The following is a 94,520-nucleotide window of genomic DNA, read 5'->3' on the forward strand; positions in this document are numbered from 1 at the left end:
TGTATCACCTTCGCCAAGAGCAATAACTTCTGGGATTGTTTTATCTAATGTGTAGGTCCACTGACCAGAATTATTAATAGAAAGCTCACCATACATACCTGACGTATCGGTTATATCCCAAGTATGGCTATCACTAGAATCTACATCTCCGTCATTCAAATTACCCGAAATTTTACCATCATCATCGGTATTTAACATTGAGCCAGTAAGTGTACCTGAAATGTCTGGTGCATCATTGGTGCCTGTAACATCAACTTTAAAGATCATCATTACAGGTTCACCATGCTCATCAACTACCGTTTTACCAAACTTATCGACAACGGTAACACTGAAAGTATCTGTAACTAGATCATCTTTATTTAATTGTTGAACGGCTGATGAATTATTATCAAGTACATATTCCCAGTTACCGTTATTATCTAAAGTTAGCGTTCCGTAGGTTCCAGAGCCTGAAACAAGGTTCCACGTTAAATCAGGCGTTAGCCCATCAACATCATCCAATGTGCCAGTTTGACTAAGTGGACTACCGTCTTCTGCAAAATCAATTTCTTCGACAATAAGAACCGTTTCAACATCATCTGCGACACCAGTTATCTTAATAGTAATTGAAGCATCTGTGCTTTTTGCACCTTTATCATCTTGAACAACAACATTAAAAAAATCTCGTTCAATTTGATCTGGCGTTAGTGCTTGAACTAAAGGATTATTATTGTCTAATTGGTAAGTCCACGCGCCTGTTAATTCGTTTAAAATTAGCAGTCCATAGGTACCTTGAACGGTGATAGTTCCATTTGTGGCATCACCATCTTCATCGGCGACTTTATTACCGTTTCCATCGGTTAAATACCAAGTATGAGTATCACATGAATCAGGATCACTGAGATCTAACTGCCCAGAAACTTCAATGCTTTCATCCTCAATAACTTCACCTAACTCTCCTAATAGCGGAGTATCAGTAATAATTTTGGGTGCATCATTGGTACCAACGATGGTTACATTAATCAGTACTTTCGATGTTTTCCCACAATCATCCGTTACTGTTACTGTCCATTTTTCATTAACCGTCTCACCTTCACATAGTGAATCAACATAAGGCTGTGAGTCATCAACATCGTAAGTCCATGTGCCATCGGGGTTAACAACAAGATCCCCAAATAATCCTCCATCAATAGGAGAAATACCCGATACACTAGTGATAGCACAACCAGGATCAAGTACTATTGTCCCGCTCCCGTCACCACCAATTGAGTGTCCATCGTCATCAACACCTTCTTCTTCGGCTATAATGTCTATCTCTTCATCATATGAATCGCCACCGCCACCGCCACCGCTACCAGAGTCGTTATTACCTTGAACGGTAATCACGACTTCAAATGGTTCAGAAACACCACCATCCTTATCTGTTGCTGTCACTAAAAACTTATCAAATTCAATATCATCAAAATTTAATGCATTTGTATCTTCGTCGCCATTATCTAACAGATAAGTCCATTGCCCATTAGCATCAATAGTTAATACACCATAAATGCCTCCGCCATCAATAACCTGCCAGCTAACCACTTCATCGCCAAGATCAACATCATCAGCAATTACATTACCTGTAACTTTAGTAAATTGGTTAGCAAATGTTCCAGCGACAAACTCTTGTGCATCTTCGATAACTGTTGCTGAATTATCTCCGGATACCACAGGTAAATCATTCGTACCTACAATAGTGAAATCAATTTGTTCTGTAACAAAGCCGCCATTCGTATCATGGGCAACGGCTGTGAAGGTCTCTGATATTGTATCCCCTTCATTTAAAGATTGAATCGCAGCAGACGTTTTATCTATTTCATAACGCCATGAACCATCGCTTTCAAGATAAAAAGTACCATAGTTACCAACATAGGTTCTCACTTCAAAAGAGGTACTATCTCCGTTATCCACATCGGTTGCTACAAGCTGACCTGTAACTGTATCAGGCGATGTATCTTCTATATACTCACCTGTTGCTCCATCTATAATTTCAGGTAGATCATTTGTTCCTTGAATCGTAATGACGACATCATCCGTTGATGCGACACCTTGTGAATCAGTCACTGTTACTGTAAATGTTTCGGTAAGAGTATCGTTAGGACCAAGCGCCTGAACTGCCAGTAATGAATTAGTTAAAGAGTAAGTCCATTTACCACTTGAATTCATGGTTAGCGAACCATACTGACCGACACCATTATCAAGGTTCCAACCGTGGACATCACCTATATCTGGATCGGATGTCTGTAATTGCCCTTCTATTACTGTTGTTTGATCTTCAATTACTGTACCAGTTAATGCGCCACTTAATACTGGCGCATCATTTGTACCCTCGATGGTAATTTTCACTTCAACTTCTGATACTTCACCAAATGAATCCGTAACTTTTACCATGATTGAATCGACAAGTTCTGCGCCTTCTTTTAGGCCATTAACAGAACCATTGCTGTTATTTAGCACATAAGTCCAATTACCGTCTTGATCAATACTAAATTGGCCATACTGGCCTGCTGCTCCGATAATTTCCCACTCGAGAACATCCGTTAAATCTAGATCCCCAGACTTCAATTCTCCTGTGATTTCATTATTTGCAGCGTCTTCTTTAATTTCACCAGTAGTATCACCAATAATGCCAGGTGAACTGTTTGTACCTGCAATATCAATAATCACTTCTATTTGGTTTGTACCGCCGTGCCCATCATCAACTTCAACAACAAATTTATCTTGTACTATTTGACCAGATGCAATCCCAATAGTGGCCGGTTTTGAATTATCAAGCTGATAAGTCCATTCACCTGTATTTGAATCAATACTTAAGGCACCGTATACACCTTCAGGAGTCATAATTGACCATGAATGAGTGTCAAGATGATCGATATCAACGGCTGTCAACTCACCGGTTGCAACATCTTTTCCTGCTGTACCTTCAATCGTACTTCCCGTTGTTGCACCCACTATAGAAGGCTGGTCATTATCACCAACAATGGTAATAATAATGTCTTTTTCAGTGCTTGCTCCACTGCCATCTTTTACGGTAACGGTAAAGGTATCTGTCGCTTCTTCACCTTCAGACAATTGTTGCACAGAGTCTTTATCATTACTTAAGATATAAACCCATTTACCGGAACCATCAATTGAAAGAGTACCAAAAGAACCGGTTTCTGAACTCAATGACCAAGTATGTGAATCTCCAATATCGGCATCATCGGGAGCTAACTGTCCTTCAATTTCAGTAATTACTGAGTCTTCTTCAATTTTTCCTGTCAACTCACCTGATAATTCTGGAATATCATTGGTACCCTTAACAGTGACTGTAACTGTAACTGTATCAATGGCACCATATTGGTCTTCAACTTGAATAATGTATTGCTCTGTCTCTTTTTGGTTAGCAAGTAACCCTTGAGTTGATGCTAATGTGTTGTCAATCGTATAGGTCCATTTCCCATCCGCACTTAATGATAATGAGCCATATTCACCTTGAGCATCAGTTAATAATGTCCAAGTATGAATATCAATTGTATCTACATCGCCATCTGTTAGTTGTCCTGATACGGACGGTTTATCATCCTCGGTAATTATTCTCTCAGTTTTACCTCCTATGATAGGAGCATCATTAGTACCCAATACTTCAACTTGAATTTGAATCGCATTTGTTCCACCATTACCGTCATCTACATTGATAGTAAAAGTCTCAAATTTTTGCTGATTTTCTGCGATCGCTTGTGTATTAGGATTTGTAGGGTCTAAGCTATATAACCAATTACCATCAGTATCAACAGTCATGTTACCATATTGACCTGTACCACCACCTTGTACTACCCAAGTATGAGTATCAGTAAAATCAACATCAACTGCCGTTAATGAGCCCGTTGCGGTTGGTATGATATCTTCTACTGCTGTTCCTGTAGTTCGGCCTGTTATATCTGGAGTGTCGTTAGTACCAACAATAGATACTTCAACCGTATGCTGTGCATATCCATTATTTCCATCACCAACAACAACGACAAAACTTTCAACTACCTTTTCATCTTTTGCTAATAGCTGAGCTTCATCATTTTTAAGAACATAAGTCCACTTACCCGTCGTAGCATCAATAGAAAAACTGCCTAATTTCGATTCTGACGCTCCAATAACAAACCAGTTATGTGTATCTAAATCATCGACATCTTCCACTATTAAGGTATCTGAAATCGTTTGAACGCCATCTTCAACGACGGCACCTGTATCATTACTATCTACAACGGTAGGTAAATCGTTAGTCCCTTCTAGTGAAATAACAATTTCTTTTTGTACGGTTCCACCTTGACCATCATTAACGGTAACGATGAATTTATCTTCTCCAGATTCTCCCTCGGCAAGATGTTGAGTTGCGTCTAACCCGTTATTGATGGTGTAAACCCATTTGCCGTTTGCATCGACAGTAATAGACCCATAGGTACCACTGACTGGTTGAACATCCCATGTATGAGTGTCACTTAAATCAACATCATCAACAATTAATTGGCCTTCTGTGGTTTCAATTGAATCTTCTTTTACTGAACCTGTAGCTTGACCTGATAATTCAGGTAAATCATTGGTTCCATTAATAGTAATTTCAACCGTTTCAGTAATCACACCACCTGCGCCATCACTTAATTCGACGGTGTAGTATTCTTTTATTGGATCATCTCCAGCACCAAGAGATTGTGCCGCATCATTATCTAGGGTGTATAACCAAACACCAGTAGCTGTATCAAGCGTAAACTTACCGTATGTACCCGTATCTGAACCGACGATATTCCAATTAAATGAACTTGTTGCATCTTCATCTGTTGCCGTTAATGTTCCTGTTGTCGTGAGTGTAATATCTTCAGTTACATCACCAACAGTATCGCCACCGATTACAGGAACACCATTTGTACCAACCACAGTGATCACTATTTCAATGGTATCGGTTCCTCCTTGGTTATCATCAACCGTTACCGTAAACTTATCTTCTACACTTTGACCTTCGGTTAATCCTTGGGTGGTCGATAATGTATTATCTATGGTGTACACCCATTTACCGGTTACAGGATCAATCGTAATCGAGCCATAAGTACCGCTATTACTGTCTACACTCCAAGCGTGAACATCGATTAAATCAACATCATCAACGGTCAATTGACCTTCTGCTTCTGCCTGGGTAACCGCATCTTCTTTTACTAAGCCTGTAGCTTGACCAGACACTACAGGGTCATCATTAGTACCTGTTATTTCAATAGATACAGTCTCTGTAGTTAACCCACCTTGACCATCATCGACTTGAATTTGATATTCAACAGTATGCGTTTCACCATTCGCTAATGCTTGAACTTGTGCCGCAGTGTTATTAAGAGTGTATTCCCATTTCCCTGAACCATCGGGATTCGTTGTTACCGCAATTGAACCGTATGGATCTGTATTAGAGGTCAGTAATGTCCATGTATGTGAGTCTAAAGTATCAACATCATCAGCAAATAGATCACCACTTGCACTTAACGCGGTCTCTTCGGTTACGCCTCCAGAGATCACTGATGATCCTGCAACACTCGGCAGATCATTAGTGCCGGTTACTTCTACCGTGATCGTATGAGTTTCAGTTCCACCTTTCCCATCATTGACAACAACTTCAAATGTTTCGGTTTTCAATTCACCTTGTGAGATCGCTTGAGTGTCTGCTTTTGTATTATCAAGGGTGTATGTCCATTTACCAGTGCCGTCTACAGTCAGTACACCAAAACTACCTGCACTATCAGTAACAGACCATGTATGGGTATCTGTGGCATCAGTATCGGTTACTTCAAGTTGGCCTTCTGCAATGGCTACTGAATCTTCAACAACTGAGCCGGTGTCTGTACCACTGATGGTTGGGCCATCATTTGAACCTGTGACCGTAATGGTGACTTCTTGAGTATCAATGCCACCGTGATTATCTTCAACTTGAACCGCATAGACGATATCAAGAGTTTCACCCACTCCCAGAGCAATTACACTTGCTGATGCACTGTTTAAATCAAACGTCCATTTACCATCACTATCAACAGAGAAGGTGCCTAAATCAGCATTAGAATTAGGTTGAACTGTCCACGTATGAGTATCTAGCCCATCGACATCATCGACCACTAAATCACCTGTAGCGCTTTCTGTTACGCGATGCTCAACCACACCAGCTATAACGGATGTGTTGGTAATTTCCGGCAGATCATTGGTGCCCGTAACTTCTACCGTTACTGTATGAGTAATTAAGCCACCTTTCCCATCATCGGCAACAATTTCAAATGTCTCCGTTTTAATTTCATCTTTAGAAATAGCTTGGGTAACATTTAAACTATCATCAAGTACATACGTCCACTTACCATCGCTATCTACACTTAGAGAACCAAACGCTCCTGCACCATCAGTAACAGACCATGAAACTGAATCATTTTGATCAGCATCTGTTGCAATAAGCTCCCCTGATACACTTGCCAAGACGTCTTCAACAACAGAACCCGTGTCTGACCCACTAATTACAGGCCCGTCATTTGAGCCGGTAATCGTAATCGTAACGTCTTGAAAATCTGTAGCGCCGTTATTATCAGTAACTTCAACTCGATATACGATATCAAGCGTTTCCCCTATGCCGAGTTCAATAACCGCGGTTGACATTGAATTAAGATCAAATGTCCATTTACCAGAAGTATCAACCGAAAAGCTACCTAATTCACTGTTTGAATTTGGTTGAATCGCCCATGTATGAGTATCCAGAGTATCTACGTCTTCAAAAACCAGATCGCCCGTTGAGCTTTCTGTCCCACGATGCTCTACAGCTCCTGAAATAACAGAGGTGTCAGTAATTTTAGGATGATCATTGGTACCTGTTACATCAATAGTAATAATGTGTGTGACTTGTCCTCCATTACCATCATCAGCGACAACTTCAAATGTTTCAGTTTGAGTTTCACCAAGTGATAATGATTGCGTAGACGATAAATTATTATCAATGCTATAAGTCCATTTACCAGTGCCATCAATAGCAAGCGTACCGTACGTACCTAGATTTGGAGCTGCCACCGACCACGATACCGAGTCGCCTTCATCAGCATCAATAGCTATTAATTGCCCATCAGCAGAATCAAGTAAATCTTCAACAACACGACCTGTGCTTGTGCCACTAATTACAGGTTCATCATTAGTACCATTAATCGTGATAACCACTTCTTGTTTAGCGATGCCACCATTACCGTCATCAACTTGAATGGTAAATGTTTCAGTAACCTTGTCGCCGACACCAAGCGCTTGAGTCTCATCACGAGAATTATCTAGCGCATATTCCCACACACCATTATTAATGGTTAGTACACCATACGTTGCATTACCACCTTCTAAAATAGTCCAAGTATGAGCATCAAGTGTATCTACATCTGCAACCGTTAATGTTTCACTAACAGTTGGATCTGCATCATCTACATCCCCTTCCGTTAACTCACCTACAGAAATTCCAGAGATAATAGGCTCATCATTAGTACCCACAATGGTTACGGTTACTTGCTGAGTTGATGTTAGATTTCCACCAGCAGATACCAATATTTCAAATACATCGGTAATTATCTGACCATTAGCTAAAGACTGAACAGACGATGCGCTATTATTTAGTGTATATTCCCATTGGCCTGTTGCTGGATTTAGAGAAAGCGTACCGAATTCACTTGTTGGGCTACCTGTGATTGACCAAGTATAAGAAAGGTTACTTTGAGGGTTTGTTACTGCTAATTGACCAGAAGATTCTAAAACTTCGTCTTCTTTTGTTATCCCTTCATTATTAGGGGTAATAATAGGTATTGCAGGAGGGGGGCTTCCATCTCCACCACTTAAGTTATCAATATACTCTTGATTATCATACGAAAATGTATTTGATGTTATAAAGTCAGTGGTCGCAATACTAGCATGATAATCATAATCAATAACCACAAAACCGTTATTCGCTGAATTACTACCTTCACCTGCCGCTGTTGCTTCCAAAATTTCAGTCGGATCTTCCCCTGCTAAGATTGCAGCCTGAATTGCGGTAATATCTATACCATTTGTGGATTGTGTAGGGTCAAGTTCAACCTTTCCATCAATAGGTTGTATTTGAAGAGGATCTTCTGGTTTCGTTTCATCAAGGCAGCTCAAGCAGTTTTTGTCAATCGTGACTAGTTTACCGTGAATTTGCACAGTAACTTTAGCTTCATAATCAGTAAACAAGACTGAGTCTTGTGCAAGGTTTTGTCCAACATTCACTTTTGTTGGAACCCCTGATTTATTTAACGAATAAGCATCGCCTTCAATTGTTTTTATTTCTACCAGGGAAGGAATGAGTGTCTCTTTCATATGACCACCTAAAATTCATTTAACCACATCAACAAATTAATTTTCACTTTAGTACCTTAATCATAGGATACTAATTATTAAAAGCGCAAATCCACAATGGTTAATTTATTGTTATAAACTTATTACTTGTTAGTTTTATAACATAATTTTTACTAAATTTAAGTATCAAAAATCTCATAATCCTTTATTATTTGTGATGTTTATTTTAATCGAGACATCATCATGAGCAAATTAACGTCAGATACCCAAGCAAACCTAGACCTTTTCATCGCTGAAACGAAAGAAACGCAGCTAGTTTGGAGTCTTTATAATGAAGAAGGTTGGATCTCTGTTGAGTCTACTGAATTCGAAAACTCTGAAGTAATGCCGTTTTGGTCTAATAAAGAAGATGCAGCATTTCACAATGTCGAAGAGTGGGCTGATTTCGAAGTAACAGAAATTCCACTAGATATCTTCGCTGAAGATTGGTTAGTTACTTTATCTGAAGATGGTGTTTTAGTTGGTACAAACTGGAACCAGCAACTTGAAGGTAAAGAAGTTGAAGCTACTGAGCTTGTAAAACTTTATCTATAAGATGTCATCTTAAATACGAAATAGTAAGGGCTGTAATTATTACAGCCCTTTTTTTGTCTTTGCTAATTACATTGCTGCTTGTTCTTTCGCTTTATGGTGTGCTTTTTCACCGATGAAAGCATAAAGTAAACATATAATAGACAGAATACAAGAAGCGACTAGGATCATGAAGCCACCATCCCAACCAAAATGGTCAACGGTATATCCTAAGATAATGTTTGCCGTTACCGCCCCACCAAGGTAACCAAATAACCCGGTTAAGCCAGCTGCTGTACCTGCCGCTTTTTTAGGAACAAGCTCAAGGGCATAAAGACCAATAAGCATAACAGGACCATAAATCAAGAAACCAATAGCCACCAAAGCAATCATATCAATTGTTGGATTACCTGCTGGGTTAAACCAATAAACCAACACCGCAATAGTCACAAGAGCCATGAATAGAATACCAGCAGGAGCACGACGCCCTTTAAATACTTTATCTGAGATCCAGCCACACAATAACGTTCCAGGAATACCTGCCCACTCATATAAGAAATACGCCCACGATGATTTATCTACCGTGAAGTCTTTTGCTTCTTTTAAATACACTGGAGCCCAATCAAGAACACCATAACGAATTAGGTACACAAAGGCATTAGCAATTGCAATCGACCAAAGTAACTTATTATTAAATACGTACTTAAAGAAGATTTCTTTTGCCGTCATCTCTGTTTCATGAGACTTATCATAATCATCTGGGTAATCATTTTTGTACTCTTCAATCGCAGGAAGACCACAAGATTGAGGAGTATCGCGCAGAGTCATCCACACAAATACAGCAACTAACGTGGCAAAAATTGCAGGAACATAAAATGCTGAGCGCCAATCATCGTTAAAAGCCCAAAGACCTAATAAGAAAAGAGGACCAATCAAACCGCCCCCCACATTATGTGCAACGTTCCATACCGATACCAGCTCACCACGCTCTTTACGCGACCACCAATGCACCATCGTTCGACCACAAGCTGGCCACCCCATACCTTGGAACCAGCCATTTAAGAACAATAGAATAAACATGGCTGTAATGCTATTTGTTGCCCATGGCATAAAACCAAAACAAAACATAACGGCCGCAGACATTAACAAACCAGCACTTAAAAAATAGCGCGGATTCGAACGGTCAGACACACTGCCCATTAAGAACTTTGAAAGACCATAAGCAATAGATACCGCAGCTAATGCAACACCTAAATCACCACGACTAAAGCCTTGTTCGATTAAATATGGCATGGCTAAGCTAAAGTTCTTACGAACTAAATAGTAACCAGCATAACCAACAAAAATACTGATAAACAATTGCCAACGTAAACGCGTATAAGTGCCATCTATCTGATTAGATGCGAGGCGTGCTATATGCGCTTGGGGTTTAAATATACCAAACATAGTTAACTCCATTATTATTTTGCGATGGTATCAATAGAAAAGCTCGAACGAGAAATAAAAAAGCTTCGTTCGAAAGCGGGAGCATTGTGCTTTTCTAAGAGCGATAATTCTGTGATCAGTTTGGCAAGTTCATAAATTGCAGGTATTTATATAAAAAATTAAATATTAACAATGCTATAAAAGTAAATTTCCATTATATATATGCCGTTTTAAAAAGTAGTTGCGATGTTCGTTCACACTTTATAAATATTAAGAAGTATACAAAAGAAACACGATATTATTCATAACACCTTCATTTTATAGGGCATAGAATAAGTTTTTTTGTATTACAGTTGGGATCATCATGAAGCGCACTTTCTATATAATAAATAAACAAAAGGTGACCAATCAACATGGTCACCTTTTTAGTTTATAAAGAAATTAATTCAACGCTTTTGTAATTACCATATCACGATGGATTCGTGCATTCATTGTATTAAGCCGTTTTCTATTTAAGCTACTTTTCTAACTCTCAATCAACCACACTTCTTCTGCAAAGCGTGATAATCCTTTTTTAATTTTAGGATGGTTCGCATCAGCTTCATCACGCTGCAAGCGAGTGATAGTCATACCAGAAAATAGTGAACGAACTTCGTCTTCAGGAACAGAGAATGGAGGTCCTGCCATTTCTGTTTGATCATAATCTAATGTTACTAATAAGATACGCCCGCCTTCTTTTAAGCGAGAGCGTAATACTTGTACATATTCTTCACGCATCTCTTTCGGTAGAGCAACTAATGCTGCACGATCATAAATCAGATCAGTCGCTTCAATTGGTGCCGTAAAATAATCACCAGAATAAATAGTTAACTCATCAAATTCATATAGCTCAAGAGTGCTAGTTAATGCAGTAACCGTTGGTGTATATAAGCGCTCAGCAAAGAAAGCACGCACGGCTATTTTACTTAGCTCAACACCCGTTACTGAGTTATGTTTTTCAGCAAGCCAATCGAGATCCATCGACTTACCACATAAAGGAACAAATACCGTATCACTACGTTGCGGCTTTAAGGTTGACCAATATTGGGTCAAAATTGGGTTTATATCTGGTAGGTGAAAACCAATTACATTACTTGCCCACTTACTTTCCCAGAATTCATGTTCCATTTACTTTTCCTTCCACTCACTTTTTATTATTTAGAAATGGTACCTCATCCCCCTATTCTGTTCTACAAATACTCAATTTATCCCCTTACTGCTTTAACCATAACCAAAAAATCAATGTATATTCCATTTGGTTATATATGATAACTTTTATCACTTACCTTACCGTCAGGCTTACCGTTATTATGCTTATAAATACAAAGGGCTTGTTTCAAATCGACACATAACGAGCGCACTAAATAAGCAGGAAAAGCAGTATGTCATTAGCCGTTATCATCAATTTGATCGTCTTTATCGGTCTTATCTTCTTTCTTAATACCCAACAACGTAAAGAATATACGCTGTCTCGCCTTGTTCTTATTGGCTTAATTTCTGGTAGCCTCTATGGTTTAGGCCTTCATGTAATTCATGGAGAAGGCAGTACTGTAATTAAGACGACGCTTGATTGGATCAATATTGTTGGTAGCGGTTATGTTGGGTTACTAAAAATGGTTATCATGCCATTAGTATTAGTCTCTATGTTTTCAGCTGTAGTAAAACTCGATAAGTCAGGCTCTTTAGGAAAGATTAGTGGCGTTACTATTAGTGTACTGTTAGTCACTACAATGATCTCTGCCTTAATTGGTATTGCAGTAACTCACACTTTTGGTTTAACTGCTGATGGTTTGACTGAAGGTGCTCGTGAAACGGCTCGAGTTGCGGTATTAGAGTCTCGCATTGGTCGTGTTAGTGACCTAACAATTCCTCAAATGCTAATCAGCTTTATTCCAACCAATCCATTTGCTGATTTAACGGGTACCCGTTCAACCTCTATTATTGCTGTCGTTATCTTCGCTATTCTTTCTGGTATCGCAGCTCGTAAAGTAAGCCAAGAAAAAGAAGAGTTAGCCGCTCCAATTAATACTTTTGTAGACGTAGCTCAATCAATTGTTATGCGTTTAGTTAAAATGATAATGGCACTAACCCCTTATGGTATCTTAGCGCTATTAACTAAAGTTGTTGCTACATCCAATGCTGCCGATATCTTAAATCTACTTGGTTTCATTGTTGCTTCTTATGTCGCAATTCTTCTGATGTTTGTTGTTCACGGTTTATTGGTTTCATTTGTTGGTGTAAACCCTGTTGATTACTTCAAGAAAATTTGGCCTGTATTGACGTTTGCATTCAGCTCTCGTAGCTCAGCAGCAACAATCCCACTAAACGTTGAAGCTCAAATTACTAAGCTACGTGTTCCACCGGCGATTGCGAATTTATCTGCCACATTTGGGGCCACTATTGGTCAAAATGGGTGTGCGGGTATCTACCCTGCAATGCTAGCGGTAATGGTTGCTCCAACAATGGGGATCCCAATTGATGCGCACTTTATTCTGTCTTTAGTTGCCATTATCACAGTAAGTTCATTTGGTATTGCAGGTGTCGGCGGCGGCGCAACATTCGCAGCATTAATCGTTCTTCCTGCAATGGGATTGCCTGTAACAATTGCAGCTCTACTTATTTCTATCGAACCTCTTATTGATATGGCTCGTACTGCTCTTAACGTCAGTGGTGCAATGACAGCGGGTACAATTACAAGCCGAGTTCTTGGTGAAAAAAGTACTGATGAACAAGTAGAAAGTGCACAAGCGTAATCTTCTATCAGTAATTAACTACTTATAAAACAAAAAGGAAGTCATTTGGCTTCCTTTTTTGATTCATAAAACTGACATCTTTTTGTAACCCTAACGTCATTCATCCTATTTACTATCTAATGCATAATTTCTTGTTCTATTTGTTTAGGTTATAGATGAAACCCTTTCAGAAATCCCCCATTTCATTGCTTCACGTCTTCACCCTATTATTAACCAGTATTGTTATCTGTTTTATCCTTCTCTCTTTAATTAGTAGCCGAGGCATTGATCGTGTTGGCCAGCAGTTCTCTCAACTCAGCCAAACGATGTTGCCCTCTGCTTTATCTAATGCTGAACTAACAAAAAATGTACTTCAACAAGTAAAATTCATGAATGACGGTTTGCATGTTAAAAACTCAAATGAGTTAACTAAAATACAAAGTATGATTACCGAGCTTCATCAACAATCAATAACAGAAATCCGTCAATTACAACAACGTTCATTACATCAAAATGGAGAGTTAACGATAAATCAAATTCATCAATTAAAAGCGCATATACAAACATTAAACATGCAATCATCACGCATCTTATCCATTCAAAAAAACACGCTTTTACTCTCTTCAAAAATCAAAGAAAAGATCCCGTCCTTGCGTTATGGATTAAGTTCGATTGGACCTGAAATGAATCGTATCAGTGCATTCCTAATTAATGATAATGCTAACGCTGATGATGCATCAACCCGCTTTGTATCTAGTGCTATGGCTTTAGAAACTACATTTTTAACCTTAATGGCTGAAGATGATATCGTAACGGCAGATAAATGGTATCGTGAAATTTATAATCGAATAGCGGCATTAGAGTTGGCTTATGATGATTTATCAATCGAGTACCCAGAGATTATTACTTACATGAGCTTAAGCGCCCCCTTAGAGATAGTGATGGATGAAATACGTCAAGATGAGTCCATCCCCAATCAACGACTTACCTTTTTGTCATTAGTAAAAGAACAAAAAGAGTTAATCTCTGCGGCTTCAGAGGCTTCCTTTCTTGCAACGACTCAACTCAGTAAGATTGCTCTTTCAATGGAGAAATCGTTAGCCCAACGAACTGAACTCGTCGACAATTCCATTGATGTTTTTAAGAAAATAATTTTAATCAGCAGTTGCTTTTTAATCACCGCTCTTTGGATAGCAGCTACCGGGATCCGCTCATGGATATCGGTTGGATTAAAAAATATCACCCACCATTTAAAGCAGCTTTCAGACCATAATTATAAACACAAGATTCCCGAGGTGGGTCCTGCAGAAATGCAAATAATAGCTAAAAATTTGAACAAAGTGATTGCCTCTACCACACACTCTATCGTTAATATCTCAAACAATTGTGATGTACTGTACCAAACCTCTGAAATCACAAGTAGTGTTTCTAATGATATTGAAGCAGGACTAACACAACAAAATGAAGCATTAATATCAATGGCTTCTATTGTGAGTCAGTTAGATTTATCTATTAGTGAAATTGCCCAGTTAACCCAAGAATCTCATCAAGAAACTCATAATGCGACGCAAGCGGCGGCGAATGGCGTAACCGTCATTGGCAGTAATAACAGCCGATTAACTCAATTAAATGAGGCGTTAAGTAAAAACGTAATCGCGATGGAAACCCTAGATCGTGAAGTGGATAAAATACAATCGATGGTTGGTGTAATTGCAGGTTTGGCAGATAATACTAACCTACTGGCATTAAATGCCGCGATAGAAGCAGCTCGTGCAGGAGAGCAAGGCCGAGGATTTGCAGTCGTTGCTGACGAAGTAAGACAGTTAGCTGGCAGTACGTCAGCCCAAACCCGTAATATTAGAGACACAATGTCTGCGTTATTGGATGCTGCAAATGAAGCAAAGTCGTCCATTGCTATTAGCCAGACTGAAATGTCACTTGCTTTAGCATCAAGTATGGACGTAAGTAAAACCTTTGAACATATATCAGACGCTGTCACCCTAGTCAGTGACCGGATCTCCCAAGTCTCAATCGCGACTGAAGAACAAGCTCAGGCCGCTACAGAGGTAAGCTGCAATATTGGTCACATAAATCGCCAAGGTGAAGAGATGGAATTACAGCTTAGTGCCTTTGTCGAGTCAACTGAAGAAGTTGCTGGCATCGCGTCACAACAGAAAGAATTAATACAAAATTATCGTTTTTAACACTAAATATCACATTAGAAAAACTAATCTTATAAAACAATTTTACTTGCTAGAAATAATATAATTTAGCTCTATAATGCGCGCCATACAGAGACGAAATACCTCGTCCTATTATTAAATTAAAAGGTGACGCTGCTATGGCTAAGAAAATCATAACTACAATCGCAATTGCTTATCAGCGTTCATTTGTTGAACTATACAAGCGTGATAATAAATAATCTCTTGTACAGAGATATAAAAAAGGAGCTAATTAGCTCCTTTTTTATTATCTAGAATAAAAATTTCTACAATATTTTCAATGCTAACTGTGCAAGATTGTAAGCATCAACATAGCCTGAATGCTGTCTGCCTTCCCACTCTATTCCCAGCTCTTCCATCGCTTTTCGTTGCCCCATACGTTCATTTTTCTTACGTGATTTAATGCGATAAATGGTCGCTAAATTCAAAAACTCACTAAATGGAATATCAATACCTTTTGCTTTACATTCTGCGTCAAGTATCTGCTCATCATGTCCCCATGCTGCATATATTTTATTGGTTCCACCGAAGTTCTTAATCATGGACTTCAATACATCAGCTAATGGGCGACCTTGCTTTTCTATTTTTCGAGGAGAGATCCCTGTCAGCTCAACACAAAACTTTGAAATCTCATCGTGTTCAGGTCTAACATAATATTGTGCACGCTTAACGACCTCACCTTTAGTCAAGTCGATCTCAGCTAACCCCACTTCAATAATCTCCCCTGTTGTTCCTTTGCCATCAACATTCCAACAGCACATTTCTAAATCAAAACAGACGATACGATTAAAGTTCATGGAGATCCTTGGTACTCAAAAAAAATAGGAGCGCTATTCTACCTAAACAAAAGACTAAGCGCGATACTATGCTAACTAACTGTTGAAAATTCAATCGTGGATTGTAACTTGATTTCGACCTTTCATCTTACTTTGATATAGCGCTTGGTCGGTCACTTTAATTAAACCTTCTGTTGTTTCGCCTTTCCATAAAGCAGCACCAAGACTGATAGTTTGTTTAATATCAAATCCATCAAACTGAGTTGGCGATTTAGCAACTACATGATGAATATCATTAGATATTTTAGTTAACGCTTCTATTGTCTCGATCTTAACCACTACCGAAAACTCATCTCCACCAAGTCGAGAAAATGAAGCCGATTCATCTAAATATTCAGACACTAATTGGCTAATATGGCACAGCACCTTATGCCCTTCAGGGTGACCATAAGTATCATTAATCTGTTTAAAGTTATCAATATCAAAACACAATAATGCAAATGAGGTTTTCTCTTCTATATTATCTCTAATTATGTCTCTGATCGCTCTTCGATTTAATAATCCAGAAAGGTCATCATGCATGGCTAAATAGTGTAACTCTTTAGTTCTTATTGCCAGTTGCTTTTCTATCCTATATTTATCACGAGTAACCATAAAAATAAGTGCTGCAATTAAAACAGAGATCGCCAAAGAACCAATAAACATCAAAAACAGAGTTAACCGTTGATAATCAGTCAGTTTCTCATTAGTTTTATATTCAATTTGCCATATACGATTTTCAATGTTTATACTATTTGTATAAATAAACCCACTAAAGTCATCCCAGAGTTTACTTTGAAACATGACTGGATCATCTTCAGCGTCAAAACCCGTATCAATAATACGAACAACTAAAGACTTACCTAATGATGTTGATGAAATCAAACGCTCAAAATAATTAGAAATACGAAGTACACCAATCATTACACCTTTTATATTTTGCTTATCAGTAGTAAACACAGGGTGGTAAACAAGCATTCCTGTTTTTGGTGCATTCTGTTTTAGGCTATCTTGCAATAATCGAACTTTATCTGACACGCTTGGACGCCCTGTTTTTATAAATTCATCAAGAACCAATTGAAAACGCTCACGAGACGAATAGAAGCCTAATAGTGGTATATTTACTTCATCTCTTGGATAAATATCGGTTGCAACATAAATTGGTTGATGATCTTTCATTACATAACCAAATGTTTTGGGCTGATCTTTAGGAACCGTATAAAGCTTAAATGAGGGGAACACTTTCTGAACACTTTTAGTATGTTGCTCAATTTCATCTTCTTGAACTTTTTGCATCCATTGCAATGACATCAGCCCTTCTGAACTAGAGAGTAATGAGCTAGCAAATAGTGGGAATTGCAACCAATCTTGTTTAGAACCGGATTGATAAAAGTTAGCCCCAGCACCAATAAAATCAATATCTTTTTCAATAAGAAGAGAGAGCAATATCGATTGGCGATCAGCCTCTTTAACGAAACTTTCTCTGTTATTGTCTAAGTCTGATTTATAGACAACCCTCATTGAAAGTAGGCTAAAAAAAAGAGCTAAGACAAAGCTGGCTATGACATAGAAATAACTATTTTTAAGCACATTCTTCCCTCAAATAATTGATCTGTTTTTTAATTCTAATCCTTATTAAGAGCGAACGAAACTAAATACCCAACAAAACTAAAATTTTATTATATTCACTGCATTCTGTTTAAAATAGCACCAAACGGCATCTGTTATCCATTTTTAAAACGCTTCTTTTATCTCTTATCCCTTGAATATGCTACACTTGGCCACAATTTAGTTAAAAATGTTTGGTGCATTGCACCCAAAAATATAGAGAATGAATTATGAATTTTGACGTAAATGCTATTCCTTCTACCTTCGATTTAGGTCACATCGTCCTATTCGGAACTTCTGCCTTATTCGTATTACTTTATGCTATGAAAAAAGGCAAAACTGTAGAAGTTGAAAAGATTGTTGAAATTGAAAAAGAAAAGATCGTTGAAAAACCAGTTGAGAAGATTGTCGAAATCGAAAAAGTAGTTGAAGTAGAAAAGATCATTGAAAAAATCATTGAAGTTGAGCCAAAAGTAAAAGCAACGACTCCAGAATCAGCTCTGCAATTATTGTCTCTTTTACAAAAAGAAGCGCGTTTTATCGACTTTATGCAAGAAGATCTTAAAGGCTTTGCAGATGCAGAAGTTGGCGCTGCAGCACGAGTGATTCATGAAGGCGGCCAAAAAGTATTATCAGAATACTTCACACTTACACCTGTTCGCACTGAAGAAGAAGAGTCTCGTTTATCAATCCCTGCTGGTTTTAACCCATCAGAAGTTCGCCTAACAGGTAATGTGGTTGGTGAAGCTCCGTTTAACGGCACACTTATCCACCGTGGTTGGAAAGTAGCAGAAGTGAAGCTACCAAAATTGGCTGACGGTTATGATGCAACAATTGTTGCTCCAGCAGAGGTTGAACTGTAATGGAACAAGCTAAATTCAGTATCGGTATCGATTTAGGCACAACTCACTGCGTGCTTTCTTATGTTGATTTACATAATGAAGAGGCAAGTGTTCAAGTGATGCCAATTCCTCAACTAACTGCACCTGGTCAAGTTGAAGAAAAATCACAACTGCCATCATTCATGTATCAAGCACATGACGCTGAGCTATTAGAGGGTGATACAAGCCTTCCTTGGACAACTAAACCAAATGCTATTGTAGGTAATATTGCTCGTAATCTTGGTAGCAAAACTCCAATTCGCTTAATTGCGAGTGCAAAAAGCTGGTTATGTCATGGTGGCGTAAACCGTCGTGATGCTTTTTTACCATTAAATAGTCCTGAAGAAGTGAGCAAAGCATCACCACTTGAAGTGACTAAACGTTATTTAGAGCACCTTCAAAATGCGTGGGATTTTCAAAACCCTGAGCACCCTCTAAATGAACAAGACATTACGATTACCGTTCCTGCATCATTTGACCCTGCTGCTCGTGATTTAACGGCTGAAGCGGCAAATAATCTTGGCTTCCGTAATCTTACGTTATTAGAAGAGCCACAGGCTGCAGTTTATAGCTGGATTAAAAACAACGGTGACGCTTGGCGTGATCAAGTTTCTGTTGGTGATGTGATTTTAGTGATTGATATCGGTGGCGGTACTACCGATTTATCATTAGTTGCTGTAACTGAAGAAGAAGGGAACTTGAGCCTAAACCGTGTTGCGGTGGGTGATCATATTCTTCTTGGTGGCGACAATATGGATTTAGCTCTGGCTTATCGTCTAAAGATGAAACTGGCACAAGAAGGTAAGCAACTGCAACCTTGGCAAATCCAAGTAATGACTCACGCTTGCCGAGATGCAAAAGAAGCGCTTCTTAACGATTCAGAGTTACGTGCAGTTCCAATTGTGGTTCCTAGCCGCGGGTCTAAATTGTTAGGTGGCACACTGCAGACTGAACTAACTCAAGAAGAAGTACAACAAACATTGGTAGAAGGTTTCTTCCCAGCTGTTCCTGTTACTGAACACCCAGTTCAATCTGCTCGTGGCGCATTGACTCAAATCGGCCTACCTTATGCACAGGATGCGGCGGTAACTCGTCATCTAGCTAGCTTCTTAACTCGTCAACAAGCAGCAACTGATGACGTTTTTGGTCAACAAAATGACGCTGATTTTATTAAGCCAACTGCGATCCTTTTAAACGGTGGTGTTCTAAAATCAAATCTTCTCGCTGAGCGTTTACTTGGCATTATTAATGATTGGTTAATTGACGCAGAAGCAGAAGATGCAAAGCTGCTTGAAGGTTTAGACCTTGATTTAGCTGTTGCGGCTGGTGCTTCTTACTACGGCTCTGTTCGTACCGGTAAAGGCGTTCGTATCCGCGGTGGTATCGCATCAAGCTACTATGTTGGTATCGAAAGCTCTATGCCTGCGATCCCTGGAATGGAACCACCAATGGAAGCTTTATGTGTTGCGCCATTTGGTATGGAAGAAGGCTCGCATGCTGATGTACCTAGTCAACAATTTGGTTTAGTGATTGGCCAACCTGTACAATTTAAATTCTACGGTTCAACAACTCGTCGTGACGATCAAGCAGGTACTCATCTTGATTTCTGGATGCCAGAAGAGCTAGAAGAACTTCCAACGATTCAAGTAACGCTTCCTGTTACTGAAGGTCGCTCTGCAGGTGAAGTGGTTCCTGTTCGTTTAGCGTCTAAAGTGACGGAACTTGGGACTCTTTATCTTGAAGCCATTGCTGCTGACAGCGGTGAGAAATGGCATGTTGAGTTTGATGTTCGTGAAGCATAATTTGGGTATTATTCTTCGCTAGTTACGCATCTTAAGAGTTCAGTCACCGTTATAGGGGCTGAACTCTTTTATTATATGCCCCTATATTTTATTGCTGCCGCCTTCTCGTTTATTGCAGCTTCATTGGAGTTTTTATGAGTTCTTCTAATCGTTATTTAATTGGTATCGATCTTGGTACTACTCACACCGTTGTAGCTTATACAGATATTTCACTTGGTATCGAAACCAGTCCTATTGAAATTTTCAATATCGACCAATTAATTGGACCAGGTGAAGTGGCTCGTAAACCCCTACTCCCTTCGTTTCGCTACCATGCATCAAAAAGCCAAGTCACCGAAAATGATCTAACGCTTCCTTGGAATGTAAAAGCGATTGAGGGTGAGATAAAAAACGCCATCATTGGTGAATGGGCCCGTGAATTAGGCTCAAAAGTAGAAGGCCGCCAAGTCGTCAGTGCTAAGAGTTGGTTATCTCACACTAAAGTGGATCGCACCTCTGATATTCTGCCTTGGGCAGGTGCAGAAGATGTTGAAAAAGTCTCCCCTATTGTTGCGAGTGCCAGTTATTTAAACCACGTTCGTCAGTCTTGGAATTACCATCACCCTGATGCCCCTATGGAGCTTCAAGAGGTCGTTGTTACTGTCCCCGCTTCGTTTGATGAAAGTGCTCGCTCATTTACTATCCAAGCGGCAAAACTGGCAGGCCTTGATAAAATCATTCTATTAGAAGAACCACAAGCTGTGTGTTATGACTGGTATCACCATCATCAAGATACGGCAAAAGACATTCTAAAGCACATTCCCTTAATGGTGGTGTGCGATGTCGGCGGTGGTACTACCGATTTAAGTTTAATCCAAGCGCGTTTTAATAAAGACGAATTGGCACTTGATCGTATCGGTGTGGGTGATCACCTAATGTTAGGCGGTGACAACATTGATTTAACCTTAGCGCATTTAGCTGAGCAACGCTTAAACAACAATAAGAAAATGACGGCAGCCGCACTGACTAAACTTATCCAACAGACGCGTAAAACCAAAGAACGTTTGTTATCTGCTAACGCCCCTGAATCGGGTCATATTACTCTTCTTGGTTCAGGATCTAAATTATTAGGTGGCAGCCGTAAAATAGAGTTAACTAGAGAAGAAGTTCATCAAATTGCCCTTGATGGATTCTTACCAATCACTGACTTTAATGACCGTCCAAATCAACGTCAAGCCGCTGTTGTTGAGTTTGGCTTGCCTTATGCCTCAGATCCTGCGATCAGTAAGCATCTTGCGCAATTTTTAGATAATCATAAAGAAGTCTCGGCAAAAGCATTAGGTTGGGATGATACTGAATTAGCCAATCATCAAGATCGTGCTATTCCTGTTGGCCTATTATTAAACGGGGGCGTATTTAATAGCCCGCTATTAGCTGAACGATCTCTTGAATTACTGAACAGCTGGAAAGGTGACGCTGTCACTCAACTATCTAACCCTCACCCTGACTTGGCCGTTGCTTATGGTGCCGTTGCTTATGGTAAAGCACGCCATGGTGCACAATTAAAAATTGGCGGAGGCTCTGCTCGTTCATTTTATTTACAGTTAGAAGAGAAAAATAAACAACCACAAGGTTTATGTTTATTGGCAAAAGGCAGCGACGAAGGTGAAGAAATTCGTATGACGAGCCGCCGTTTTTCGTTAACTTTAGGTGAGCCTGTTCGATTCAACCTACTCTCAACGACAAAAGACCAACTTGCTACCTCTGGCATGATCACTGAGTTAGCCGATCCCAGTTTTGTTAGCTTACCTCCTTATGTCGTAACTCTTGAATCAAGTAAATCAAAAGAAGAATTACACGCCAATCAAAAAGATCGTGTTGAAGTAACCTTGGCTTGCCAATTTACTGAAGTCGGCACCATTAAGATTGAATGTGTTTCTGTAGCGGATGATTCACAGCGTTGGTTAGTAGAATTTGAAATACGTAACCAAGCCTCTAATAAAAGTGCTAACCTTGCAGACCAAATTAGTCTTCCTCCTCGCCTTCCAAATGCAATTGCAAACATAAAAGAAGCCTATGGCGGTAGCAAACAAAATCCTAATGCGATTAAAGCTTTTTCTAAAAATATAGAGAAGCTGATAGGCAAACGTGAATCATGGGATTTAATTACCTCTCGTGAATTAGCTACTGCACTATTAGACAGTAAGAAACGTCGTCGTCGCTCTGATAAACATGAACAAAACTGGTTAAAAATGACCGGTTTTGCACTGCGCCCAGGTTTTGGATATCCGGCAGATGAATGGAAGATCAGTCAAGCGTGGGAAACCTATCAGCAAGGCATTCAATTTGAATCAAAGCAATCTTGGAATGACTGGTGGACATTTTGGCGTCGTATCTCAGGTGGCTTAAACCAAGAACAACAAGAAACCATTCTGGCTAACATTGCTAAGTACTTACACCCAGGTTCTTTGCGTAACCCTAAGACATTAGAAGATGCTACAAATAAAAGCTATGAAGCGATGGTTCGCTTAGCTGCTGCTCTAGAACATCTAGATGTTGAAGATAAAACATTAATCTCAACGTGGGTGTTAGGCCATGCAAAAAATGGCAATCAACCTCAAGTTCATTGGTGGGCATTAGGTCGTATTTGTTCTCGCTCTCCATTCTATGGTAGCCAACACAACTTAATTCCGGCTAACCAAATTGCTCACTGGTTACCTACACTACTAGAACAAGATTGGAAAATACAACCAATGGCAGGTTTTTCCGCTGTTATGATGGCGCGATTAACCGGTGATAGAACTTTAGATGTTTCAGATGAACTACGTCAAAGTATCATTGAAAAGTTGAGAAAGAGTCGATCTCCACAAAGCTGGATTGATTTAGTCTCTAGCCAACAAGCGTTAACAGAAGCTGATTCTAAGCGTTTATTCGGTGATGCATTACCCGCCGGATTACGTTTAATTAATTAGCTTTAGCCAATGACAAAAATAAGACAAATAGTCTTTTTTGTCAAAGCTACGCAAAAAAAGGCTCATAGTCCATGACTGTGAGCCTTTCTTCATTTTAGCGTTTATATCAACCTCAAGTTAACTTCTTGAGCCTAATTTCACTTTACCTTTTGAATTAAACCATAACGCTTGTGACTTCTTTTTACCGATAAGAATTGGTAAATCATCATAAAATAAGAAGTTTTTCCACGTCTGTTTAAACGTTCCCCAAGAAGTTTCAATCAAGTTATATTTTTCATAACAAAAATAAATCGTCACATCATCAGCCCAATCAATGAACTCTAATACCTCTTCAGGTAATGCTTCGTTATCACTATCCCAACGGTGCTGCCAATCAATTTCATTACTCCATGAACTTTTTTTCATTGGCCATTCTTTTGAACCAAAATGATCTGCGGTTGGGCTATTCGCACTGATAAAATCATTCCAAACCTGAGCAGATTTTGCTTGAGTGAATGGCTTAATTAATGGCAGTAATGCATCATCGACTGGCATTGACTGATGAGTGAAAATCCATTTGCGGTTGTATTCATCTAAAGGTAAATAGCTCATAGTTCATTCTGTATTTAAGACATGTACACCTATTCTATCGTCTTTTTTTATTAAGCCCAAATAAGAATATTTAACAATAGGTTGATTTTTATCATTAAGCCCCTCATTACAATAGTATTGAATAACAAAGCTATACTGATTCTATAAATTAGTATTTATTAAAACTATAATTATTCGGTTACACATGCCTTCTGTTTCACTTATGTGTAATCATCATTACAAGGATTATTACATGATCACGCATGTTGGCATATTGGATCAAGACCCCGTCCGTCTTGTAACCCCCCTTCTCGATCTTTCCGTAAAAGGCGAGCATATGATTTTCATTGGCGATGAAACACAAAAAGACATATTTCACCGCTTAGAAAGCATACTTCAGTACAAAGGTATCACCTCTGATTTCTATGAAATCCCAAATATCGTAGATACTCATTTAATCAAAGAATCTTTACAAGCACTCGCTGCTGAAATGAAACATCATTTTAGTGATATAAAGCTAAATGCAAGTTGTGGTCTTCGACACCGTCTTCTTTCTGCCTATGAAGTATTCCGCTCTTATCATTGGCCAATTTTTGTTGTCGAACCATTCAGCGATAAATTATGTTGGCTTTACCCTGATGGCCGCAAACAAAAACACGTAGCTGATAATATCCGTTTAAGTGATTATCTTGCTATCTTTGGCGCGCGCTGTGAGTTTTCAGAATCTGAACTTCCAGAGAGCATTGATAAACGTCTGCGTGAGCTTTGCCAGCGCTGGGCAAGTAATGCACTAGAATTAGGTCCAGGCCTTGCCACATTAAACTACTTAGCGACAACCTGTCGTAAAGAACAACGTTTAGATGTTGAAGTAACTGAAAAACAGCAAAGCTACAAAGAACTAAATATGCTGTTAACTGATTTAGTGGAAACTGGCTTAGCGACCTACGAAAACGGCACCTTGACGTTTGATTGCGAAGAAGCTCGCCGTTTAGCTAACGGTGAATGGCTAGAGATCTTAGTTCATAATACCGTAGTCGATATTCAACAATATTTACCAACACTTCAAGACCACTCTTTGAATGTTCAAGTTCACCGTGAAATTGGTGATAAAGACGTTCGTAATGAGCTTGATGTTGTCAGTATTGTAAACAATAAACTGCATATTATTGAATGTAAGACTAAAGGTATGCGTGATGATGGCGATGATACACTTTATAAATTAGAGTCGTTACGTGACCTTCTAGGTGGCTTACAAGCACGAGCTATGTTGGTGAGCTTCCGCCCTCTACGTAATAACGATATTATGCGAGCACAAGATTTAGGTTTAGCAATTATTGGCCCTGATGAGTTAGGCGATCTTAAAAAGCATCTTCTAAATTGGTTCTTAGCCGCTGGTGGTCATTGATTATTGAGCTAAACTAATTTAACAATAAAAAGGCCAATGATTTGGTCTTTTTTATTTTCTATAGCTTGCTCTCGATACAAAAATGCCGCTGATTCATTTGAACCAACGGCATCTTGATCTCTTTTATATTCTTCTACTATAGAAGATTACGAGCAGCTTCAATAACGACTTTAATTGAACGTGCTTCAGTTTCTTTTAGCGTTGCGTGATCTGGGATCTCTTTTTGTGTACGGTTAATGATTACACCCGCAACACAACCAGCACGTAAACCAGAACTTGCACACATCGTTAATAATGTCGCAGATTCCATTTCAAAGTTTAAGACACCCATGTCTTGCCATTCTTGCATAGAGCCTTGGAAACGCTTAACAACACGGCCTGAGAACGTATCGTAACGCTCTTGACCTGGGTAGAAAGTATCACTTGATGCTGTAACACCTGTGTGTACCGTCGCACCTTGTTCAACAACCGCTTTACGCATTGCAGTGGCAACATCAAAATCAGCAACGGCAGGGAACTCCATTGGAGCAAAGTGAAGACTTGCGCCATCTAAACGAACAGAACCTGTTGTTACGATCATATCACCAACATTTACATGCGGTTGGATTGCACCTGTAGTACCTACACGTAGGAAAGTACGAACACCAAGTTGTGCTAGCTCTTCAACTGCAATAGAAGTAGATGGACCACCAATACCCGTTGAACACACTACAATTTTCTTACCATCAAGTTCAGCTAGGTATACTGTGTATTCACGGTGACTTGCTAGAAATTTAGGGTTTTCCATTTGCTCTGCGATTTTTTGAACACGCGCTGGATCACCAGGAATGATCGCCATTTCTGCACCTTGAAGATCTGCCTGTGTTACGCCTAAATGGAATACTGCTGCTGTCATGGTTAGCTCCTTGCGATTGTAGGGTCGCGTTAATTTAATTAATTATATTTGATTCGATGAAGTTACTTTACCCAAATGATCCTCACATTAGTGTGATTTAGGTCCCGAAAGTAATGTTCATAGAATACACGATTACAAAGAAAACCGATTGGTATCACATTTTTCTGTGAAGTTAGAATGTTTACATACTATTTATTCTAGTGACATCGTAAATAATATTGGTGTTACTATAGTTTAAAATATATAATATAATGTTTTTTAGTTGTTTGAATACTATCTTTTAAAAAGACAGGGTATTTAAAGGTGAACTCTATGCGTAGTCTTTCGTTAAAAAACTACTTAATCATTGTATTTGGTGGCTTATTTATTATTGGGTGCACCCATTTATATTTTGTCATTAAAACGTCTTCATCAGAGCTCTCTCAACGTCACGTGAAAGATGTCATCGAGTTACATTACAAGCTTATTAAAATAAATATTGAATCAACAATCAATCAGATTAATGATATTTCAGAAGAAATAAAAGATAATCCAACTTTTAATTTCAACAATCCCTCACCACAACTAAGAAAAAATCTAATCAATGATTTTCACCAAGTACCTTCATTAGTTAGTATCTCTTTATATAATTCAAATGAACAAGGCGTCCGTATAACCTACGTTGATAAACTATTAAATATCATACCTGTTAATCAATCCTTTTTACAATCTCACTGGAGATACGCTGAAAATAATCATTATTTACATCTAAATAATCATATCTACTTAAGTTACTTAGGAAATCATCAACAAAAAATTATTATCGAGATATCAACGACTAATGTGTTTAATACTATTGATAGAGAGTTATTAAATAATACGGATGTTAGTTTTCATATTTATGACCGTATGAACAACAGCTTTTTATACCATTCAAATAGAAACACTCCATTCAATAATAATGAACTTATCTCTTTTATATTGAAAAAAAAGAGTGTGGTATCTAAAAACAAAATTGATTACAACATTAAAACAAATTCATTTAGAAACTCAAATCTCGAATTTATTACTTTAATTCCTACTCATGTAATTTTAAAAAATTTAACGCCAATTCTGGATTCACTCATCAAACAAATCATTCTTTATTCGATTTTTTGTTTTATTATTTTAATCTACATTTCATTTAACCTATCATCAAAGATTAATAATCTCATTGAGAATGCTAATAGCATAATGCGATTTGAATTTAAAAACCAAAAGTATAAGAAAAGCAATATAGAAGAAATACAAAAACTGAGTGACTCAATGAAGTTAATAAGTTTAACTACTGATAATATTCTTTCCCAAATAGTAATTATTTCTAGAACCGACAATACATTTCAACTGGGACTTTCTGTCGTCAAACAAATTGATAAAATAACTAATGGTGCAAGTAAGTTATTTATTATAAATAAAGAAGATGATTTTGTGTGCTATGAAGGTCTTAGTAAAATAGATATAAAAAACAAAAGTAAAAACTATCACAAGATAATATTAGAGAATAAAAACATTGAATACAATTTCAATTTATTTAATGAGAAAAATAAAGTTATCGGTTGCTTACAAGTATATGTTACGCCAGAGAATAACCTGAGCAATAACACTCTTGCATTTATAGAGCGCTTAGTTCATATAATTTCTATTTCCATTCGAAAACATAACCTTCTTGAGCAACAAAAAGCATTATTTACCGCCTTTACTCAATCCATTGCTTCCGCCATTGATACAAAGTCAGCGCATACCGCAAATCATTGCCAGCGAGTACCAGAGCTCACCCTTATGTTAGCTAAAGCGGCTCAAAAGAACCAAGCCGAATGGAAAGATTTTTCTTTGAGTGAGCAAGAATGGGAAGAACTCTATCTCGCCTCTTGGCTTCATGATTGTGGAAAATTAACAACCGCTGATCACGTTATTGATAAAGCAACAAAATTAGATATGTTTACTAACCGTATTCATGAAATACGAACTCGCTATGAAGTACTCAAAAGAGACGCTGAAATCACGTATTTAAAAAAACTTATTGATGACAAGTCAAATGCGGCTTTATTACAAGAAAACTATCTCAATACAATAAAAGAACTAGAAGAAGAATTTGCTTTTATCGCTCAATCTAACCTAGGTGATGAGTTTTATCACGATGACAATATTGATCGTTTGCATAAGCTTGCTACCAGAATCTTTACTCGAACTTTGGATAAACGACTAGGGTTATCATGGGAAGAAGCACAGTTGCTCTCAGATAATGATAAGCAAACACCCTCAATTGAAACGGTTTTACAAAATAACAGTAGCCATCTTATTCCTTGGGATCTAAATAGAAAAAAAAATGAACAGTTTAATCTAAAACCGTACCCATTCAAATTTAATCATGGTGAAATATATAATCTCGCAGTTCAACGCGGCACTCTAACCAGTGAAGAGCGTTTTTTAATTAATGACCATATTATTCAAACTATTAATATGCTCAAAACGCTGCCCTATCCTGACCATCTAAAAAATATACCTCTAATTGCAGGTGGGCATCATGAACAAATGTCAGGAAAAGGGTACCCTTATGGTATTCCAGCATCAGAACTGCCTATCACTGCAAGAATGATGGCTATCGCAGACATATTTGAAGCATTAACGGCGAGTGATCGTCCTTATAAAACACCTAAAACATTATCTGAATCCTTAAAAATATTAGCTTTTATGGCAAAAAATAAACATATTGACGCTTCCTTGTTTAGCTTATTTTTAACTGATGGAGTTTACCTAAACTATGCGGATAAGTTTTTAAGCTCTGAACAAATTGATGATGTAAACATTCAAGAATTAATTGAAATCGCATATTAATAAAGAAAGCCAACAGAAAACTGTTGGCTTTAACTATTTCATTATTAATCTCGAAATAATATTATTACACTTTCTCTTTAAATCGTAATAAACGAAGTGCATTTAAGGTAACTAAGGCTGTTGCACCACTGTCGGCTAATACCGCAACCCATAAACCCGTTATACCAAATAAACTTGTCACTAAGAATACCGCCTTTAAACCAAGCGCTAAAGTGATGTTCTGACGAATATTACTCAGTGTTGCTTTTGATAGCGCTACCATTGGTGCTAGCTCTTCTAAACGATTATGAGTTAATGCCGCATCCGCTGTTTCAAGAGCAACGTCTGTTCCTCCTCCCATCGCAATACCAATAGAAGCGGTCTTCATTGCTGGCGCATCATTAATACCATCACCGACCATTGCCGTTTTTGCCTGTGCAGTTAATTGCTCAACGTATTTCACTTTGTCTGATGGCAATAAGCCCGCTTTATAGTCAATATTCAGCTCTTTAGCAATCGCTTTTGCTGCACGTTCATTATCGCCAGTAAGCATGATTGGTTTTATACCTAATTTAACTAACTTCTCAACGGCTATTTTGGCATCGGGACGCAGTTCATCACGCCATGCTAATAATCCAGAGATCTGCTTATTAATCAGTACAAGTACAACCGTTTTACCCTGTTGCTCTAAGAACGATATTTGACTTTCGATTTCAGGAATAACCTCACCATCAAACTGTTGTGGTGCATACAATTCAATACGTTGATTATTGACGATACCCTTAATACCTTTACCGACAACGGTTTCACGCTCATCGGCTTCAATAACAGTTAATCCTTGTTCTTGCGCTTTTATTACTACGGCTCTTGCTAAAGGATGCGATGAACCCATTTCAACTGCGGCAGATTGAAATAAAATACTTTCTTCAGTTTCAGCTTCAACTAAAACACGAATATCAGTCAGTATTGGCTTACCTTGGGTTAGTGTTCCCGTCTTATCAAATGCGATGTTTTGAATATGACCAAGCTCTTCTAATGCAGCGCCCCCTTTAATCAAAGCTCCGCGTTTTGCCGCAGTTGCTAGACCTGAAGTAATCGCTGCTGGTGTTGATATCACTAACGCACAAGGACAAGCGATCAGCAGCATAGCTAAACCACGGTAAATCCACGTGTCCCATGATTGACCAAACATCAATGGTGGAATAATAATCACCAGTAATGACATCAGCATCATTGCTGGCGTGTACCAACGACTGAACTTATCAAGAAAACGCTCTAAAGGTGCTTTGCGAGATTCTGCTTCCTCAATCAGATGTAAAATACGATCTATCGCATTCTCACCTTGTGCCGAAGTGATCTGAATTTCAATCACACGATCATTAACAATAGAACCAGCCATTAATGGATCGTTAGCCTTTTTATCTACAGGAACTGACTCACCGGTTAATGCACTTTCATCAAAAGAAGCGAATTCAGAAAGTAAAATTGCATCTGCGGCTAAACGATCGCCTGGAGAAACTTGAACTTTATCTCCTACGTTTAATGCTGATGCTGGTACTTCTTCTTTAGTGCCATCCGATTTAATACGAATTGCAGTATCAGGCACTAAATCCATTAATGCTTTTACACCACTTCTCGCTTTTGCCGACGCATAGCCTTCTAATTGTTCACCTAACATAAACAATAAGATAACCATGGCCGCTTCTACCGTTTCACCTAAATAAACAGCACCGATTGCAGCTACCGTCATTAACGTTTCGATTGAGAATGGCGATCCATTTATCGCTAAACGAATCGCTTTACGTCCAATAGGAATTAATCCAAATAGACCTGCGACAGTAAAAGCGATTGTGCCTAGTTCTTTATTTACTAAGTTAATACCTGTTGCGATAACTAAGAAAGCAACCAAGGTTAACAATAATATATTCTTTTTCCAGAACGGCTGAGATTCACTCTCTGATGTGTTTTTTGCACCTATATCAGATAACGGGAAACCTGTGGTCTTAGCCACACTAATAATTTGTTCAAATACCGCTTCGTTCTTCGCTCTTACTGTCAGTTTTTCGGTTGCAAAAATAACGTTAGCATCAATGACATCTGGAATCGCTAGTATCGCTTTTTTCAATTTTGCAGCGCAGCTTGGGCAGTCCATATCCGCAATAAGCCAACTGCGTGATAACGAACCGTTATTCGATGTTTTAGAGGTGACAGCTAAGGGGTCTGATTCTCCAGGATCACTTCCGCAACATGAGTCCGCATCTGTTGATTTATCAACGCTGCTACAGCAATCAGCAACCGCGCTTTCTGCCTTTATTGCCGTGATCTTTGGTGCAGCACAACACGAACTTGATGGGTTATGTTTATGATCATGGCTATGTGTGGTTTTATGAGTAGTACACATGAGAAAATCCTTTCTGTTAGGTTTTTAGTTTATCTACTCTAACTATAGACCTTAGAGTTAACTCCAAGGTCAAGGATAAGTTTACTCAAATATAAAAAAAGACACCGAAGTGTCTTAATTTTTATTTATATCACTATTTTATAGCTATAATTTCTACACTGGGTGTTTGAAACAATGTCCAATTGACTCACTCAATGCCTGAAGTACATTTCGACGAGTGATTATTCCAACTAACTTACCTTCCTCTACCACTGGGTAAATTTTGGGTTTATTTGCGGTCATGGTCTGCGCTAAATCAATGATCGTATCTTCTGGAGTAACCGTAAGAACTTCTGTTTTCATTACATCTTCAACAACGTGCGTATCTTGGCAATGGTAACTCACACCAATTAACGACTTAATCAAATCCTGCTCTGAAATGAAGCCAATCACTTCACGTTGTTCATTTACAACAGGACCGCCAATATGCTGCGAAGTAATAAATTGATCCAAAGCCGCTGATAATGACATATCCGCTGTCAAATAAAGAGGTCGCGCGCTCATGTATTGTTTTACTTTTTTATTTTCCATTATAGCCCCCTAACGTGCTATCAATCAGTTTTGATAACTTAAGTGTGGACTATTTTGGGAAAAAAGCTAAATCACTCTTACCTATCTCTGTGATGGATGAAACCTATTGAGAAGAAAATTAGCTAAATCTATGAACTCCCCAACAAAACATCAATTAAAATTTTCTTATTTTGTTCAACTGATGACATTACGTTTTCATAACCTGCAGTATTGTTTGTTCTTTCCATTCGATGAATCACCCTTAAACATTGTTTAATGTTTTCAGGATCTTTCATCAAATTTTTACCCTTTAGCGTTAGAGTAAGTAGCATGTAGTTTAAGTCTGATGAATAAGGGTACGTTTGACCAATTTTAGTCAACTGTGCTTGATTACCATCTGAAGACGTTTGGCCTCTTAGCCATTGATAAACTTTATTTAATTTTTGAAAATGCGTCATACCTTGTTGTAACAACTGAGGCGCATTCTTTTTTAAGCTAGCTTGATCAAATATTTTATATAGGCCAACACACAGTTTTACTTCACCTGACATTGCCAATACACCAAAAGCAGCAACACGGAATTCATCAGATGCGACTTTTCGCTCAGATAAAAATCGGTGATAACATGTCGTCGCTATTGCCTTAGCTTTGTAACGCTTACCTTGCTTAAACAACTGGCGAGCAATGAAAATATTAATATAACCTTGCAATTCATCACGCTTATCCATCGCTATACGTTTTTTTAGCGTGATTATAAGCTGACCAAAATAACGACGATACTGCTCTTTGTTCAAGCTCATATTTGACTTATAAACAAGGTCTGCAATATCCATGATCATACGATTTAATGTCGTAGGATTAATACCTATATGATAAAAACGCTTCATTACCATATTATGCACTAATGCTGGTTCATTATTTTCAATGATAAATTTTAAATAAGAATAAAACGCTTTATCATTTTTAGGGTTATTTTCAAACGCCTTTGCTAAATAAGCTTGGACTTTAGATAGTTGTTTTGCTTCTGTGTAAATATCAGAAAGCATTAAATTTGCTTTAAATAAATACTTTTTAGAACGAAGTAAAAGCTCAAGAACAGGGATCGCTTTTGGTTTTTCTACCACATGACAATACGCCATTAAATTCTGTGGCATGACATCACTTTTATCGTGACGTTGATACACTTTTTTAAATGTTGAAAAATCTTTCGCTTTATACAACTCTTCTAAAGTCATATTAAGTAACATTCGATTTTTATACGTTCCAGGATAAGTCTGTGCGCGCTGAATAAAAGCGGATTGAGATCCTTTGACTTCGCCTACTAACTTTTCTATAAGCAAGGTTAAATTAAAGGATTTTTTAATTAAATCATCTATATAACCAAAATTAATTGGACTATTAACAACAAAATCAGGAAACAACTCTCTTGCATTAATGTCATCAACTAGTGAGTCATCATTATCTATGTCGATAATAAAAATAGGTCGTTTACCAAACTTGGCTTTTTCACGAGCGTGGTTAACTATCTCACAAATTACTTCATGATCAGCATAATGGTATTCAATAAAATAATAGTCATAAACAGGTAATTCTGAAGCACTCATACTGACATTAAAAGAATCAGCAGTCTTAAAGCCTGCTTTCTGAAAAAACTGACGGATCTGAGTACTACGCTCTCTTTTTTCAGTAAAAACCAACACATTCATTTGTGGAATGCGTCTAATTAATTCAGCACTGCTCATTTATCAATAACTCTAACAAAAATAACACCAACAATATACCAATCCGTAAAAAACAAAGAGACCCTGCATTACATATAAAGTCAATGTATATGCAAAATAATCTGAACTATCTCACGGAAATCCTGCGCTACTTTATCACAAAATAACGCAGAATTAAGCTATTTAAATATTCGTCAATATCGCTTGTAAAGGATGTTGCAATTGCTCTCCTTCAAAGCGCTTTACTTGACTTCGGCATGAGTACCCAGAGATCAGACAACGCTCTTTATCTAAATTAGCTAAGTTACCTTTCCAACTTAAATCATAAATTGCTTTCGAACTCTCTAATTTATCCGCTTCATGCCCATAAGTACCAGCCATTCCACAACAACCTACCGGGACCGTATTTAATGTTAATCCAAAATGAGTAAATATCTCTCCCCATTCCTTTTCAGCATTTGGCATTTTAGTTTTTTCAGTACAATGGGCAAATAATTGCCAAGGCCTTGTATCAAACACCGTCGCTTTATCAAAAGAAGATAGTTTAGGATACAACCACTCATGCACAGTCAAAACAGTAAAATCACCACGGTTATCCGTCAAAATTTCACTGTATTCATCCCGATAGCAAAGAACTAATGCAGGATCTACGCCAACCATTGGTATTTTTAATTCAGAAACTTGATTTAAAAACTCACTCGTTGTTTGAGCTGTGGTTGTAAACTGTTTTAAAAAACCTTTTACATGCAGTGCTTTACCATTTGGTTTAAATGGCAGCAATATGGGCGTTAATCCTAGGCGTTGAATGAGTTCAATAAAATCGCTCACAACACCAGCGTCATAATAACTAGTGAACGGATCTTGAACAATCACTACATGCTGCTTACGTTCCTTTTCAGAAAGACCTTTCAATGTTTCTAGATTAAATGGAGAAATATGTTTCTTCCGACAACGCTCAGTTAACGTGGGAACAGATAATAGAGGCATATCAACATAGCCTACTATTTTTTTTGTTAACGTTTTCGTTACAGATTGTTTTAATACACCATTAATCACTTTGGGTACTTTAGCCATGAGCGGCAACATAGTTTCAATATTCGCCACCATGTAATCTTTCATTGGTCGTTGATAACGGCTGTGATAGATATTTAAAAAACGCGAACGAAAACTTGGCACATCCACTTTAATTGGACATTGGCTTGCACAGGCTTTACAAGCTAAACAGCCCATCATTGCGTCGTGTACTTCATGCGAATAATCGTATTCTTTATCTTTATTTATACGATTTCGAATACGATCTATAATTTGCTTAATCGAGGGACGCTTTGTTAGAAGTTCTCGCTCTAACTCAACAGGATCAATTCCTTGTTCTGATAATTGACGCAACCATTCACGAACAAGTCCTGCTCGCCCTTTTGGAGAGTGACGACGATCCGCTGTTACTTTCATTGATGGGCACATTGGTGAGCTTGTTTCATAATTAAAGCACAAACCATTACCATTACATTCCATCGCTTGATTAAAGCTATCTCTTACTTCAATTGGGATTTGACGGTCATAATATCCACGCTTTGTATCACTTACTTTAACCAATTGATCGCTACTGTTTAACGGCGTACAGATTTTTCCCGGATTCATTTTATTATGAGGGTCAAAAGCGCCTTTCACACGACGCAACTCTAGAAATAGCTCTTCACCAAAAAATTCTGGTCCATATTCTGAACGAAAGCCTTTACCGTGCTCCCCCCACATTAAACCGCCGTACTTTGACACTAAAGCAACCACTTGATCTGAAATGGTATGCATTAATGCTTCTTGCTTTGGATCGCACATATCTAAGGCTGGACGTACGTGAAGTACCCCAGCATCAACGTGGCCAAACATACCGTAATTGAGCTGATGTGAATCTAATAACGATCTAAACTCTTGAATAAAATCGGCTAAATTCTCTGGTGGTACGCAAGTATCTTCAGCAAAAGCAACTGGCTTAGCGGCACCTTTTGTTGCACCTAATAAACCCACGGCTTTTTTTCGCATCGTATAAATACGACCAATACTGGTAATATCTTGCGTTATTTGATAACCGATAATACCAGCAGCTTCTGATTCAATAAGTTGATCTAACTTTGCGATAAGATCCAAAACTTGCTGTTCAACCACTTCTGGCTCTGTTCCTGCAAATTCCACCATATTTAAGCCAAGCATTTCTTTGTTTGGAACATCAGTAATTAAATCACTAACGCTATGCCAAACAATATCTTGCTTTGCAAAATTCAATACTCTTGAGTCGATGGTTTCAACAGAAAGCGCATTAGCTTCAACCATAAATGGGGCATTTCGTAATGCTGCATCAAACGTATCATATTTTACATTGATTAAGGTTCTGGCTTTTGGAATAGGTGTAATATTTACTTTCGCTTCGGTTAAAAAGGCTAATGACCCTTCTGAACCACATAGTACTCGCGTTATATCGAATTGATCTGTTTCTGTATTTAATGCGTTTTTTAAATCGTACCCCGTTAAAAAACGATTCAATGGCGGAAATTTATCTTCAATCTGTTTACGCTTATCGCGACACACTGCTGCTGTAATATCTAAGACAGATCGAACAGCGTCTGATTGTTCATCATAAGAAAGTGATGTATCCAAACACTGTCCATTAGCCAGAACGGCGGTTACCGCTAATACGTGATCTGAGGTTTTACCGTATTTTAGAGAACCTTGTCCGGATGCATCAGTATTGATCATCCCACCAATAGTCGCTCGATTACTGGTCGATAAATCAGGAGAAAAGAAAAAGCCATGCGGGCGCAGAGCATCATTAAGTTGATCTTTAATTAATCCCGTTTGAACTCTCGCCCAGCCCTGCTCGACATTAATTTCCAACACATTATTCATGTAACGAGAGAGATCGACCACAATACCTTTTGTTAGTGACTGACCATTGGTACCAGTACCACCACCACGAGGAGAAAAGGTCACTCTTTTATAGTGTTCTTGGTTTGCTAGAGAAGCTAAACATTCAACGTCTTTTGTTGTTTTTGGAAGTAAAACGGCTTGAGGTAATTGTTGATAAACACTGTTATCGGTCGCAACTGCCAAACGACTTGAGTACGTCGTTTCGACATCACCACTAAAATCGGTTTTTGCGAGTTGCTCTAAATATTCAAGTACCGTTGGGTCGATAGACGACTGAAATGATAATACTGGTAACATTGCTCCATGCTCCTAAAATCGCTGATCCCTCAGCACTATTAATGTTGTTCTATAGACACTTTACAACATCTCGCATGGATAAAACATCAAAGCTATGCTATATCCGGTAAATATTTATAATATGACTCGTCTCATAAGAGTCAGTAAAACCAAAGATCAACACCAACCATTACACAGAACATAAACAAGATGGTATTCCGCCAAAGATTCGATGGCACATTTTTTATAGAGAACGTTATGAAACCTGCAATCAGAAAAAATAAAACAAAAACCATTACGACTGACGATATTCTTCTTACTTTATGCCGCTCAATGTCTGGGGTATTAACTAAGGCTACGCAAAGTCCTGTTAACTATTCATCGATGGTTCAAAAAATAACAAAGACAAGCTTAAAGCCTGACTTTGGTTGTTTTGTTCTTTTTGATGGTGGCTTCTCTGGCTTGGTTGTCACTAACTTTACTAAAGACGCAGCACTAGAGTTGTATACAAGGTATATGCGTAATATGGGTATGCCTGATGAAGAGCTAGCTATTTTACATACATCAGATGAAGTTGGAGATGTTCTTGGTGAGTTAATGAACCAAATCGTTGGTGATTTTACTGGACAGATCCGAAAAACATTACAAACCACAATTTCTCAAAACCAACCAAAGATGCTGACGTTAAACAAACAAGTCATTCTTTCAGTTGATACTAATTTAGATCGACCTCAGGCACGTAGAGTGACTTTTACCACGGCAAATAATCATATTTTCTATCTTGAACTTGCAATGGATAAGACTGAGTTTATTGAGCTTGAAGGCTTTGAACAGGAAGAAGAGTTTGATGCTGATGACCTATTTGAGCAACACAAATCAGGCAATAATCAAACCTCAGGGATAAAAGATACGCCATCTCAAGATTTTGATGACTCTTTGTTTGATGAATTAGGGATTTAACTCTCCCCATTAATGCTTAATAGTTAAGAAATGGTGTTTCTTTGTGATTATTTACTGACATAAAGAGCACCATCCGCTGTCCTAAGTATATAAGTAAGCTCCCCTTTTCTCCTTGTTAACCTCACTTCTACACCTTTTAAATACCAAATATCTTCCAAATCAAATAAGAGACAGGTAAAATAACGACCCGCTAAAAAGTAAGGTAAATCTATGTCGTCTACAAAGCAAAAGGCTCTAAAAAAGATCGCTAAATGTCTTGAACTCGGTAATTCAGCTAATGTGAATGAAGCCGCTCAAGCCATTAAGATGGCGCATCGCCTTATGCTTAAGTATGGCCTTGAAAAAGATGACATTGAATTTATCAAGATGGGAAAAACCCAAAGTACTCATCTACTTCCGAGTAACGTTGGCAGCAATATTTTAAAGATCATTCGTGGTATCAATACCCGATTTGGTGTTGAAGCCGTATTGCTAAACCATAAAGGGCTCAAAAAAGTCGAATTTATTGGTTCTGCTGATCGTGCTATTTTTGCGGCTTTCGCCTTCGATATTGTTTATCGCGAAATGAATGAACAAACAGGTCAGTTTAAAAATAGTTTTGCAGGCTCTGGCAAAGGACAACTCGAAGTCACTAAACGAGTGAATTCATTTTTAGCCGGTTGGATTGAAGGTGCTCTTGAAAAACTCCCCGTCATTGCACCCGATGATGAATCAGCCAACAAGATAAATGATTACATCGATAAAGAATTTAAAAATATCGACCGCGAAACATTTAAGCAACAGCTACGTGAAGCCATGGCTAATATGACAGCGGATTACGAGAAAGGGCTTAAAAAAGGTCGAACTATTTCAGTTAATCGACCCGTTGCTGGCGCTCAAGCGCCAAAGCGACTGAATTAACCAACTCAACGCTTACGAGGCTCACTTATTTAATCTTAATCTCAATCGCATCATGACAACAGCGGGTCACCTGTAATAAATAGCCTTTTTTATCGTTATTTATTGCAGATTGCTGAATATCCAACAACATACTTCCTGAGCTAATATTCAATATATCGGACTCAAATTCTGTCGCAGGAATAACACCAAGTTTTAACGATAAGTTATAATTTTCTAAGCCATAATGCTCTTTCAGAAGCGCTATAACATTACTGTCATTATCCATATTTTTTAATGATGGAAATAATAACTCTGGCAGATACAGATATTGGACGGCTACCTTTCTGCCTTCTAGCATGATCAATCGACTGTACATTAGAACATAAGAAAAAGGGGCTAACTTTAATGTGTCAGCCACCATTTTAGGTGCTAATAGACGCTTTGAATCCAGTACTTTAATGCTATAAGATCTATTTTTTTGCTTACATACTAATGAAAGATCTATTTCGACAAGTGGATTAAACGCTAGAGCTTCCTTTGATACAAACCACCCTCTTCTCTCTTCTTTGTATACTTTCCCTGATAAAGCTAAATAGTTAAGCGCTTCACGTAACGTAATTCGAGTCGTTGAGAATGCTTCTGCTAATACTCTTTCCGAAGGAAGCTTATGCCCTGGTTCAAGCCTGCCACTCTCTATTTGCTCTTCTATGGCATCCTTTATTGTTAAATATTGCATCCACTTTCCTTAAAGTGTTGGCACATAGATATCACTTGATAAGTAGCTCTGTAATTTCTCATTGCGTACGAGATGACCTTTTTTCATTAAGATCGTAACTCTCACTTTTTCTCGTTCTGCTTGAGCCAAATATTCGACGATTTCTTGCTCTGAACTAACAAATAATCGCTCTGCATCACGGCGACATAATTCAACAAATTCAGATGGACAATCTTCAAAGCAGATCACCCATTCGGCTTGTTGCATCAAGCGTAACGATTTCAACGTCAACATTTCTGTTTCTTGATGGTATTCAATCCAATTCCGTTCAGCCGTTGGTTCAATATTTTTTGACAGGTGCTGACTGAAAAGATGTTCAAGTTCATTACGAGTTGTAAGTGTCTCTATTTCTGGCGCACGTAAAAAGGTTTCCCAAAACTTTCTTCTTTCGTCTACGATTAAAAAATGTTGTTTAATTACATTTCTTTTATCTGCGCCAAAATCAGCCAACATTGCTACTTTTGTTGATAATTGCGTTTCTATTTGCTCTCGTATGATACGAATCAACACTGGTGATGAGCCACCACTGGATATCGCAACTTGCACTCGCCCGCGATTCACCATTGATGGGGTAATAAAATCGCAGTGTGGGGTATCATCTACAACATTCACTAAAATACGAGCGTCATGTGCATCACGATAAACTTGATGATTTAGATCTGAATTATCCGTCGTTGCCCAAACTTGCACATATTCTTTTGTTAATAATTCACTATGGTAAAACCCTTTTATATAGTGAATTTTTCCTTCTTCTACATAATTCATCAAGTAGGATTTGATCGAAGGAGCGACCACAGTAATATCTGCATCTGCTTGCAATAGCATGTCAATCTTTCGACACGCAACTTCCCCACCACCAATGACTAAGACTGGTCGCTTTTGAATATCCATAAAAATGGGAAAATATCTCATTACTGCTTTTATCCTTACGTTTTATGTTCTTGACTCACTATACCTTGCTTTAACAAAAGAAGGTATTTATTCACTATTTTGTTCATTTTGACTTAACAGATTCAAAAAATAAATAAATTAACAATATTGTTACATCCATAGATGTAAGACCAGATAAATTACACTATATAAAGTTAATATTGCAGTTCAATCAACTATATTTTTTAGAAAATACAGATCTCTTTGCCTATAATTTAGATGACACATAATTTCACAAACAGATAACAATTCTATATATTTTAAATGTAGTTACTCATAATCTGAGCGACCCGTTACCAAATGGACAACACAACACAATAGATTGTGATACGCCAATTCAATAATGGATTACAAGGAAGACACAGATGAAATTTAAAACGACCTCACTCTATGCTGCACTTACCGCTTCGGCATTGCTGCTATCAACACAAGCTGTTGCTGCAAACGGTACATTAGAAAAAGTGAAAAAAAATGGATATTTACAATGTGGTGTTAGTACCGGCCTTCCAGGCTTTTCAAACCCAAACTCAAAAGGTGAATGGGAAGGTATTGATGTAGAATTCTGTCAAGCGGTTGCCGCCGCTGTTTTAGGCGATAAATCAAAAGTTAAATATGTACCTCTAACTGCAAAAGAACGCTTTACTGCACTGCAATCGGGTGAGATTGACGTTCTTTCTCGTAATACAACATGGACGCTACACCGTGACACGTCTTTAGGTTTAAATTTTGTCGGTGTTAATTACTATGATGGTCAAGGTTTCATGGTGAAAAAAGAGCTTGGTTTAACCAGTGCAAAAGAACTTGATGGTGCATCTGTTTGTGTTCAATCAGGAACCACAACAGAGCTTAACCTTGCCGATTACTTCCGTAACAATGACATGGAATACAAACCTGTCGTATTTGATACCGCAGCACAAACCTCTAAAGGTTTTGATGCGGGTCGATGTGATGTATTAACCACTGACCAATCTGGTTTATATGCACTTCGTTTGAATCTAAAAGATCCAAAAACAGCACAAGTATTACCTGAAATCATTTCAAAAGAACCACTAGGCCCTGTTGTTCGCCAAGGTGATGACCAATGGTTCAACATCAACAAATGGGTACTAAATGCAATGATTAATGCTGAAGAATACGGCATTAACTCTAAGAATGCAGACCAAATGCTAAAATCAAAAGATCCAAACATTAAACGTATTCTTGGCGTTGATGGCCCTAAAGGTAAAGGCTTAGGGATCCGTGATGATTGGGGCTACCAAGTCGTGAAACAAGTAGGTAACTACGGTGAAAGTTTTGAGCGTACCGTTGGTGAAGGGTCTCCTCTACAAATCTCACGTGGCGTAAATGCACTGTGGAACGCAGGCGGTTTCATGTACGCCGCACCAATTCGTTAATCAGCCAATAATAAAGATAAGTAACACAATTTTATGGGGTGAATTTTCACCCCTTTTAATCAATGGATTTAAGGTTGTCGTTGTATGTCATCTAAAAATAAAAACCTCTTTTATAATCCAACATTTCGTGCGATTTTATTCCAAGTGATAGCGGTTGCTGCACTTGTATTTTTCTTTTATTCCATAGTTAACAATGCATTATCCAATTTAGAATCTCGTGGTATCGCGACTGGTCTTGGTTTTTTAAATCAAGAGGCTGGCTTTGGTATTGGTTTATCTTTAGTGGAGTATGATGAAACACATACCTATGGACGCACTTTTATTGTTGGGCTTTTAAACACTGCATTAGTCTCTATTTTAGGGATTTTATTTGCGACTGTACTCGGATTTACCGTTGGTATTGCTCGATTATCTAGCAACTGGCTCGTCAGTCGATGCGCAGCTGTCTACATAGAAATATTCCGAAACATCCCGCTTTTATTACAAATTTTCTTTTGGTATTTCGCTGTTTTACAAGCACTTCCATCCCCACGTCAAAGTTTAAGTTTAGGTGAAAGCGTATTCTTAAATGTTCGTGGATTATTCTTTCCTGGACCTATATTTGAAGAAGGTTCTAACCTTATCGGCATGGCCGTAATTATTGCGATTGTCTTTATTATCTTTTTATCTAAATGGGCAAAGAACAAACAAACGCTTACGGGTCAACAAACCCCTTTGCTTCGATATTCATTACTAGCCCTTATTGGTTTACCAACAGTAGCTTACTTTATTTCAGGAATGCCTATTTCCATTGATTACCCAGAACTTAAAGGATTTAACTTTAAAGGGGGCATCAGTATTATCCCAGAGTTAGCCGCATTAGTTGTGGCATTAAGTGTTTATACTGCTTCTTTTATTGCAGAGATTGTACGTTCAGGTATTAATGCGGTTAGCCATGGGCAAACAGAAGCAGCAATGGCTTTAGGTTTACCTAGAAATAAAACACTAAAACTTGTTGTTATCCCACAAGCGATGCGCATCATTATTCCCCCTCTAACAAGTCAATACTTGAACTTAACAAAAAACTCCTCATTAGCAATGGCTATTGGTTATCCTGATTTAGTGTCAGTATTTGCAGGTACTACGTTAAACCAAACAGGGCAAGCTATTGAGATCATCACAATGACAATGGCGGTTTATCTAACCTTAAGCCTATTGACCTCATTTTTGATGAATATTTATAACAGTAAAGTCGCACTGGTTGAGAGGTAATCATGAGCATACATCAATTTCAGCCAGATCTTCCGCCACCAGCAAACACGGTGGGCGCAGTAACTTGGCTTAAGAAACATCTATTTAACGGCCCTATTAATTCAATTCTAACTATTACTATTGCGTATTTAGCATTTAGTGGTCTGTGGAATACAGTCAACTGGGCTTTAATCAATGCCGATTGGATAGGAACAACACGTGATGCCTGCTCAAGTGAAGGGGCTTGTTGGGTAATGATCAACGTTCGTTGGGACCAGTTCATGTATGGCTTCTACCCTACTGATGAATTATGGCGACCTCAGTTATTTTATGGTCTGCTAGCTATCTTTGTAGCCCTACTCGCTTACGAACATACACCTAAGAAATTTGCAATTTGGTTAGTCTTTGTAAACATCTTTCCATTCTTTGCAGCCTTCTTATTGTATGGCGGCGTATTTGGACTACCTGTCGTTGATACTCACCTTTGGGGTGGGTTATTAATTACTCTGGTTATTGCCATCGTGGGGATCGTTGTTTCACTTCCTATTGGCGTTGCTCTTGCGCTAGGCCGCCGCTCTGAAATGCCGATAATTCGCAGCATGTGTACCGTTTATATTGAGATTTGGCGTGGTGTTCCATTAATCACAGTTCTCTTTATGGCTTCGGTTATGCTTCCACTGTTTTTATCTGAAGGTATGGAGCTAGATAAACTCTTTAGAGCACTCATTGGTGTGGTTTTATTTAGTGCTGCATATATGGCTGAAGTGGTTCGTGGCGGATTACAAGCAATACCAAACGGTCAATATGAAGCAGCGGATGCACTTGGATTGGGCTATTGGAAAAAGATGCGCTTAATCATCTTGCCACAAGCATTAAAAATCACAATTCCTTCTATTGTGAATACTTTCATTGGCTTATTTAAAGATACAAGTCTGGTACTTATTATCGGTATGTTTGATGTGCTCGGTATTGGCCAAGCCGCAAATACCGATCCTGAGTGGTTAGGGTTTTCAACAGAAAGTTATGTCTTTGTCGCTTTGGTTTTCTGGGTGTTCTGTTTCTCTATGTCGAGATACTCCATCTATTTAGAAAACAAACTTCATACAGGCCACAAGCGATAATTAACAGAATTCAAGGATGTAGTTATGACAACTCAACAAGATTATATGATTAAGTTAGATGACATGAACAAATGGTATGGCGAATTTCATGTGCTTAAGAACATCAACTTACAAGTAAAAAAAGGCGAAAAGATTGTTATTTGTGGCCCTTCAGGCTCGGGGAAATCAACCATGATCCGCTGTATTAACCGTCTAGAAGAACACCAAAAGGGACATATTTACGTTTCAGGTACAGAACTTACCGAAGACTTAAAGAATATAGAAGCAGTACGTAGAGAAGTCGGTATGTGTTTCCAGCACTTCAACCTCTTCCCTCACCTAACGGTACTTGAAAATTGTACCTTAGCCCCTATTTGGGTAAAGAAAATGCCAAAAGCAGAAGCGGAAGCATTAGCAATGCAATTTCTTGAACGTGTAAAAATCCCAGATCAAGCCGATAAATATCCAGGTCAACTGTCTGGTGGGCAACAACAGCGTGTAGCGATAGCTCGCTCGCTGTGTATGAATCCACAAGTGATGTTATTTGATGAACCAACATCAGCGCTCGATCCTGAAATGGTACGCGAAGTACTTGATGTTATGGTTGAACTCGCCGATGAAGGGATGACGATGCTATGTGTAACTCATGAGATGGGGTTTGCTAAAGAAGTCGCCGATCGGGTAATTTTCATGGATGCTGGAGAGATTATTGAAGAAAATAATCCCGTCGATTTCTTTGAAAATCCACAATCTGATAGAACTCAACTATTCTTAAGTCAGATCTTGCATCACTAAAATCACTAGGTTATCTCGAAGAGTAAGACAAAAAACAGTGATCGTTTGATTACTGGTTTTTGTTACAGATGCTTACAAAGTACACAAGCTAAGTTAATGCACTGATGTAAAATGGTTTCTAGCTCAATTAATTCAGTTCAAAAATTAGAACTTACTTGATTTTTTGAACTATAGGCACCATAACTGTCTATATATTTATGTCTGTCCATTCCAAGGGGAATACGATGAATAATCAAATGTTCGGCCAAACTCATACACAAGAGTCGGCTCTACAAACAAATAAAGTATTACGTAATACTTATTTCTTACTGTCTATGACACTGTTATGGTCAGCGCTTGTTGCTGGTGTATCAATGGCTCTGAATTTACCTCGTCCAGGTATTATCATTATGCTTGTTGGTTTCTACGGACTATTGTTCCTAACAGAGAAAAACCGTAACAACAGCATGGGTCTTGTATTTACCTTCTTATTTACTGGTTTCTTAGGTTATACCATTGGTCCAATCCTAAACATGTACATTGGTGCAGGTATGGGCGATGTTATCCTAACGGCTCTTGGCGGTACGGCATTATCATTCATGGCAGCATCAGCTTACGCATTAACAACTAAGCGTGATTTATCATTCCTTAACGGTGTGCTAATGGCTGGTTTCGTTGTGCTTCTAATTGGTATGGTTGCGAATATCTTCCTACAAATGCCTTTATTACACCTTGCGATGAGCGCTATGTTCATTCTTTTCTCTACTGGTGCGATTCTGCTTACAACACAATCAATCATCCGTGGTGGTGAAACAAGCTACATCTCAGCAACGATTACGCTGTATGTTTCTATCTACAACATCTTCATCAGCCTACTAAGTATTCTTGGTATTATGCGTGATGATTAATCGATAAATATGTCGATGAGCATAAAAAATGCCAGCCCTCACCGGCTGGCATTTTTGTATCTATTAATTTGACATCTACTGATTTAGTTACAACCTTAAGAAATAAATCTAGTTGGTATACATTGCACACTCATCATTAATATCTTCTGTCGGAAAGTAATTTTCTCTTACATAGAACTTATTAAGTAAACGAATTACCGAATGTTTCTTTGCTGGCTTTTCATCCATCAGTCCATGTAACTTACGAGCCACATTTTGAATCGTTAATAGATTTTCTAAAGGCAAACTGGCTTCTAAGTCATTCTTTAAACTATGTGCCTCTTCATAGCCATTAGCAACCGCAAGATAAGCCCAAATATAAGCAACCGCATTATGAGAAGAAGATATTTTTTGATTGTATTGAGCAGAACGAAGTTGTGACTCCGGGCTTTTAAGCTCCCCTCCACGCTCTGTCCAATAAATCGCTTTGTAAATATTCTTCTTTATCCCTATACCATGGTAATAACAAGAACTGACAGTAACCATCGCCTTTGGATCGTCTTGATAAGCCGCTCTCAACATCCAATAAAACCCTTCAGGGTGACCATCTTGAAGCTTTTGATACCATTGAGCGAGAAAAAGCTGGGCCTCTAAATGATCATTTAATGCTAATGCCGTAATAGTTTGAGTGCCAAGTTCAATATTTTTTTCGCAACCAATTCCTTCAAGATAAAGCTTGCCTAACTTAAATGTTGAACTCTGCTTACCTTTTGAATCACCTAATCGAGCATCCCAATATTTTGACTTTTCACCAGAGTTAGGATCATCATAGTTGTTATCATAAAGACGAACTAATGCATAGAACGCCTGTTGACTATTTTGCTCTGCTGCTTTGAGATACCATTTAATGGCTCCGTTTTGGTCGACTAATTCTAGATCGGATCCCAAGGCAAGCTGAGCGGTGATATTGCCTTTATTTGCACGCTCAATCTTATCTTTTCTGTCTATTTCATCATCAAAAATAACGATAGGAGAAGAAGGCGAATAATTGCTTCTTCGTTGCGCCGCTAATGTTTTTTTCTTTTCAACTGATTGAAAGTGCAAAATCATAACAATTAAGCAAATTACGCCAGTAAAAAATAGGAACCAATACATATATAAATATCATCAAAAGAGGAATACATTTTCATCCTATATTCTAATTGCTTTCCGTACCAATTAGAATTAATACCTTTTGAAAAATAGGTTTATCTTTATATTTTCATCTCCATTCCTAGCTTTGTTACTGGTTTTTTTTTAAAAATTCACTAAGGTAATATTAAACTACTCTTTATTGGGGCCATATGATAAAGCTCTCTCATTATTTTTTATTTATCCTTATTTTCACTTTACCTCAAGCCAGTTATGCAAGCTGGGGACTTTCTGACGAGCAACCAATAAAGATCTCACCACAAGCACAAAAGATTGAAGAAAGCATTCATTCTCTGCCAGAGCAACACTTTTTCTCTAAAAATGATTACGCTCAGATAAAGCGTCTCTTATCGACGACAATTACCCAGCAGAAAAGACATGCCGAAGATCTTAAAAAAGCACTGGTTGATTATCGAAAAAATGGTAGTGAAGCTCATTGGTTAATCGTTGAAGCAGATCATCAATCACTAAACTCTCTCAATCTTAGTAAGCAGCTATTGCTACAATTAACCGACCAAATAACTAGGGATCAGTTAACAGGATTTGGTCCCTATGGCGTAACGCAATTCTACGCTGAGCTATCAATCACTCGATTGAATATTGAATATTATCTGCATTATCAAATTCGAAGTTTTAAAAATTTATTACGCGATTTACAAATTTCACCGGTACCTATTATCAGTGTTATTTTCAAAGTATTGTGTGTCTTTTTTGTATTCAGCTGGTGGCTAAAAAATAGTGCTCGCTTAATCTATGACTTTAAAAGATCAAAGCTCGAAGGTACGACAAAACCAAATATTATTATTAGAACTATTTGGTACTTTACTCGAGCCCATAAAGCGATTGCTTGGTTACTATTAATTACCATAACATTGCGAATTATCTCGACACTCCCAAGCCTACAACATCTTATTTTTCTTGAGATCTTTACGTGGTGGGTTTTAGGTGGTTCTATTGCCGTAAGCTTCATTCTAGAATTTATTTATCGTAACAGTAAACATAATAAGAAAGAGGTTATTGCTCGTCGATTAGCCACTATTCGTCACTATGTTTGGGGAGGAATTGTTGCCGGTGTTATTTTACAAATTTCATCTCGCACTCTTGGGGAAGGTACAATTTACGCATGGATCAATTCATTAGTTTATCTATTTTTTGTCCTTCTTACGGTTTATAGCCTAAAGCAATGGAAAGAAACGGTCTTTGAAAAAATTCACCTCTTAGATCCATTACCAGTATCTATTCAATGGGCAGTAAGAAATCAAAATACATTCCTGATCTCTATCGCAGCGACGGCTAGTGGTGCGGTTTGGCTCTCTTGGCGATCAATCCAACATAATGTTATTAGCGTACTGTCCCAATACACCGCGTTTAGTCATGCTCTCGCGTATTTATTTAGAATTGAAGTCGCAAAACAAACAGAAGTCTCACGCGTACAATCTAACCTAGTTCGGATCAAAGGAGCTGCCGCTTTTGATTATATTTCTCCGGGTTCAGAAGAATCAACATTAATTGAAGAGTATGCAAAAGAAGAAATGATGGCGCTTTCTCGTTACTTATTGACAGATAATCCTGCCGTGTGTGTTCTTTCAGGAGAGCGAGGCGTTGGCACAACCACCCTGCTTAATCGAATTATAAATAAAGTTAAAAATGCACAGCCACTGTATTTAAATTGCCCTTATGACGGCTACTCTGCTTTATTACCAGAATTTGCTAATCAATTAGGATTACCTGAAGAATCGACTGAAAAAGATATTCTTCAGTATCTGCGAAACAGTGAAACCTGTTATCTATTGGCTTTTGATAATGCACAGCGCTTAGTTAAGCCTAAAGTAAATGGATTAGCGGACTTAATGAAACTGACCAACTTACTGCGTCGTGCTCGTAAAAGTCACCGCGTTGTATTAACCATTGAAAAATCGAGTTGGCGTTTTATCGATCGAGCTCGTGGGGAGCGTTTGCTGTTTGATTTAGTTACCTTCATGCCTAAATGGGATGAAAAACAGATAGCTCAACTGCTTGAATCTCGTATTACCACCACACAAGAAACCAAAACGAATGAAACTGTATCTTCTGTTTCATTCGATGGTTTAGTTCTTCCAAGACAATGGGACGAAGAAAATTTAACGGAAGAAGAGCGAGCAAGAAATGGCTTCTATCGTATTTTATGGGATTACTCAGATGGTAACCCTACGGTTGCATTACGCTTTTTCCGATTATCTTTACATCGTAATAAAGACACTGAAGCTGTGCTGGTTCGCTTATTCAAAGCCCCCCATTCAGATGACTTAGAGACAATGCCTAAACCAATGCTTGCAGTACTTCGTTCCATTGTACAATTGGAGATCGCCTCTCCTGCGGATGTCTGTGAATGCAGTCGTTTAAGTATGGCTGAAGTTATAAGTACATTACGATACTTTCAAAGCCGTGGATACATTGAATGGAATGACGAAAAAGCACGTATTTCCGATCACTGGTTCCGTCACATTACTAATGTGTTACATCGTCAACACTTACTGGTGAAATAATATGCTTCGATTATTTGTTTTTCTTATTGCATTCAGCTTTGGACATACCGCATTAGCGGAAGATGCTCAATCACTTGATAATCTCCATCAATTCGCAAGTTTGATCCGCTGGAGTGGTGTTGCATTTTCATTCATCATAGTATTTGTTGCATGGTTATTGCTCCGCTTTACACAATCTATCGTTGATGGGATTAGTAGCCAATTTGCTCAACGTAGAATGTTAATGCAAAAGCTGCAATCCTTCTTTCAATTCTTTATCTATATGTCGACTGGCATCGCGGTATTCATGCTTAGTTTTCGAGTCGATGAAAGAGTATTAGCGTTAATTGGTGGTACTCTCGCCGTCTCTATTGGTTTTGCATTAAAAGACCTTACGGCTTCTTTCATTGCGGGCTTAACCATCATGATTGATCGACCTTTCCAGGTTGGGGATAGAGTGACATTCGAAGATAATTATGGGGACATTATTGCCATTGGTTTACGTTCAGTCCGTATGCAAACATTAAACGACGATATAATCACGATACCAAACAACAAATTTTTAAATGAAGTCGCAATGAGCGGAAACTACGGTGCACTAGATATGCAAGTCGTTATCCCTTTTTACATTGGAATGGATCAAGACATAAACGCTGCTCGCGATATTATTCAAGAAGCGGCATCATCAAGTCGTTATATCCATTTACCAAAGCCTGTCGTAGTACTTGTTCAGCAGACAATAACGGATAATTACTTAGCCATACAGTTAACATGTAAAGCCTATGTCGTCGATATTAAATTTGAAAAATTATTTGAAACAGATATTACACTGCGTGTAATGCAAGAGTTTAGAAAGTCAGATATCTACCCGCCTGCGATTGCGATACAAAGTAAGTAATGATTGAAAGGCACTCTATATTAATAGAAGGCCTTTTCAAATATAGAATAAAGAACCGATTAATTTATCTCTCGCTGTCACCATATTTTATTGATAAAATAGCATTCTATATTGGCTAACTTCTTGGTTCTGTAATGAAATTAATGTTAAAAACCCTAATCTTATCGGCGTCATTATGCTCCTCTCTGGCCTTAGCTAATACTGAAGCTCACAATGATTACCTCAAAGGTACTGCTTATTTAAACCAAGATAATTATAAAGATGCCATCACTTGGTTAACCAGTGCCGCAAATAATGGCTCTATCGAAGCACAAAATAAAATAGGCGTGATTTACGCGAAAGGCATTGGTACTGACGTTAATACGCACTTAGCAATTCAATATTTTACTAAAGCTGCAGCAAATGAAAGCTCCATGGCCTACTACAATCTTGGTAAGATTTATGAAAGCCAAGAGAAGTTCTCAATCGCTATTGACTGGTATAATAAAGCCATTGACATGAATAATAGCAATGCTATGAATAACTTAGCTGATTTATATCTTAATGGTAAAGACTTAGTTCAAAGTTCACATCAAGCAGAATTACTTTATATACAAGCAGCAGAAGCTGGAAACGCAACAGCAATGCGTAATCTGGGTTTTTTATATTTTAAAGGTTCTGAAGTTAAACAGGATATGGGAAAAGCCTATTTTTGGTTTAATTTAGCGGCTTCAAAAGCCTACCCTGATGCAGATAAATATCGTGATTTTTCTGGCAAGAAATTGAACAAAACAAAAAGAGTACTGATCCAAAATAAAGCATTAGAATGGCTAGGAGAGCATTCAAAATAAACCAATTATTTACTTCCTATTCCAGTATGTTACCGAGTAGCCTTCTACATAAATAAGGCTACTCAGTCCCTCTTTCTAATTATCTTTCTTTTTATGAGTTATCCCACGTGGCAACCAAGCCGATATTGTAAGAAGCATAAGTATTAGCGATAAATTTGCGACCGATTTTACTGTTAGAACCGTTACTGAACTGACTTCTAACGAATCTAATAATAAACCCGTACCAAAACGCGCACTCACTACCATAATCAATAAAACAAACAAGGTAATAAAGCAAACCTTAATATTTAAGCTTGGCTGCTCTTTTGATAACAGAATGGCTAAAACAACACCCCAGCACAGTGACGCCATATATAAATAATTCATATATTGCATAGTAAAAGCAATACCACTTGTTACTAAGGCTATAATTACCCAAAATGGTAAACTTGCCATAACACGATACAACAAATCACCATGCTTACGCTGCAAGCTCGAAAAGTGAACGATAACCATCGCGCCTAACGCTATCCCCACAATCGCATCACTCAAAAAGTGAATACCAAGCCAAATATGTGCAATTGATTGAGCGATGATCAATCCAATAAAGAATAGACCAAAGCGGCGTAATGCTACTGATGAGATCTGCTTTCTCTTTAGTGAAAGATAGAATACCCCATAAACAACCGTAGCTAACATGGCATTCATACTTGGTAAACCAAAACCATTTGCTTGAGTGAGTTGTAATTGAGGTACATAAACAAATGGACGGGGTAACCCTAGCCCTTGCTTAGCTAGCCCTGTAAAAACAACGGTTAAAACAATGCCAAATAATAAGGTGAGCGCACTTTCACGACCAAAATAGACAAGAGCGACAATAAATAGAAAATAGAAAAATATCTCCGTCCCTGTCTCATTTATTACTGTAAAAAACATTTTAATACTGATATTAATAACAGCAGGCAAACTATCTATACTTACTCGTAATGACGTTAATAACTGTAATTCAACTTGATGGATATCTGAGGCTTGGTCGACTAAATTATTCACCCATGTGATTTTATTATCACTCTCCAACGGCTTAGCGAACCAATGTTTAAGTTGCTCTAACTGTTCTGGGTAACGATATTTATCTGACTTAATCTTGTAAGGTTCTGTTAAATAAACAGCTCCAGTCTCTACACCATAATGTGGTGCAAACCATGATGGGATCCGATAAAAGCCATTACGGGTCTCCAAATCAAATACAATAATGTCCGAATCACTACGACAGCGGTAAATTGTCGCTTTTTCATCTTGATGTAATATCTCTTGTGCAGTTACAACTAAGCCAGCTTCTTCCCACACTTCTCGTTCCGCCGCTTCCTGTGGCGTCTCTCCTTCATCAATTAAGCCTCCGGGCAGTGACAATTTACCTGTAATTAACTCTTCAACAAGTACAATACGAAAACCATCATCGACCACACACACTGCCCCTTTTGGAATAAGAGTTTCATTCGCTATCGCTGACGTTGGGAGCAAAGTTGTAAGGAACATTACAAACAATGAAGCAAAAGTAAACCGCTTGTTCATATCTCACTCTCTTTTAATGCTTTGCGTAAATAGTGTATATGATCTGTCATGCCTCGTTGATAATAGAAATTTAGTGCGCTTTGATTAAAATCCCATACTTCTACAAAAATCTCTCTAACTCCGTAATCCTTTAGCTCTTGTTCTATTCGTGTCATTAATTGTTCAGCAACACCTTCCCTACGATGTTTTGATTCAACATACAGCTCATCTATCGTTGCCATCATCACAGGTTTACTTACGGTTGAAATCAATTCACAAAAATGCCCCGTCACAAAGCCAACAATCACACCGTCAAAATCTGCAACATATACCATGCAATCCGGATCATCTAAATAGCGAGAGATACTTTTCTCCTCTTCGATCTCAGACGCCGTTTTAAATAATTCAGGAGACTGTTGGTGATGCTCATCATGCAACTGATACATCATTGAGTTTAGGCAAAATAGATCGGTTTCTTTTGCTCGGCGAATAATTGGAGACATGTGAATACCAAATAAGAATAGAACCACAATTAGAGCATGATTTATAAACAAAAAAAAGACTCTGTTCAGGTAGAGTCTTTATTCATAGAGCTATCTATCAATTTTAGTAATAATCGTTAGATACTATGGCTCAGAAAAATGGTTATAAGGATGGCATCAGTATACGTTGTGTCGTTAGAGATCCTATGAACACTAATAAATTAATCGAACTCTTTAAATAAAAAAATGTCTGACGCTCTATAGCAATAAAAATACCTTACCTAATAGATATAGAACATCTATTTACCTTAAAAATTTGTTACACTATAGGGCAAGATCTATGAAATTAGCGCCTTTCCTTACTTTATTCTGACTATCAATAAGCGAATAAAGGTACACTCATCTCACTAAAACCTATTAAATGAATAATTATGTTTTTTTCTTTTTCTCCTAAACATCGCACTTACGAATTTATCGTTTTTTTTCTGTTTATTTCAGTTATGGGAACGATTTTATTACTAACCCCTACCCCTGATTTATTCACATTATTACCGCCGTTTGAAAATGAACTTCTTAAATGGTTGAGTCGTTCAGCTGGTGAATACCTATTTATTCTTACCTTAGCGATTCTCTGTTCAATCCCTATTATTCAACGACTGTCTATAAAAAAAATCCTCTCTTTATACCTACAATTTGGCATTCTTCTCATACTCAGTTTTATGCTTAAAAGCGGTGTGAAAGCAATAACAGAGATCCCTCGTCCCTATACACAAGCCTTAGTACAAGTTAATCTTATTGCCAGTACTGAGCGTTTTTATTCATTAGATGAAGACAGCAAACAAGCACTGATTAACCATACAGAAAACAGAGTGAGCCCTGCCCGCATTGAACAATGGCGAGCAAGCACTAACTATTCATTTCCATCTGGACACACTATATTTGCCGCAATCTGTGTCTTATTCTGGGGTGGATTTTTATTACGTCATAAGCACTATCTTTTAACCGCTGCCGTCATTGCTTGGGGAGTAGGTGTTGGTTTTAGTCGTGTTTGGCTTGGTATGCACTGGCCTACAGATCTGATTGCTTCAATTATCAGTGCATCCATTTTAATATTATGTGTTCCTACTATTTGTTTAGAAAAAGAGTCAAATGCTGAAAACTAAGACTCTCTTTCATACAAAATGATCCAAACCTTCTCGCCTGCTGGATGTAACTTAGCTTGATAACGATAAGCAGGCAACCAAGCATTTCCTTGATGTTCAAGAACCAATATTTTCAACACATCGATCATTGATGATGAGAATATTGAATTCAGAAATATGTATTGCCATCTTTCTGCAGCCTTTTTCGTATCTACGCTTAGCGTGCGTTATAGGTATTTTACAACACTAACTAAATATTGAATAAATTGTGACTAATTATTCATTATTGTCGCCAACCAATTGACATTAGTAACAATAACTGTTTTAATATTCATGCTGGCTATCCTATAAACCCCTTTAACGGAGGTGTTTACATGGCCTGATGTTAGGATACTCGACCCTAACGTCAGAAATTGCACATCAACACACCTATTATCCAATGATAATAAATAACATGTTGGTTATTATTTTTAATCGTTACGATTAACTTTATTCATTATAAATAATATCTAAAATCATCCATATTTATATGAGGTCACATATAAACATCGAGATACCTATAAGCAGATGATTAACTTTTATTCGTCTCTCATGATGCCTAATAATAAACAGTCTTTAAAACAATAATCACTTCTATTTTGATTATTAATGGAGTTCAAAAAATGAAAATTAACGTAAAATTTACTCTTTACGCTATCATATCACTCGTTGGTCTATCTTTTATCGTTTCGCTTTCGCTGTTATACAAATCTTTAAATGATTCAGAAAATGAAAAAAAATATTTAATTAATGAAATAATTGGTTCATTTGATTCCATTAGTAATATAGAGAACGCATTAAACGAGAAGCGAAGATATGAGCTTTTAGTTATTTATAATATAAATAAAGATGAAAATATAAAAACAGCAAATGAAATATCACTGTTGTTAGAAAGAGAATTGGAATTATATAGCAAATATGACGCAAATGAAGAAGATTTAAAAAACTTCAATCTTCTAAAAAAACAAATCGCTGATTATAATTCACATTTGAAATTATTATCATTAAATTACACTGAAGATGGATACAAAAATTCTCTATCATTATTTAATGACATATTCTCAACAGTAACAAGATTAAAAGACATCAATTACTCATATATATCTGACTTTGATAAAGATGTTAAAGACAGTGTTAATAAGAAAAAGACGACTGCAATCATCTTCTATTTAGTTTGTATTATCGTCGTTTGCTTTATCATTTTAAATCTATCAAAAGGGATTATTAATCGATTAAACTTAATCAATGCTTCGGTTAAAGACTTTTCAAATTTAAATATCGCAAAAGGCAAATTATGTCATTTTATCGACAGTGATAAATTTCAAAAAGATGAAATTGGCGAGCTAATGCTGTCTTTAAGAGAATTTAGACTAAAAATAAATAATATCATAGAGTTAGCAAAAGAAACATGTAACCTAACATCTGATAATTTAATTAATTTCAATAAAGAAATTAATCATAATGCAGAATCTATGCAATATGCCCAAGATAATATGAATCAATTAGTAACGGCACTAAATGAAGTGGCAGCGACAGCTGGGGAGACGACTAATAATATCGTTATATCATCAGAACTAACGAATAAATCATCACAGATGTCTAAATTAACGCAATCATTTGTTCAAAAGACCTCTGAAGATATATTAGAAACCAACAGTAAATTAGAAGCATCTAATGTTGCTGTCCAAGGGTTACAAGACGATTCTGAACAAATCTCCACCGTTCTAGAAATGATCAGTACAATCGCATCACAAACAAACTTACTTGCCTTAAACGCAGCTATTGAAGCCGCAAGAGCTGGAGAACAAGGAAGAGGCTTTGCTGTTGTTGCAGATGAAGTTCGAGTATTGGCTCAAAAAACACAAGAATCTACTTCAAATATAGAAGAGATCATTCTAAAACTTCAAAATCGAGCTAACTCCGTAAAACAAGAGGTCAATACTTGTTATCAATTAATGGATTCTTGTATATTATCGTCAAATGAAGCGATGAATAATATGGATGAAGTGAATGTTAATATTAATCAATTAACTGAAGTGGAAGCTCAAGTTGCAACCGCTTCTGAAGAACAAACTTGTGTGATTAATGAAATTAACGTGAATGCTATAAACATTAACGATGCCACATCGACAAGTTATGAGGTCTCAAAAGATTTAGCGAATAAAATAAATAGCATAAACAACAATATGAACAAGCTAAGTCAAACGCTCAATGACTTTAAGACATCTAATTAAATAATGTCACCATTTAATCATTATCGTCATATTTCAACGGTTTTTTCTTACTAAATTGACCGCCATAATGCTAAAACCAATAAGTAGCAACAACGGCAATAGCCAAAGCACATAGGTTTTCGCATTTAATGGCGGTTCATATAAAACAAAGTCCCCAAAACGCCGAGTCATAAATGCCACCACGTCTTTATCACTCTTACCTGCTTTTATTTGCTGATAAACTTCTAAGCGTAAATCTTTGGCTATTGGAGAGTTTGACTCTACTAAGTTTTGGTTCTGACATTGAGGGCAACGCAGTTGTTTCGCTAAATCGATAGAACGCTTCTGCTCTTGTGGTGAATTAAATTCAAATAATTCTACACTTTCAATCACCTCTTTATCCGCGCCAACAAACAAGCTTGAGCCATTATCCGAATTAGCCTGAACGGACATCGAGCTAAATACTACAATAATTAAGAACCGTAATTCTTTACATCGTTTCATTATTATTCCTTAAAGAAATGAGAAAATTCACGTTGCCACTTTTTCTCATCTAAAGCGCCAGTAAAACGATGTAATATCACTCCGTTCTGATCAATTAAAAAAGTCGTCGGTGTACCAAAAACGCCTAAATCCATTGCAAGTGATCCTCTTGGATCGAAAATCACGGCTTGGTATGGTGAGCCTGTCTGCTCTAATACTTGTTTCGCTGCAATGCGATCGTCTCGATAGTCTAAGCCAATGATGGTTATACCCTGTTCCTTTAATTGATGTAAAAAGTGATGTTCTGTTTTACAAATACCACACCACGCAGCCCAGACATTTAATAAGGTTAAGGGCTGTTGTTGGAATAAAGCCTCATTTAATAATACAGAGGTATCCATGACTTCTGGCAATTCAAAAGCAGGGACACTCTCACCCACCATCGCTATTGAGGTGCTTGATCCTTTGGTTTCTAATCCGCTAAGTAAGACGATAAAAATACCAATACATACACTAACGGCTAGGCCTATTTTCGCTATTGTTTTCTTAGAACCTGTTTTCATCAAGATTGCCTTATGCTTCTTCCGCTTTTTTCTTTTTAATGATGGCAATAATACCACCTAATGCCATTAGGATAGAGCCAAACCATATCCATCTAACATAGGCTTTATATTGTAAGCGAAGCGCGAAGCTACCATCTTTAAGTTTTTCACCCAAGGTGACATAGATATCACCATGCCAAAACCAATGCATAGCAGGCTCACTCATGTTCATCACTCGTACTTGATAATGACGACGCTGTGGCTGAACGGTTGCTATTTCCTTACCCTCTTCACTGATCATTAAATTGGCTTGTTCTGCGGTATAGTTCGAAGCAACTAACAAATCCGTTTCTACATAAGTAATCTCATAATCGGCTAATTTCGCAGTAATGCCTGGCTCCATTTTCGCACTGGTTTCAAAAGAGTGTTCAGCATTCATTGCCGCCCCAATCATCACAACGGCAACGCCTATATGTGCCACTGCCATTCCGAGCGCTTTTCCTTGTGACTGTTTTATTGTCCATAATGAACCTCCAACAACAGCGACAGCTAATACCCAAATAATCGATGGCACAATAAACAGCTCACTGTATTGAAGTCGGTAGATAATCAACCCACAGATTATTGAACCAAGTAGCAAGAGTAAGCCGTTTCTTTTGGTCGCGATTTCTGCTTTTTTACCCCATTGAACGAAAATTGAAACGGCCATCATCAACAGCGCTATTATCGCCATAGGCACAAACAGTAGATTGAAATAAGGAGCACCAACAGAGATATTTCCTAACCCTAAAATTTGAAAAATCATCGGATAAAAAGTGCCTAGCAACACGGTTATTGTCGCTATTGAGAACAGTCCTGATAACAGTAGAAAAAGAAAATCGCGACTCATCAACTCAGTGATCGATTTACTATTTAGCTGTTTACTTTTAAGTGCATACAAAGAAAATGAAACTAAAAGCACAGCAAAAAGGATCAATAACAAAATGATGCCACGAGTAGGATCAACCGCAAACGCGTGAACCGAAGTCAATACACCCGAACGCACCACAAAGGTACCAAGAATACTCAAACTAAACGTAAGCAACGCTAAAACGACAGAGGTTTTAAGTAGCTGTTGCTGTTTATGGCTGGCAATTAACGTGTGTAGTAGAGCCGTAGCAGTTAACCATGGCAACAAAGAAGCGTTCTCTACCGGATCCCAAAACCACCAGCCTCCCCAACCTAATTCATAATAGGCCCACCATGAACCTAGGCTAATTCCCGCCGTTAATAAAGCCCATGCCAGTAAGGTCCAATTTCTGGCATAACGAACCCATGCCGATGGAATCTCTTTCATCATTAATGCCGCCAAAGCAAAAGAGAAGGTAGCGGCAAAACCAACATAACCTAAATAAAGTAATGGTGGATGAAATATCAATCCAATATCTTGCAACATTGGATTCAGATCTCGGCCTTCTAATGGCGTATTTACATAGATAATAAATGGATTAGAAGCGAAAAGAGTAAAAGCGGAAAAAATCACAATCAGCGTATTTAACACCAATAAAACACGAATGACATAAGCCTGTTCAATCCGTTTTCTATTTAGCGTTATAAGCCCTGCCCACAGCGTTAAGGTTAATACCCAAAACAGTAACGAGCCTTCGTGACCTCCCCAAATAGCGGCAATTTTAAAAAAGATCGGTAAAGCAGAATTAGAATGTTCAGCAATGTATCGAATTGAAAAATCATCGATATAAAAACCATAACCAAGTGCAGAGATAGAAAGAATACTGAACAAACCGCTCAGTAAAGAAAGAGGAAAAATAGCCATTGACCATTGTTCGTTACTTTTAATAAGACCATATCCAACCGAGCCCATAGCGACAAATGATAATATCATCGTTGCTATTAACCAAAACTGACCGATTTCAGCAATCATACTGCCCCATTGATTTTCAAAAAATTGTTTAATAATGATGAAACGCCATATCTGTATTCCCCAGATAAATAAGGCAGCACTGATATGGCGTTACACTTTATACGACTGTCATTTGTCCTGCATAGAGTACAAACGTACGCAGCATTAATACACCAAGTAAACTTAATGATGTCACAACAAAAATAAAGCCTTTGCCATGAGCAACTTCTTTTGGCGCAAATGCATTAAGAGCTATTGGCGCAAGCATACCTAAGCCAATCACACCAGCCCAGAACCAAGTTCCCCAAAAACCACCACCAATCGCAGCCCATGCAGCAGCCTCACCTTGGCCTCCACTAAAGATTAATCCCGTAAAGAAAGTGATAAGAACAAATAATTCAAACACCACAACTGGACGCTCAAAGTTATGTATCCACTTTACAGATGCACTGTGACTTGATTCTTTAAACCCAAGAACACCGAACAGCAAACACGCCGCGGCACCTGAAGATAAACTTGAGAACAAGAATAAAATCGGCAATACCGGGTTATTTAACATTGGGTAGGTTTGTAAAGCTGATAATAAGAAACCAGTGTAAGCTGCCAACATAACCGCTAGCACCGCTAAGAATATTTCTAATGCGTTCTCAAACTGTTCAATCTTCAACAAAATCGTGTCGATAAAAGCAAACTTCCCTTTTAAGAACCCCATGATCTCTTTTCTAAAAATCACTCCAATCCAAGCAAACAGTACGACCATGTATACTTGGAATAAGATAACCCCCATCGACATTACTGACGTAGGGTTAAAGAAGATCATTATTTTCCAAAAAGATAACGGTTTAGTTAAGTGGAAAATCAAAATAGTAAGACCCGCAATAATACCAAATGGCGCTAATATTGCCGTCGCCTTGATAATGCCATTATCCGCAGGGTTACCTTCAATCACTTTACGTTTTAAGTAAATAGATATCATAACCGCACCAGCAGACATACCCGCTAAGAATAGATAGATCGCAATGATCCAATCCCATACCAAAGAGTCAAAATTAAACGCAGCTTCCCATGCACTCATCTTAAATCTCCCCTTTTTGGTTTGGGATCTTAAATAACTTAGGCTTAGTACCTAGATCCACTTTATCTCGATAAAATACGCTATTGCTTAATACCGCATTAATCTCACTGTTTTTATCGTTCAAGTCCCCAAAGATCAGTGCTTTTGTCGGGCAAGATTCAACACACGCAGGTTGTTTACCTTGTGCTAAATTAGTCTCTCGACAAAAATCACATTTATCTGCTGATTTGGTAACAGGATTAAAGAAACGAACTTGATAAGGGCACGCCGCTAAACAGTAGCCACAACCGACGCATTTCTCATTATGAACATCAACAATACCTGTTGCTTCATCTTTATAAGCAGCACCAGTCGGACACACCATCACACACGGCGCATTCTCACAATGCTGACATGATTTACGTGTAAAACGATAATCAACATCAGGAAACTCACCACGAGGTTCACTACGGATAATCTCTAATCGAGAAACCCCCTCTGGCACACTGTTCACTTCTCGGCACGCTTCAGTACAGGCTGTACAACCAATACAGGCTGTCTCATCATGCACCATGCCATAACGTTTTGCGCCATCTTCCATCGAATAAGCCAGTGTTTTTTTACTGCTCATTAATGAGGTTGTCGCCACTCCAGTTGTAAAGATCACCGCACCTGAACCCGCTAAAAAATTTCGTCTAGAACAACTCATACTATTCTCCTAGCTTATTTTCTTTCTGATTAAAATCAGCGTGGCAATCAACACACATCTTTATCTTTGATGAATGGTCAAAAAAAAGTACCGCTTCTTTTTCTCCATGAATAACATGACAAGATGAACAAGTTAAGTTTTTAGCATGAACATCATGTGTCCAACTCTTTTCACGTAATCTTTCTGAGGTATGACAATCTGTACATTGGCTATTAGCTTTTAAAATTTCATCAAACGAGAGGGTCACTTTTTCCGTGCCTTGCTTTGATTGTGCCGCAGAATATTTAGTAACTTGAGGTGCGCCTTCTCGATGATCAGGCCCAATTGATTTATGACACTCAACACAATTCACATCACGTTTAAGAATCGCAAATGAATCTTCTCCGTGAGATCCTTTAAGTGTCTCTTTTTCATCTTTATGACATTGTGTACACGCATAATCGCGGTCACGAATTAATGTCACCTCATGCCGAGTTGATGAATCTGCCTTAACTTGGGGCGATTCATCTGCTGCAACATTCAGAGACAAACCATAGAGACAAAATGCGAAGGTAAGCTTCAACATTGTGACTATGGCGAGTTTGACTTTACCCATTGTATATCCTTCCCTTTCCATACTATTTGATGCTGTAAAATATGAACAAATAGCAGGATGAGTAATTGAAATCCTGAAGATATTTCTTCAGCTTTTGGTATCAATTCTCATTGGATAGTTTAGCCACAACGCTTAACAAATACATTTTATATCTAAATGTATCTAGATAATACAATTTGTATCTAATTAAGATGCACCTTCTACCACTTTTGTGATAATTATCAATAAATGATTATCTCCTTGTATTACAACAAAAATAAGAATCATTCTTAACAATACACCCCTCAAAGGTAATGCTTTAGGGTTAGATGGTTTTATTGGTGATGAAGATCACTTATGTAATTTGATGTAAATCAACCCTATCTTCGATGGAAAAATACGTATCTCGCATTTACGTTACACTGAGCAAAGTTTCCAATTCTAATTGATAGTCGCTTTCACAACGCTTGGCTAATTAATTAAAAGAATATTGGAGATACAATAGTGAAAAAGCAATGGACCCGTCATTCAGCCGCTGCAATTGCCATGGTGACTACGTTATTACTAAGTAGCCACAGCTTTGCTGCATCTGAAAACAATGAGCGAGTTGACCCTCGTAATGAAGCCTATGCTGCCGAGTACGCCGATCAATACGATACATGGCGCTCTACCTCTGATAGTGCGCAAATCGAAGATGCATTAGCCGAAGACCCAAACATGGTGATCTTATGGGCAGGTTATGGTTTTGCTAAAGACTACAACAAAGCTCGCGGTCACTTTTATGCAATTGACGATGTAAGAGAAACCCTTCGTACCGCAGGCCCTGCCGATGAAAAATCAGGCCCTATGCCAATGGCGTGTTGGAGCTGTAAAAGCCCTGATGTTGGTCGAGTGATTGAAGAACAAGGCGAAGATGGCTATTTCTCTGGCAAATGGGCTCGTCTAGGCAGCGAGATCAAGAACCCGATTGGCTGTGCCGATTGTCACGATACTCGTAGTGAGGAGTTTAAAAATGGTGGCCCTGCGCTAGCATTAACCAAGCCTCATGTAGAGCGTGCTATGGATGCGATTGGTAAACCTTTTGGTGAACAATCTCGGTTAGACCAACAAGCTGCTGTTTGTGGTCAATGTCACGTAGAGTACTACTTCAGCGGAAAAAATAAAGCGGTTAAATTCCCTTGGGATAAAGGTACCACAGCTGAGGAAATGGAAGAATACTTCGATGAGATCGGATTTAGCGATTGGACTCATAAAATATCTAAAGCTCCTATGCTAAAAGCACAACATCCAGGTTATGAAACTTGGCGTGATGGTATCCATGGAAAGAACAACGTAACTTGTGTTGATTGTCATATGCCAAAAGTGAAAAAAGAAGATGGCACTGTCTACACCGACCATAAAGTAGGTAATCCATTTGATCGTTTTGAAGATACTTGTGCAAATTGTCATACGCAATCTAAAGAGATGCTACAAGATGTCGTTGCTACTCGTAAAGCTCAAGTACTTAAGATGAAACTCACTGCTGAGCGTCAAATCGTTGCAGTTCATTTTGAGGCTGGTGCTGCATGGGATGCTGGTGCAACTGAAAAAGAGATGGAGCCAATCCTACAAGATATTCGTCATGCACAATGGCGTTGGGATTATGCGATTGCTTCACACGGTGTACATATGCATGCTCCTGAAGTTGCCCTAGAAGTATTAGGAACAGCGGTTGATAAAGCAGCTGATGCTCGAACTAAACTCATTCGCTTACTGGCGAAAAAAGGCATTACAGAGCCTGTTGCTATCCCTGATATCTCAACCAAAGCGGCGGCACAAAAAGCATTGGGAATGGATATGAAAGGCATGGAAACTGAGAAGAAACACTTCTTAGAAACCGTTGTCCCTGAGTGGGAAGAACAAGCAAAAGAACGTGAAGCACGAGATTACGCTCCGATTAAATAATAAGTTATAAAGCTTGGTGTTATATATGCTGAGCTTTAATACACTTATCAAATAATAGAAAAGCCGACACATATAAGCTAAGTGTCGGCTTTTTTGTCTCTTTAACTCTTTAACTCTTTAACTCTTTAACTAGCGACCAGCTTACATCAATTGTTTCGCTTGGTTAATTGAATTAATGATCGTTATCCTATCTACATCCACTCGTTCTGAATCTAAAATTTTCTGCCAAGTGTTGATCGCTTTTTGATAACGGAAAGTCACAAAATGGTCAGACGCAATTAAAGTTAATGCCGCTTGGTTATATTCATCTTGATCTAACGCTTTATCTAACAACGTTTGTATCTCTTCATCAATGATTTGAGAATGAGCATAATATAACGTCGTTGCCTTAGCCGCATATTGATTTGCTGTTGGCTCATCAGTAAGACGCAGTGCGTAATCAAAACAAATACCTGCATTAGAAAACTCGCCATTGAGTAAATAGCCCTGGCCAATCTCAAACCAAAGATCCGCATCATTAGGTGATTCTTTTAACTGGTCTTCTAAATACCGCATTTTATCGCTATACGACAACGGGCCTAATGGCTCTGTAATGGCTTTATTATTTACAGCAAATTTTTCTGGTCGTAGGCCTGAAGAAAAAATAACAATCATGCAGATAACAACAAAAAATATCATCCATGCTGGATTTAAAGAAGTCGCTTTATCTCGACTGTAAAACCACCACAAAACCGCGGCGATAATTACAAAACTCAACAACATCATTATAATCATATTGTATTCCCTAGAAAAAAACTGGCGCGATCGTAATCCATATTATAAATGATAGCAATGATCGCTATCATAGTAAGTTGCCTCATTTTTCAGCCTATACTTAACGAGTAGCATTGCATTTATGATTTGTATAAAAAAGCCCCAATAAATATTGAGGCTTAATAATTATAAATGGCAACTTGAATTAATTTGGTGGAATTAACTTCATTCCTAAACCGATTCGAGTTTGGTCATGATCATAATCAATTAAGGTTTCACCGTATCCTTTCCAGGCTTGTACATATAAACCAACAAATTTATTCAAATACAAGGTATAGCCCGCTTCTGCTCCACCTTTGTTTGTTCCAAAATTATAATGGAAACGTGTATTAAATTGGCCTATATCATTTCCTAGCTTAACCCATACGTCATAATCACCTAAATAGTCAGTCATGTCTTCATTTGGTGTTTCATCAGAAAAGACATACCACGCTCTAACACCATACTGAACAGGACCGTCAATGCGCTCTAAGGCACCATACATTCTATCCCAACTTCGAGATAAACTCGCCGTCTGACCATTTGATTCATGGATATAACCAATCTCAGCATTATTAAATAGCAACATATTTGATTGATGCATTACAAAAAACTGAGGCTTATAGTTGGTTTCTCTAAAAGGGGATGATATATCACTGTTTCCCAACTGCCATAATGATTTCTGAGTATAAGCAAACATCACTGACGTGCTTTGATTAATCGGCATAATTGGAACGGCTAATGAAAATTGAAATTTAACTTCAACTTGTTGTAAGCCATCAGCATCTTCAAAACCACCGGCAACATAGGTGTCTTTATTCAACTCATTGGTATAGGTACCTAATACATAGCTGTCTTCATAACTATGAATATGATTTAATTCTTTTGCTGAGGTTACAAGAGGAATAGCCAATGCAATCAGTAGCATCCATTTTTTCATAATTGACCTTTTGTCAGTAACTTGCCTTTTTTTATTGATAAGCAAAATACATACCGATATTTAACTATATCTATTTGAATTATTTAACATCAATACTGCGGCTTGCTTTTTTATACTGAATTCGCCAACCTAACCAGGAGGGAAGCTCCCAGCGCTTAAGATCCCCTCTTCTATCTCCTTTGATATACGTTAATACAACTCGCTTACTTGATACGAAATATTCGACAGAGACAGTAATATCAGGCAATACCACGGTTTGAGGGTATTTTTTCATAAAATCAATCAACTCCCACTCAGGAACGCCATCAAAAATAAAGTCATCTTCATCAAACATTGCCATGTCCTCTAGAGCTGTAACGCCAAGCTCTTCTAACTGCTTAGTAAACCAATATTCAAAAGTCATTGCTGAACTCTGCTTATTGCCGTTTAATTGACAATAAAGCTGCCAAGCGGCAATTTCTGCCTCTCTTTTATCTTTAAATAAGGGCAGAATATGCCCTTCTATCACTTGTGATACGATCGCCGCAATCGCATTATCTTCTGTCGGTTCAACATAAACTGTTTTCAATAATCGATTGGCATAGTAATAATCACGAGCTATTTTAATGCCTTGATTATCATTGATACACTCACCAACTCGACATTCCGCTAATTCACTTTCAATAATCCAAGAAATATCTATCGGTGCCAGTGCTGTTGCAATTGTCAGTGTCTGTTTATTACCTCTTCCCGGTAAAGAAAACTGATTAAATATAATAGCGGCTTCATCAGCAGGTAAAAAATGATTGTGTCGACCAAGAACCACTTCCAAATAACCATTTCCAAAAGCTTCTCTTCGTTTCTCTCTACGAACAAAAACCAACTCAGGCAGCTTTTCTGCCAATTGCTGTAGCACTTCTTCTCTTTTCAATCGACTACTGACTGCTAATTCTGGTAGCCCTAATTCATTACGGATTTGTTTTGCTAGTGCCTGAGCTTCTTTTCGCAATTCATCATCAATCATTAATCCATCGCAATCATGACCTCGAACAATAGAGGCTAACGTCACCAGATCACAGGATTTAGGGTTCCAACGCAAAAACTCATCTAGTGCCATTTCTGAATTAGCGATTGAGAACAATTTATTTGAAACAGAAAGCCCCGCCACTAAATCGGCAACGGTTTCTTTTTCAGATCGGCCTTTCACTACCGAAAGCATATGCGAAAAGAGGGTATCAATGGGTAAGGGAAACAATTGCAACCCATAATCAGTGATCATAAGATCACTGTTTATCGCTCCCATTTGTTGTAGTTTTTCTTCGGCTAATGCTAATGATTTCTCTGGTAATGGCTCTAAGAATGTCATCTCTCGCAAAGCTTTCTTACAACTTGCAGCAGCCAATACAGCTTCGACTAACTCTTCTCTTTGAAGTTCTGGTTGTGTCATTTTTTCTAGAGCGGCATGTTCACCATACAATCTAATCGCTTGCCCGACTTGAGTTCGCCCTGCTCTTCCTGAGCGTTGATCGGCACTTGCTTTCGAAATAGCTTGCAGAGATAACGTAGTTCGTCCATTTCGTTGATGTGTTCTTCGCTCTAATCCTGAATCAATAATCACGCTGACATTGGGGATCGTAAGCGAGGTTTCTGCCACATTAGTTGCAAAGATAATTCGCTGTTGGGAAGATTGAGTTAGAGCTTGATGCCTATGCGTATCAGAAACGCCTGCAAACAGCGGGATCACTTTACTATCAGGGAATTTTGTTGTCGCAATTTGAGTACATTGCATGATTTCTTTCTTACCAGGTAAGAACACCAATATATCGCCGGTTTCTTTTCGCTGAATAACGGTGTTTAATGTTGAGATAATTCGCTGTTCGATGTCCCTTGCCGATGGCATTTGTTGCGAGTGCTCAGAAATATGTGATATTTGAACGGTAAACTGTCGGCCTTTGGCGGTTAAAACCGTGGCGTTTGCATAGCTCGCTAATGGCTTAGTATCTATGGTAGCAGAGGTTAAGATAAGACGATGCTGTTGATGATCATGCAATAAAGATAATAATAGATCCGTATCCCATCGACGCTCATGAAACTCATCAATCATAATATGAGAAAATGAAACTAATTTGTCTTCCATGAACCACTTTAATGCGATTCCAGGGGTCACAAATACAATCTTACTCTCTTCACAAAATCGACTATCGAGCTTTATCGCATACCCAATATCATCCCCTAAAACCTTAGTACTTTGCTGTGCCAAGTATTCAGCTAATGCGGTACACGCAATTCGTCTGGGTTCAATGACTAATACACGTCCATGCTCAGCAGCCCATAATGGTAAGTGAGTCGACTTTCCTGAACCCGTTTCAGATTGAACGACTACATTTTTAGTTAAAATAGCAGATGAAAACTCAGAACGAATGGCATTAATTGGCAACAAAAACATACAAACCGTAAAATAATAGAATATTTGACTACTCTAGCGGATTTGATTGATAAAAACATGACTCTATTCGCACTTTATTTTCAATCACACTTTGATATTTTAGCAAAGTAGGCATAGGATCTGTGGTTCATTCTTGATTTGAAGAAGCATAACAATGAATAACAATAAACGTCCCCTATATATCCCTTATGCTGGCCCAGCACTTCTAAGTACCCCTCTGCTCAATAAAGGCAGCGCATTCAGCACTACTGAGCGTAAATATTTTAACTTAGAAGGCTTGCTTCCTGAAGCTATCGAAAGCATCGAAGAGCAAACTGGTCGTGCTTATAAGCAATATCAAAGTTTTGAAAATGATATGGATAAACATATCTACCTACGTAATATTCAAGACACGAATGAAACCTTGTTTTATCGCTTAGTTCAAAACCATATCAGTGAAATGATGCCAATTATTTACACGCCAACCGTTGGCGCTGCGTGTGAAAACTTCTCAAATATCTATCGTCGTGGCCGTGGTCTATTTATCTCTTATGAGAACAAAAACCGCATTGATGACCTATTAAACAATGCCGCAAACCAAAACGTAAAAGTAATTGTTGTTACTGATGGTGAGCGTATTCTTGGTCTTGGTGACCAAGGTATCGGCGGTATGGGTATTCCAATTGGTAAATTAGCACTGTATACCGCTTGTGGTGGTATTAGTCCTGCGCATACCTTACCTATCGTTCTTGATGTCGGTACTAACAACCCTCAGCGTCTTGCTGATCCTATGTACATGGGCTGGCGTCATCCTCGTATCACTGGTGATGAATACGCTGAGTTTGTTGAAGACTTTATTCAAGCGGTTCAACGTCGTTGGCCTCAAGCACTTGTTCAATTTGAAGATTTTGCACAAAAAAATGCAATGCCTTTACTTGAGCGCTACAAAAATCGTATCTGTTGCTTTAATGATGATATCCAAGGTACTGCAGCCGTTACAGTGGGCTCTCTACTTGCAGCATGTAAAGCCGCGGGCAGTTCATTAGCACAGCAACGTGTTACCTTCTTAGGTGCAGGCTCTGCGGGGTGTGGTATTGCTGAAGCGATTATTGCTCAAATGGTATCTGAAGGTATTTCTGATGCTCAGGCACGCTCGCAAGTGTACATGGTTGACCGTTGGGGCTTATTACAAGAAGGCATGCCAAACCTATTGGATTTCCAACAGCGTTTAGTACAAAAAGCTGAAAATACAAAAGACTGGGTTTCTGAAGAACCTAACTACTCACTTGTAGATGTTATGCGTAATGCAAAACCAACCGTGTTAATTGGTGTATCAGGTGCTCCTGGCTTATTCAGCAAAGAAGTTATCCAAGAGATGCATAAACACTGTGAACGCCCGATTGTGTTCCCGTTATCAAACCCAACAAGTCGTGTTGAAGCAACACCAAATGACATTATTCGTTGGACTGATGGGCAAGCATTAGTAGCAACAGGTAGTCCATTTGATCCGGTCACTCATAATGGTCAAACTTACCCAATTGCACAATGTAACAACAGCTTTATCTTCCCTGGTATTGGTCTAGGTGTACTGGCAATTAAAGCGACTCGTGTTTCTGATGAAATGCTACAAGAATCAAGCCGTGCATTAGCAGAGTGTTCCCCTCTTGCAATTAATGGCTCAGGTGCGCTTCTTCCGCCATTGGAAGAGATCCACACAGTATCAAAGAAAATTGCCTTTGCCGTTGCTAAAAAAGCGATTGAACAAGGCTATGCACTAGAGATTACTGACGAAGCACTGCATCAAAAAATTGACCAGTACTTCTGGAAACCAGTATATCGTCGCTACAAACGAACTGCGTTTTAATTAAAAATTTCCACAAAAATCAAAACCAGAGAAGATTTCTCTGGTTTTTTTTCAACTATATGTTTCTAATAGCCATTAATTAAACTTACGATATTTAAAGACTCATTATATGAATCACGTTATTTCTTTCTTCAATTCAATGGGAAGCTACTTAACCCCATACCTATCGGATATATCTGTTGCTATGATCGCTTGCGCATTAGTCATGCTTGGTGGTGACATTAACAGAGCACTTCGTGCTTTTTTATCTGGTAAACATTTTTTAATTCGCACTGTGGCTTTTATTGGTGTTAATGCCTTTGGTTATGGTTTATTGATTGTAAAAGTATCGCCATTTCTCACATCTGCACTACGCTCTATTGAGCCTGCTTTTATGCTTGCTATTGTTCTTTCTACCTTTATTATTATTGGTATGTGGGCACAAAAAAATCGTCAAGTCTAACGCCTAATCTATCAAGTTGAGGTTCAATGAAACTCCCGAATTTACCCCAGATTAAAAAATGGTTAAAAATAGCAGTACTAATTATCGGGGTTATGGTATCTGTCGTATTATTAGCAGATGTCACCATATCACTCTCAACAGGATCTCAACTGTATCAAGACATCGAATCGATACCACCCCAAAACACAGCCTTAGTTCTTGGTACGAGTAAATACATTCGACGAACGTTAAACCCATACTATCAATATCGTATTGATGCGGCGATAGAGTTATATAAAAAAAATAAAATAACGCATTTTTTATTAAGTGGTGACAATGCTCACCGCTCGTACAATGAACCCTGGACGATGAAAAGAGATCTATTAAGAGCTGGGATCCCAGAAGAGAATATTACATTAGATTACGCAGGCTTTAGAACTCTAGACTCTGTACAGCGAGCTAAACAGATTTTTGAAGCGAATAGCCTCACCATTGTAACTCAAAAATTTCATTGCCAGCGAGCACTCTTCATTGCTAATCATTTCTCTATGGATACTGTTTGCTTAGTCGTTCCTTCCCCTAGCGGATGGGCAAATACAAAAATAAGATTTCGAGAAGTGCTGGCGAGAACCAAAGCAATACTTGATTTATATATCTTTAATGTACAACCTAAATTTCTTGGCCCTAAAGAACCGATAAATAAAATTTCGATTCCAAGTGAATAATACCAATGTAATTATCTAATTAATTACATTGGTACAAAAAAGCCTGGTTTCGATAACGTATCAAAACCAGGCCTTACACTCTTTATTGTATCTCTGTCTAAATAGAGTTACTTCATATAGGCTTCATCACATATAGTGTGAGCCTGTACTTGCTGAATCCACACTTACGCTGGTTATTACGTTATTACGACCAGCATTCTTTGCTTTATACAACGCATCATCCGCACGAGCAATGACTTCAGTTATGCGCTCATCTTTCATTTCAGTAACACCCAAACTGCAAGTCAGGGATTCATTATGGCACCATAGATGATGCTCAACCGTTTTACGAATAGACTCTGCTTTTTCTGTTGCCTGTTGCGCATTATGCTTTGGACAGAAAACGACAAACTCTTCTCCTCCCCAACGAACCAGAAAATCCGTATTTTTAATCGCGCTAGTTACCACCAGAACAAACTCTCTTAAGATATCATCACCTGTTTGATGACCGTGTTTATCATTAATTTTTTTGAAATAATCAATATCTATATAGATCACTGAAAACGTCTGTTTACCCCAACGAACTTTTTGAGACATTTGTTCTAACCAATCACGTACTGCATTTCGATTTCGAGCCCCTGTTAATGAGTCTCGGTGAGCAAGTTCCGCAAATTCAACATTCTGCTCTTTTAAGTTATCGTTTAATTTACGTAAACGACTTTCACGATAAGCACTGACTTTGAGGTTTTTATTTAATCTTTTTTGTTCATATAAAATATAGGCAATGATAATAATTAACCAGGCATATAAAATAATTTTCAATAACGAATTTTCTTTAATCCATGAGCCACGTAGTTCAATACTATTAATGGTTATTTCAAAATCACCACTTTTTACTGTCGATGACGTTGCTATTTCAATAATTGAGATGTTCGAAAACTCTGGAGCGGCATGCTCTACAGGAACTTTATAATCAGCTATCCACCAAGTCATCACTTGAAAGTCCGATAAGGCTATTTCTTTAGGACCCGCATTAAAGCCTGGTTCATACTCTACGCCATTAAACTTTAATGATGCCCCATCATTTCGTTTCGTGTAAATAGGATTACTATTTCTTAAATAAACACGTAAACGCCCATTTGGATCGGCACTTTTGTAATCAATATCTAAAATAAGTTTTGAATAAGAGGAAAGCTCAATGCCATCAAAGATACTATGAGAAAAGTGAATCGCAACTTCACAATATGGCCATGCATATTTGCCTTTTTTCATCGTACAACGCATGGATGGTTTGCCATTTTTTTCAACTAAAATAGCATCACTTATACCACCCACTTTTTTATCATCTGCGGCGTAATATTGATATTGTTCTGGATTAATAGTGATCATTTTAGTATCACCTTTAAAGTGATACCAAATTAAAACCCCAATAGAGATAATCAACATCCCTACTGTTATTTTTTGAAATACCCGCATCGTAATCCTTTACTCTAGTCATCAAAATATGATCTTTATTCCAAAAATAATAACCCACTTATTTCGCAGCGCAAAGCATTATTACAACGATATAAAGCCAAACACTCAATTGATATGGTTTATTGACGGCTGTCAAATATATGTCACGCCTCACTCAACTCAAATTAAACAAAAAAAACAACATTAACTATTAATATTAAACGATTTATTTAATAAAAATTATCAAATTGAATATAAATATTATTGTAATTACTGCCACCTTTTATGCGTCCATACTGGATGAATTATCAAAGAACATCATCGCTATCTGTGGTGTATGGAATACTTGCGCTTCTAACAACTACAGCAATACCTCAATATTTTTCCAAAGAGGAGCTAGTGATGACTTGTTCTTCAGAGACTATTGCAGAAGAATAACATTGCCGATAACAATACCATTGGGGTTACTTTACAATGTATTTATACTAAAGAAAGACTCTAAGTGGGATCAATCTAATTGGCTAAAAGATACACGCTCTAAGCAATTGAAGTGAAATATAATTTCAATCAACTATAGAATTTAAGTATAGTGTCGTTATGAATAAATAGTAATTCACCTCTTGAGAAAAAATCGTGAAAATTTCTGAATTGATACAAAATTTACAAGATATTCAAGCAAGTTATGGTAATGACTTAGAAGTCGTCACGGGCGAAGAATGGTTTCCTGAGCAGTTATTAACCTCAAACGTAAATCATAATATGGCATTTCTGCAGTTTGATCGTATGCCAAGTGATATACCTGTCGAGATCGATGCTCGTGGCTTTTTAGAGCACGAAGAGTTACTAATTAAAGAGTTAATCAACAAAGTTATATTCAGTGAATTAGAGCCTGAAGCTATGGTTGAAAAGTTAACCTCGATGCTCATTTTTAGCCATGAAAACATTAGCTCTGATGTTATTGAAGAATTTGGACAATCTAAAAATAAAAAGTAGGCACCATGCCTACTTTTTAATCAAAAATATTTATAATCAATTCGCTTTGATAGCGCACGCCTAATTAAATGGATACCAAAATAACTGACTATCCATAACGCGCTTTGTGATAGCTAAAATAACAATAATGAATAAGCCAAACATGACGGCTTTATCTGTTTTAGTTATCGCCTTATCACTGAACCACGTTCTGCTTTTCCCGCGTCCAAAACCACGTAATACCATCGCGTTTGATATTTCATCAGCTCTATCTAAGCTTGAAAAGATCAATGGGCCTAATATTTTCGCAATATTACTAATTCGAGTAAAAACAGGAACATTCTTAGATAAGTCAACACCACGAGCCTGTTGAGCATGCATTATATTTATAAAGTCACTTTTTACTTCAGGTAAATATCTCAGTGTTAAACTTACGGCATAAGCAATTTTATAAGGCAGGCCTAATCGATTTAAACTCGCTGCAAACTCTGTTGGGTGAGTCGTAAATACAAAAACCAATGCGATTGGAAACATACTAAAATACTTAAGTGTCACCGTAATTAGATAAAACAGAGTCTCTTGAGTAATCGCATAACTACCAAATATAGGCATTAATACCGTTGTTGAACCTAATAATTCATTTCCTTGATTCGGCGCCAGCAAAAACATAAATACCGCATTCATGCTCAATACTGTTGCAGTGCCAATCAATAATGGTTTATAAGCAGAAAAAGGCACTTTTGTCGCTTTTAGTAAATATAAACCTAATAAGATTAATGGAATGATAATACGTAAATCAAATGTAGTCAGTACTACGGTAATCCACGTAATGAACAGCAAAAATTTAGTTACCCCATTTAGATGATGTAACCAAGTGTCCAAATCCACATAATTAATACCAAAACTCTCTTTATTAGTGGACATTCTTTTTACTCTCATGCTCTTCATTAATAAATTGCTGTATAAAACCGGTGATATTGTCTATCTCCAATTTTTCAGCTAATTCATACAAACTTGTTACGGTTAAGTTTGCTTTGTTTAATAGCTCTGGTTGGCTAAATACCTTGGTTACGTCCTGATCTGCGATGCATTTGCTATCAGCAATGACAATAGAGCGTGTCGTGTGTTCAAGAACCAAATGCATATCATGAGAGATAATAATTACGGTCAAACCTAGCTGTTGGTTAAGCTGATTAATAAAGCCAAGCATTGAAGTATAATTCTTATAATCTTGCCCTGCTGTTGGCTCATCTAAAATCAATAACTCTGGCTCAAGAACCAAAATAGATGCGATCGTAACACGCTTCTTTTGGCCATAACTAAGCGCATCAATCGGCCAATGACGAAAACGACTTAAGCCACATAGCTCTAATGCGTAAAGTACCTTCTCTTCAATTTCTTTTTCAGAGAAGCCGCTATTAACTAAGCCAAATGCTACTTCATCATATATTAGGTGATGTGAGATCATATGATTTGGGTTTTGTAATACTACCCCAACCTTTTGAGAGCGCTCATAAATAGACAAGTCTGCTAGATCTTGATTATTTAATTTAATAGAACCACAATCTGGTTGTAACACTCCCATCACTAACTTAGTAATCGTTGATTTACCCGAGCCATTCTTACCTAGAATAGAAACAAACTCACCTTTATTCACAATAAAAGAGACGTCTTCTAATGCGTTTATTTCACCATCATAGGAATAGGTTAAGTTTTCAATACTTAATAATGTATCCTGCTTGGCCATCTCTGAACCATTACATTGAATATCATCAAACCAAGTATTCACAGCAGAGCTCAAATATTCCGCAGGAATCGATGGTAAATGGCTAATATGAGGAATAGATGAAAGCGCTAGTTGGCATCGTTTAAGTAACGACACATACAGAGGTTCTCTGATCCCATACTCCATTAATAGTGACGATTGAATCAACTGATCTGGTGTCATGTCTGCAACAATCTCACCGTGATCCATCAAAATAATACGATCGACAGGGCAATGCAGAACATCTTCTAAGCGATGTTCAATAATAACAACCGTTTTGCCTCTGCTTTTATGTAACTCATCAATGATTTCAATAGTTGCTTTGCCCGTTTTAGGGTCAAGGCTCGCTAATGGCTCATCAAATAGCAGTAGATCGACGTCGTCAACTAAGATCCCGCCTAATGACACTCGCTGTTTTTGACCGCCACTAAGATCATAAGGTGATTTATTAAGTAAGTTCTCAAGATCCACTATTTTTGCCGTATCACGAACAATTGGGTACATCTCAGCTCTTGAAACCATTTGATTTTCAAGAGCAAAAGCAATGTCTTCTCCAACCGTTAAACCGACAAATTGGCTGTCTGTATCTTGAAGAACGGTTCCTACATTCTCAGTGTATTGTTCTATTTTCCAGTCAGAAACATCATGTTCATTAAGGCAAAGTTGACCTTGGATCTCGCCTTTAATGGTATGAGGGATTAGGCCATTTAAACACTGACCTAATGTTGATTTACCACTGCCACTTGGCCCGATAATTAATATCTTTTCGCCTTTTTCTATCCTTAGATTGATATTTTTAAGCGTCGGCTTATCCTGTGACGCATATCGAAAAGAGAAGTTCGAAAAGGTTACACTCATTAACTATGACGCCTCTGTTAAGTTTGTGCTCTGTTTCTTACGCTTAGCAAGGTTAGTTAGAATAAAATAACCAACAATAGCAATTAGTACGGTATTACCTGCTGCAATGATGCACAGTTGCATAAATACTTTAGTAAATGGTTCTGCGTATAGGACCGTATCTAAAAATGCTGATGTTCCGTAGCCAATCACATTACCTGCAAACGCTAACATGATAAAGATGAAGAAATCTTTCTTATCAAAAAGTCCTGACTCTATGCGTTTCTTTGTCAGTATTGGGAACAAACCAATAATCATACCAACAATACCTGAGCCTAAAACCCAAGTAAGCCAAACCCCCCAACCTGCAAATAAATCCGTTACCCAGTGACCAATAAACCCAACAAGGAAACCTACTATCGGCCCGTACAGTACTGAGAATAAAGCAAGTACAGCCATAGCTGGTTTTAGCGTGGTATTAGCAAAGACAGGGATACCAAACATTGGTAAGCCACCGATGCCATATAGAGCGGCACCAATAGCGATAACAACAACGGTTTTAGCAGAAAGGTTCATAATGTTAGCCTTGAAGCATTAATAAGATAAACAACTAGAAAGGCGCGCATTATACAGTAAGTTTAGCGGTTTGGAAATGTTTACATCTAGACGTCTACTAGACGTATAGACCCACTACTGTTTTGATAATAATACCAATGTAATTAAAAATTAAATCATCTATTTATTACGCAAGAAAAGCGCCTAAGGATAATGTTTAACGCTACTATTGAGTGATTTAACCAGTAATAATGAACAGATAATTATTGAGATTGGGATTACAGTAGAAAATATGACTTAGCAGAAAGGAAAAAAGGCTCATCATTTCTGATGAGCCTTTTTAATTGATGGTGCCCCGGGCCGGACTTGAACCGGCACAGCGCGAACGCCGAGGGATTTTAAATCCCTTGTGTCTACCAATTCCACCACCAGGGCACGCAATTTCTTGCGATGCTTCTAACCATGTTCTCATCTAATGAGAAGGTTGACACCATCTTTCATTACCGCAATAGCAGTAATGTTTAATTCTTATTGTTAAAGTAAGTGGAGGCGCCTCCCGGAGTCGAACCGAGGTCCACGGATTTGCAATCCGCTGCATAGCCACTCTGCCAAGGCGCCATATATACTTTCACACTTATCTTTATTAGTTCGTTAGTGAACTACACTTCTCATCATTCAAATTTACACTCGAACGATAAATAGATGGTGCCCCGGGCCGGACTTGAACCGGCACAGCGCGAACGCCGAGGGATTTTAAATCCCTTGTGTCTACCAATTCCACCACCAGGGCACGCAATTCTTTATTGCGATGCTCCTAACCAATGTGTTCAAAAAAGAACGGTTATACACCATCTTTAAAACAGTCTGCCAATGTTACGTGACTGCCTTTTACAAAATCTGGAGCGACACACGAGGCTCGAACTCGTGACCTCAACCTTGGCAAGGTTGCGCTCTACCAGCTGAGCTAGTGTCGCATAAATCACTAAGAAATGGAGGCGCCTCCCGGAGTCGAACCGAGGTCCACGGATTTGCAATCCGCTGCATAGCCACTCTGCCAAGGCGCCATCTCTCTTACGGGGCTTAATGTAACCGATTTAAAAAAAGTGTCAAATAAAAAATCGCATTTGACACTCTGTTTGTTGACTTTATCGCCAAATAACTCAAAAAACAGTTAAGGTGTTGAAAAAACGATCTATTTCGGACGCCAAACTTTAATTTCTGACTGTGGCTTACCTTGCTCTTTACGATCATTTCTTCGTTTAGGCGCAGAATTACCAAATCGTTCTTCTTTTGCTTTTTCACGACGCTTTTCATTAAACGTATTGTTCGAATGATGATTACGTCCTGAACTCGCTTTTTTAATTACTCGTACTTTTCCATCGATCTCTTGAACTTTACGAGAAGCCTCTTCCGTCTTGCTTGATGAACCAATCATATTATTAATTTGGTTCATTTCGTCTTCAGTCAAGTAACGCCATTCGCCAGACGCTAATTTGCCAAGATCAATATTCATAATACGCACACGCTTTAGCTTAAATACTTCATAGTCTAAGTATTCACACATGCGGCGGATCTGACGGTTAAGTCCTTGGGTTAAAGTAATGCGAAAAACAAAACGAGATTCTTGCTCAATCTTACATGGTAAGGTAATCGTATCTAAGATAGGTACACCCGCCGCCATCTTAGTTAAAAATTCATCCGTGATCGGTTTATCGACACGTACTACATATTCTTTTTCATGCGCATTACCTGCACGAAGAATTTTATTTACAATATCACCATCACTGGTTAAAAAGATCAAACCATCTGAAGGCTTATCTAAGCGACCAATTGGAAAGATACGTTGTTCATGATTAATGTAATCAACGATATTTCCTTCAACATGACGCTCGGTCGTACACGTAATCCCTACGGGTTTATTAAATGCGATATAAATACGATCTTGTTTCTCTTTTAATGGTTTTCCATCAACCAGAACTTCATCACCCTCAGCTACCTTGGTTCCCATTTCAGGGACTTTGCCGTTAATTGTAATACGTTGTTGGTCAATAAGCTTATCTGCTTCTCTTCGTGAGCAATAACCCGTGTCACTAATGAATTTATTTAAACGGGTTAATTTAGGTTCTGGTGATGTCATGATGTACCTCTAAAAAGTGAACAGCCGAAGTGTAGCAGAAACGGATAAATATCCAATAAAAAAGCACCCTAAACCAATGTATAGGGTGCTTTCGATGTATAGACACTGACGAGCTGTCAGTTATATCTACAATTACTTAGTTTCTACTTTTGCTTCAGCGATAGGCTCAGCGGCTACAGGAGCTTCTTCAGCTACTGCCGTTTCTGTTGATTCTTTTTTTTCCGTTTGACTATTTTCTGTCGTTACCGTTTGTTCTGCTGTTGCTGGCTGTGCTGTTGTTGCCTCTTTGTTTAGTTTTCCTGCGGCTTCTTTCTCTTTATAAGAAGCAATTACACCATTCAAATTATTAATTAAGTTATCATTTCGCTCAAGTTGCTGTGTCAGTACAACCACTTGTTTTTGTACTCCAGCACGATCGCCAGTTTGTTTTTCAACGGTCATTTCCAATGTTTTTATTTGCACCTGAAGCTCTTTGATTTTCTCTTCTAGATCAGCCGTATTATTAATCTCATGCATATTCTGTACTGAAACTAAAACCGATTCAGTCTGCATTCTTAATGGCTGGTTACGGTAATCATCACCATTAATTGCTTGTGAAATAGATAATAATTTATTTTCAAACTCTAATACTGGTTGCTCAAACTGTCCATTTTTGACTGCTTTCAGTAATTTCACTTCTGCTGCCATGTTTTTTAAATGATCAAGTTGAAAACGTGTTTTAGCAACAACATCAATAATTAGTGCTTTATCACGATTGTTCGCTTGTACTGCTTTTTTAGCTTTATCTAATTCCGCTTTGGCTTGACCATAGCTAATGGGTGCAATGGCCTTAAATCCCTTACGAGATAAGTCAGAAAATTCTTTTTCTAGTGGTTCAACATGAATTTTTAATGTGGTTTTAATCTCTGTAACCTTTGCATTGGTTAGAAATGATGCTTGCTTAGTTTGAGCTTCAGCAATATCGTTTTCAACTACCGTTACGAAGAGTGCTTTATACTGAGTGTTTAGGCTTGAAAACTCTTGTGAGTAATACTTCTTAGCATCAATCTCAACCAAATATGCCATCTGTGCAATAGCATCAGACAATACGACATCTGCCGTTTCTTTATAACTTTTAAGTTTCGTAAATTCACTATTGGCTGCTGCAACTAAAGACATGTATTTTGCAGCATAAGAACCCGAAGAGAACATTGAGTATTCTTCATTAATTAAACCCGGCTCTTTTTCAATTTCTAAAAATATTTCTTGTGCCTCTGCCCACTCTTCCACCATTGTTGCGTAAGACGCTTCTGAGTAGATAGAAAAATCGTCTACAGAATCAAAAGTCGTTTTATCTAATGAATATTGCTTTTGAAGTGCATCAAATGTTGATACTGATTGTACTTTGCCATTTTGCTCAGCTACAACCACTGCTGATTCACCACCAGTACTCTGACAACCAACAACACCGACTAACGCAGAGGCAATCATTGCCATTTTAAAAAATTGTTTCATAACTAATCCATCATAAGTATTTTTGAATAAACATCACATAACATAATAGTACAAATACGATTTTAAATCAGCTTTTCTTACATTTGAGTCAATATTTATATTGACAAATATATAAATAAAAAAAGCCACTCAATAATGAGCGGCTTTCTGTATTATCTATCGCAGTTTACGAAGATTAATCTCCTGCAAACATATAACCTTCACCGTGTACAGTAACAAAAATTTGCGGATTTTTTGGGTCCACTTCCATTTTTGCTCGCATTCTACGGATCAGAACATCAATCGTTCTATCATTTGGTGCATCTACACGATGACTGATCATATTCAGAATACGTTCACGTGATAGAACTGTATTTGGATATGAAGACAGAGCAACTAATAATTCGTATTCTGCTTTTGTCAATTTGACTGGCTCGCCATTATTTGACAAAGCACGACGTTGGATATCAAAAGTCCATTCACCAAAGCGAACCATACTCGATTCATCCACTTCAACAGGCTCATTAACTAACGACATACGCCAAAATAAGTTTTTCACTCGAACTAATAATTCACGTAGTTCAACAGGCTTAGTAACATAGTCATCCGCACCCATTTCTAGACCAACAATGCGGTCAATACTATCTGTTCGTCCTGTAACAAGAATAATACCAATATTCGACTGGCTGCGTAATTCACGCGCCAACAATAAACCATCCTCTCCTGGTAGGTTTATATCAAGCATAATTAAATCAACTTTTTGTTCAGCCAAAATAGTTCGCATTTCTGCCCCTGTTTCAGCCTCGCTCACTTGATATCCCTCGGCTTCAAAATAGCCTACAAGTTTAGAGCGAGTTACCACTTCGTCTTCAACAACTAAAATGTGATAGCTCATAATCTTCTCTTTTTTATGGTTATTAGGATGGTTCTCATCTTATTCTATTCATATTTTTTAATAATTACAATTCTCAATTGATATTTCTGTATTTTAATTGATTCAAGACAATTCTTAATAAAATTAGAACATTAATCTTTGCTCATATATTTATACACTCTGTTAATGATAGGCGCTATTACTTTTCATACTTATCCAGTACAATTCTTAAATAAATTTTTTGGAGTAAAAGATAAATGAACGAATTAACAGCATTTAATGAACAACGCGCTGAAATTTATTGGTGGCTTTCAAGCTTATTAGCTAACGAACTAACAACTGAGCAGCTTGAGCAGTACAACAGTTTTGAAGTGCGTACTTTTTTAGCAAGCTTAGCTGAAACTCCCACGTTAACGACATCGATGAATGCTTTAATTGAAAAACTGAATCAATTACAAAGCCGCGAAGACGTGCAACTTGAGTTATCTGCTGATTTCTGTCAAGCCTTTTTAGGTTCTGATAAAAACAGTGCTCTGCCTTACGCATCAATGTATTTAGACAAAGCGGGTATCCTGAATGGCAAACCTGCTCAAGATATGCGTGATTTACTTTCGAAATATAACATTGCACAAAAATCTGAGTTTAACGAACCCGCGGACCACATTGCTATTGAGTTGGATTTTCTTGGTAACTTAATTGTCATGACAAATCAGCAATCTTCTGAAGAGGATTTTGAAACTTACATGAATGCTCAATTAACGTTTATCAATGAACAATTACTTTCATGGGTTCCAAGATTTAATCAAATATGTAAAGAAAGAGATGAATTTGGTTTTTATGCTGCTGTTACCGACTTTTTAGCTGCGTTTTTACAACTAGACGTCACTTTCCTTACTGGTGAGTAATACAAATATTAAAATTGACGCAATAAATTAACAAGTCCGTGATACAAATCAGATTACGACCAAAATTTATGAAATCAATAATTGTTTGCACTATGCTTTACCTATAAAATGTGAACGCAAACGATAAAATTTGAAAACTAAATGAAACCGCATTTTTAGCGGTTTTTTTATTTATACCTTTTTATTAATTCCTAGACTTAGGGCCTATTTATCTTCCATCAGTTCTTTACAGATCAATTCTCACTTTTTGTTGGAAGATAAATAGCCCTTAATTATCATTTAAGGCTTTTATATGGCTACTATTAAAGACGTTGCAAAACTTGCTTCGGTTTCAACCACCACGGTATCGCACGTAATTAACAAAACACGCTTTGTCGCAGAAGCAACCCAAAAGCGCGTATGGGAAGCAGTGGAAGAACTTAACTATGCACCAAGTGCTGTTGCTCGTAGTTTAAAGTGCAATACGACACGTACTATTGGCATGCTAGTAACTCAATCATTTAACCCATTTTTTGCTGAAGTAATGCATGGGGTTGAAAATTACTGCTATAAACAAGGTTACACATTATTTATGTGTAACACCGAAGGCGATTTAGATAAACAAAAACATTACCTTCGTATGCTCTCTGAAAAACGAGTAGATGGTTTATTGGTTATGTGTTCAGATCTTAATGAACAATTGTTAACACTACTTGAAAAAAATACCGAGTTACCAATGGTTATTATGGACTGGGGCCCTGATAGCCCACATACCGATAAGATCATTGATAACTCAGAAAAAGGCGGCTATTTAGCGACAAAACATTTGATCGAAAATGGCCATACTCAAATTGCTTGTATTACAGGTCAAGCTGACAAAACTACATGTAAAGAACGTGTTCATGGTTTTCAACGCGCTCATGAAGAAGCTAACTTGCCATTTAAACCAGAATGGATATTAGAAGGTGACTTTGAATGCGCTTCTGCATCAAAAGCGATTGATAAGCTATTAACCATGCAAGAGCGCCCAACTGCTTTATTTTGTTTTAACGACATTATGGCTCTTGCTGCTATTAGTAGAATTAAACAATCTGGTTTACGAGTTCCTGAAGATATTTCAGTTATTGGCTACGATAATATCGAACTTTCTGCTTACTTTTCACCACCGCTAACGACGATCCATCAACCTAAACGTCGTGTCGGTAAAACCGCTGTAGAGATATTGTTAGAACGCATTAAAGATAAACACCACGAGCGTCGTATTTTTGAAATGCAGCCAGAGGTGGTTTCTCGCAACAGCGTTCTTAATCGTTTAAAGTAATAATTACAATTGTTTTTATATCAAAAACTTATTTATTTATCTTTTTCATTTAAAACTTGAACAGAGATAACAAAAAAACAACTCCGTTATGTGATGCATATCACATAACGGAGTTTTTTTGTTATAACACTTCTTATTGATTGCTATATCATCATTAGTGTCACGAACATGGCAAACTATGCGAAAGTGTAGGACGCAAAGGTTCCGGCCTACGTATTATATATAAGGTAGCGGGGTTGCCGACGGCGAGTATTCTGTCAATCGTTGTTAATTTTTACATTAAAATAACAATGATTTCTTTTAAACTTGCTAGTATTTCCTCGGGCTCAGTTGTTTAGTGACATAGACTTACTAACCGAGAATTATTGCAATGGATAAACCAATACTAAAAGAATCACTTCGTTTACTTTCCTCTCTTGGGAAGATCTCTTCGCGTTCAATGTTTGGCGGCTTTGGCGTCTTTATAGATGACACGATGTTTGCCCTTGTCGTTCAAGATAAGTTACATTTACGATCAAGCCAGGAAACGATTAATTTATTTAAAGAACAAGGGTTTGAACCTTACGTTTACAAAAAACGTGGTTTTCCTGTTGTCACTAAATATTTTGCTCTTTCAGAAGATTGTTGGCATGAACCAGACTCAATCCTACTTAAAGCAGTTATTGCTTTAGATGCAGCAAAAAAAGACAAAGAAAAACAAAAAACCGCAGAACCATCACGTATTAAAGATTTACCAAACCTTCGTTTAGCGACAGAAAGAATGCTAAAAAAGGCCGGGATTAATACTGTAGAAGAACTGCGTAATACGGGCTCAGTAAATGCTTATAAAGCAATTCAGCAAACTCATTCTAGCCATGTTAGTGATGAATTATTGTGGTCTCTTGAGGGAGCAATTAAAGGTACACATTGGTCTGTTGTTTCATCAGAAACAAGATGTGAACTAAGAAAGCAATTATAAATTAGCTCAGAGCAAGCCTCTATTCTCCTTCCTAATTCCAGATACTGTTGTTATTTTTAACTAAAAGGCAGTATCTGAATCTTCATCTTCTCGCCTTTAATTTAATTATTTCACAAATTAAAATCAAAACTATCCAGAACAAAAACTTAACCATTCAGAAATAATAGCTCTGCCTACCTATCATATGCATGATATTTAGCATGCCTATTGGTTTATTTTTTACTTCCACACTTCTAAAATCATTGAAGAAACAATTGAAGCTGAGTGCGATAATACAAAATAAAGAAGAAACAACTGCCGTAGCCATTAACGCTTAAGAGTAAATATCGATGATGAACCTAATCGCTTAATCGATAGGTTCATCATCTACTTGCATCATAAAGTCAGTAACCCATCCAATCATTAAAATCATTAGCCAAGAAACCATGACCGATGCTGGTACCTCAAACTTAGGAGATATAATTAAGGTTGCAAAGGCAATGACTGGTAAAAGCCACGATAGCATAGAAAGCCAATCTCTATATTTGGATCGCCCAAGGCTCTGTAAACATACAATAAGTCCGGTAATCGACAAGGCAACAAGTGCCGCGTGTTGTAAGCCCCCTATCCATAAAGGAATAACGAGTACCAAAGGCCACCACGCATTGCGATTCACCGGTTTCCAACTTCTCGCCGCTATCCAGACCAAAATAACACTGATTATTTGAACCAAGGTTAAAGATGCGCTGCCTTCTAATCGACCTTCATATTGTAAGGCCATGATCCCTGCTTCCATTGCCACTACAACCGCAATAATAAAAGCCACCAGATGAATGCTTTTTCGTCGTGAAAAAATCACCATTAACAATGGAAATAAAGTCCAGACGGCAATAGATAATGACAATGGTTGCTCACTAAGTGTTAAGCCAAATAATGACATTCCACCAAGTAACACCCATGTAGCAACACCACCTTGAGGTATGAGCCATAACATAGGTATGGCTAAAGCAAGTAAAGGAAGCTCTCCTCCACTAATCCCAAAAGCCAATACGCCAACAACAACAAGTAGGATACTTAATATAATAGACAACACAGTTAATACCATCGCTAGCCCTCCTTGGTATAAAGCGGTTTACTTTGCTACTATCTCAGTTTAGCGGTAATACTGAGCTTTATCACTGACCCACCTCTCTTTTCTAATAGAAGATTTTTATTTCAATGGATGAATTTATTCAACGTATTTATACGAATTTATATTATGTACCATCAGGTCGAGTCATCACTTATGGACAGCTTGCAGCGCTGGCAGGGTTTCCTCATCACTCAAGACACGTGGGAAAAGTATTGTCTAAACTCCCAGAAGACACACAGTTACCTTGGTATCGAGTTGTCAATGCTCAGGGGAAGATTTCATTGCTAGGCGATCAATTTGAAAAACAGAGAAGGTTGCTTGAAGAAGAAGGGATATTAATTCGAGAAGATGGGAAAATTTGTCATTTTAAACAAGTCGTCATGCCTTAAGACACAACGACCTGTTTATATAAAGCCAGTCAATATTATTGACGAACGCCTTTTAGCAATAAATCTTGTTTCATTGTTTTTGCTTCATCCGTGATCACAGCGTAGTTTGTGTCTGTTGTGAAACGTAATTTACCGTCAACTTTGATTGTTGCACGTACAGAGTAGCGATGATTCGCTTGAATATCAGCCGTATTAAATTCTAAAGCGTAATCAAATGGCGATGATTTTTCAGCCGCTTCAAAAGTTTGCTCTGCAAGCGTTTTTGATGGCGCATCCGCTAAAGACACATCAGCTAATGTAACCGTAATAATTGCGTTTGCAGGTAAAGCGATACGCTCACGGTAACCAACACTACCTGTCACTAATTGTGTTTCAGATGCTTCAATTACTTCTGTGCCAGACACATCTGTTTGAGCCATATCTTCTTGCACTACCACTTCTTGCTTAACCACTTCTTTTTCTGCTTTATCTGTTGAATTGCAGCCAACCATTGTGATCCCTGTTGCTACAGAAAAAGCAATTAATAATGATTTTTTCATATTTTTCTCTCTTATAATATTATCGTTATCTAACAAACTAACACGAATATAGACCGAATATCTCGCCGTGTCTGCTTGGCGACTTCATCTTTGACAGAAAACTAACTCAACCTGAATAAAATTGCACAGTTTTGATACAACTCTGACTCAGTTAACATAGTGTTTAACTTATTGAACTGAAACTGAATCTGGCTCACAATAGAACAATCACGTCAGAGGCATTAAGGCATATAAAATGAATAAACCATTAAATGAATTACTTACACTATTGCAGTTAGAACCATTAGAACAAGGCTTATTTAGAGGTCAAAGTGAAAACCTTGGATTGCCACAAGTGTATGGTGGTCAAGTCATTGGACAGGCGCTTTCTGCTGCTCGTTATACTGTTGATAATACGAGAACCGTTCATTCTTTCCATAGCTACTTTCTTTATCCTGGTGATCCAGAAAAAGCGATTATTTATGATGTCGAAAATTTAAGAGATGGCAGAAGCTTCAGTACACGTCGCGTTAAAGCGATTCAAAATGGGCGCCCTATCTTTTACTTAACCGCCTCTTATCACGGTGATGAGCCAGGTTTTGAGCACCAATCTGTTATGCCTGATATCGCAGGGCCTGAAAATTTCGCCTCAGAAACACAACTTGCAGACGCCATTAAGCACGTACTTCCACCCGCGATTCAAAAAATATTTTGCGGTGAAAAACCAATTGAAGTTCGTCCAGTTAATATTGTTAACCCTCTAGCCCCTAAAAAAGCGGCGCCGACACAGCATTTGTGGATTAAAGCCAATGGCGAATTACCAGACGATCAATTAATCCATCAATACTTATTAGCGTATGCTTCTGATTGGGGATTCTTACCAACCGCCCTTCATCCACATGAAGTCAGCTTATTAACACCAAACTTCCAAGTGGCTACGATTGACCATTCAATGTGGTTCCACCGCCCATTTAAAATGGATGAGTGGTTGCTCTATTCTATTGAAAGTACCAATGCAAGTGGTTCTCGTGGCTTAGTTCGTGGGGAAGTATTCAATCAAAAAGGCGAACTTGTTGCATCAGCTATGCAGGAAGGTGTTATGAGAATGAAGAAAAAATAAAACTATCTCTTCAATCATATAATTTATTGGTCAGGTAGTTACCACCTGACCTTCTTTCTTACACATAATTACCACATAACTATAATGGTAGCTCTGTTGTATATTTTAGAGGCTCCATCGCAAATGTACTGGTAACATTCGAGATCCCATCAACACTGTTGACTAATTTTTTATAGAAACCATCAAAGGCTTTCATGTCTGCTGATAACACTTTCATCATGTAATCATACTCTCCCGCCATTCGATAAAATTCCATCACTTCTGGAAAATCCGAAACAGTATCAACAAATTGGTTATACCACTCTTGGGAGTGATTAGATGTTTTTATCAATACAAACGCATTAAAGCTTAACCCTAATTTTTCAGGATTAAGTAAAGCCACTTTCTTTTCAATCACGCCATCTTCTTCTAGGCGTTTTAATCGCTTCCAACAAGGTGTTGTGGTTAAGTTAACCGCTTCTGCTAAATCATGTAATGAGATAGTACTGTCTTTTTGCAGTAACGAAAGTAAAGTAGTATCGACCTTATCTAGCTCATGCTTTCCCATAAAAACCCCAAAATAGAAATATTTTCTCTTTTATGCTTAATTTAAAGTAAATATAGCAAAGTTTTTCTCAACGTACAGAGGTAAATTAATTACATCGCTACTATTTGTAGTAACAGCATTAAGGAAAGCATTATGTGTACAGATCATAACTGGATTAACAACGCTATTCGTAAAATTGAAGCGGACTACCAACGCTCTGCAGATACGCATCTTATTAAACTTGATTTACCTATGCTTGATGGCATTGATTTGTACCTAAAAGATGAAAGTACGCACCCAACAGGATCTCTTAAGCACCGTTTAGCTCGTTCTCTTTTTCTTTATGCTATTTCTAATGGCTGGATTGGTCCAAATACGCCTATTATTGAATCATCATCAGGTAGCACTGCGGTGTCAGAGGCCTACTTTGCGCGTCTACTTGGGTTGCCATTCATTGCGGTTGTTCCCCGTAAAACGGCAAGTAAAAAGATTGAGATGATTAAATTCTACGGTGGTAAACCTCATTTTGTAGAGCGCTCTGATGAGATCTATGCAGAATCTCGTCGTCTTGCTAAAGAATTAAACGGCCATTATATGGACCAATTTACTTACGCAGAGCGTGCAACAGACTGGCGCGGAAACAACAACATTGCCGATAGTATTTTCAATCAAATGCAACTTGAAGATCACCCAGAACCAACGTGGATCGTAATGAACCCAGGTACTGGTGGTACCTCTGCAACCATCGGTCGTTTTATTCGCTATCAAAAATACAATACTAAATTATGTGTCGTCGACCCTGAAAATTCAGTTTTCCATGAGTTCTATAAAACGAGGAATAAAGATCTAACACTGGATGCTGGCAGCAAGATTGAAGGCATTGGTCGACCTCGCGTTGAGCCAAGCTTTATTCCCGGAGTTATTGATGAAATGCGCACTATTTCGGATGTAGCAAGTGTAGCAACAGCGCGTTGGCTAGAAGGTATTCTTGGACGTAAAGCAGGAGCTTCTACAGGAACCAACTTATTTGGTGCGTTGCAATTGGCTTGTGAAATGCAACAACGCGGTGAGAAAGGCTCTATCGTAACTTTACTTTGTGATAGCGGCGAGAGATACCTTGATACCTATTATAATGACGAATGGGTTGCTAATAACATTGGGGATTTAACACCGTGTTTGGAACAATTAACCCGCTTTGAAAAAACAGGTCAATTATAAAAATCAATAAAATAATAACGTCCCGCGAGGATACGACCAATTGGTAATAACAATAAAAGCCATCGATCATCGGTGGCTTTTTTATTACAATACCAATAAATAATCCTACTGAGATTCATTCTATTATGTCTACAGCAATCGTTGTATTTAGTGGCGGTCAAGATTCCACTACCTGTTTAATTCAAGCACTTACTCAATATGATCATGTTCATTGTATTACTTTTGATTATGGCCAACGTCATAATCAGGAAATTGAGGTAGCAAAAAAAGTCGCGATTGAGTTGGGTGCAACCTCTCATAAAGTAATGGATGTTGGCTTATTAAATGAACTGGCCGTTAGTTCATTAACTCGCGATAACATCCCTGTTTCTCATGAACTTCAAGAAAACGGTCTGCCTAACTCATTTGTACCTGGTCGTAATATTCTATTCTTAACGCTTGCTGGTATTTATGCTTATCAATTAGGGGCTGAATCGGTGATCACTGGTGTTTGTGAAACTGACTTCTCTGGCTACCCTGATTGTCGTGATGAGTTTGTAAAATCAATCAACCAATCTCTTGTCTTAGGTATGGATCGTAAACTTCGTATTGATACTCCATTAATGTGGCTAAATAAAGCTGAAACTTGGGCGCTTGCTGATAAATATGGCAAATTAGATTATGTTCGTAGTCAAACTCTAACCTGCTATAACGGTGTGATTGGGGATGGATGTGGTGATTGCCCATCATGTGACTTACGTAAAAATGGTCTAGATGAGTATTTAGAAAATAAAGACGCAGTAATGGCAGATTTAAACGCCAAGCTGTAAGTATAACTATTTGATTAATAAAAAGGCCATCACTAAACATTCAGTAATGGCCTTTCTTTTTATCAAATTATCATTTCAATATTAATGCGAAATTCGCCCTTTAATATCATGATCTAATTGTTTATTTAATAACGCTTCTATATGACCTGGAGACTTAGTATTACCTGAGATTAAGCGATACATCGCAGGAATAACAAATAACGTAACCAAGGTCGCAAACGCCATACCAAAGAAAATAACGGTACCGACTGCTACTCGGCTTTCATAACCCGCGCCTGTAGACATAATCAATGGGATCGCACCGGCTAATGTCGTAAATGCAGTCATTAAAATTGGACGTAAACGACGAGCTGAGGCATCAATAATTGCTTGTTCTAGCTCTATGCCTTTATCTCGTAATTGATTCGCAAACTCAACAATTAAGATCCCGTTTTTGGTTACCATGCCGATCAACATGATCATTCCAATCTGGCTATAAATATTCAGTCCTTGGCCCATAATTACAAGGCCTAAGAAACCACCAAATACCCCCATAGGAACGGTAAACATCACCACCATTGGATTAATAAAACTTTCAAATTGTGCCGCAAGAACAAGATAAGCAACCAGCAGCGCCAATCCAAACACCACTAGAATACTTGATTGGTTTTCTTTAAAGTCTTTTGACTCACCAGTGTAAGCCACTGAAATATCACTCGGTAACATTTCTATCGCTTTGGCATCCAGATAATCCAGAGCATCACCTAACGTCGCCCCCTCTTTTAGATTGGCACTTAAGGTTATGGATTTCTGCTTATTGGTATGCGATAGACGAATAGCAGACGCAACTTCATTGATTTTAGTTACCGTATCAAGAGTAACTAATTCCCCAGTCGCCGTTCTCATGTAAATTTGGCTAAGATCCTCTGCATTATTGAAGCTATTTTCATCACCTCGTAAATACACATCATATTCTTCACCACGTTCCACATACGTGGTTTCACTCTTACCACCAAGCATGATCTCAAGAGTCTCTGAAATATCAGAGATCTTAATGCCTAACTCTGCAGCGCGGTTGCGATCAACTGACACCACTAACTCTGGGGTTTTTTCAGAATAGTTAATGTCTGCACCTTCCATCAATGGGCTATTATTCGCTTCCGCTTTTAATACATCTCCCCATTTTTGTAGTTCTTTGTAATCGGAGCCACCAAGTACAAATTGCACAGGCTCACTTGAACCACCACGGAAACCTGGCATCATTGGAAATACACGAACATCCGGGATATCGACTAAGGTTTTACGAATTAAGCCTAATCCTTCTTGAGCTGTCAGATCTCTGTCTGCCCAATCTTCTAAGATCATGATAACAAAACCAGTTTGGTCACCCGCTTGGCCACCAAACGCGGGAGATTGAATACTGAATGATTTTAAGAACCCTTGACCAAGCAATGGCATCAGTCTCTCTTCAACAATGTCCATGTTCGAACTCATTCGGTTATAACTGGTGGCATCAGCACCACGGACAAACGCAAACAATACACCACGGTCTTCTTGCGGTGTTAATTGTGCTGGAACCTGCTTCATCAAGCCGTAACTACCGCCAATACACGCTAAGATAATCACCGGAGCCAATAAACGCCATGCCACCGCTTTGCTAACCGATTTACGATAACCTCTTTCTAAGCTAGCAAACAGTTTGTCGACAAAGAGATTAAAACGATTTGGTTTAACATTGGCTTTTAAGATCTTACTGCCTAATACTGGGGTTAATGTCAAAGCTATCAATGATGAGAACAACACTGACATCGCAAGCAATACTGAGAACTCTGTAAATAGTAGACCGACCATGCCATCCATAAATGAGATCGGCAAGAATACCATGACCAGAACCAAGGTCGTTGCTATTACGGCAAAACCCACTTCTCTTGTGCCTTTATAGGCGGCTAATAGTGGTGACTCACCTTTTTCTAAATGATGGAAAATATTCTCTACGACTACAATGGCATCATCAACCACTAGACCAATCGATAATATCAGTGCCATTAACGTAATTAAATTAATTGAAAAACCAAAGTAATACGCCGCCATAAACGATGATATTAATGAAACAGGTACGGTCACTGCCGGAATTAACGTTGCTCGTGCTTGGCCAATAAAGATATAAAGCACCAAGATAACCAACCCCCCCGTAATAAAGAGTGTGCTGTACACCTCAGAAATCGAGCGATCAATAAACACGGTAGAGTCATAATCAATGGCTAAACGAGTACCTTCAGGTAAAAACTGCTGAATTTTAGCCACTTCTTCACGGACTAAATTCGCCACATCCAATGGGTTTGCATCAGACTGAGGAACAATCCCCATACTTACGTTAACCACACCATCACTTTTAAAGGTCGAATTTTCATTTTCAGCACCAATGAACACATCAGCGACATCTTTTAGATAAATTGATGTTCCATCGCTGGCGGTTTTAACAACAAGATAATTAAAGTCTTCTGCTTGGTTATATAAACGCTCAGTTCGAACCGACATCACAATGGCGTCATTACGAACTTCCCCCCCCGGGCTTTCAATATTCTCTGAACGAAGTGCTGCGGTAATATCAGAAGCAATAACGCCTCGCCCTGCCATTAAATCAGGCTTGAGCTTTACATACATAACCTTATAAAGACCACCGGAAATATCAACCGAGCTCACACCCGTAATCAAACTAAAACGGTCAACCAATACACGCTCGGTATAATCAGTTAACTCTGTTCTATCCATCACACTAGAACTTAAATTGATATAAAGCGACGCTTCTCCACTGCCGTTATTTTTAAAGACAATCGGATCGTCTGCTTCGTCAGGCAAGCTTCGTTGAGCACGAGCTACGGCATCACGAACATCACTCACTCCCGAATTTAAGTCATAACCTAAATCGAAAGTAATCATAATGCGTGACATGCCGTTACGAGTAGTCGATTCGATTTCATCAATGCCACTAATACCAGAAAGTTGATCTTCTAATACTGTTGTTATCTGGCTTTCAATGATCGTCGCCGATGCACCTTCATAACGAGTACTGATCGAAACGACTGGGCTTTCAATATCCGGCATTTCACGTACAGCTAGTTTACTAAACGACACCGCACCAAATACACACAACAACAAACTTAATACAATGGCGACCACAGGTCTTTTTACTGAGGTATCAGATAACCACATGATTATTGTCCTTTGACGACAGGTTGAGTCTCTTGTTCAAGTAACTTAACGGTTACGCCGTCTCGCATATTAACTAAGCCTTGAACTACAATATCTTGACCAATCTCTACACCAGATTCAATCACTACGCGGTTTTCAACACGAGCCCCCAGTGTAACTCGAGTACGTGTTACTTTATTATCGTCACCAATTACGTACACATAACGTTTTGTACCAGAGTACTCCAGTGCTTGTACTGGGATGATTGGAGCATTAATCACAGGAAAGTCCAGTTCTGCCGCCATTAACATACCCGGCTTCATCTTTAGATCTTTATTTGGAAATTCAATACGAGTACGTAAATTCAAGGTTTCAGCATTAATACGAGAATCAATACCCACCACTTTTCCTGAAAATACTGTATTTCCCCACGCTTGACTCGTTGCATCAACCTTCATGCCAGTCGATAGCATTGAAAGATAACGCTCTGGTACTTGCAGATCTAACTGCATTAAAGACAAATTATCTAAGGTCAGTAATTCAGTTCCAGCATTAACCATTTTTCCTCGGCTAAAATCAATAAACCCGACCGTACCAGAGAAAGGAGCCGAAATATGAAGATCAGCTAAATTCGCATTTGCCGCCTCTAAACGAGCTTGGGCAATATCAACACTGGCTTTTTGGCCATCGATTTCCGTCTGAGTAATGGCGTTCTTTTTCGCTAAGCGTTGAAATTCTTTCAGTTTACGTTTTTCATCATTCAAATACGCTCGCGCCTCTTTAATAGCAGCGCTGGCTTTATCATCATTTAATTGAATTAAAAGTTGACCTTTTTTGACCTCTTGATTTGCCTTAACCGCAATTCGGTCTATTTTGCCAGAGACCTCTGGAGAGATGATCACAGACTCCGCAGATTCTAATTTTCCGATTAACGATAATGATTGAGATATTTCATGTGTTGCAACCTCTTCAGAGACAACAGCAACCGATTGATTTTCTCTTGGTTTCTTAGCATAAGAAGGTATTGATAAAGTGCATGCTAATAAAACCGCAAGAGTAATAGACTTAGTTTGATTCATATTGATACTTATTATTTGAATTATTAAAATTACTTACTGACTCTAGTTTACCAAGTGAAAGTGGTTTTGTTCGTCAATGAATGTAAAGATGGTGCAATAAACTGTAAAAACAATCACTTCCATATGACCATTTTTTATATTATTTGTTCAAAACTGGTGCATTTCACCCCTTATTGACGAAAAACCAATCATTCAAACCAAAAAACAAAGAAAAGTGCTTTACAGAAAAACGAAGTTTGCTATTATTCGCTCCGAACTTGGCAAGGTCGTTGGGAAAACTCTTGTTAAGTATAAAAATCT

The 94,520-nt window shown here is 38.0% G+C and carries 69 protein-coding genes, 5 tRNA genes and 1 riboswitch; of the genes, 32 read left to right on the forward strand and 42 right to left on the reverse strand.

The window, feature by feature from the left end:
- Positions 1-8,367 (reverse strand): retention module-containing protein (locus tag PVK62_RS10595; RefSeq protein ID WP_274449404.1); only part of this gene is annotated, 8,367 nt, incomplete at its 3' end.
- A 222-nt stretch (positions 8,368-8,589) separates the two neighbouring features.
- Between PVK62_RS10595 and PVK62_RS10600 the strand changes: the two genes are divergently transcribed.
- Complete coding sequence (locus PVK62_RS10600) at positions 8,590-8,940, forward strand: DUF2750 domain-containing protein (RefSeq protein WP_274445413.1); 351 nt, start codon at positions 8,590-8,592, stop codon at positions 8,938-8,940.
- 66 nt (positions 8,941-9,006) lie between these two features.
- Here the strand turns inward: PVK62_RS10600 and glpT are convergent, their stop codons facing one another.
- The gene (gene glpT / locus PVK62_RS10605) at positions 9,007-10,362 is read right to left on the reverse strand and encodes a glycerol-3-phosphate transporter (protein WP_274445412.1); all 1,356 of its coding nucleotides are present in this window, start codon (positions 10,360-10,362) and stop codon (positions 9,007-9,009) included.
- A 504-nt stretch (positions 10,363-10,866) separates the two neighbouring features.
- A complete protein-coding gene (locus tag PVK62_RS10610; RefSeq protein ID WP_274445411.1) occupies positions 10,867-11,508 on the reverse strand; it encodes a thiopurine S-methyltransferase in 642 nt (213 codons plus the stop codon).
- A 254-nt stretch (positions 11,509-11,762) separates the two neighbouring features.
- On the opposite strand from PVK62_RS10610, the gene PVK62_RS10615 reads away from it, so the two are divergent.
- On the forward strand, positions 11,763-13,133 hold the full coding sequence (locus PVK62_RS10615; RefSeq protein ID WP_274449405.1) for an L-cystine transporter: 1,371 nt from the start codon (positions 11,763-11,765) through the stop codon (positions 13,131-13,133).
- 155 nt (positions 13,134-13,288) lie between these two features.
- Positions 13,289-15,316: a methyl-accepting chemotaxis protein gene (locus tag PVK62_RS10620; protein WP_274444834.1), complete on the forward strand. Its 2,028-nt coding sequence runs from the start codon at positions 13,289-13,291 to the stop codon at positions 15,314-15,316.
- Positions 15,317-15,600: 284 nt separating this feature from the next.
- Here the strand turns inward: PVK62_RS10620 and PVK62_RS10625 are convergent, their stop codons facing one another.
- Both PVK62_RS10625 and PVK62_RS10630 read right to left on the reverse strand, forming a co-directional pair.
- Complete coding sequence (locus PVK62_RS10625) at positions 15,601-16,131, reverse strand: 3'-5' exonuclease (RefSeq protein WP_274444836.1); 531 nt, start codon at positions 16,129-16,131, stop codon at positions 15,601-15,603.
- A gap of 90 nt (positions 16,132-16,221) precedes the next feature.
- Positions 16,222-17,739, reverse strand: a complete 1,518-nt coding sequence (locus tag PVK62_RS10630) for a sensor domain-containing diguanylate cyclase (RefSeq protein WP_274444838.1) — start codon at positions 17,737-17,739, stop codon at positions 16,222-16,224.
- Between the two features lie 248 nt (positions 17,740-17,987).
- Here PVK62_RS10630 and PVK62_RS10635 point away from each other — a divergent pair, with 248 nt between their 5' ends.
- From PVK62_RS10635 to PVK62_RS10645, 3 genes are all read left to right on the forward strand, one after another.
- Positions 17,988-18,620: a DUF2760 domain-containing protein gene (locus PVK62_RS10635; protein ID WP_274444840.1), complete on the forward strand. Its 633-nt coding sequence runs from the start codon at positions 17,988-17,990 to the stop codon at positions 18,618-18,620.
- A complete protein-coding gene (locus tag PVK62_RS10640; RefSeq protein WP_274444842.1) occupies positions 18,620-20,440 on the forward strand; it encodes an Hsp70 family protein in 1,821 nt (606 codons plus the stop codon). The genes PVK62_RS10635 and PVK62_RS10640 overlap by 1 nt, the downstream gene beginning before the upstream one ends.
- 134 nt (positions 20,441-20,574) lie before the next feature.
- Entirely contained in the window at positions 20,575-23,391 is a 2,817-nt protein-coding gene (locus PVK62_RS10645) for an Hsp70 family protein (protein WP_274444844.1), read from the forward strand.
- Between the two features lie 117 nt (positions 23,392-23,508).
- On the opposite strand, the gene PVK62_RS10650 is transcribed toward PVK62_RS10645, so the two are convergent.
- Entirely contained in the window at positions 23,509-23,982 is a 474-nt protein-coding gene (locus PVK62_RS10650) for a DUF2947 domain-containing protein (RefSeq protein ID WP_274444845.1), read from the reverse strand.
- A 232-nt stretch (positions 23,983-24,214) separates the two neighbouring features.
- On the opposite strand from PVK62_RS10650, the gene PVK62_RS10655 reads away from it, so the two are divergent.
- Positions 24,215-25,366, forward strand: coding sequence for a DUF1887 family protein (locus PVK62_RS10655; protein ID WP_274444846.1), 1,152 nt, complete (start codon positions 24,215-24,217; stop codon positions 25,364-25,366).
- Positions 25,367-25,502: 136 nt separating this feature from the next.
- On the opposite strand, the gene udp is transcribed toward PVK62_RS10655, so the two are convergent.
- Complete coding sequence (udp, locus tag PVK62_RS10660) at positions 25,503-26,261, reverse strand: uridine phosphorylase (protein ID WP_274444847.1); 759 nt, start codon at positions 26,259-26,261, stop codon at positions 25,503-25,505.
- A gap of 312 nt (positions 26,262-26,573) precedes the next feature.
- Here udp and PVK62_RS10665 point away from each other — a divergent pair, with 312 nt between their 5' ends.
- Positions 26,574-29,114 (forward strand): HD-GYP domain-containing protein, encoded by a 2,541-nt coding sequence (locus tag PVK62_RS10665; protein WP_274444848.1) that lies wholly within the window; start codon positions 26,574-26,576, stop codon positions 29,112-29,114.
- 64 nt (positions 29,115-29,178) lie between these two features.
- Here PVK62_RS10665 and PVK62_RS10670 read toward each other — a convergent pair whose 3' ends face one another.
- The 4 genes from PVK62_RS10670 to ydiJ all read right to left on the reverse strand — a co-directional run bounded on the left by PVK62_RS10670 (position 29,179) and on the right by ydiJ (position 36,980).
- Entirely contained in the window at positions 29,179-31,494 is a 2,316-nt protein-coding gene (locus PVK62_RS10670) for a zinc/cadmium/mercury/lead-transporting ATPase (protein ID WP_274444850.1), read from the reverse strand.
- A 153-nt stretch (positions 31,495-31,647) separates the two neighbouring features.
- On the reverse strand, positions 31,648-32,064 hold the full coding sequence (locus tag PVK62_RS10675) for a CBS domain-containing protein (RefSeq protein ID WP_274444852.1): 417 nt from the start codon (positions 32,062-32,064) through the stop codon (positions 31,648-31,650).
- A gap of 128 nt (positions 32,065-32,192) precedes the next feature.
- Positions 32,193-33,785 (reverse strand): hypothetical protein, encoded by a 1,593-nt coding sequence (locus PVK62_RS10680; protein ID WP_274444853.1) that lies wholly within the window; start codon positions 33,783-33,785, stop codon positions 32,193-32,195.
- A gap of 162 nt (positions 33,786-33,947) precedes the next feature.
- A complete protein-coding gene (gene ydiJ / locus PVK62_RS10685) occupies positions 33,948-36,980 on the reverse strand; it encodes a D-2-hydroxyglutarate dehydrogenase YdiJ (protein WP_274444855.1) in 3,033 nt (1,010 codons plus the stop codon).
- Between the two features lie 237 nt (positions 36,981-37,217).
- On the opposite strand from ydiJ, the gene PVK62_RS10690 reads away from it, so the two are divergent.
- Together PVK62_RS10690 and PVK62_RS10695 are read left to right on the forward strand one after the other, a co-directional pair.
- Complete coding sequence (locus PVK62_RS10690; RefSeq protein WP_274444856.1) at positions 37,218-37,919, forward strand: DUF3334 family protein; 702 nt, start codon at positions 37,218-37,220, stop codon at positions 37,917-37,919.
- Positions 37,920-38,129: 210 nt separating this feature from the next.
- Positions 38,130-38,819 (forward strand): DUF2786 domain-containing protein, encoded by a 690-nt coding sequence (locus PVK62_RS10695; protein ID WP_122033022.1) that lies wholly within the window; start codon positions 38,130-38,132, stop codon positions 38,817-38,819.
- 25 nt (positions 38,820-38,844) lie between these two features.
- On the opposite strand, the gene PVK62_RS10700 is transcribed toward PVK62_RS10695, so the two are convergent.
- Positions 38,845-39,534 carry a GntR family transcriptional regulator gene (locus PVK62_RS10700; RefSeq protein WP_274444858.1) on the reverse strand — a complete coding sequence of 230 codons (690 nt, stop codon included), beginning with the start codon at positions 39,532-39,534 and terminating at the stop codon, positions 38,845-38,847.
- A 9-nt stretch (positions 39,535-39,543) separates the two neighbouring features.
- Positions 39,544-40,485, reverse strand: a complete 942-nt coding sequence (locus tag PVK62_RS10705; protein ID WP_274444860.1) for an NAD(P)-dependent oxidoreductase — start codon at positions 40,483-40,485, stop codon at positions 39,544-39,546.
- Between the two features lie 383 nt (positions 40,486-40,868).
- Between PVK62_RS10705 and PVK62_RS10710 the strand changes: the two genes are divergently transcribed.
- The 5 genes from PVK62_RS10710 to PVK62_RS10730 all read left to right on the forward strand — a co-directional run bounded on the left by PVK62_RS10710 (position 40,869) and on the right by PVK62_RS10730 (position 45,909).
- Positions 40,869-41,897 (forward strand): amino acid ABC transporter substrate-binding protein, encoded by a 1,029-nt coding sequence (locus PVK62_RS10710; RefSeq protein ID WP_274444861.1) that lies wholly within the window; start codon positions 40,869-40,871, stop codon positions 41,895-41,897.
- Positions 41,898-41,981: 84 nt separating this feature from the next.
- Entirely contained in the window at positions 41,982-43,148 is a 1,167-nt protein-coding gene (locus tag PVK62_RS10715) for an amino acid ABC transporter permease (protein ID WP_274444862.1), read from the forward strand.
- Between the two features lie 2 nt (positions 43,149-43,150).
- Positions 43,151-44,248: an amino acid ABC transporter permease gene (locus PVK62_RS10720; RefSeq protein WP_274444863.1), complete on the forward strand. Its 1,098-nt coding sequence runs from the start codon at positions 43,151-43,153 to the stop codon at positions 44,246-44,248.
- Between the two features lie 24 nt (positions 44,249-44,272).
- Entirely contained in the window at positions 44,273-45,022 is a 750-nt protein-coding gene (locus PVK62_RS10725; RefSeq protein ID WP_045102311.1) for an amino acid ABC transporter ATP-binding protein, read from the forward strand.
- Positions 45,023-45,246: 224 nt separating this feature from the next.
- A complete protein-coding gene (locus PVK62_RS10730; RefSeq protein WP_274444864.1) occupies positions 45,247-45,909 on the forward strand; it encodes a Bax inhibitor-1/YccA family protein in 663 nt (220 codons plus the stop codon).
- Between the two features lie 108 nt (positions 45,910-46,017).
- Here the strand turns inward: PVK62_RS10730 and PVK62_RS10735 are convergent, their stop codons facing one another.
- Positions 46,018-47,043, reverse strand: a complete 1,026-nt coding sequence (locus PVK62_RS10735) for a tetratricopeptide repeat protein (protein WP_274444865.1) — start codon at positions 47,041-47,043, stop codon at positions 46,018-46,020.
- Positions 47,044-47,231: 188 nt separating this feature from the next.
- On the opposite strand from PVK62_RS10735, the gene PVK62_RS10740 reads away from it, so the two are divergent.
- From PVK62_RS10740 to PVK62_RS10750, 3 genes are all read left to right on the forward strand, one after another.
- Complete coding sequence (locus PVK62_RS10740; protein WP_274444867.1) at positions 47,232-49,604, forward strand: ATP-binding protein; 2,373 nt, start codon at positions 47,232-47,234, stop codon at positions 49,602-49,604.
- A gap of 1 nt (position 49,605) precedes the next feature.
- Entirely contained in the window at positions 49,606-50,481 is an 876-nt protein-coding gene (locus tag PVK62_RS10745; RefSeq protein WP_274444869.1) for a mechanosensitive ion channel family protein, read from the forward strand.
- 134 nt (positions 50,482-50,615) lie between these two features.
- A complete protein-coding gene (locus tag PVK62_RS10750) occupies positions 50,616-51,311 on the forward strand; it encodes a tetratricopeptide repeat protein (RefSeq protein WP_274444870.1) in 696 nt (231 codons plus the stop codon).
- A 75-nt stretch (positions 51,312-51,386) separates the two neighbouring features.
- Here the strand turns inward: PVK62_RS10750 and PVK62_RS10755 are convergent, their stop codons facing one another.
- Entirely contained in the window at positions 51,387-52,862 is a 1,476-nt protein-coding gene (locus PVK62_RS10755) for a bifunctional NUDIX hydrolase/phosphatase PAP2 family protein (RefSeq protein WP_274444872.1), read from the reverse strand.
- On the reverse strand, positions 52,859-53,344 hold the full coding sequence (locus tag PVK62_RS10760) for a GNAT family N-acetyltransferase (protein ID WP_274444875.1): 486 nt from the start codon (positions 53,342-53,344) through the stop codon (positions 52,859-52,861). Before PVK62_RS10760 ends, PVK62_RS10755 begins: the two co-directional genes overlap by 4 nt.
- A gap of 410 nt (positions 53,345-53,754) precedes the next feature.
- Here PVK62_RS10760 and PVK62_RS10765 point away from each other — a divergent pair, with 410 nt between their 5' ends.
- A complete protein-coding gene (locus PVK62_RS10765) occupies positions 53,755-54,486 on the forward strand; it encodes a phosphatase PAP2 family protein (RefSeq protein ID WP_274444876.1) in 732 nt (243 codons plus the stop codon).
- A 641-nt stretch (positions 54,487-55,127) separates the two neighbouring features.
- Positions 55,128-56,738 carry a methyl-accepting chemotaxis protein gene (locus PVK62_RS10770; RefSeq protein ID WP_274444877.1) on the forward strand — a complete coding sequence of 537 codons (1,611 nt, stop codon included), beginning with the start codon at positions 55,128-55,130 and terminating at the stop codon, positions 56,736-56,738.
- 33 nt (positions 56,739-56,771) lie between these two features.
- Here PVK62_RS10770 and nrfF read toward each other — a convergent pair whose 3' ends face one another.
- From nrfF to nrfB, 6 genes are all read right to left on the reverse strand, one after another.
- The gene (gene nrfF / locus PVK62_RS10775; protein ID WP_443111772.1) at positions 56,772-57,221 is read right to left on the reverse strand and encodes a heme lyase NrfEFG subunit NrfF; all 450 of its coding nucleotides are present in this window, start codon (positions 57,219-57,221) and stop codon (positions 56,772-56,774) included.
- Positions 57,222-57,223: 2 nt separating this feature from the next.
- Positions 57,224-57,763 (reverse strand): DsbE family thiol:disulfide interchange protein, encoded by a 540-nt coding sequence (locus PVK62_RS10780; protein WP_274444879.1) that lies wholly within the window; start codon positions 57,761-57,763, stop codon positions 57,224-57,226.
- A gap of 10 nt (positions 57,764-57,773) precedes the next feature.
- Entirely contained in the window at positions 57,774-59,663 is a 1,890-nt protein-coding gene (locus PVK62_RS10785) for a heme lyase CcmF/NrfE family subunit (protein ID WP_274444882.1), read from the reverse strand.
- A gap of 97 nt (positions 59,664-59,760) precedes the next feature.
- Complete coding sequence (gene nrfD, locus PVK62_RS10790; RefSeq protein ID WP_274444884.1) at positions 59,761-60,717, reverse strand: cytochrome c nitrite reductase subunit NrfD; 957 nt, start codon at positions 60,715-60,717, stop codon at positions 59,761-59,763.
- A gap of 1 nt (position 60,718) precedes the next feature.
- Positions 60,719-61,405, reverse strand: coding sequence for a cytochrome c nitrite reductase Fe-S protein (nrfC, locus tag PVK62_RS10795; RefSeq protein WP_061002749.1), 687 nt, complete (start codon positions 61,403-61,405; stop codon positions 60,719-60,721).
- 1 nt (position 61,406) lies between these two features.
- Complete coding sequence (gene nrfB, locus PVK62_RS10800; RefSeq protein WP_274444885.1) at positions 61,407-62,000, reverse strand: cytochrome c nitrite reductase pentaheme subunit; 594 nt, start codon at positions 61,998-62,000, stop codon at positions 61,407-61,409.
- 483 nt (positions 62,001-62,483) lie between these two features.
- On the opposite strand from nrfB, the gene nrfA reads away from it, so the two are divergent.
- Entirely contained in the window at positions 62,484-63,923 is a 1,440-nt protein-coding gene (gene nrfA, locus PVK62_RS10805; RefSeq protein ID WP_274444888.1) for an ammonia-forming nitrite reductase cytochrome c552 subunit, read from the forward strand.
- Between the two features lie 141 nt (positions 63,924-64,064).
- Here nrfA and PVK62_RS10810 read toward each other — a convergent pair whose 3' ends face one another.
- The 3 genes from PVK62_RS10810 to PVK62_RS10820 form a co-directional block, all read right to left on the reverse strand.
- The gene (locus PVK62_RS10810) at positions 64,065-64,697 is read right to left on the reverse strand and encodes a TPR domain-containing protein (protein ID WP_274444889.1); all 633 of its coding nucleotides are present in this window, start codon (positions 64,695-64,697) and stop codon (positions 64,065-64,067) included.
- A gap of 184 nt (positions 64,698-64,881) precedes the next feature.
- Positions 64,882-65,655, reverse strand: a complete 774-nt coding sequence (locus tag PVK62_RS10815; RefSeq protein WP_274444890.1) for a phospholipase A — start codon at positions 65,653-65,655, stop codon at positions 64,882-64,884.
- A gap of 79 nt (positions 65,656-65,734) precedes the next feature.
- Entirely contained in the window at positions 65,735-68,080 is a 2,346-nt protein-coding gene (locus PVK62_RS10820) for a helicase-related protein (RefSeq protein WP_274444891.1), read from the reverse strand.
- Positions 68,081-68,234: 154 nt separating this feature from the next.
- Here PVK62_RS10820 and PVK62_RS10825 point away from each other — a divergent pair, with 154 nt between their 5' ends.
- From PVK62_RS10825 to PVK62_RS10835, 3 genes are all read left to right on the forward strand, one after another.
- Positions 68,235-69,923 (forward strand): NAD-dependent malic enzyme, encoded by a 1,689-nt coding sequence (locus PVK62_RS10825; protein WP_274444892.1) that lies wholly within the window; start codon positions 68,235-68,237, stop codon positions 69,921-69,923.
- Positions 69,924-70,032: 109 nt separating this feature from the next.
- Positions 70,033-70,365 (forward strand): DUF3392 domain-containing protein, encoded by a 333-nt coding sequence (locus tag PVK62_RS10830; protein WP_274444893.1) that lies wholly within the window; start codon positions 70,033-70,035, stop codon positions 70,363-70,365.
- 26 nt (positions 70,366-70,391) lie between these two features.
- On the forward strand, positions 70,392-71,069 hold the full coding sequence (locus PVK62_RS10835) for a SanA/YdcF family protein (protein WP_274444894.1): 678 nt from the start codon (positions 70,392-70,394) through the stop codon (positions 71,067-71,069).
- 126 nt (positions 71,070-71,195) lie between these two features.
- On the opposite strand, the gene PVK62_RS10840 is transcribed toward PVK62_RS10835, so the two are convergent.
- A complete protein-coding gene (locus PVK62_RS10840) occupies positions 71,196-72,524 on the reverse strand; it encodes a GGDEF domain-containing protein (RefSeq protein WP_274444895.1) in 1,329 nt (442 codons plus the stop codon).
- A gap of 612 nt (positions 72,525-73,136) precedes the next feature.
- Between PVK62_RS10840 and PVK62_RS10845 the strand changes: the two genes are divergently transcribed.
- The gene (locus PVK62_RS10845) at positions 73,137-73,496 is read left to right on the forward strand and encodes a hypothetical protein (RefSeq protein ID WP_274444897.1); all 360 of its coding nucleotides are present in this window, start codon (positions 73,137-73,139) and stop codon (positions 73,494-73,496) included.
- 60 nt (positions 73,497-73,556) lie between these two features.
- On the opposite strand, the gene PVK62_RS10850 is transcribed toward PVK62_RS10845, so the two are convergent.
- The 11 genes from PVK62_RS10850 to torR all read right to left on the reverse strand — a co-directional run bounded on the left by PVK62_RS10850 (position 73,557) and on the right by torR (position 81,137).
- Positions 73,557-74,399 (reverse strand): energy-coupling factor transporter transmembrane component T family protein, encoded by an 843-nt coding sequence (locus PVK62_RS10850; RefSeq protein WP_274444899.1) that lies wholly within the window; start codon positions 74,397-74,399, stop codon positions 73,557-73,559.
- Entirely contained in the window at positions 74,389-76,098 is a 1,710-nt protein-coding gene (locus PVK62_RS10855) for an ABC transporter ATP-binding protein (protein ID WP_274444902.1), read from the reverse strand. Before PVK62_RS10855 ends, PVK62_RS10850 begins: the two co-directional genes overlap by 11 nt.
- Positions 76,099-76,101: 3 nt before the next feature.
- Complete coding sequence (locus tag PVK62_RS10860) at positions 76,102-76,653, reverse strand: ECF-type riboflavin transporter substrate-binding protein (RefSeq protein ID WP_274444903.1); 552 nt, start codon at positions 76,651-76,653, stop codon at positions 76,102-76,104.
- 327 nt (positions 76,654-76,980) lie between these two features.
- Positions 76,981-77,067 (reverse strand) — tRNA-Leu (locus tag PVK62_RS10865).
- Between the two features lie 109 nt (positions 77,068-77,176).
- Positions 77,177-77,250 (reverse strand) — tRNA-Cys (locus tag PVK62_RS10870).
- A gap of 85 nt (positions 77,251-77,335) precedes the next feature.
- Positions 77,336-77,422, reverse strand: a tRNA-Leu gene (locus PVK62_RS10875).
- Between the two features lie 108 nt (positions 77,423-77,530).
- A tRNA-Gly gene (locus PVK62_RS10880) sits at positions 77,531-77,606 on the reverse strand.
- A 16-nt stretch (positions 77,607-77,622) separates the two neighbouring features.
- Positions 77,623-77,696: transfer RNA gene (locus PVK62_RS10885), tRNA-Cys, on the reverse strand.
- A gap of 128 nt (positions 77,697-77,824) precedes the next feature.
- Positions 77,825-78,769 (reverse strand): 23S rRNA pseudouridine(2604) synthase RluF, encoded by a 945-nt coding sequence (gene rluF, locus PVK62_RS10890; RefSeq protein WP_274444904.1) that lies wholly within the window; start codon positions 78,767-78,769, stop codon positions 77,825-77,827.
- Positions 78,770-78,901: 132 nt separating this feature from the next.
- On the reverse strand, positions 78,902-80,263 hold the full coding sequence (locus PVK62_RS10895; protein WP_274445448.1) for a hypothetical protein: 1,362 nt from the start codon (positions 80,261-80,263) through the stop codon (positions 78,902-78,904).
- A 175-nt stretch (positions 80,264-80,438) separates the two neighbouring features.
- The gene (gene torR, locus PVK62_RS10900) at positions 80,439-81,137 is read right to left on the reverse strand and encodes a two-component system response regulator TorR (protein ID WP_274445447.1); all 699 of its coding nucleotides are present in this window, start codon (positions 81,135-81,137) and stop codon (positions 80,439-80,441) included.
- A 236-nt stretch (positions 81,138-81,373) separates the two neighbouring features.
- On the opposite strand from torR, the gene torD reads away from it, so the two are divergent.
- The 3 genes from torD (at position 81,374) to PVK62_RS10915 (ending at position 84,279) form a co-directional block, all read left to right on the forward strand.
- Complete coding sequence (torD, locus tag PVK62_RS10905; protein ID WP_274445446.1) at positions 81,374-82,021, forward strand: molecular chaperone TorD; 648 nt, start codon at positions 81,374-81,376, stop codon at positions 82,019-82,021.
- Positions 82,022-82,313: 292 nt separating this feature from the next.
- Positions 82,314-83,321 (forward strand): HTH-type transcriptional repressor PurR, encoded by a 1,008-nt coding sequence (gene purR, locus PVK62_RS10910; protein WP_274445445.1) that lies wholly within the window; start codon positions 82,314-82,316, stop codon positions 83,319-83,321.
- A gap of 160 nt (positions 83,322-83,481) precedes the next feature.
- A riboswitch (cyclic di-GMP riboswitch) is annotated at positions 83,482-83,565 on the forward strand.
- Between the two features lie 126 nt (positions 83,566-83,691).
- Positions 83,692-84,279, forward strand: coding sequence for a TfoX/Sxy family DNA transformation protein (locus PVK62_RS10915; protein WP_274445444.1), 588 nt, complete (start codon positions 83,692-83,694; stop codon positions 84,277-84,279).
- A 346-nt stretch (positions 84,280-84,625) separates the two neighbouring features.
- Here PVK62_RS10915 and PVK62_RS10920 read toward each other — a convergent pair whose 3' ends face one another.
- Entirely contained in the window at positions 84,626-85,363 is a 738-nt protein-coding gene (locus PVK62_RS10920) for a hypothetical protein (RefSeq protein WP_274449406.1), read from the reverse strand.
- A gap of 113 nt (positions 85,364-85,476) precedes the next feature.
- On the opposite strand from PVK62_RS10920, the gene PVK62_RS10925 reads away from it, so the two are divergent.
- On the forward strand, positions 85,477-85,779 hold the full coding sequence (locus tag PVK62_RS10925) for an MGMT family protein (protein WP_274445442.1): 303 nt from the start codon (positions 85,477-85,479) through the stop codon (positions 85,777-85,779).
- A 35-nt stretch (positions 85,780-85,814) separates the two neighbouring features.
- On the opposite strand, the gene PVK62_RS10930 is transcribed toward PVK62_RS10925, so the two are convergent.
- Complete coding sequence (locus tag PVK62_RS10930) at positions 85,815-86,318, reverse strand: YbaY family lipoprotein (RefSeq protein ID WP_274445441.1); 504 nt, start codon at positions 86,316-86,318, stop codon at positions 85,815-85,817.
- 235 nt (positions 86,319-86,553) lie between these two features.
- Between PVK62_RS10930 and tesB the strand changes: the two genes are divergently transcribed.
- Complete coding sequence (gene tesB, locus PVK62_RS10935) at positions 86,554-87,417, forward strand: acyl-CoA thioesterase II (protein WP_274445440.1); 864 nt, start codon at positions 86,554-86,556, stop codon at positions 87,415-87,417.
- 79 nt (positions 87,418-87,496) lie between these two features.
- Here tesB and PVK62_RS10940 read toward each other — a convergent pair whose 3' ends face one another.
- A complete protein-coding gene (locus PVK62_RS10940) occupies positions 87,497-87,964 on the reverse strand; it encodes an Lrp/AsnC family transcriptional regulator (protein WP_122033074.1) in 468 nt (155 codons plus the stop codon).
- Positions 87,965-88,096: 132 nt separating this feature from the next.
- Between PVK62_RS10940 and PVK62_RS10945 the strand changes: the two genes are divergently transcribed.
- Positions 88,097-89,161, forward strand: coding sequence for a PLP-dependent cysteine synthase family protein (locus PVK62_RS10945; RefSeq protein WP_274445438.1), 1,065 nt, complete (start codon positions 88,097-88,099; stop codon positions 89,159-89,161).
- 125 nt (positions 89,162-89,286) lie between these two features.
- The gene (gene queC / locus PVK62_RS10950) at positions 89,287-89,970 is read left to right on the forward strand and encodes a 7-cyano-7-deazaguanine synthase QueC (protein WP_274445437.1); all 684 of its coding nucleotides are present in this window, start codon (positions 89,287-89,289) and stop codon (positions 89,968-89,970) included.
- A gap of 81 nt (positions 89,971-90,051) precedes the next feature.
- Here the strand turns inward: queC and vexH are convergent, their stop codons facing one another.
- Positions 90,052-93,162 (reverse strand): vibriobactin export RND transporter permease subunit VexH, encoded by a 3,111-nt coding sequence (gene vexH, locus PVK62_RS10955; RefSeq protein ID WP_274445436.1) that lies wholly within the window; start codon positions 93,160-93,162, stop codon positions 90,052-90,054.
- Between the two features lie 2 nt (positions 93,163-93,164).
- Complete coding sequence (locus PVK62_RS10960) at positions 93,165-94,220, reverse strand: efflux RND transporter periplasmic adaptor subunit (protein ID WP_274445435.1); 1,056 nt, start codon at positions 94,218-94,220, stop codon at positions 93,165-93,167.
- Between the last annotated feature and the right edge of the window lie 300 nt (positions 94,221-94,520).

It is taken from the genome of Aliivibrio sp. S3MY1, assembly GCF_028765575.1.
In the GTDB taxonomy this organism is placed as follows: Bacteria; Pseudomonadota; Gammaproteobacteria; order Enterobacterales; family Vibrionaceae; genus Aliivibrio.

Bases quoted from the DNA above. Each gene is read 5' to 3' on its own strand.
- PVK62_RS10600 (WP_274445413.1), top strand. From the start codon at position 8,590: ATGAGCAAATTAACGTCAGATACCCAAGCAAACCTAGACCTTTTCATC.
- PVK62_RS10610 (WP_274445411.1), bottom strand. From the start codon at position 11,508: ATGGAACATGAATTCTGGGAAAGTAAGTGGGCAAGTAATGTAATTGGT.
- nrfC (WP_061002749.1), bottom strand. From the start codon at position 61,405: ATGAGTTGTTCTAGACGAAATTTTTTAGCGGGTTCAGGTGCGGTGATC.
- PVK62_RS10705 (WP_274444860.1), bottom strand. From the start codon at position 40,485: ATGAGATATTTTCCCATTTTTATGGATATTCAAAAGCGACCAGTCTTA.
- nrfF (WP_443111772.1), bottom strand. From the start codon at position 57,221: ATGAAACGATGTAAAGAATTACGGTTCTTAATTATTGTAGTATTTAGC.
- PVK62_RS10915 (WP_274445444.1), top strand. From the start codon at position 83,692: ATGGATAAACCAATACTAAAAGAATCACTTCGTTTACTTTCCTCTCTT.
- PVK62_RS10765 (WP_274444876.1), top strand. From the start codon at position 53,755: ATGTTTTTTTCTTTTTCTCCTAAACATCGCACTTACGAATTTATCGTT.
- PVK62_RS10680 (WP_274444853.1), bottom strand. From the start codon at position 33,785: ATGAGCAGTGCTGAATTAATTAGACGCATTCCACAAATGAATGTGTTG.
- PVK62_RS10675 (WP_274444852.1), bottom strand. From the start codon at position 32,064: ATGGAAAATAAAAAAGTAAAACAATACATGAGCGCGCGACCTCTTTAT.
- PVK62_RS10740 (WP_274444867.1), top strand. From the start codon at position 47,232: ATGATAAAGCTCTCTCATTATTTTTTATTTATCCTTATTTTCACTTTA.
- purR (WP_274445445.1), top strand. From the start codon at position 82,314: ATGGCTACTATTAAAGACGTTGCAAAACTTGCTTCGGTTTCAACCACC.
- PVK62_RS10735 (WP_274444865.1), bottom strand. From the start codon at position 47,043: ATGTATTGGTTCCTATTTTTTACTGGCGTAATTTGCTTAATTGTTATG.
- PVK62_RS10820 (WP_274444891.1), bottom strand. From the start codon at position 68,080: ATGTTTTTGTTGCCAATTAATGCCATTCGTTCTGAGTTTTCATCTGCT.
- PVK62_RS10620 (WP_274444834.1), top strand. From the start codon at position 13,289: ATGAAACCCTTTCAGAAATCCCCCATTTCATTGCTTCACGTCTTCACC.
- PVK62_RS10825 (WP_274444892.1), top strand. From the start codon at position 68,235: ATGAATAACAATAAACGTCCCCTATATATCCCTTATGCTGGCCCAGCA.
- PVK62_RS10625 (WP_274444836.1), bottom strand. From the start codon at position 16,131: ATGAACTTTAATCGTATCGTCTGTTTTGATTTAGAAATGTGCTGTTGG.
- PVK62_RS10835 (WP_274444894.1), top strand. From the start codon at position 70,392: ATGAAACTCCCGAATTTACCCCAGATTAAAAAATGGTTAAAAATAGCA.
- PVK62_RS10945 (WP_274445438.1), top strand. From the start codon at position 88,097: ATGTGTACAGATCATAACTGGATTAACAACGCTATTCGTAAAATTGAA.
- PVK62_RS10730 (WP_274444864.1), top strand. From the start codon at position 45,247: ATGAATAATCAAATGTTCGGCCAAACTCATACACAAGAGTCGGCTCTA.
- PVK62_RS10860 (WP_274444903.1), bottom strand. From the start codon at position 76,653: ATGAACCTTTCTGCTAAAACCGTTGTTGTTATCGCTATTGGTGCCGCT.
- PVK62_RS10925 (WP_274445442.1), top strand. From the start codon at position 85,477: ATGGATGAATTTATTCAACGTATTTATACGAATTTATATTATGTACCA.
- nrfD (WP_274444884.1), bottom strand. From the start codon at position 60,717: ATGAGTGCATGGGAAGCTGCGTTTAATTTTGACTCTTTGGTATGGGAT.
- PVK62_RS10690 (WP_274444856.1), top strand. From the start codon at position 37,218: ATGAAACCTGCAATCAGAAAAAATAAAACAAAAACCATTACGACTGAC.
- torD (WP_274445446.1), top strand. From the start codon at position 81,374: ATGAACGAATTAACAGCATTTAATGAACAACGCGCTGAAATTTATTGG.
- PVK62_RS10770 (WP_274444877.1), top strand. From the start codon at position 55,128: ATGAAAATTAACGTAAAATTTACTCTTTACGCTATCATATCACTCGTT.
- PVK62_RS10670 (WP_274444850.1), bottom strand. From the start codon at position 31,494: ATGTGTACTACTCATAAAACCACACATAGCCATGATCATAAACATAAC.
- PVK62_RS10655 (WP_274444846.1), top strand. From the start codon at position 24,215: ATGATCACGCATGTTGGCATATTGGATCAAGACCCCGTCCGTCTTGTA.
- PVK62_RS10615 (WP_274449405.1), top strand. From the start codon at position 11,763: ATGTCATTAGCCGTTATCATCAATTTGATCGTCTTTATCGGTCTTATC.
- torR (WP_274445447.1), bottom strand. From the start codon at position 81,137: ATGAGCTATCACATTTTAGTTGTTGAAGACGAAGTGGTAACTCGCTCT.
- PVK62_RS10720 (WP_274444863.1), top strand. From the start codon at position 43,151: ATGAGCATACATCAATTTCAGCCAGATCTTCCGCCACCAGCAAACACG.
- tesB (WP_274445440.1), top strand. From the start codon at position 86,554: ATGAATAAACCATTAAATGAATTACTTACACTATTGCAGTTAGAACCA.
- udp (WP_274444847.1), bottom strand. From the start codon at position 26,261: ATGACAGCAGCAGTATTCCATTTAGGCGTAACACAGGCAGATCTTCAA.
- queC (WP_274445437.1), top strand. From the start codon at position 89,287: ATGTCTACAGCAATCGTTGTATTTAGTGGCGGTCAAGATTCCACTACC.
- PVK62_RS10960 (WP_274445435.1), bottom strand. From the start codon at position 94,220: ATGAATCAAACTAAGTCTATTACTCTTGCGGTTTTATTAGCATGCACT.
- PVK62_RS10760 (WP_274444875.1), bottom strand. From the start codon at position 53,344: ATGTCTCCAATTATTCGCCGAGCAAAAGAAACCGATCTATTTTGCCTA.
- PVK62_RS10785 (WP_274444882.1), bottom strand. From the start codon at position 59,663: ATGATTGCTGAAATCGGTCAGTTTTGGTTAATAGCAACGATGATATTA.
- PVK62_RS10715 (WP_274444862.1), top strand. From the start codon at position 41,982: ATGTCATCTAAAAATAAAAACCTCTTTTATAATCCAACATTTCGTGCG.
- PVK62_RS10830 (WP_274444893.1), top strand. From the start codon at position 70,033: ATGAATCACGTTATTTCTTTCTTCAATTCAATGGGAAGCTACTTAACC.
- ydiJ (WP_274444855.1), bottom strand. From the start codon at position 36,980: ATGTTACCAGTATTATCATTTCAGTCGTCTATCGACCCAACGGTACTT.
- PVK62_RS10780 (WP_274444879.1), bottom strand. From the start codon at position 57,763: ATGAAAACAGGTTCTAAGAAAACAATAGCGAAAATAGGCCTAGCCGTT.
- PVK62_RS10635 (WP_274444840.1), top strand. From the start codon at position 17,988: ATGAATTTTGACGTAAATGCTATTCCTTCTACCTTCGATTTAGGTCAC.
- PVK62_RS10930 (WP_274445441.1), bottom strand. From the start codon at position 86,318: ATGAAAAAATCATTATTAATTGCTTTTTCTGTAGCAACAGGGATCACA.
- PVK62_RS10755 (WP_274444872.1), bottom strand. From the start codon at position 52,862: ATGAACAAGCGGTTTACTTTTGCTTCATTGTTTGTAATGTTCCTTACA.
- glpT (WP_274445412.1), bottom strand. From the start codon at position 10,362: ATGTTTGGTATATTTAAACCCCAAGCGCATATAGCACGCCTCGCATCT.
- PVK62_RS10650 (WP_274444845.1), bottom strand. From the start codon at position 23,982: ATGAGCTATTTACCTTTAGATGAATACAACCGCAAATGGATTTTCACT.
- PVK62_RS10920 (WP_274449406.1), bottom strand. From the start codon at position 85,363: ATGGTATTAACTGTGTTGTCTATTATATTAAGTATCCTACTTGTTGTT.
- PVK62_RS10695 (WP_122033022.1), top strand. From the start codon at position 38,130: ATGTCGTCTACAAAGCAAAAGGCTCTAAAAAAGATCGCTAAATGTCTT.
- PVK62_RS10750 (WP_274444870.1), top strand. From the start codon at position 50,616: ATGAAATTAATGTTAAAAACCCTAATCTTATCGGCGTCATTATGCTCC.
- PVK62_RS10895 (WP_274445448.1), bottom strand. From the start codon at position 80,263: ATGAAACAATTTTTTAAAATGGCAATGATTGCCTCTGCGTTAGTCGGT.
- PVK62_RS10745 (WP_274444869.1), top strand. From the start codon at position 49,606: ATGCTTCGATTATTTGTTTTTCTTATTGCATTCAGCTTTGGACATACC.
- PVK62_RS10700 (WP_274444858.1), bottom strand. From the start codon at position 39,534: ATGCAATATTTAACAATAAAGGATGCCATAGAAGAGCAAATAGAGAGT.
- nrfB (WP_274444885.1), bottom strand. From the start codon at position 62,000: ATGGGTAAAGTCAAACTCGCCATAGTCACAATGTTGAAGCTTACCTTC.
- PVK62_RS10940 (WP_122033074.1), bottom strand. From the start codon at position 87,964: ATGGGAAAGCATGAGCTAGATAAGGTCGATACTACTTTACTTTCGTTA.
- PVK62_RS10725 (WP_045102311.1), top strand. From the start codon at position 44,273: ATGACAACTCAACAAGATTATATGATTAAGTTAGATGACATGAACAAA.
- rluF (WP_274444904.1), bottom strand. From the start codon at position 78,769: ATGACATCACCAGAACCTAAATTAACCCGTTTAAATAAATTCATTAGT.
- PVK62_RS10810 (WP_274444889.1), bottom strand. From the start codon at position 64,697: ATGATTATAATGATGTTGTTGAGTTTTGTAATTATCGCCGCGGTTTTG.
- PVK62_RS10840 (WP_274444895.1), bottom strand. From the start codon at position 72,524: ATGCGGGTATTTCAAAAAATAACAGTAGGGATGTTGATTATCTCTATT.
- PVK62_RS10855 (WP_274444902.1), bottom strand. From the start codon at position 76,098: ATGAGTGTAACCTTTTCGAACTTCTCTTTTCGATATGCGTCACAGGAT.
- PVK62_RS10850 (WP_274444899.1), bottom strand. From the start codon at position 74,399: ATGTCCACTAATAAAGAGAGTTTTGGTATTAATTATGTGGATTTGGAC.
- PVK62_RS10815 (WP_274444890.1), bottom strand. From the start codon at position 65,655: ATGAAAAAATGGATGCTACTGATTGCATTGGCTATTCCTCTTGTAACC.
- PVK62_RS10710 (WP_274444861.1), top strand. From the start codon at position 40,869: ATGAAATTTAAAACGACCTCACTCTATGCTGCACTTACCGCTTCGGCA.
- vexH (WP_274445436.1), bottom strand. From the start codon at position 93,162: ATGTGGTTATCTGATACCTCAGTAAAAAGACCTGTGGTCGCCATTGTA.
- PVK62_RS10665 (WP_274444848.1), top strand. From the start codon at position 26,574: ATGCGTAGTCTTTCGTTAAAAAACTACTTAATCATTGTATTTGGTGGC.
- PVK62_RS10645 (WP_274444844.1), top strand. From the start codon at position 20,575: ATGAGTTCTTCTAATCGTTATTTAATTGGTATCGATCTTGGTACTACT.
- PVK62_RS10640 (WP_274444842.1), top strand. From the start codon at position 18,620: ATGGAACAAGCTAAATTCAGTATCGGTATCGATTTAGGCACAACTCAC.